105 protein-coding genes and 4 pseudogenes (1 of these 109 only partly in view) are annotated in these 115,343 nt (G+C 52.2%); 44 read left to right on the plus strand and 65 right to left on the minus strand.

Going from position 1 to position 115,343, the window contains the following annotated elements; all coding sequences use genetic code 11:
* Window positions 1–338 precede the first annotated feature (338 nt).
* Complete coding sequence (gene rlmN, locus C812_RS19365; RefSeq protein WP_016314334.1) at window positions 339–1,394, minus strand: dual-specificity RNA methyltransferase RlmN; 1,056 nt, start codon at window positions 1,392–1,394, stop codon at window positions 339–341.
* 372 nt (window positions 1,395–1,766) lie between these two features.
* On the opposite strand from rlmN, the gene C812_RS19370 reads away from it, so the two are divergent.
* The 4 genes from C812_RS19370 to C812_RS19385 all read left to right on the plus strand — a co-directional run bounded on the left by C812_RS19370 (window position 1,767) and on the right by C812_RS19385 (window position 5,414).
* On the plus strand, window positions 1,767–2,924 hold the full coding sequence (locus C812_RS19370) for an MGDG synthase family glycosyltransferase (RefSeq protein ID WP_016314335.1): 1,158 nt from the start codon (window positions 1,767–1,769) through the stop codon (window positions 2,922–2,924).
* Window positions 2,925–2,988: 64 nt separating this feature from the next.
* A complete protein-coding gene (locus C812_RS19375) occupies window positions 2,989–4,197 on the plus strand; it encodes an MFS transporter (protein ID WP_016314336.1) in 1,209 nt (402 codons plus the stop codon).
* A gap of 44 nt (window positions 4,198–4,241) precedes the next feature.
* A complete protein-coding gene (locus C812_RS19380) occupies window positions 4,242–4,778 on the plus strand; it encodes a phosphatase PAP2 family protein (protein ID WP_016314337.1) in 537 nt (178 codons plus the stop codon).
* A 36-nt stretch (window positions 4,779–4,814) separates the two neighbouring features.
* Window positions 4,815–5,414, plus strand: coding sequence for a YkoP family protein (locus tag C812_RS19385; RefSeq protein WP_016314338.1), 600 nt, complete (start codon window positions 4,815–4,817; stop codon window positions 5,412–5,414).
* Between the two features lie 30 nt (window positions 5,415–5,444).
* Here C812_RS19385 and C812_RS19390 read toward each other — a convergent pair whose 3' ends face one another.
* The 3 genes from C812_RS19390 to C812_RS19400 are packed head-to-tail and all read right to left on the minus strand — an operon-like array spanning window position 5,445 to window position 8,019.
* Window positions 5,445–5,723: a hypothetical protein gene (locus C812_RS19390; protein ID WP_016314339.1), complete on the minus strand. Its 279-nt coding sequence runs from the start codon at window positions 5,721–5,723 to the stop codon at window positions 5,445–5,447.
* Between the two features lie 16 nt (window positions 5,724–5,739).
* A complete protein-coding gene (locus C812_RS19395) occupies window positions 5,740–6,339 on the minus strand; it encodes a class I SAM-dependent methyltransferase (RefSeq protein ID WP_016314340.1) in 600 nt (199 codons plus the stop codon).
* A gap of 60 nt (window positions 6,340–6,399) precedes the next feature.
* A complete protein-coding gene (locus C812_RS19400) occupies window positions 6,400–8,019 on the minus strand; it encodes a bifunctional metallophosphatase/5'-nucleotidase (protein ID WP_051135030.1) in 1,620 nt (539 codons plus the stop codon).
* A gap of 195 nt (window positions 8,020–8,214) precedes the next feature.
* On the opposite strand from C812_RS19400, the gene C812_RS19405 reads away from it, so the two are divergent.
* From C812_RS19405 to phnE (C812_RS19420), 4 genes are all read left to right on the plus strand, one after another.
* Window positions 8,215–9,231, plus strand: a complete 1,017-nt coding sequence (locus C812_RS19405; protein WP_016314342.1) for a phosphate/phosphite/phosphonate ABC transporter substrate-binding protein — start codon at window positions 8,215–8,217, stop codon at window positions 9,229–9,231.
* Between the two features lie 110 nt (window positions 9,232–9,341).
* Window positions 9,342–10,142 carry a phosphonate ABC transporter ATP-binding protein gene (phnC, locus tag C812_RS19410; protein ID WP_016314343.1) on the plus strand — a complete coding sequence of 267 codons (801 nt, stop codon included), beginning with the start codon at window positions 9,342–9,344 and terminating at the stop codon, window positions 10,140–10,142.
* The gene (gene phnE / locus C812_RS19415) at window positions 10,139–11,089 is read left to right on the plus strand and encodes a phosphonate ABC transporter, permease protein PhnE (protein WP_244268366.1); all 951 of its coding nucleotides are present in this window, start codon (window positions 10,139–10,141) and stop codon (window positions 11,087–11,089) included. Before phnC ends, phnE (C812_RS19415) begins: the two co-directional genes overlap by 4 nt.
* Window positions 11,086–11,898 (plus strand): phosphonate ABC transporter, permease protein PhnE, encoded by an 813-nt coding sequence (phnE, locus tag C812_RS19420; protein WP_016314345.1) that lies wholly within the window; start codon window positions 11,086–11,088, stop codon window positions 11,896–11,898. Before phnE (C812_RS19415) ends, phnE (C812_RS19420) begins: the two co-directional genes overlap by 4 nt.
* Before the next feature lie 260 nt (window positions 11,899–12,158).
* On the opposite strand, the gene C812_RS19425 is transcribed toward phnE (C812_RS19420), so the two are convergent.
* Both C812_RS19425 and C812_RS19430 read right to left on the minus strand, forming a co-directional pair.
* Window positions 12,159–12,833, minus strand: coding sequence for a hypothetical protein (locus C812_RS19425; protein WP_016314346.1), 675 nt, complete (start codon window positions 12,831–12,833; stop codon window positions 12,159–12,161).
* A 184-nt stretch (window positions 12,834–13,017) separates the two neighbouring features.
* Window positions 13,018–13,500 (minus strand): glutathione peroxidase, encoded by a 483-nt coding sequence (locus C812_RS19430; protein ID WP_016314347.1) that lies wholly within the window; start codon window positions 13,498–13,500, stop codon window positions 13,018–13,020.
* A gap of 249 nt (window positions 13,501–13,749) precedes the next feature.
* Between C812_RS19430 and C812_RS19435 the strand changes: the two genes are divergently transcribed.
* The 3 genes from C812_RS19435 (at window position 13,750) to C812_RS19445 (ending at window position 15,905) form a co-directional block, all read left to right on the plus strand.
* Complete coding sequence (locus C812_RS19435; protein WP_016314348.1) at window positions 13,750–14,211, plus strand: MarR family winged helix-turn-helix transcriptional regulator; 462 nt, start codon at window positions 13,750–13,752, stop codon at window positions 14,209–14,211.
* A gap of 61 nt (window positions 14,212–14,272) precedes the next feature.
* Window positions 14,273–14,455 carry a hypothetical protein gene (locus C812_RS19440; RefSeq protein WP_016314349.1) on the plus strand — a complete coding sequence of 61 codons (183 nt, stop codon included), beginning with the start codon at window positions 14,273–14,275 and terminating at the stop codon, window positions 14,453–14,455.
* A 208-nt stretch (window positions 14,456–14,663) separates the two neighbouring features.
* A complete protein-coding gene (locus C812_RS19445) occupies window positions 14,664–15,905 on the plus strand; it encodes an MFS transporter (RefSeq protein ID WP_036626142.1) in 1,242 nt (413 codons plus the stop codon).
* Between the two features lie 93 nt (window positions 15,906–15,998).
* On the opposite strand, the gene C812_RS19450 is transcribed toward C812_RS19445, so the two are convergent.
* From C812_RS19450 to C812_RS19470, 5 genes are read right to left on the minus strand one after another with little or no spacing between them, the layout of a single operon-like run.
* A complete protein-coding gene (locus tag C812_RS19450; protein ID WP_016314351.1) occupies window positions 15,999–16,391 on the minus strand; it encodes a DUF350 domain-containing protein in 393 nt (130 codons plus the stop codon).
* Window positions 16,388–17,029, minus strand: a complete 642-nt coding sequence (locus tag C812_RS19455; protein WP_016314352.1) for a hypothetical protein — start codon at window positions 17,027–17,029, stop codon at window positions 16,388–16,390. The genes C812_RS19450 and C812_RS19455 overlap by 4 nt, the downstream gene beginning before the upstream one ends.
* Window positions 17,030–18,232: a glutathionylspermidine synthase family protein gene (locus tag C812_RS19460; RefSeq protein ID WP_016314353.1), complete on the minus strand. Its 1,203-nt coding sequence runs from the start codon at window positions 18,230–18,232 to the stop codon at window positions 17,030–17,032.
* Window positions 18,229–18,990 (minus strand): hypothetical protein, encoded by a 762-nt coding sequence (locus tag C812_RS19465; protein WP_016314354.1) that lies wholly within the window; start codon window positions 18,988–18,990, stop codon window positions 18,229–18,231. Before C812_RS19465 ends, C812_RS19460 begins: the two co-directional genes overlap by 4 nt.
* Window positions 18,991–19,020: 30 nt before the next feature.
* Window positions 19,021–19,224: a hypothetical protein gene (locus C812_RS19470; protein WP_016314355.1), complete on the minus strand. Its 204-nt coding sequence runs from the start codon at window positions 19,222–19,224 to the stop codon at window positions 19,021–19,023.
* 503 nt (window positions 19,225–19,727) lie between these two features.
* Here C812_RS19470 and C812_RS19475 point away from each other — a divergent pair.
* Window positions 19,728–20,291, plus strand: a complete 564-nt coding sequence (locus tag C812_RS19475; protein WP_016314356.1) for a PDDEXK family nuclease — start codon at window positions 19,728–19,730, stop codon at window positions 20,289–20,291.
* A 536-nt stretch (window positions 20,292–20,827) separates the two neighbouring features.
* On the opposite strand, the gene C812_RS19480 is transcribed toward C812_RS19475, so the two are convergent.
* The 3 genes from C812_RS19480 to C812_RS19490 all read right to left on the minus strand — a co-directional run bounded on the left by C812_RS19480 (window position 20,828) and on the right by C812_RS19490 (window position 24,995).
* Window positions 20,828–22,246, minus strand: coding sequence for a hypothetical protein (locus C812_RS19480; protein WP_036626147.1), 1,419 nt, complete (start codon window positions 22,244–22,246; stop codon window positions 20,828–20,830).
* Window positions 22,247–22,357: 111 nt separating this feature from the next.
* Window positions 22,358–22,987 (minus strand): copper amine oxidase N-terminal domain-containing protein, encoded by a 630-nt coding sequence (locus C812_RS19485; protein WP_016314359.1) that lies wholly within the window; start codon window positions 22,985–22,987, stop codon window positions 22,358–22,360.
* A 169-nt stretch (window positions 22,988–23,156) separates the two neighbouring features.
* The gene (locus tag C812_RS19490) at window positions 23,157–24,995 is read right to left on the minus strand and encodes a sigma-54 interaction domain-containing protein (RefSeq protein ID WP_016314360.1); all 1,839 of its coding nucleotides are present in this window, start codon (window positions 24,993–24,995) and stop codon (window positions 23,157–23,159) included.
* A gap of 229 nt (window positions 24,996–25,224) precedes the next feature.
* Here C812_RS19490 and C812_RS19495 point away from each other — a divergent pair, with 229 nt between their 5' ends.
* From C812_RS19495 to C812_RS19525, 7 genes are all read left to right on the plus strand, one after another.
* The gene (locus C812_RS19495) at window positions 25,225–26,139 is read left to right on the plus strand and encodes a proline dehydrogenase family protein (RefSeq protein WP_016314361.1); all 915 of its coding nucleotides are present in this window, start codon (window positions 25,225–25,227) and stop codon (window positions 26,137–26,139) included.
* A gap of 35 nt (window positions 26,140–26,174) precedes the next feature.
* Window positions 26,175–27,743 carry an L-glutamate gamma-semialdehyde dehydrogenase gene (gene pruA, locus C812_RS19500; RefSeq protein WP_016314362.1) on the plus strand — a complete coding sequence of 523 codons (1,569 nt, stop codon included), beginning with the start codon at window positions 26,175–26,177 and terminating at the stop codon, window positions 27,741–27,743.
* Between the two features lie 650 nt (window positions 27,744–28,393).
* On the plus strand, window positions 28,394–29,662 hold the full coding sequence (locus C812_RS19505) for a Glu/Leu/Phe/Val family dehydrogenase (protein WP_016314363.1): 1,269 nt from the start codon (window positions 28,394–28,396) through the stop codon (window positions 29,660–29,662).
* A gap of 3 nt (window positions 29,663–29,665) precedes the next feature.
* On the plus strand, window positions 29,666–31,069 hold the full coding sequence (locus C812_RS19510) for an NAD-dependent malic enzyme (protein WP_016314364.1): 1,404 nt from the start codon (window positions 29,666–29,668) through the stop codon (window positions 31,067–31,069).
* 198 nt (window positions 31,070–31,267) lie between these two features.
* A complete protein-coding gene (locus C812_RS21660) occupies window positions 31,268–33,055 on the plus strand; it encodes an S-layer homology domain-containing protein (RefSeq protein WP_016314365.1) in 1,788 nt (595 codons plus the stop codon).
* 140 nt (window positions 33,056–33,195) lie between these two features.
* Entirely contained in the window at window positions 33,196–34,407 is a 1,212-nt protein-coding gene (locus C812_RS19520) for a lysophospholipid acyltransferase family protein (protein WP_016314366.1), read from the plus strand.
* A gap of 12 nt (window positions 34,408–34,419) precedes the next feature.
* Complete coding sequence (locus C812_RS19525) at window positions 34,420–35,787, plus strand: sodium/glutamate symporter family protein (protein ID WP_016314367.1); 1,368 nt, start codon at window positions 34,420–34,422, stop codon at window positions 35,785–35,787.
* 64 nt (window positions 35,788–35,851) lie between these two features.
* On the opposite strand, the gene C812_RS19530 is transcribed toward C812_RS19525, so the two are convergent.
* From C812_RS19530 to C812_RS19570, 9 genes are all read right to left on the minus strand, one after another.
* Window positions 35,852–36,871: an HAAS signaling domain-containing protein gene (locus C812_RS19530; protein WP_016314368.1), complete on the minus strand. Its 1,020-nt coding sequence runs from the start codon at window positions 36,869–36,871 to the stop codon at window positions 35,852–35,854.
* Window positions 36,849–37,205 (minus strand): PadR family transcriptional regulator, encoded by a 357-nt coding sequence (locus C812_RS19535; protein WP_016314369.1) that lies wholly within the window; start codon window positions 37,203–37,205, stop codon window positions 36,849–36,851. The genes C812_RS19530 and C812_RS19535 overlap by 23 nt, the downstream gene beginning before the upstream one ends.
* A gap of 447 nt (window positions 37,206–37,652) precedes the next feature.
* Window positions 37,653–38,972, minus strand: a complete 1,320-nt coding sequence (locus C812_RS19540) for an ABC transporter substrate-binding protein (RefSeq protein WP_016314371.1) — start codon at window positions 38,970–38,972, stop codon at window positions 37,653–37,655.
* A 44-nt stretch (window positions 38,973–39,016) separates the two neighbouring features.
* A complete protein-coding gene (locus tag C812_RS19545) occupies window positions 39,017–40,177 on the minus strand; it encodes an efflux RND transporter periplasmic adaptor subunit (protein WP_016314372.1) in 1,161 nt (386 codons plus the stop codon).
* An 18-nt stretch (window positions 40,178–40,195) separates the two neighbouring features.
* Complete coding sequence (locus C812_RS19550; protein ID WP_016314373.1) at window positions 40,196–41,068, minus strand: carbohydrate ABC transporter permease; 873 nt, start codon at window positions 41,066–41,068, stop codon at window positions 40,196–40,198.
* Window positions 41,069–41,114: 46 nt separating this feature from the next.
* Window positions 41,115–42,032 carry a carbohydrate ABC transporter permease gene (locus C812_RS19555; RefSeq protein WP_016314374.1) on the minus strand — a complete coding sequence of 306 codons (918 nt, stop codon included), beginning with the start codon at window positions 42,030–42,032 and terminating at the stop codon, window positions 41,115–41,117.
* 102 nt (window positions 42,033–42,134) lie between these two features.
* Complete coding sequence (locus C812_RS19560; protein ID WP_016314375.1) at window positions 42,135–43,241, minus strand: sensor histidine kinase; 1,107 nt, start codon at window positions 43,239–43,241, stop codon at window positions 42,135–42,137.
* On the minus strand, window positions 43,234–43,935 hold the full coding sequence (locus tag C812_RS19565; protein ID WP_016314376.1) for a response regulator transcription factor: 702 nt from the start codon (window positions 43,933–43,935) through the stop codon (window positions 43,234–43,236). The genes C812_RS19560 and C812_RS19565 overlap by 8 nt, the downstream gene beginning before the upstream one ends.
* Before the next feature lie 42 nt (window positions 43,936–43,977).
* A complete protein-coding gene (locus C812_RS19570; RefSeq protein ID WP_016314377.1) occupies window positions 43,978–44,349 on the minus strand; it encodes a winged helix-turn-helix transcriptional regulator in 372 nt (123 codons plus the stop codon).
* Window positions 44,350–44,544: 195 nt separating this feature from the next.
* On the opposite strand from C812_RS19570, the gene C812_RS19575 reads away from it, so the two are divergent.
* Together C812_RS19575 and C812_RS19580 are read left to right on the plus strand one after the other, a co-directional pair.
* A complete protein-coding gene (locus C812_RS19575; protein WP_016314378.1) occupies window positions 44,545–45,759 on the plus strand; it encodes an MFS transporter in 1,215 nt (404 codons plus the stop codon).
* Between the two features lie 56 nt (window positions 45,760–45,815).
* On the plus strand, window positions 45,816–46,658 hold the full coding sequence (locus tag C812_RS19580) for an aldo/keto reductase (RefSeq protein ID WP_016314379.1): 843 nt from the start codon (window positions 45,816–45,818) through the stop codon (window positions 46,656–46,658).
* A 58-nt stretch (window positions 46,659–46,716) separates the two neighbouring features.
* Here the strand turns inward: C812_RS19580 and C812_RS19585 are convergent, their stop codons facing one another.
* The 4 genes from C812_RS19585 to C812_RS19600 form a co-directional block, all read right to left on the minus strand.
* Window positions 46,717–47,223 (minus strand): hypothetical protein, encoded by a 507-nt coding sequence (locus C812_RS19585; RefSeq protein ID WP_016314380.1) that lies wholly within the window; start codon window positions 47,221–47,223, stop codon window positions 46,717–46,719.
* Window positions 47,224–47,323: 100 nt separating this feature from the next.
* Window positions 47,324–48,280: a DMT family transporter gene (locus tag C812_RS19590; protein WP_016314381.1), complete on the minus strand. Its 957-nt coding sequence runs from the start codon at window positions 48,278–48,280 to the stop codon at window positions 47,324–47,326.
* A 470-nt stretch (window positions 48,281–48,750) separates the two neighbouring features.
* Complete coding sequence (gene aguB, locus C812_RS19595; protein ID WP_016314382.1) at window positions 48,751–49,629, minus strand: N-carbamoylputrescine amidase; 879 nt, start codon at window positions 49,627–49,629, stop codon at window positions 48,751–48,753.
* 29 nt (window positions 49,630–49,658) lie between these two features.
* Complete coding sequence (locus C812_RS19600; protein ID WP_016314383.1) at window positions 49,659–50,702, minus strand: agmatine deiminase family protein; 1,044 nt, start codon at window positions 50,700–50,702, stop codon at window positions 49,659–49,661.
* A 426-nt stretch (window positions 50,703–51,128) separates the two neighbouring features.
* Here C812_RS19600 and C812_RS19605 point away from each other — a divergent pair, with 426 nt between their 5' ends.
* Complete coding sequence (locus tag C812_RS19605; RefSeq protein ID WP_016314384.1) at window positions 51,129–51,698, plus strand: hypothetical protein; 570 nt, start codon at window positions 51,129–51,131, stop codon at window positions 51,696–51,698.
* An 8-nt stretch (window positions 51,699–51,706) separates the two neighbouring features.
* Here the strand turns inward: C812_RS19605 and pcp are convergent, their stop codons facing one another.
* The gene (gene pcp / locus C812_RS19610) at window positions 51,707–52,315 is read right to left on the minus strand and encodes a pyroglutamyl-peptidase I (RefSeq protein ID WP_016314385.1); all 609 of its coding nucleotides are present in this window, start codon (window positions 52,313–52,315) and stop codon (window positions 51,707–51,709) included.
* 79 nt (window positions 52,316–52,394) lie between these two features.
* Between pcp and C812_RS22985 the strand changes: the two genes are divergently transcribed.
* From C812_RS22985 to C812_RS19625, 4 genes are all read left to right on the plus strand, one after another.
* Entirely contained in the window at window positions 52,395–52,529 is a 135-nt protein-coding gene (locus C812_RS22985; protein WP_258956166.1) for a hypothetical protein, read from the plus strand.
* A gap of 95 nt (window positions 52,530–52,624) precedes the next feature.
* Window positions 52,625–53,917, plus strand: coding sequence for a serine--tRNA ligase (gene serS, locus C812_RS19615; protein WP_016314386.1), 1,293 nt, complete (start codon window positions 52,625–52,627; stop codon window positions 53,915–53,917).
* 76 nt (window positions 53,918–53,993) lie between these two features.
* Entirely contained in the window at window positions 53,994–55,106 is a 1,113-nt protein-coding gene (locus C812_RS19620) for a C40 family peptidase (protein WP_016314387.1), read from the plus strand.
* A 151-nt stretch (window positions 55,107–55,257) separates the two neighbouring features.
* Entirely contained in the window at window positions 55,258–55,908 is a 651-nt protein-coding gene (locus C812_RS19625; RefSeq protein ID WP_016314388.1) for a guanylate kinase, read from the plus strand.
* A 336-nt stretch (window positions 55,909–56,244) separates the two neighbouring features.
* On the opposite strand, the gene C812_RS19630 is transcribed toward C812_RS19625, so the two are convergent.
* On the minus strand, window positions 56,245–57,306 hold the full coding sequence (locus C812_RS19630; protein ID WP_016314389.1) for an LLM class flavin-dependent oxidoreductase: 1,062 nt from the start codon (window positions 57,304–57,306) through the stop codon (window positions 56,245–56,247).
* 523 nt (window positions 57,307–57,829) lie between these two features.
* Here C812_RS19630 and C812_RS19640 point away from each other — a divergent pair.
* Window positions 57,830–58,980, plus strand: a protein-coding gene (locus tag C812_RS19640) for an IS3 family transposase (RefSeq protein WP_248931314.1) whose coding sequence is annotated in 2 segments (ribosomal slippage) — window positions 57,830–58,085 and window positions 58,085–58,980 — 1,152 coding nt in all. Because the reading frame shifts where the segments join, the coding sequence is not laid out codon by codon here.
* A gap of 395 nt (window positions 58,981–59,375) precedes the next feature.
* Here the strand turns inward: C812_RS19640 and C812_RS19645 are convergent.
* Window positions 59,376–60,524, minus strand: coding sequence for a glycerate kinase (locus C812_RS19645; RefSeq protein WP_016314390.1), 1,149 nt, complete (start codon window positions 60,522–60,524; stop codon window positions 59,376–59,378).
* 14 nt (window positions 60,525–60,538) lie between these two features.
* Window positions 60,539–61,558, minus strand: coding sequence for an SDR family oxidoreductase (locus C812_RS19650; RefSeq protein ID WP_036626018.1), 1,020 nt, complete (start codon window positions 61,556–61,558; stop codon window positions 60,539–60,541).
* Window positions 61,559–61,820: 262 nt separating this feature from the next.
* Between C812_RS19650 and C812_RS19655 the strand changes: the two genes are divergently transcribed.
* Entirely contained in the window at window positions 61,821–63,215 is a 1,395-nt protein-coding gene (locus C812_RS19655; RefSeq protein WP_016314392.1) for an MATE family efflux transporter, read from the plus strand.
* 78 nt (window positions 63,216–63,293) lie between these two features.
* Here C812_RS19655 and C812_RS22030 read toward each other — a convergent pair.
* The 11 genes and pseudogenes from C812_RS22030 to C812_RS19710 form a co-directional block, all read right to left on the minus strand.
* A pseudogene (locus tag C812_RS22030) lies at window positions 63,294–64,630 on the minus strand (IS3 family transposase).
* Between the two features lie 126 nt (window positions 64,631–64,756).
* On the minus strand, window positions 64,757–65,479 hold the full coding sequence (gene treR / locus C812_RS19670) for a trehalose operon repressor (protein ID WP_016314394.1): 723 nt from the start codon (window positions 65,477–65,479) through the stop codon (window positions 64,757–64,759).
* A gap of 22 nt (window positions 65,480–65,501) precedes the next feature.
* The gene (gene treC, locus C812_RS19675; protein ID WP_036626157.1) at window positions 65,502–67,187 is read right to left on the minus strand and encodes an alpha,alpha-phosphotrehalase; all 1,686 of its coding nucleotides are present in this window, start codon (window positions 67,185–67,187) and stop codon (window positions 65,502–65,504) included.
* Window positions 67,188–67,253: 66 nt separating this feature from the next.
* Complete coding sequence (gene treP / locus C812_RS19680) at window positions 67,254–68,681, minus strand: PTS system trehalose-specific EIIBC component (protein ID WP_016314396.1); 1,428 nt, start codon at window positions 68,679–68,681, stop codon at window positions 67,254–67,256.
* A 247-nt stretch (window positions 68,682–68,928) separates the two neighbouring features.
* A complete protein-coding gene (locus tag C812_RS22635; protein ID WP_016314397.1) occupies window positions 68,929–69,105 on the minus strand; it encodes a hypothetical protein in 177 nt (58 codons plus the stop codon).
* Window positions 69,106–69,300: 195 nt separating this feature from the next.
* Window positions 69,301–69,711, minus strand: coding sequence for a YjdF family protein (locus tag C812_RS19685; RefSeq protein ID WP_016314398.1), 411 nt, complete (start codon window positions 69,709–69,711; stop codon window positions 69,301–69,303).
* 222 nt (window positions 69,712–69,933) lie between these two features.
* Window positions 69,934–70,473, minus strand: coding sequence for an NADPH-dependent FMN reductase (locus tag C812_RS19690; protein ID WP_016314399.1), 540 nt, complete (start codon window positions 70,471–70,473; stop codon window positions 69,934–69,936).
* A 230-nt stretch (window positions 70,474–70,703) separates the two neighbouring features.
* Window positions 70,704–71,048 (minus strand): VanZ family protein, encoded by a 345-nt coding sequence (locus C812_RS19695; protein WP_279626238.1) that lies wholly within the window; start codon window positions 71,046–71,048, stop codon window positions 70,704–70,706.
* Window positions 71,049–71,270: 222 nt separating this feature from the next.
* Window positions 71,271–72,146: a M15 family metallopeptidase gene (locus tag C812_RS19700; protein ID WP_425270104.1), complete on the minus strand. Its 876-nt coding sequence runs from the start codon at window positions 72,144–72,146 to the stop codon at window positions 71,271–71,273.
* Window positions 72,147–72,367: 221 nt separating this feature from the next.
* Window positions 72,368–74,755, minus strand: a complete 2,388-nt coding sequence (locus C812_RS19705) for a GH36-type glycosyl hydrolase domain-containing protein (protein ID WP_016314403.1) — start codon at window positions 74,753–74,755, stop codon at window positions 72,368–72,370.
* Between the two features lie 170 nt (window positions 74,756–74,925).
* A complete protein-coding gene (locus tag C812_RS19710) occupies window positions 74,926–75,348 on the minus strand; it encodes a hypothetical protein (protein WP_016314404.1) in 423 nt (140 codons plus the stop codon).
* A 207-nt stretch (window positions 75,349–75,555) separates the two neighbouring features.
* On the opposite strand from C812_RS19710, the gene C812_RS21670 reads away from it, so the two are divergent.
* Entirely contained in the window at window positions 75,556–76,323 is a 768-nt protein-coding gene (locus tag C812_RS21670) for a class I SAM-dependent methyltransferase (RefSeq protein ID WP_016314405.1), read from the plus strand.
* Window positions 76,324–76,429: 106 nt separating this feature from the next.
* Here the strand turns inward: C812_RS21670 and C812_RS19720 are convergent, their stop codons facing one another.
* The 3 genes from C812_RS19720 to C812_RS19730 all read right to left on the minus strand — a co-directional run bounded on the left by C812_RS19720 (window position 76,430) and on the right by C812_RS19730 (window position 79,343).
* Window positions 76,430–77,653 (minus strand): MFS transporter, encoded by a 1,224-nt coding sequence (locus C812_RS19720; RefSeq protein WP_016314406.1) that lies wholly within the window; start codon window positions 77,651–77,653, stop codon window positions 76,430–76,432.
* 19 nt (window positions 77,654–77,672) lie between these two features.
* On the minus strand, window positions 77,673–78,704 hold the full coding sequence (locus tag C812_RS19725) for an ROK family transcriptional regulator (RefSeq protein WP_016314407.1): 1,032 nt from the start codon (window positions 78,702–78,704) through the stop codon (window positions 77,673–77,675).
* Between the two features lie 102 nt (window positions 78,705–78,806).
* Window positions 78,807–79,343: a hypothetical protein gene (locus C812_RS19730; RefSeq protein WP_016314408.1), complete on the minus strand. Its 537-nt coding sequence runs from the start codon at window positions 79,341–79,343 to the stop codon at window positions 78,807–78,809.
* Window positions 79,344–79,449: 106 nt separating this feature from the next.
* Between C812_RS19730 and C812_RS19735 the strand changes: the two genes are divergently transcribed.
* Both C812_RS19735 and C812_RS19740 read left to right on the plus strand, forming a co-directional pair.
* Entirely contained in the window at window positions 79,450–80,376 is a 927-nt protein-coding gene (locus tag C812_RS19735; RefSeq protein ID WP_016314409.1) for a phosphatidate cytidylyltransferase, read from the plus strand.
* Window positions 80,377–80,521: 145 nt separating this feature from the next.
* Entirely contained in the window at window positions 80,522–81,040 is a 519-nt protein-coding gene (locus C812_RS19740; protein ID WP_016314410.1) for an isoprenylcysteine carboxylmethyltransferase family protein, read from the plus strand.
* A gap of 64 nt (window positions 81,041–81,104) precedes the next feature.
* Here the strand turns inward: C812_RS19740 and C812_RS19745 are convergent, their stop codons facing one another.
* The 5 genes and pseudogenes from C812_RS19745 to C812_RS19765 form a co-directional block, all read right to left on the minus strand.
* Window positions 81,105–82,202 carry an MBL fold metallo-hydrolase gene (locus C812_RS19745; RefSeq protein WP_016314411.1) on the minus strand — a complete coding sequence of 366 codons (1,098 nt, stop codon included), beginning with the start codon at window positions 82,200–82,202 and terminating at the stop codon, window positions 81,105–81,107.
* Window positions 82,203–82,336: 134 nt separating this feature from the next.
* A pseudogene (locus C812_RS19750) lies at window positions 82,337–82,522 on the minus strand (nitroreductase family protein); the annotation flags it as partial.
* A 61-nt stretch (window positions 82,523–82,583) separates the two neighbouring features.
* Window positions 82,584–84,074, minus strand: a complete 1,491-nt coding sequence (locus C812_RS19755; protein ID WP_016314413.1) for a protein adenylyltransferase SelO — start codon at window positions 84,072–84,074, stop codon at window positions 82,584–82,586.
* A 75-nt stretch (window positions 84,075–84,149) separates the two neighbouring features.
* Complete coding sequence (locus C812_RS19760) at window positions 84,150–85,316, minus strand: MBL fold metallo-hydrolase (protein ID WP_016314414.1); 1,167 nt, start codon at window positions 85,314–85,316, stop codon at window positions 84,150–84,152.
* 150 nt (window positions 85,317–85,466) lie between these two features.
* Window positions 85,467–86,450: an SseB family protein gene (locus C812_RS19765; protein WP_036626022.1), complete on the minus strand. Its 984-nt coding sequence runs from the start codon at window positions 86,448–86,450 to the stop codon at window positions 85,467–85,469.
* 106 nt (window positions 86,451–86,556) lie between these two features.
* On the opposite strand from C812_RS19765, the gene C812_RS19770 reads away from it, so the two are divergent.
* On the plus strand, window positions 86,557–86,748 hold the full coding sequence (locus tag C812_RS19770) for a hypothetical protein (protein ID WP_016314416.1): 192 nt from the start codon (window positions 86,557–86,559) through the stop codon (window positions 86,746–86,748).
* 874 nt (window positions 86,749–87,622) lie between these two features.
* Here the strand turns inward: C812_RS19770 and C812_RS22645 are convergent.
* The 7 genes from C812_RS22645 to C812_RS19795 all read right to left on the minus strand — a co-directional run bounded on the left by C812_RS22645 (window position 87,623) and on the right by C812_RS19795 (window position 98,508).
* Window positions 87,623–87,856, minus strand: a complete 234-nt coding sequence (locus C812_RS22645) for a hypothetical protein (protein ID WP_016314417.1) — start codon at window positions 87,854–87,856, stop codon at window positions 87,623–87,625.
* A 619-nt stretch (window positions 87,857–88,475) separates the two neighbouring features.
* On the minus strand, window positions 88,476–89,405 hold the full coding sequence (locus C812_RS21675; protein ID WP_016314418.1) for a polymorphic toxin-type HINT domain-containing protein: 930 nt from the start codon (window positions 89,403–89,405) through the stop codon (window positions 88,476–88,478).
* Between the two features lie 19 nt (window positions 89,406–89,424).
* Window positions 89,425–89,631: an RHS repeat-associated core domain-containing protein gene (locus tag C812_RS22035; protein ID WP_084770883.1), complete on the minus strand. Its 207-nt coding sequence runs from the start codon at window positions 89,629–89,631 to the stop codon at window positions 89,425–89,427.
* A gap of 346 nt (window positions 89,632–89,977) precedes the next feature.
* Window positions 89,978–90,484: a hypothetical protein gene (locus C812_RS19785; protein WP_307719288.1), complete on the minus strand. Its 507-nt coding sequence runs from the start codon at window positions 90,482–90,484 to the stop codon at window positions 89,978–89,980.
* 5 nt (window positions 90,485–90,489) lie between these two features.
* The gene (locus tag C812_RS19790) at window positions 90,490–95,436 is read right to left on the minus strand and encodes an RHS repeat-associated core domain-containing protein (RefSeq protein WP_016314420.1); all 4,947 of its coding nucleotides are present in this window, start codon (window positions 95,434–95,436) and stop codon (window positions 90,490–90,492) included.
* A 45-nt stretch (window positions 95,437–95,481) separates the two neighbouring features.
* Window positions 95,482–95,688, minus strand: a complete 207-nt coding sequence (locus C812_RS22905) for an RHS repeat domain-containing protein (RefSeq protein ID WP_244268367.1) — start codon at window positions 95,686–95,688, stop codon at window positions 95,482–95,484.
* Between the two features lie 30 nt (window positions 95,689–95,718).
* The gene (locus C812_RS19795) at window positions 95,719–98,508 is read right to left on the minus strand and encodes a hypothetical protein (RefSeq protein ID WP_244268368.1); all 2,790 of its coding nucleotides are present in this window, start codon (window positions 98,506–98,508) and stop codon (window positions 95,719–95,721) included.
* Window positions 98,509–99,118: 610 nt separating this feature from the next.
* Between C812_RS19795 and C812_RS19800 the strand changes: the two genes are divergently transcribed.
* The 7 genes from C812_RS19800 to C812_RS19830 all read left to right on the plus strand — a co-directional run bounded on the left by C812_RS19800 (window position 99,119) and on the right by C812_RS19830 (window position 106,035).
* On the plus strand, window positions 99,119–100,582 hold the full coding sequence (locus C812_RS19800) for a potassium/proton antiporter (protein WP_016314422.1): 1,464 nt from the start codon (window positions 99,119–99,121) through the stop codon (window positions 100,580–100,582).
* A gap of 101 nt (window positions 100,583–100,683) precedes the next feature.
* Window positions 100,684–101,043, plus strand: coding sequence for a hypothetical protein (locus tag C812_RS19805; RefSeq protein ID WP_157274755.1), 360 nt, complete (start codon window positions 100,684–100,686; stop codon window positions 101,041–101,043).
* Window positions 101,044–101,747: 704 nt separating this feature from the next.
* Window positions 101,748–102,458, plus strand: coding sequence for a lantibiotic protection ABC transporter ATP-binding protein (locus tag C812_RS19810; RefSeq protein ID WP_016314426.1), 711 nt, complete (start codon window positions 101,748–101,750; stop codon window positions 102,456–102,458).
* A 1-nt stretch (window position 102,459) separates the two neighbouring features.
* Complete coding sequence (locus C812_RS19815) at window positions 102,460–103,191, plus strand: lantibiotic immunity ABC transporter MutE/EpiE family permease subunit (protein WP_016314427.1); 732 nt, start codon at window positions 102,460–102,462, stop codon at window positions 103,189–103,191.
* A 1-nt stretch (window position 103,192) separates the two neighbouring features.
* Window positions 103,193–103,957: a lantibiotic immunity ABC transporter MutG family permease subunit gene (locus C812_RS19820; RefSeq protein ID WP_016314428.1), complete on the plus strand. Its 765-nt coding sequence runs from the start codon at window positions 103,193–103,195 to the stop codon at window positions 103,955–103,957.
* Between the two features lie 33 nt (window positions 103,958–103,990).
* A complete protein-coding gene (locus tag C812_RS19825) occupies window positions 103,991–104,650 on the plus strand; it encodes a response regulator transcription factor (protein ID WP_016314429.1) in 660 nt (219 codons plus the stop codon).
* Entirely contained in the window at window positions 104,641–106,035 is a 1,395-nt protein-coding gene (locus C812_RS19830; protein WP_016314430.1) for a HAMP domain-containing sensor histidine kinase, read from the plus strand. Before C812_RS19825 ends, C812_RS19830 begins: the two co-directional genes overlap by 10 nt.
* Window positions 106,036–106,126: 91 nt before the next feature.
* On the opposite strand, the gene C812_RS21680 is transcribed toward C812_RS19830, so the two are convergent.
* The 5 genes from C812_RS21680 to C812_RS19855 form a co-directional block, all read right to left on the minus strand.
* Window positions 106,127–106,693, minus strand: a complete 567-nt coding sequence (locus tag C812_RS21680) for a hypothetical protein (protein WP_016314431.1) — start codon at window positions 106,691–106,693, stop codon at window positions 106,127–106,129.
* Between the two features lie 87 nt (window positions 106,694–106,780).
* Window positions 106,781–107,512, minus strand: a complete 732-nt coding sequence (locus C812_RS23115) for a CPBP family intramembrane glutamic endopeptidase (RefSeq protein ID WP_016314432.1) — start codon at window positions 107,510–107,512, stop codon at window positions 106,781–106,783.
* 93 nt (window positions 107,513–107,605) lie between these two features.
* The gene (locus C812_RS19845) at window positions 107,606–108,013 is read right to left on the minus strand and encodes a hypothetical protein (RefSeq protein WP_016314433.1); all 408 of its coding nucleotides are present in this window, start codon (window positions 108,011–108,013) and stop codon (window positions 107,606–107,608) included.
* 173 nt (window positions 108,014–108,186) lie between these two features.
* The gene (locus C812_RS19850) at window positions 108,187–108,513 is read right to left on the minus strand and encodes a DUF2269 family protein (protein ID WP_016314435.1); all 327 of its coding nucleotides are present in this window, start codon (window positions 108,511–108,513) and stop codon (window positions 108,187–108,189) included.
* Window positions 108,514–108,519: 6 nt separating this feature from the next.
* Complete coding sequence (locus C812_RS19855; protein WP_028539987.1) at window positions 108,520–108,765, minus strand: hypothetical protein; 246 nt, start codon at window positions 108,763–108,765, stop codon at window positions 108,520–108,522.
* A gap of 132 nt (window positions 108,766–108,897) precedes the next feature.
* Here C812_RS19855 and C812_RS19860 point away from each other — a divergent pair, with 132 nt between their 5' ends.
* The 5 genes and pseudogenes from C812_RS19860 to C812_RS23135 form a co-directional block, all read left to right on the plus strand.
* Entirely contained in the window at window positions 108,898–110,463 is a 1,566-nt protein-coding gene (locus tag C812_RS19860) for a hypothetical protein (protein ID WP_167669345.1), read from the plus strand.
* A complete protein-coding gene (locus tag C812_RS19865) occupies window positions 110,463–111,332 on the plus strand; it encodes an ABC transporter ATP-binding protein (protein ID WP_016314437.1) in 870 nt (289 codons plus the stop codon). The genes C812_RS19860 and C812_RS19865 overlap by 1 nt, the downstream gene beginning before the upstream one ends.
* The gene (locus tag C812_RS19870; RefSeq protein ID WP_016314438.1) at window positions 111,314–111,943 is read left to right on the plus strand and encodes a hypothetical protein; all 630 of its coding nucleotides are present in this window, start codon (window positions 111,314–111,316) and stop codon (window positions 111,941–111,943) included. The genes C812_RS19865 and C812_RS19870 overlap by 19 nt, the downstream gene beginning before the upstream one ends.
* 127 nt (window positions 111,944–112,070) lie before the next feature.
* Window positions 112,071–112,202 (plus strand): annotated as a pseudogene (locus C812_RS22430) (IS256 family transposase); the annotation flags it as partial.
* Window positions 112,203–112,605: 403 nt separating this feature from the next.
* Window positions 112,606–112,689, plus strand: a pseudogene (locus C812_RS23135) (hypothetical protein); the annotation flags it as partial.
* A gap of 110 nt (window positions 112,690–112,799) precedes the next feature.
* Here the strand turns inward: C812_RS23135 and rbsB are convergent.
* The 3 genes in view from rbsB to C812_RS19885 are tightly spaced (at most 34 nt apart) and all read right to left on the minus strand, a layout consistent with a single transcriptional unit that may run on beyond the window.
* Window positions 112,800–113,750: a ribose ABC transporter substrate-binding protein RbsB gene (rbsB, locus tag C812_RS19875; protein ID WP_016314440.1), complete on the minus strand. Its 951-nt coding sequence runs from the start codon at window positions 113,748–113,750 to the stop codon at window positions 112,800–112,802.
* A gap of 34 nt (window positions 113,751–113,784) precedes the next feature.
* Entirely contained in the window at window positions 113,785–114,744 is a 960-nt protein-coding gene (locus C812_RS19880; protein ID WP_016314441.1) for an ABC transporter permease, read from the minus strand.
* Window positions 114,734–115,343, minus strand: the 3' portion of a protein-coding gene (locus C812_RS19885) for a sugar ABC transporter ATP-binding protein (protein ID WP_016314442.1). Its footprint extends 899 nt past the window's final position; only the last 610 of its 1,509 coding nucleotides appear in the window; the start codon falls outside the window, past its right edge; its stop codon occupies window positions 114,734–114,736. Before C812_RS19885 ends, C812_RS19880 begins: the two co-directional genes overlap by 11 nt.

The raw sequence follows: 115,343 nt of genomic DNA on the forward strand, positions 1-115,343 counted from the left end.
ATGTAAACACACAAGAAAATGAGCTGGACTGCGATAACACAAAACTTGTAGGTCAGGACTCCGGATTTAGGGGGCCTAGCCGCTTTTGCAGTTAATCCCTCAAAAATTCGCAACCTGCTTGATTTTAGATGTACTTTTACAGTTAACTGGTTCTCCGATAGGTACAGCAAGCCGCCTCCAGCAACCCAAAAAGGACTTGGAGCTATTCTCCAAGTCCTTTCCCTTTGCCATTATCCCGCTCGCTCAGCTTAGTTCAGCTTAGTTTAGCTCAGCCCAGCTCTGTTCAGCTCTGCTCTTCACAGTCCCACTCAGCCTAATTCTGCTCAACTCAGTTCAGCTCAGCTCGACTGCTTCAATTGCTTGCTGCGCAGCTGCCCGCAGGCCGCATCGATGTCGGCCCCGTGCTCCAGCCGGACGCTGACGCTAAGGCCGCGTTTTTTGAGCGCATCGTAGAAGGCCAGCACGGATTGCTGTTCACTCCGCTGATACTGGCTGTGCTCATCCACTGGATTATACGGAATCAGGTTGACGTTCACGAACCGGTCTCCCAGCAGATCCGCCAATTCCTGTGCATGTTCCGTCCCGTCGTTCACGCCTTTGAGCAAAATATACTCGATCGTCAGCCGCCGGTTCGTCCGCTCCAGGTAATAATCGATAGCCGCCATCAGCTTCTCAATCGGAATCGCTTTATTGATCTTCATGATCCGCGTGCGCAGCTCATTGTTAGGCGCATGCAGCGATACAGCCAAATTCACCTGCAGATCAGAATCGGCAAACTCGACGATTTTGTCCGCCAGACCGCTGGTCGACACCGTAATATGGCGCGGACCAATCGCAAGGCCTTTCGGGTCCTGGATCACTCGCAGGAAGTCAGCCATATTGTCATAGTTGTCAAAAGGCTCCCCGATCCCCATCACCACGATGTGGGATACGCGCTCGCCTTTACCCTGCCGGTCCAAATGCATCTGCACCTTCATGACCTGCTCCACGATTTCTCCGCTCGTCAGGTCCCGGCTCTTCTTCAACAGCCCGCTGGCGCAGAAGCTGCAGCCGATATTACATCCGACCTGGGTCGTCACGCAAACCGACAGGCCAAATTTATGGCGCATAAGCACCGTCTCGATTAAATTGCCGTCCTGCAAGCGGAACAGAAACTTGATCGTTCCATCGATCGACTCTTGGCGGACATGCTCCTCCAAGGTTTCAATCACAAACTGTTCTTTCAGCAAGGCGAGGCATTCGGGATGAACGCCTTCCATCGCATCAAACGCAGTAACGCGTTTGCGGTACAAGCCTTCCCATACCATCTCAGCCCGGCCTCGTTTATGTCCACGGTCCAGCAGCCAAGCGGCCAGCTGATCCTTCGTCATACCATATATCGATTGTTTATTCATCCATATCCTCTTTCTAAAGGAACTTAAGTCATTTTTTAATTATACCTAATCCGACATCCCGAATGCCACAGGTAAAAAAACGAATCCTCCCCCCTCATCTCACCGTCCATTTACACAGATACCTATCCCCTTTAAACGAACGTTAACATTCGCCCTCTAAAGTGAAGGTATACTCACTTAGGATACTCGGATGTTCTACGAAGTTATATTCCCTAGCGGTCCGAGTCCGGCCCGCATACTGGACTAAGGTCGGAATGAAATCACGCCGGACGCCCGGTTTGATTCTTCCATGCTTCCTATATACTGGAACTCGGAATGAATCGACGGAAAGAACCGTGAATTTTCGATTTCGGTGGAAAGGCGGCAGCGATCATGAAGCATAACATGCATATCGTCATCCTAACCGCCGGATACGGCAACGGCCATATCCAGGTAGCGCGGACGCTGGAACAATCCCTGCTCCGTTCGGGTGTCCGTTCGGTCCATGTGATGGACCTGTACCGTGAAGCTCATCCGGGACTCAATTCCATTTCCCGGCATCTTTACTTATACAGTCCGTGGTTCTCCGCTTACGGCTTAGATTATTACGGTTGGAGCTATTACGCTACGAAGGATCTCCAGAAGACAAGCGCAATAGCGAAATGGGGAAACCAGCTCGGTATGAAAAAACTCATCGCCCTGCTCCAAAAGCAGCAGCCTGACGCAATCATCAACACCTTCCCCTTCGGCGGCATCACGGAACACTTGCGAAAACACGGCATTCAGGTGCCGGTCTTTACCGTAGTGACCGACTTCAGCCTGCACAACCGCTGGTTGTTCACGCAGCCGGATCGTTACTATGTGGCGACCGCAGATTTGAAGCGGGAGCTGATGGAGCGCGGCGTGCCGGCAGAGGCCATTGTGGTCAGCGGGATCCCCGTGCGGGAGCCGTTTTATGAGCCGGGGCGCCCCCCATATCCGCTGGCGCAGAGCCAACCAAGGCGATCCTTGGAGAGGACCCGCTCGATTCTGATCATGATGGGGGCGCATATTCCTTTGCCCGATGCTCAGCAGATCATCTCCAAGCTGTTGGCGCTGCCGGATGTGCGCGTGGACCTCGTCTGCGGAGGCAACGAGAAGCTGCGGCGTCGCCTGGAACGGCGTTTCGCCGGTCACGAACGGCTCCGTCTATTCGGTTATGTCGAAGCGATCCACGATCGCATGCGAGAAGCCGACTGCATCGTGACGAAGGCCGGTGGGATCACGTTGTCGGAAGCGATCCAGATTCGCACGCCGATCGTGGTTTACAAGCCGTTCTCCGGCCAGGAGCGGGAAAACGCAAGGTACCTGGAGCGCAAAGGCGCAGCCGTAGTAGCCTCCTCGCCGCGAGCCTTGGCGGAGCAGGTGCAAGAGCTGCTTGATTCTGAGGTCCGCAGGGCCCGAATGCTCCAGCAGTACGACGAATTAGCCGCGGGTTGCGCCACCGAGACGATCGTCCGGGATGTGCTGCGCCTGACAGGCCATCTGCCGGCGTTGGCGGATCGCCGATGATTCAGCGGACCGCATCGTTGACGATGAAATGAAGGACGAATAAGAGGCAAGGGGTCTGACTCATATGAAAAGTACTCGACGATCGATATCCAGCAATCATCTTACACCAGCATTTCTGCACTGTGCGGCCATATTGTTTTTCACAGAAATCGCCCGCAGTGCCTTTCTCATTTCGTTCCTGCCTGCCTATGCCAAAGAGCGCCAGATTACGCTGGCGGCGGTCGGCCTAGCGATCTCGGTCCACTATTTGGCCGACACGCTGATTAAGGTCCTCGCAGGATACGTACTGGATCGGTTCCCCGCCCGGGTGATCTTGAACATTTTCCTGCTGCTCGGACTGTTGGGCCTGTTCGTCTCTTACGGGGTTCATGCTCCTTGGGCGATTGTCCTTGGGGCAGGCCTGATCGGGATTGGGGTCTCCCCCGTCTGGCTGCTCTGTCTCTCCGAGATCCAGGAGGATCGCCGCGGCTCACAGATGGGCTCGATTTATACGATTTGGCTCATCTCGCTGGGGCTTGGCCCCGTTGGCGTCAATTTTCTGATCGACCGCAGCTATACGTTATCGTTCTGGCTATTGGCCGGATGCTGGGCCGCGGGGTGGCTGCTAGCCGCCTTCAAACGGATGGATTTATCGTCCCGGCGCTTGCTGGAGCGCACGGTTCCGTTGAAACAGCAAATACGTGAAATCGGGAGCAAGCTTGTACAGATGAAGCCGCTGGTCCCCGGCATGATTGTGCAAACGCTGGCTGCCGGGCTGCTGGTGCCCGTCCTGCCGAGCTTTGCCTCCGAGTATTTGGCGCTGGATTATTCAAACTATTCCATCATGTTGATGGCTGGAGGCTGTATGACCGTCCTGCTGCTCGTTCCGATGGGCCGGCTCGCCGACAAATGGGGGTATAAATGGCTGTTGATCGCCGGTTTTGGCGTCTTGGCCGCCTGCCTTGGATTGCTGATCTACTCCCGCCAGATCTTCAGCACGATGCTGCTCGCCGTCTGTCTGGGTGCAGCATATGCCGCCGTGCTCCCGGCATGGAACGCCATCCTGTCCCACTACGTTCCTGCGGAGCAAAAAGCGACCGGCTGGGGGGTTCTCTCCGGCATCGAAGGGATCGGGGTTATCCTCGGCCCGATTCTAGGCGGCTGGATGGCAGAAAGCTTCGACGTCACAGTAACCGTTGGGATCAGCTCCCTGTTGTTGTTTGGCATCATGTTGTTTTATTGGATTCGTCCTGTGCGACAGCATCAACGGGAACAATACCGCCAGCGTAGTTGAGTTGCAGTTTGGGTTTATCTTGGTCATGGATTGGAGGGGTTGGAATGAGACATCGCTATTATCTTCGGTTGCGCGAGTACGATAACCGGCTGTTTCTGTGGTGCAACCATTCGCTAAGTCATCCGTGGCTGGATCGGATCCTGAAAGGACTTACCCATCTGGGCAGCGCTGTGTTTACGATTACTCTAACCCTTTCTGTGGTCCTCTTCACCACAGGGGTATGGCAAAGGGCTGGATGGCACAGCCTGATCGCCCTATCCGTGAGCCATCTGCTGGCGGTTGTGATTAAGAAACGATTCCAACGCACGCGCCCTTACGAAGCGTTGCAAAATGCGCGGATCTCCGTCCACCCGCTCAAGGACTACTCGTTCCCATCCGGGCACACCACGGCCGCCTTCTCAACGTTTATCCCGCTTCTTTACGCGGCGCCGGGTCTGGCTCAACTGCTTCTGCCGCTGGCTTGTATCGTTGGCCTGTCGCGAATTTATCTAGGCGTTCACTACCCCTCCGATGTGCTGGCGGGCGGGTTACTGGGAGCCGCAACAGCCCTTCTCGTTGTTTTAAGCGCAGGCCTGGTCTAGCACGTTATGACTTCATACAGAAAGAGAGGACATTCCATGCAAGTAAAAAAGATCATGAAGCATTCCGTCCAAAAGGTTTGGATGGGCTGGGAGCAGGTGTTTGAGCTGTTTAGTCGACTGCGCTCCAAATACGCCGGAGAGTTCGGCATCTGCAAAATGTTTGTCACCCAGTATCGCGGCAAAAGCATGCAATGCGAGGATGGGACGTGGATTCAAGACGGAGATTGGATTGGAGAGCTGCATCTGGATAATCGCCAGATCCTCGCTATGCTGCAATCCAATGAGGCGAACCGGGTCGCCTTAAAGATCGCCCGGCTGACAAGAAAAGCGATGTCGCAAATCTGCGCCGAAATGCAAAGCAACCCGCAGCTTAGTCAAGTGAAGGCGCTGCAAGGAATTACACTCCTGCATCGGGGCATCACGCATGGGTTAGGCTTCGAAACGCATCATGTTGAACACGGGGCATTCCGGACATTAACGACCACCTATCTGCGTTTGCTGCTCACCGTCTTTCATCCAAGTCATCGCAAACGGATCACCGGCCATGCGGATAAGCTGATACCGGTCAAGCTGGTAATGAGCCGCGCGTCGCTGTTCCGGCAATTTGGGCCATTAGAGATGGAGACGGCGATGTAAGGCGCAGCAGAGAGTTACGTTATTTTGAGGCTAGTCGATGAAACCCGCCAGTCCATGCTCGGTTAAATAATCCATCTCCAAGTCAAGGATCGTTTCCACGGTTAATTCGTCGAGCTTCACATCGTTTCGGCTTAGGACATAATCCACCAGTTCATCGCCGTCAATCTCGACCTCGCCATCGGCGTTTTGCGCTGCCTGATTGATATAATCAGCTTCGTGCTTTAACACCAATCGCACGTGGTCCACACTCGTCTTCGCACGCTCTGCAATAAACTCGACCATTTCCTGTTCATTCATTTGATCGCTCACCTTAGGTTCACTCCTACTAGGTTAGTTTGATTTCGCCTCTAGTCTTTCTCGTAGATATAAATTTTAGTCCGGTACAAATCCCGGCAGGTGACGATCTTCCTCGGCTGCCAACCCGGCATATGCTGATCACCCGCGCACCCGGGAGCAGCTTCTCGCGAAGCAGAGGGTTCAGCCGACGCATGGCTCCAGGATACAAATAACAGATTACCGTACCTGCAGTTTCGTAAGGAAACGCATATAAATCTCCCCGCAAAAACTGCACCTGAGAATACGCACTCCACCGCAAGCTCAACCGGGAAAATAACCACGGAATCAAAGAATTCTCAACTCCGATGATTCGCCAATGCGGATAAGCCTTCGCTAGCGCCAAGGCCAGCGTTCCCCATCCGGCTCCCGCCTCAACGATGGGGTTAACGGTGGCCAGCGGAGCCGCTCCTGCAAGGGCAGCGGCCCGCTCCAGTCGTTTCATTTCCGTGATGACCGCCTGCCTCACAGGAGCAGAAGTGGGCATGGGCGAAATGCCATTTCGCCAGCTCCGATAAACGATCGCTACAACCACTAGCAGCAGAAGTAGTAGGAATATAGCGGTCAGGATCGTGTAGACGGAAGCTGGCATAGGGACATCTCCTTCAACGTTTGTGTTCAACTGCTTGCATTGTACCAGAAAACGCCAACTTTAGGACGATCCCTTGACCACTTTCCAATTCCCATCACAAGAGGCGTGAATCGTTCCGTGCCGTTGAATGTACTCCGCCACTAGCTCTGCCATGTCAGTCTGGATCTCGCGAACCACCGGCTTGCCCCGGTACATCTCATAATCGCCGCCCCCGCCAGCGCGGTAATTGTTCATCACGACGTCAACTTCAGCGTCGTCCTGCAGCGGCGCTCCGTTACGGGTCAGCTTCACGACCCGTTGCCCTACGGGCTGGGCGATATCAAGCTCGTACTCAATCCCCTCCCACATGTCGTAGTTGTAGTGCTGAGCCTTCGGCTGGATATACACCGGATTTACCGTAATTTCACCATCCGTGTCCAAAACGAAATAATTCGCTGTCTGCTCCAGCGCCTTCCGGATATCCTTCCCTGTTAAGCGGAGGACGGTCAGTGTGTTCGGGTACATGAAGTTCGTCAACACATCTCGCAGCGTGATGCTTCCGGCAAACCCTTTGGATGCCTCGCTCAGCAACGCGGCATTGGACACGTCAACTCCAGCAGCCTCCATCTGCACCCGATTCACGAACTCCATAAACGGATGATCCGCCAAGCGACAGGCGAGCGGGTTTTCGATCGTCATATCGCCCTCCACCCGGCCGATCGGCTGGTCAAGCCAAGCCTGTGTAGCCGATTCCAGCGGCCGTATGAGCTCCAACACCTTGGCATCCGCCTCCACGGCGGCATCGGGAACGAGCAGCTCGGCCGTTTTCTCGCGGATGCTCCAATGACCGTCAGTTCCGCGCTTGAAGCGAACGGTGATTTGGCCCAACGCTTGTCCGCCCGTTCCTGGCTGGATCACCGTGACTCCGCCGACCTCGCCCGTGAGCATGCGATGCTGATGGCCCGTGATCAAGACGTCGATGCCCGGCACCCCCAGGCACATGGCATAGCCTTGATTTTCACCCGTTAACCGTTCCGTCGGTACGCCGGTCGCCAAATCCCGCTCGAACCCGCCGTGATAGCTGACCACCAGCAAATCCGGCTGCTCTATTTCTCGGATGCGGGGAACCCAGGTTTTCACCGTCTCAAGCGCATCCCGAAACGCCCAACCCTCTATATGCCGGGGATGCTCCCAATGCGGGATATAGTGAGTCGTAACACCCAAGATAGCGATCCGTACGCCTTCCGGGGTTGTTTTTACCACATAAGGCTTGCCAAACGCCGGCTCCCCCGACTCCTCAGCCAAAATCCCCGCCGACAGCCACGGAAAGCGGGCATCCTTCATCGCCTTACCCAGCAGTGCTTGCCCGTAATTAAACTCGTGGTTCCCCGGTACTGCGGCGTCATATTCCAATAGATTCATCACCGCGATGGACGGATGAACCCCGTGGGGGTGATTTTTGACGTGATAGGTGCACAGTGGTGTCCCCTGAATCGCATCTCCGTTATCAATCAGCAGCAAGTCGGGTGTATGCGTGCGTTCTCGTCGAATAAGCGTAGCCAGCTTGGCCAGCCCCAGCGAACGTTCCGCCGTCGAACGATAATCTGTTGGATAAATAAAGCCGTGGATGTCGCTGGTGACCAGGATTTTGCAGAGAACTTCCTCCTGTCCCGATGAGATCGCCCCGGTTCCACGTTCCATATGTTGCTCCATCACCTTCACCTCGGATTCCTATTTATTCCCCTCCTCATTCTAGCAACGAAGATCGCAAAGTTTGTAAACTCCTGAAAGAAAAGGAATTTTACATACTTCCGCTTTTCCTCTGACGGCGTGTTAATAAATCTCTTTTATAGTAGTCTCGAACCTAAAAAAATGAGAATAGTGGAGGTCATACGCTTGAAGAAGATTAGTAAGTTGGTTTTACCTTTATTATTAACATTCTCCGTGACCCTGAGCGCCTGTGGTAACAACGCTCCGGCGAACACCAGCGGGAATGCATCGGCCGAGTCCAGTCAATCGAATGCCGCGTCTTCCGGTGCCGGATCCAACGCATCCGCAAATGCGGCTGACACGTCTGCAGATACCGGCTACGTTCCAGAAACGCTAACCGTCCAATTCGTACCTTCGCAAAACGCCGACACGCTGGAAGCCAAAGCAAAACCGCTGGAGCAGCTGCTGTCCGATCGCCTGGGCATTCCGGTTAAAGTCAGCGTGTCGACTGACTACAATACGATTATTGAAGCGATGGCTTCCAAGCAAGTGGATGTCGGCTTCTTGCCTCCAACCGCTTACGTGCTGGCCAAAGATAAAGGCGCGGCCGAGGTGATTTTACAAGCACAACGTTACGGAGTACAAGATGAGACCGGTGCGCCTACGGATGAACTGGTAGATTTCTACAAGGCGATGATTATCGTCAAAACAGATTCCGACATCCAGTCCGTGGCAGACCTGAAAGGCAAAAAAATCGCCTACCAAAACGTCACATCTTCTGCCGGTTATGTCTGGCCGGCTGCAAAGCTTCAAGAAGCTGGTTTGGATCCGCTGTCTGACGTCGAGCCGATCACGGTAAAAGGTCACGACCAAGGCGTAATCGCGGTCCTGAACGGTGATGTCGATGCCGCCGCGATCTTCCAGGATGCACGGAACACTGTGGTGAAGGATTATCCTACCGTATTCGAAGACACCCGCGTCCTGACGTACACGGAACCGATTCCAAACGACACGATCTCCGTCCGTTCCGATATGAACGCCGAATGGGTGCAGAAGCTAAAGGATGCCTTCATCGAAATCGGCAAAGATCCGGAAGGACATCAAATCATCGCGGATATCTACACGCATGAAGGCTATGTCGAATCCAACGACAGCGTGTTCGACATCGTCCGCGAGTATAACGAGAAAGTGAAGACAGAATAGGCGATGATGCGAAATTTGACGAATCCTCCTTCAAGCCAGTCGGAGCGCGGTGTGCTCCCGGCTGGCTGTGCGCTTTTCCTGATTATTTTTTGTGAAAAAGGAGCCTAAACGTGATAGAACTGCGCAATGTTACCAAAACGTATCCGAACGGCACCAAAGGTCTGGATCAAATTAACCTAAAGATTGATCCCGGTGAATTTGTGGCGATCGTGGGCTTGTCCGGTGCGGGCAAATCGACGCTGCTACGGTCCATTAACCGGCTGCACGACATCTCGGAAGGCGACATTCTCATCGACGGCAAATCGATCACGCAAGCCGCTGGCAAATCGCTCCGGATGATTCGCCGCGACATCGGCATGATCTTTCAGAGCTTTAATCTCGTGAAACGCTCCTCCGTACTGCGCAACGTGCTGGCTGGCCGGGTCGGCTACCATTCCACGCTTCGTACGTTGTTTGGCCGTTTTCCGGAGGCCGATGTAGAGTTAGCCTTTCAAGCGCTGGAACGCGTAAACATCGTGGAAAAAGCCTACGCCCGGGCCGACCAGCTCTCCGGCGGGCAGCAGCAGCGGGTGGCCATCGCTCGCGTGTTGGCGCAGGAGGCTAAAATCATCCTCGCCGACGAGCCCGTGGCTTCCCTGGATCCTTTGACGACCAAGCAGGTTATGGATGATTTGAAGCGTATCAACGTCGAGCTGGGCATTACGACGATCGTTAACCTGCATTTTATCGACTTGGCGCGCAGCTATGCGACGCGCATCATCGGGCTCCGTGCCGGGCAAGTCGTCTTCGACGGTCCTGTGGAGGAAGCCACGGACGAGCGGTTTGCCGAAATTTACGGTCGCGCAATCGACCGCGAAGAGCTGTTGGCCAGTCGACTTCCGGGGCCGCAGGTGCTGGAGGCGCAGGCTTGATGAACATGAACCCTTGTCCTAGCTTCGATGCAGATGCTAAGGCTAACACCAATGTCAACGCCGTAACCGACGCCGACGCCAACGTGGGCGCTAACATTAACATCAACAGCAACGCCGATGCTAATTTTAACGCCAATCCAAGCACTAGCCTGTCCGGCCATGCTGGTCTAAAGCAGCATCGCCCTGCAGCCCCCAGCAAGCTGAAGCATTATTTAACCGCCGCGATCATCTTGCTCCTGCTGTGGGGCAGCGCCGTGGATACGGACACTTCGTGGGGCAAGCTGATCCAGGGCTCGCCAAACATGCTCGATCTGCTGCAGGAGATGTTCCCGCCGAAGTGGAGCTACTTCGACAATATCGTTCCGGCGATGCTGGAGACGATCCGCATGGCGCTGATCGGCACGACGTTTGGCGCAATCCTTGCTGTACCAGTAGCGCTGCTCTGCGCCTCCAATCTCAGCCGCAGCGCCTGGATCTATCAGCCTGTCCGCTTCTTGCTGAACCTGGTGCGGACGATTCCGGACCTGCTGCTGGCGGCCATTTTCGTCGCCATCTTTGGACTCGGCCCGCTGCCCGGCATCATGGCGCTAAGCGTCTTCTCGTTTGGTCTAATCGCCAAACTGACGTACGAAGCGTTGGAGACGATTGACCGCGGGCCGCTGGAAGCGATGACGGCCGTCGGGGCTACGCCCGTGCAACGGATCGCCTTTGGCGTTGTGCCTCAGATTCAGGCCCATTTTATCTCGTACGTGTTGTACACGTTCGAAATTAACGTTCGCGCCGCGGCGGTATTAGGTCTCGTCGGGGCCGGGGGGATCGGCCATTATTACGAAGTGACCTTAGGCTTCCTAGAGTATGACAAGACGTGCATGATTATCTTGTTCACGCTCGTGGTCGTCCTGTTGATCGATTATGTAAGCACCAAATTGCGGGAGAAATGGTTATGACAACAAACACAACGACTTGGCGGCACAAAGTGCCAAAGCCCAAAAAGAACCGTTACCGCTTGCTGATCTATATCTTGCTCCTGCTTCTCTATGTATGGGCTTTTGCCGGGATTCCTTTTGACGGAATAAAGGAAACGGCGGGGCAAATCACGAAGTCGATCCTCTCGGGCTTGTTCTCGCCGGATTGGGATTACGTGTATTTGCCAGACGGGGAGGATTTGCTGCGCGGTTTGCTGGAGACTCTGACTATCTCGATCCTGGGCACGTTCGTTTCTACGCTCGTCTGCCTGCCGTTCGCCTTCTGGGCGGCGGCCAATCGGGGCAAGTCTCGTTTCGTCTCTGGATCCGGCAAAATCCTGCTCAGCTTCGTCCGCACCTTCCCGGAAATCGTGATGGCGTTGCTGTTCATCAAAGCGGTGGGGCCGAACGCTTTTGCCGGAGTACTGGCGCTGGGGCTGCACTCGGTCGGTATGCTTGGCAAGCTGTTCGCCGACGAGATCGAGAACATGGACCACGGTCCCACCGAAGCGCTGATCGCTGCTGGAGCGAACCGCCTGCAAATTCTGTGGTACGCCGTGCTGCCCCAAGTGCTGCCGGGCTTCCTGTCGTACACGCTGTACCGGTTCGAGATCAACCTGCGCTCCGCAACAATCCTCGGCGTCATCGGCGCCGGCGGCATCGGTACCCCGCTGATCTTCGCTCTCAGCTCGCGGGATTGGGACCGCGTGGGCATCATTCTGCTCGGCATCATCGTGATGATCACGCTCGTAGACTGGATGTCCGGTTATCTGCGGAAGAAATTGGTTTGAGGCCGTGCATCTCGGAACCGATTCCCGCCTATATTGACCGGTTTCACGAGTCGAGGCCCAAATGTACACGATTTTTCGTGTACATTTCCCCCAAACCCTCGCCACACGGCGCATTCTATATGAAATTTCGTGTACATTCTGCCACTTCTCCCTCAATTCGGCCCAATATATATGATTTTTCATATATATCGGGTCAGTTCCACCTCCCAAGCCCCAAATGTACACGATTTTTCGTGTTCATTTCCCCAAGTCCGCCGCACTCACACCAAATCCGGGCTTAGCAGCGAACCCACATATTCATATGAAGTGATGCGTCCGGAGCTCCCTTTGGCGATGGCGCGGAATTTCCCTTTTGCCGCGAGAATCCGGCAGTACTTAATGACTGTCATCGGGTGCAGCTCCAACTCCCTCGCCACCTCGGTCGGACGAATAACCCGATCATGGCGAACCGCGGCACGCATCAGATCCCTCTCAATCTTCGAAAAGGCCCGCAGGGCTCCCCCCTCAATCACAGACAAATACGGCCCCAGAATACTCCGCAACGAAGAAAGGATAAACGCTGAGTTCTCTTTCATTTCGTCCAGTGCAATATAGTAGAGCAGATAGCCTTGGGACTGCAAAAACAATCCCCTGTTCAAATCCATCCGATATTTCGTCCGATCCGTGCCATGTGAACCGTAATCCATAATCTCAAACACGATCCGTACCGTCCCCACCTCCCACATGAAATCAGCATAATAAGACCTCCCCCGCCAATCCTTCACTTCGTATTCGGGATGTAATCCGTCAAAGTGTCCCACCAACGGCCACCAAATGCGCTCGACAAACAACCGATTCCCATAACCATGCCCTCGCCGAAGTGCATCCAGACGCTCCCCCGTTCTGCGTTTCATATGCTCCTGCAGCCAAGTCTCATGTTCCGCTTCGAATCCCATAAGAAAGCCCCCCCTCGCATCCTTAGTAAAAAAACAAAAAGCCCCGCTCCTCTCCATTCAGAAAAGGAAACGGGGCAGGCTTTGCCTCACGTCAGTTACTTGTATTAATACTAGTGTGACATAGCAGAGAAAGTTACGCAATAGGGTCTGAGGCGTTTCCGCACTTCCCGCAACAGTCGTTGCCCTAAACCCCAAGCAGCTTGCGAATCTCCCCTTCAATGCTCGCAGGTTCATCGGTTGGTGCGAAACGCTTGACCACCTTGCCGTCCCGATCCACAAGGAACTTCGTAAAGTTCCATTTAATCGACTTGGAGCCCAGCAATCCCGGAGCTTCCTTGGTCAAGTGCTTGAACAGCGGATGAGCGTTCTTTCCATTCACATCGATCTTCGAAAATAACGGGAACGACACACCAAAATTCAGCTCGCAAGCCTGCGCCACTTCTTCATCCGTCCCGAGCTCCTGGTTGGCGAACTGGCCCGAAGGAAAACCTAACACCGTGAAGCCTTCGTCCTTGTAGGTGTCATGCAGCTTCTGCAGCCCTTTAAATTGCGGAGCAAACCCGCATTTGGTCGCCGTATTCACAATCAACATGACTTGGCCGCGATAAGGCTCCAGCGTTCGCACTTGGCCTTGAATGGTTTTGACTTCAATATCGAATAATGACATCTATAGCACCTCCGCCAACAAATTAATTAAGTGTAATTTAATTGTATACAATCTATATAATCGTGTCAATTTGTATATCTAAACAGAGCGCCCCCCTCAACTTTACCGGCAATCCCGAATCTCCGTCTCCTCAAGCGTTTGTGTATCCAATTACGTCCCGCTCCAGCCCCTTTACGCCAAAGAACAAGCAATGCTATAATGGCTCAACAGCAATTACATTGCATGCAATTAAATGGCAGGTGAATATAGATGAATACTGATGAAATGTTGAAGCTGGAGAATCAGCTTTGCTTTGCTTTTTATACTTGCTCCCGGGAGATTATGAAGCTATACCGGCCTTTGCTGTCGGAACTAGGCTTAACCTATACGCAATACATTACGTTGCTCGCATTGTGGGAGCGGGACGGGATCACGGTGAAGGAGCTGGGTTCGATGCTGTTCCTTGACTCAGGCACATTAACGCCGCTGCTCAAAAAGCTGGAGCAGATGAACCTGGTTACCCGAACGCGGGACAAAGCCGATGAACGCAACGTCATCATCGCATTAACCGAGGAGGGGAAAGCGCTGAAGAACAAAGCCTGCACCGTCCCGATGCGGCTGTTTGAAGGTACATATGCCGAGGTGGAGGACATCATTTCCATGCATCAACACATCAACGAGTTTCTTCGCAAAATCGGCGGCGACTCCGTTCAACCGGAGCAATCTGAATAAGCCCAACCTTAATCCTCCATAATAGGAAAGAATCACGGAGTAACCAATGGAGGAGATCAGCATGCTGGAAAATCTCGAAAGCGATTATAACTGCGCCAACGCAGGTGAGGACCTGCACCGATTGAAGCAAGAACTCGCCGAGATGCGAGGCTTGGGTCACGCTGACCCGGAAACGCAGGAGAAAATCAACCGGCTCGAAAATCAAATCAGATTTATCATGAACAAATGCGATATTAACCATTAAGAGGGTGAAGCACCCGTTTACGCCGCTGAACAAGCGTGTGGTAGGCGGGTGTTTTTTTGCCCGGGGATAGATTGAAGCCCAAAAGTGTGTTACGATTTGCCTGTTCGACCTTTTTTACATTTACGATTGATGGACATCAGGAGGGCTTCCCTTGAAAGCACAAACACAACTTGATGCGGAGAAGACGACGGCGGCTTCCGTCGACGCCATCCCCCGCGCCGCTTCTTCCAAACGAAATTATGTATTCCAACTGCTAACGGTCTTTATCGGTTTCTTAGTCTTTGGCTTCTCGGAAAATATTAAAGGCCCCGCGATCCCGCGCATCCAAACGGACTTCGGTCTGGACGAGATGCAAATCGGTACGCTCCTGTCGCTCAACTCGCTGGGGTATCTGCTGGCTTGCTCTTTTACGGCCTACTTAACCCGCAAATGGGGAGCCAAAACGGTGACGATGCTCGCCTTTGGATCCATGGTTGCTTCCGGGGTTCTCATCTTTGCATCACGCACCTACCCGGCATTATCAGGTTCCTATTTCCTGATGTACATCGGCAACGGGATGCTGGAAATCGCGCTCGCGATCTTGGCCGCCCGAATTTTTGTCGGCAACACCGGTACGATGATGAACCTGTCTCACTTCTTCTACGGGCTGAGTTCTACGGTAGCACCATTAATCGCCTCGGGGCTGATGACCGTCTCTATTGGCGGGCATACGCTGGATTGGAGAGGCATGTATTTGATCATGCTGTCCCTCTCGGTCATCCCGATGATCCCTACGCTGCTAAGCCGGTTCCCCGGCGAGGAAGAACAGGGCGGCGAGCGGGTTCCGTTCACCCAGCTAATGCGTGATCCCGCAATCTGGTTGATCGTGCTGGTGCTTTCGTTTGGCGTCGTGTCAGAGCTAGCGGTAGGCGGCTGGTTGGTTAATTTTTTGGAAAAAGCTTATCACTGGAACACCACCAGCGCATCCGGGATGCTGTCTGCCTTCTTCCTTTGCTTTACATTCGCACGGCTGGCACTCGGTCCGGTTACCGATAAAATAGGGTTTACGCTCTCCTTGATTCTGTTCTCGGCTTTCTCGGGAATCTGTACTTTGGTTGCCATCGGGGCAGGCGAACCCGGAGCTTTCCTGTTCGCAGCGGCCGGCATCGGCATCGCTCCGATCTATCCGACCGTCATGGCGCTGATCGCCAAGAAGTATCGCTCTTCCAGCGATTCAGCGATTACTTTCATCGTTACGCTGATGGGGGTGGGCAGTGTCATCGGCAACTATCTGATCGGTTGGATCACGGACGGGATCAAAGAGCTCTTCTCCGGCGGCACGGACACAGGACTTGGCCTCTTGCGCGGCCTGCAAGCCGGGTATGCTTTTATCGGCGTTTGCGCCTTGTTATGCGCAGTATGCAGCCTGATCTTATACGGCTATCTGCGTAAACGGCAAGAGTTAATGTAACCGACCCTCCACACTTACAAAAAAACACCCCCGCATTCCACCAGGCTCGAATCATCGGCGGAATACGGGGGTTCTTGTTTATTTTGCCCTGCGTTAGATAATGAGGCTGCTTACTGCAAACGCCATCCCGATAAACACCAAGCACAGCAAGGTGCCGACCGCAACATTTCCCTGCTTCAGTTGGTCGGAAATTTTAAATCCCGGGGTGACCAGTTCAAAAATCCAATAAGATGCCACAAGACACACATAACCTACGGCAAACCACAGGATCATATGTAAGATGGAGGTGTTCGTGAAGGCGGACACCCCCAAGATGATCGCGGTGCCCAGGAATTTGCCGCCCAGCGCCAGGGCTACGGCAACATTGCCTTTCTTCAGCTCCTCCATATCGCGGTAAGGGGTCATCCAATTGAAGACCACCATCCCCAGCAACTGCAGCAAAATCATCGCGATGACACTAACTACAATATTGATCACGATCGTCAATTTGCCCACCCCCGAAATTTCGCAAACGCCAAATCATAATCGGCAAAATCATGCACTTCCTCCAGTACAACCGACACCGTCTTCGCTTTCTCCAGCGCAGCATATCGTTCCTCGTCGATCGGTTGCTTAATCCGGTTCCCAGTTGGCAGCTCTAGCACGGCAAAACACCGTATTTTGCCCTGGTATTCCGTTTTGTACACACCAACTAGGTTGACGTCGGTCGTCACCGACACCTTCAGCTCGGCCAGATCTTTCTCGGCAGACGCCTGATCCGGATAGGATTTCAACGTCGTCCAGGAGGATAGGCGTACTTCATTCTTCTGGTTCTCGTCCGTGGTCAGCTCGGCGTCCATAAACTGCAGGATCCAAATTTTATCCCCGGTGGCGTAATTGTTATCGTTCGGCAGCAGATCGTTATCGGGCAAAATCGTCATATCACTGCCCACCAGATCTCCTACCATTGCTTCCACGATTTTATAGTCCCAAGGGACGCGAGCGGTCGTTAACTCCGCTTCCGAACCGCTCTCGGTTGAGAAGACGCTGGTCGTATCCCCGCAGGCTCCAAGGAAGCCCACCGACAACACCAGCATCAACGTAACGAGGAAACGCCGCGTCCAAGTCTGCTTCGAACTATGCATCTATTTCACTCCTAACGCGATAAAATGACTGGTATTGCCCGTAATCGGTCCGCCGGCTCGACCCAACAAGCCGCAAGGCGTCCCGTTCAGGACGAACAGGCCGGTCAACAAATGGCGCTCGCCGAAGACGGTATTGATTCGTGCCAGCTCGGCTCTTTTTTGATATACCGTAGGGAACAAGACGCTGCTGTCAAAGCCCTCTTGATCCTCCAGCTCCAGCCGGCCCTCCTCATCAAATAAGCGGACCGAGCCGCCTTCACGGCCAAACATCGACTTGGATACGAAGCCGCCAGCGAAGACCGGCTTGTTGTAAGTCGGCAGCATGTACTTGGCAATCGCCTGACGTTCCTCGGCATCAAACAGCAAGCCCAGCTCGTAAAGCCCCCAGACCGCAGCAAGCAAGCCTTTGGATTGCAGCAAAATGCTGTGCGGCCCGTTGAAAATGGTCAGGCGACCGGTTTCGATCGCGTAGCTTAACGCCTCGCCGGCATCGTCCACTGCCATCCATTCCTTCGGGTACAACGCGAAGAGGCGCTCAATGGTACGGCCGTCTTTATTTTTCAGGATGCCTTCGTCAATCCACAGCTCCAGGCAATCTTCATAGTGCAAATCCAGCCCGCTGTGCCGGCCCAACGCTTCAATCGTTCCGGAATCCTCCAGATGCCAGCCGTAATCCACACAAGCCACGGTATCCGGCCGCTCAATGGCCCAAGCTTCCGCGACCAGGTCTTTCATCCGGGCATTTGGCGAATCGTATCCCGCCTGCTCCATCAACCACGGGGTGGCGATCGAAGCTTCCACGTAGCCGGTTGGCGTATCCGCATTGAGCTCCAGCAGCTTGATCGTGCCGTCATTCGCCACGGCAAAATCAAACCGCGCATAGCGGCTAATCAATCCCGGATCCGGGAACGGCAGCTCATCGAGCATCGTCCACAGAATCGGCGGAATCCCAATCAGCTCATACAGATCCGGCCGGCGATGAACATAGCGTGCGGCCTTGTCGAGAATGCGCCACAACGCGGCGGCGGCCCGCTCGAGCTCCGCATAGGTTTCTTTTGGCATCAACACCAGCTGATCGATCCAATACTCCTCTTCCTCGAGATCCGCCCAGGTAAAGCCCAGCTCGGCCAGCTTCTCCACCCGCTCGCTCCGGTTGGGATGCGGCTGGCCCACAACTTCAAAAATATTGTTCTCGTCTGTCATCCGCCGAAGAACCCCTTACCGGTGCCGCTGGATCTCGAACCGGAAATCGAGCTTTTGGATGAGCCGGACGAGGAGCCCGACGACGAGCCCAGCGAGCTGGATTTCCCGCCGATGCCGCCCGCCTTCGAGGAGGTCGAACGCCGAACGATGGAGCCGGTTGACGAGGTCGAAGTCTTCGGACGAACGACGGAACCGGCCATCTGTTTGTTTTGGAACGTCTCGCTGGAGTACGTTTTCGGCTTGTACGGCGTCGAAGTTCCGGCATAATACCCGCGGTGATTGTCATACCAGCGGCTGGACGAATAGCTGGACCCGCTGTTGAACAGCAGGTGATACAGCAGCATATCGTCCCAACCGAATCCCCCGCCGTAATGGTTAATGACGGTGGTTCCTCCGGAGCCGTTCGAGGCGTCTGCGCCGTTTGAGCTACCGGTCTCCGCGGCCTCTCCAGATGCTCCTTCTTCCTCCGCCGGAACTGGGATGTTCCAGTCTACGTTTTTATCGAAATATTGCTTCACTTCCTCCGTCGACCAAGCCACCAGCTTCGGTTCGTCAGCCGACGTCCCGCTCCCTGTTGCCGTAGCCCCAGCCCCTGGAATCAGAAACGCATTCGCCAACAGCGCAATGCCCAGTGAGGTAGACAAGACGCGGATCGGCTTGCCTTCCGGGGTCAAAAATTTAGATGCCAACGGCTCCTTCGCCGTTGTCTCTGGTGCAGCGGTATTTTCCGTTCGTGTGGCTTCCTCTTCTTTGGCCAAGACCTATTCCCTCCTTACGAAAAAAACAGCTTACTCATGCACAACCGGTACGAGCAGCAGCTCCAGCTTCCCCTCGTCGATGTTCAGCCGGCCTTCCACCGTTTCAAACTCCCGGTTGCCCACGACTAGATAGTTGACATGCTCCAACGCAGCGACCATATTCGCGTTCCAGACGCGCTCTTCCAGTTCCCGCAGTTCGCCGTCCGGTAATTTTTCATACAACTTCACGTTCATGCCGTTCTCCAATGCCCCTCACCCTTTCGTTATACACACTAAATATTGTTACGCGCACATCTCCGCTTCGTTTCATCCTTTATGCAGGGAGAAGGTGGGAAATGAACCGGGGAATGAATTGGTTATGCTCACGGGTTCGGCGCCAAAAGCCTTTCAGCAGGCCGCAAAGGCAACCGTTGGAGACTCCCGCTGGAAAACCCTTCCGTTAGCTTACGACCGTTGCTTAAGAAATGCAATGTAAAAATGGATGTGAGGTCAGATGAGTTTGCCTCCCTGCCCCCCGCCAGCATATGCCCTCAACTAACTCCCATGCTGGACGGAGCCCTCCGCCGGCCCTATACTAAAAGCTAAGACGAAGCACGTCCCGTTTTGCTCAAGTTTGAACCATATTCAGGGGCTGGTACCATGACCTTTGGGTTGATGGCGCTCCTGGCGATTAAGGATCAAACTTCAAGAGCTAATGCGGGGCGTTTTTTATTTTGTTTGGAGGAGGCGATTGGCTGATGAGTTCTATAAGTTTTGAGGAAAATTACACAGCATTTCTCGAGCACCATTTAGCCCGGAGATCCGGGGAACGTCGAGGCCGACTCGAACGTGGACATGCCCATGCGGAGTCATTGTTTCTGAGGAATGTGTGGTGGCCGTTGCGCGGCAACTTTGATGATCTACATCCGGAGTACGAAGTCACTGATTGGCGGGGGCGCTCGTACTTCGCTGATTTTGCCTGGTTGCCTGGGAACGGAGAGTTGAAGCTGCTGTTTGAGATTAAGGGTTACGCTGCACATGTTCGCGACATGGACCGACAAAAGTACTGCCATGAGCTCAACCGCGAAACGTTTTTGCACGCCATGGGCTACCAGGTGATCTCCTTCGCGTACGATGACGTTGAGCAACGTCCAGAGCTCTGCATCAACCTGCTGCGTATGGTGCTCAGCCGATACCATCCGGACCAGGTGCCTGTAACGCGCGGTCTGCTGGCGGGAAAAGGAGCTCATCCGACTTGCCGTGCAACTCGCGCGCCCGATTCGCCCGGTGGATGTCGAACGTCATTTCGAGCTAAACCATAAAACGGCGGTCCAAATGCTGCATAAGGTGACAGCTAAAGGGTGGATGAGACCCGTTTATCGTGGAAAGGGGGAACGCATCGTCAAATATGAACTGGTACGCGGAGTGGTGAACTATTTGTGATGGTGGATGCTGTAACTGAACGGTGGGGGTGGTCGGAGTGTGAGGCAGTGAGGGGGGGCGGAGTTTTAATGAGTAATTAGGGAGTCGTACGACGGGACAAAGCTGGTGTTGTGAAGAAGTCAGACGGTCTAACGGTAAATGCTACTGTTAATTTAGGCAGATCACGGGGTTTGGTTACGATTAACGGTAAATCCTACTGTTAATTTGGTCAGAAACTGCGGTTTGGGGCAAATGTGCCGAAAATAACGGTAGGGTTTACATGTAAATTGCGCTAACCGCTCAAACTTGCGAAATTAACGGTAGGTTTTGGAGGTAAATTAGTTCAAGGGATGCATTCGCGGCAAAATCAAAGAAGGAGGCGGCCACACCGCCTCCTTCTTTGCAAGTGCAAGTACAACCCATTCCCTCCCTGGTGTTACACCAGGAACATCGCCACCACGGTGGTCACGGCAAGGCCGATGAGCACCGGCTTGAGGTTGCGGCGGGCGAGCTCGAACGGACTCACGCCGCAGATGGCGGCAGCCGGGATGAGCGCCCACGGGATCAGCGTGCCGCCGCCGACCCAAATGGCGGCGACCTGCCCCAGCGCCGTCAACACGGCCGTGCCAGAGCCGATGGCGGTGCCAAACAGCTGGGCGATCGAGCCGGCCAGCGATATGCCCGAGAAGCCGGAGCCGTCCAGGCCGGTGATCGCTCCGGTCACGGCAAGGGTCACGGCGCCGATGATGCCGTTCAGCGGAACGACGTCGGCCAGCGCCACGCCGAGGTCGTTCACGATCCCATGCGATGTTTCGGGCAGCACCTGCCCGAACAGCTCCTGAAACGCCGCGTCACCTAGATAGAAGAACGCGGCGATCGGAATCACGGGGCCAAACACCTTAAAGCCAAAGGTCAACCCTTCGATCAAATACGAGGTGATCTTCTCCAGGCCCCGGTTCCGGTGCGCCAGCAGCGTCACGCCAATCAGGATCAGCACCGCTGTGCCGCCAACCAGAGCCGTCGCATCGCCGCCCTGCAGATTTAGCAGGAACATAGCGACAACGTCGGCAGCAAACAGCAACGGGATCAGGAGGGCCAGCCATTTTTTGGCCTGAGGGGATATGGCTGCGCGAGCCTCTTTGCTCGTCGGACGATCCTCACTAAGCACGCCTCCCGCGTCTTTTCCGGCGACCAAGCCGTCGCGCCACGTGCCGTTCCGCTGATCACGGCGCATCAGCCAAAAAGCAGTCACCGTGCTCACCAGACCCATGACGAGAACCAGCGGCACGCTGGCCGACATGACGCTGGAGACGGGCAAGCCCGCGGCATCCGCCGTCAGCTTTGGCGCTCCCTGAATGATATAGTCGCCGGACAAAGCGATGCCGTGCCCAAACAAGTTCATCGCCACCGCCGCCCCAAGCGCCGGCAGTCCCACGCGGACCGCCACGGGCAACAAAACAGCGCCGATCAGCGCCACCGCAGGTGAGGGCCAGAAGAACATCGAAGTTACCATCATAATAATCCCGATGCCCCAATATGCCATCGTTGGTGTGCGAATAAACCGCGTCAAGGGAGAGACCATCGTTTCGTTGATGCCCGTGCGGATCAGCACCCGACTCATCGCCACGATGATCGAGATGATCATAATCGTCCCCATTAACTCTTTGGTTGCATAAATAAACGAATGAAAAATACCCGAAACCGAGCCGCTGAGCGTTTGCGTCGCAAGCAACCCCAGCGTAAAAATCCCTGCCACACAAATCATCGTCGTATCGCGCCGCTTGATCAACAACGCCATGATGAAGACGATGAACGCTAGATACACATAGTGAATCGCCGACAACTCTATGCCTATCATGGAGTCACGCCCCTCTTCCTGCAAGTGTGCTATATGCTATGCAGGAGCCCAAGCAAGGGTTCGGCCCATGTCGAGGTTCAGAGCAGGCGATTCATGCTACTTTACATTTTACTTTATTGTGATGCTCAGTTTATTCGAATCATCCGATTTCAAGCTCGCCCCAAGCCCTTTAACGAGGCTTTGTAATGGTACATAAGTAACTCCTTTGACGACCACGGGCGCCACATTCATCGTTTCAGCTTCCCCGATGTAGTACACTTTCTTGCTTCCTATTGTAAATGTGACCGTATTCGAATTTTTACTTACAATAATGACACCACTTTTGGCATCATAACTAAAGGTTGCACCTAGTAAATCTGCAATTTCGCGGAGAGGAACCAGGTTTGTATTTTGATAAATGATTAAACCACTATCGAAACTTGCTTTCTCCCCATTAATGAATACAGTCAGTTTAGATTTCTTATAGGTTGGCTCTGTCGATTTTGGAGCAGAAGAACCTTTGGTTGATGGTTTGGTAGAACTTTTGGAAGATGAAGAAGAGGATTTCTTACTAGAACTAGAAGAAGAGCTTCCCCCATTATGGTAGTGATATTCGCCTTGTTCTAATCCCCATTTGGCGCAATTGGTCCGACACGTGTGGCCACCTTTCGCATCCGTTCGACCTGGATGGGCACTAGCCACAGTACTAGACAAGACAAACATCAGTAAAAAAGAACTGAGCAGCAATTTCTTTTTCATTGATCCAATCCCCCATTTAGTAGAATATTACCAGGTAATATTACCATGTATATAGTATTGAGGGAATGTTTACTAAACGGAGAATATCCTTTTAGGAGGAACATTAGTCACTCAAAGCAACAGGGCCTTTGTGATAAACACAAAGGCCCCGCCTGTTCTTAAAAATGGATTATACCAAATTATAATCCCGAATCTTTTTATAAAGCGTACCCCGGGAAATGCCCAGCAGCTTGGCGGCATTGCTCTTGTTCCCCGCCGTCCGCTCCAGCGCTTCCTTCATCAACTCCATTTCTTCTTCGGGGGTGATGCGTGGACGCAGCATTTTGTCCAGCCGATCGGCCTGCTCCACAGAGGACAGCCTTGTTCCCCGCCCGAACTCAGAACCGGCAACGGATCCGCCTCCAACCGCTATACCCGCCGCAGAATCCGCCGCCGCGAACTCCAGCTGAGCTTGCCGCTGCTGCAACGCCTCCGGCAAGTGCTCCAGCGTGATTTGCTCATTTTCGCTTAAAATTACACACCGCTCGATCACCGCCCGCAGTTCGCTAACGTTTCCCGGCCAGTCGTAATTCGCAAACGCCAGCATCACCTCCGGCGAAACGGTCGGCAGCGGCTTCTGATACTGCAACGAATAAACACGCAAATACATTTGCACCAACGGCCCCAGATCCTCGCGACGCTCACGGAGCGGCGGCACCTTCAGCGATACCACGTTCAGCGCGTAGTACAAATCCGCCCGGAATTTGCCTTCCCGCACGAGTTGGCCCAGATCCTGGGTGGTGCCGGCGAAAATGCGCACCGATACCGGCACGGCTTCCGAAGACCCAATTCGCGTGATCGTCCGGTGCTTGATGTAATGAGCTAGCTTCTCCTGTACGTCTAACGGCAAACACTCAATCTCATTCAAAAAAATCGAGCCGCCGTCCGCCGCCTCCAGCCGACCGGCCTGACCCGACGGCTGTCCCGAGAAAGCGCCGCCTTGATAACCAAACAGCTCCGCTTCCGCAAGGCCTGCCGGAACGGCCCCGCAGCTCAACGCCAAGAACGGGCCCTCCGACCGCGCGCCGGCGCGATGGATCACTCTGGCCAACTGCTCCTTGCCCGCTCCGGTTTCCCCGATCAAGAGCACAGTGGAGTCGGTTTCGGCCAGTTTTTTGGCCAGCTTAATTACTTTGCCCATGCTCTCCCCGCGTCCGCTGATTAAGGCAAACGGATCCTCATCGCCAATCCGCTGGGTTAACAGACGGGATGTCGCTACGGTCAGTTCATCATTGAGCTTCACGAGGTGCGTGATATCCTGCTCGGTCGCCACGCCGCCAATGATCCCTCCACCCGGCTCAACGATCGGTGATGCATTGATCAGCACATGCGTGCCTTCCCGCGGACGATGGTAGGCCCCGCGCAGCCGCCGGCCCTCATCCAAGATCCCCAGTACGACCAGCGCGTCTGGATCAAAATGCTCCCCGATCGTACGGCCCACGATGTCCGCTTTCGCGATCTCGTACACTTCTTCCGCCACCGTGTTCCAACCGATTACCGTACCGTTCCGGTCCACAACCGTTACCGCATCACTGACCGTCTCCAGCAGGGCGTCAAAATACGCCTCCGCCCGCTGCTGCCGATCCGCTGCTATTTTGAGCAGGTCGATCATCGGTAGATAACCAACAGGCTCCTGTCGATCATTAACCACCAACGCCAGCCGCCCGTTTGGATCTGCGCTGGACCAGCGGGTCGCCAGTTCGCTGACCGGAAGCGCCAGCTCCGACTCTTGGAACACGACCGAAACGATGAACCTCGTCCCGTCAAGCCGCAGTCCTCCCCCGATGCTCCCTTCGCCCCAAGCTTCAAGCCGCTCGGCACCATCCGGCGTCAACAGATACCAAGCCCCGTCGAACTCGACTGCCGCCGCTTGGCCATCCTGTAGTGCCGTAAGCAATGCCCTTATTTTTTCTTCCGGTTTCAACCGGGTCAAATCCTGCCGGAAGGATATCCGTTCATGATTGAACATAGGTACCTCACACGTAATGAAATTTTACTTGTAAATCTAACACGAATACAGGCGAGGTTCAATATTCCATCGCGAAGATTAGACTTTCATCCAGCATAAATATGTTCAATATTGAACACTCTTGCTTTAATTTAAAATTTTTTTGTTTATTTTTTCAACTTATATTGTTCAAAAATCTAAAATATTGTATATTTTGTGTACAATGAGAAATGGAAAAGGATGGATGCCTATGGAAGCGTTGCTCCGCACCCTGTTTCAATCCTTCGCCAAAAGCCAATCCGTGGGACGAATGGCCCGCCGATACGGACTGCGCTTTGGTGCCAGCCGGTTTGTCGCCGGAGAAACGATTGATGGTGCAATTGAAGCTGTACGCGCATTAAATGCGACGGGTCGGGTAGCCACCCTCGATCACCTCGGCGAGTTTGTGTCCACAGAAGCCGAAGCTGAGCTGTCCATGCGGATGTGCCTCAAGACCCTGGATGCCATCAATGAAGCTGGAGTCGAAGCCAATCTCTCGCTAAAGCTCACTTCACTGGGGCTGGGGATTAGCGACGAACTCTGCATGCGCAATCTGACCACGATCCTGAACCGAGCCCGTCTGTACGGGTTGTTTGTGCGCATCGATATGGAGGATTTTACCTATTGTGAAAAAACGATCTCGATCTACAAGCAACTGCGCGAACAAATCGACAACGTTGGCATCGTCATCCAAGCTTACTTGTATCGCTCCATAGACGACATCGAGAACTTGAAGGCCCTGAAGCCGAACCTTCGCCTTGTGAAGGGAGCCTACAAGGAATCACCGAAAGTCGCATACCCGTCCAAGTCGGACGTCGACGATAATTTCAAACGCCTCATTTCTACCCACCTGATGAACGGCGGTTATGCTGCCATAGCAACCCATGACTCCCAGATGATCGACTACGCGAAGAAACTAATTCAGGATTTATCCATTCCACCGGATCGTTACGAATTTCAAATGCTATACGGCATTCGCGAAGATTTACAGCTTGCGCTCGTTCGCGAGGGTTACAAGGTTCGCGTGTACGTCCCGTTTGGCAGCGATTGGTTTGGCTACTTTATGCGCCGCCTCGCGGAACGTCCCGCCAACGTATGGTTTGTCTTAAAGAACTTATTTAAGTAATAACCAAAAATCTTATTCATAAAGGAGCACTCCCTATGAGCACAACGGCAAAACTGGAATCATTCCGCAACGAACCGTTTACCGACTTTAATCAGGAACCGGCCCGCCAGGCCATGGAAGCCGCGATTGCCCAAGTGAAGTCAGAGCTGGGACGGGAGATTCCACTGCAGATCGGCGGCGAGAAGATTTTTACAGAGGCCAAAATCCGTTCGATCAACCCCGGCAATCTCGATGAAACGATTGGCTATGTCAGCAAAGCCGATCAGGAGCTGGCTGAGAAAGCGATGCAGGCTGCCCTCTCGGCGTTTGAATCGTGGAAAAAGGTACCGCCCCACAAACGCGCACAGTACCTCTTGAAGGCCGCCAAGCTCATGACTGAACGGAAGCATGAGTTCTCCGCTCTGATGGTGCTCGAATCCGGCAAGAACTACGCGGAAGCGGACGCTGATACCGCGGAGGCCATCGACTTCCTGAATTTCTACGCACGGGAAATGATCCGCTTGAGCGAGATCAACGAAACGATGCCGCTGACACCGGTCCCCGGAGAGCACAACCGGCTGACCTACATCCCGCTTGGCGTAGGCGTCATCATTCCGCCATGGAACTTCCCGTTGGCGATTTGCGTGGGCATGACCTCAGCAGCGATTGTGTCCGGCAACACCGTACTGCTCAAGCCTGCCTCGAACACGCCGGTTATCGCCTATAAGTTCGCTGCACTGATGGAAGAGGTTGGCTTGCCGGCCGGAGTGCTGAACTTCATCCCCGGCAGCGGCTCCGAGGTTGGCGATTATCTGACTACACATCCGAAAACCCGGTTTATCAGCTTCACCGGCTCGAAGGAGGTCGGACTGCGCATCAGCAAGCTGGCAGCCGATACGGCTCCCGGGCAAATCTGGATCAAGCGGGTCGTCGCCGAAATGGGCGGCAAGGACGGCATCGTCGTGGATGAAACGGCAGATCTGGATGCAGCCGCACAGGCCATCGTGACCTCGGCTTTTGGGTTCCAGGGACAGAAATGCTCCGCCGGCTCCCGTGCGTTCATTGTAGCGTCCGTCTACGACGAGGTGGTGGAGAAAGTCGTATCATTGACGAAACAGCTGGAAATTGGCCTCCCCGAGCACAATAAAGCGGTTGGACCGGTGATCGACGAGGCTTCTTACCGCAAAATCCTCGATTACATCGAGATCGGGAAGCAAGAGGGGCAGCTTCTCACCGGCGGAGGGAAAGCCGAAGGCAACGGCTACTATATTGAACCTACCGTGTTCGCCGGCGTGGACGGGAAGGCCCGGATTATGCAGGAGGAAATCTTCGGGCCGGTTCTGGCGATCGGCAAAGCGAAGGATTGGCGCGAAGCGATTGCGTTGTACAACGATACCGAGTTTGGGCTGACGGGGTCGTTCTTTTCCCGGGATGAGGATCGCATCAGCGAAGCGTTAGAAACGATGCACTGCGGCAACCTGTACGTGAACCGCAAATGTACCGGAGCGTTGGTCGGCGCCCATCCTTTTGGGGGCTTTAACATGTCGGGAACCGACTCGAAAGCCGGCGGCTACGACTACCTGCTGCTGTTCACCCAAGCCAAGCTGACTTCCCGGAAGCTGTAGGCGATCGATCGCTTCCAGGATACTTCTTGATCTCGTGCGCTGCCTGCGCTCTATTGCTCTGTTGCTCTTTTGCCTTTTAGCTCTTTTGCCTTATTGCCTTTTGCTTTACTGCTCTTTTTGCTCGTTTCGTCATTTGCTAGCTTACTCTTTTGCTCGTTGTTCGCTAGGCCGGCGCTCCCTGCTCTAACGCTGATACAGAGCGCTATTGTAGCAAAATTGGCTTCTCACAAATTCTAACGACGCTGAGACACGCTATTTGGATGAAAACACCCTTTTTTACCCGATATATGAAGCAATAAGATTCGTGGTAAGCGTTAGAATCGCAGAACAGCAATTTTGGCGGCAATAAGGTTTGTGACAAGCGTTAGAGCTGCGGGAAGCCAGTTGCAGGCGCAACATTAGAGATACCAAAGCAGCGCTAGAGTTACTTTAGTAACACTAGAGTTACCAAAGCAGCCCTAGAGTTACCGAACTAGCATTAGCGTCTCCAAAGCAACATTAGAGTTACTGAAGTAACATTAGCATCTCCGAATGCAATATTAGAGCTGTCGAAGCAATGTTAAAGCAGCAGAAGCAACCTAGAGCTTTGGCGGCGACGGACTTAGCAAGCTTCAAATCTATCTCCAATACGGACGGAAGAAGGGTAACCCATGATTATGAACGGGAAACGAACACTTTCGGAAAATATGGACGTTTTGACCAGCACCCAACAGGTCATTCACATGGCCCTGCAGACGATGAATGAGCCGCCGGCGATGTTTGACCTGCTCAAGGAGCCGCTGCGGATGCTGACCGTGCGGATTCCGGTGAAGATGGACGACGGCTCAGTCCAGGTCTTTACCGGATACCGCGCTCAGCACAATGACGCGGTCGGGCCGACCAAAGGCGGCGTGCGATTCCACCCCGACGTGACGGCGGAGGAAGTGAAGGCTCTGTCGATGTGGATGAGCATCAAATGCGGGATCGTGTCGCTGCCCTACGGCGGCGGAAAAGGCGGAATCGCCTGCGACCCGCGGACGATGTCGATGCGGGAGCTGGAAGCCTTAAGCCGCGGATATGTGCGGGCAATCAGCCAGTTGGTCGGACCGACCAAGGATATCCCGGCGCCTGACGTGTACACCAACTCCCAGGTGATGGCCTGGATGATGGACGAGTACAGCCGAATCCGCGAATTCGACTCGCCGAGCTTCATCACTGGCAAACCGCTGGTGCTCGGCGGCTCCTACGGGCGGGAATCGTCGACGGCCCTCGGCGTCACGATCGTGCTGAAGGAGGCCGCTAAGATGGTCGGCATGGCGGTGGAAGGCGCGCGAGTCATCATCCAGGGCTTTGGCAACGCCGGAAGTTACCTGGCCAAGTTCTTACACGACGCCGGGGCTATCATCGTTGGTATTGCCGATGCGCGCGGCGCGCTGTACGATCCGAACGGGCTTGATATCCTCGAGCTGTTGGATCGGCGGGATTCTTTTGGCGCGGTGACCCATCTCTATTCCAACCGGATCACAAATCAGGAACTGCTAGTGAAGGAATGCGACATCCTCGTGCCGGCTGCGATCGAGAACCAGCTCACCGAGGAAAACGCGCCGCACATCCAGGCCAAGCTGATCGTCGAAGCGGCCAACGGTCCAACGACGTATGCAGCGACAGAAATTTTGTCCAAGCGCGGGGTTCTGATTGTGCCGGATGTCCTAGCGAGTGCGGGCGGCGTGGTCGTATCCTATTTTGAGTGGGTCCAAAATAATCAGGGTTACTACTGGCCGCTGGAGGAAGTGAACGCGAAGCTGGAGCAGCTGTTGGTGGACGCTTTTCACAAGGTCTATCAGACTTCGGTGACACGCCGGGTGAACATGCGTCTTGCCGCGTATATCGTAGGGCTGAAGCGAATGACCGAGGCGGTAAAATGGCGGGGGTGGATTTAAGTTATGGCACGTACGTTAATTATTATCCGATTGGAGCTCGACCATAAGAAGGCCAGCTTCGGCGATGTCGCCGCTGCGGTGAGTGGTGCCGGGGGCGACATTACGTCGATCGACGTGATCTCCTCGGCCAAAGGATCTTCGATACGCGACATTACCGTCGACACGGGCGACCAGGACGAAACGGCATTCGTCAAAGCGCTGCGCAAGCTGCATGGGGTCCGGCTGATCAACGTCTCCGATCGCACGTTTCTCATGCATCTCGGCGGCAAAATTGCCATCGAACCAACGATGCCGATTCGCAACCGCGACGATCTGTCGCAGGTGTATACGCCAGGGGTCGCCAAAATCTGCACGGCAATCCACGAAAGTCGAAACAAGTCGTTTTCGCTGACGATTAAACGCAACACGGTGGCGGTCATCACGGACGGAACCGCCGTGTTGGGGCTTGGCGATATCGGCCCGTATGCCGCGGCGCCGGTGATGGAAGGCAAGGCGATGCTGTTTAAACAGCTGGCCGGGGTAGATGCTTTTCCGCTCTGCCTGGATACCAGCGATACGGAAGAAATTATTCGTACCGTTAAAGCCGTCAGTCCGATTTTTGGCGGGATCAATCTGGAGGACATCAGCTCCCCTCGATGCTTCGAAATTGAACAACGGCTGGCGGAGGAACTGGACATTCCGGTCTTCCATGACGATCAGCACGGAACGGCGGTGGTCGTGATCGCGGGGTTAATCAACGCGCTGAAGGTCGTTGGCAAATCGATGTCCGAGGTGCGGGTCGTGGTAAGCGGCGTGGGGGCCGCGGGTGTCTCCATATGCAAAATGCTGCTGGCTGCAGGTGTAACGAAGCTTGTGCCGGTGGACAAGGAGGGGGCGATTGTCCGCGGGGGGACATACGGCTATCCGATGTGGCAGTGGCTCGCAGAGCAGCCGCAGGTGGAAAGCCAGCCCGGTTCGCTGCATGAGGTCTTGCCTGGTGCTGACGTGTTTATCGGCGTTTCTGCGGGGAATCTGCTGACCAGTGAGCATCTGCGGACGATGAACGAGCAGCCGATCGTATTTGCCCTCGCCAACCCGAACCCGGAGGTAGATCCAGAGGTTGGGCTGGCTCACGCAGCGGTCTTCGCAACCGGTCGAAGCGATTATCCGAACCAGATCAACAACGTGCTGGTGTTCCCCGGTGTGTTCCGAGGAGCGCTTGATTGCCGGGCCCGCGTGGTCAACGAAGCGATGAAGCTGGCTGCAGCACAAGCCATCGCCTCTGCCGTTACCGATGAGGAACGAAACGAGCAGTATATCATCCCGAGTATTTTTAATGATCAGGTTGTTCCGCTTGTGCGCAAAGCCGTCATCGAAGCGGCCATTGCCACCGGCGTGTCCCGGCGTATTCCACCGGATTTCCGCTGACACCACGCAAGTGGATGCCCCATCTCGCTATACTTCCTTTCTTGCCCTTTTGCCTTGTGCAGTAAGGGCTTTTTTATGTTTCTAAATCAAATAGCCTCAAATTGGATTGCGCAAATCCGAAATTAAGATATATTAATTTTAGACAAATATCGAGGCATCTTGGTAAATTTTTCGGTTTTATATGAAAGGGGAATGTAAATGAGGAGAAAGCTTTACGCCAAAGTGATGGCAAGCGCAGCCCTGCTTAGCGCGATTTCGCTGCCAGCCCATGCTGCAACTCAATTGTCGGACATTGACGGCTCTTATGCGAAAGATGCCATTATGGAACTGGTCAACAAGGGGATCATTAACGGAAAAGGAGACGGGAAGTTTGATCCGACAGGGAAGATCGAGCGTCAAGATTTTGCGATCATTTTAGCCAAAGCCCTGCAACTAGATACGAGTGAAGCCCCGGCATCCGCTACATTCCGGGATGTGCCTACGACTCACTATTCTTTTGCTTATGTCGAAGCGGCGGCCAAAGCCGGATTGATCAAAGGTCTAGGCGACGGAACCTTTGGTAACGGCGTTAATTTATCGCGACAAGACATGGCGGTGCTATTCGTTCGCGCCCTCGGCGTAGATGCTGCTGGTAAAGCGAGCAATCTCAAATTCTCCGACGCCGGCCAAATTGCCGATTATGCCAAGGACGCCGTGGCCGCCGCAGTGGAGCTAGGCTTGATCACCGGCACCGGCAATGGACAATTTAACCCAACCGGGAATGCGGAGAGACAGGCCGTCGCCCTGGTCGCCAGCAAGTTCGTGAAGCAAGTGGAAGAGAAAAAGCAAAGCGAAAGCAGCCCAACCCCATCGACCGAAGAACAACCTGCTCCTCCCGCAGAGCCGGACAAGCCCGTCGCACCTCCAACGACGCCTTCGGTGCCGAGTTCGGGAGGCAGCGGGGGGAGCTCCTCACCTGATGTAACCGCTCCAAGAGTAACATTGTTGTCTTCCTCACCTGTTCGGATTGGTAATTATGTCCAAGCCCGCAGTAATGAGAACGGTACTCTCTATCTTATTCCCGAAGGCCCCACACCAAGATCACGATCTGAGTTGGAATCACTTAGCTCTGGTCGCGGAGTTGCTACTTCTACGGCCAATGAAATTACACGTATCCCGACCTCTGAACTGTTTAGTGGGACCTACCGGGTTTTTGCGGTGGATGCCGCCGGGAACGTCTCCGCTCCATCGGCTGCAATCGAACTCGTTGAGTCGTCTGGCGAATACAATGTGTGGCCGAAACCTGAAGCGAAAATCTGGCTGAACAGTGGATCTTCCGCTAACACTTTCCTTTTGGACAGCGTATCCTCGGATCCATTAACCTACAACACTCGCAATATTAACGACTTGATCGAAATTAGAGACGGTGCAACCGAGCTGCGAATTGGAGACTACTTGGGGGCAAATTGTTTTGCGGTGATTGATCCGTCTAATCCTGATCAGAAGGTAGCTAACCTTCTTGTCGATTCATCAAGCGATTTAATTGAATGGCTGGGGGATGATCCTAACGAATTAGGTCTAATGATCCGAGCAAAAGAAGGGGCAAATCAACATAGTGAAGCCTTCATCGAGTTCACTCTTTGGAGCGATGATAGCCTAGTGTTAGGCCATGCTGAGATTCCTATCCTATTCGACGATGAGGCTCCTACTGTAACCAACAGCACCTACGAAAATGGGGGGATCACATTGGAATTCAATGAGGAGGTTCTTATTAGAAACCTTAATCTCACATATTCTTTTGATAACTTCGACTCCTCCGAATTTATGACACCCGGAGCTGACTATGATCTAAACACACTCGATAATATTACTTATCGAATTGAGCTAACGGATTCTTTTCTTTCTAATCTTACTCTTCCTGTAGAGGTTCGGATCAGTTTCACCTCAGCTTATGATCGTGCTGGTAATTCTCTTGATGCGGAGCCAATTGATATTACTATCAATTAAGCCTCTCCCCCCCCCAAGAACGGCCCCTTGGCCGTTCTTCTTTTTTTCTACACCAATAACTTCCCGCCGCCGAATTTGTCCAAAATATGATATAACAATATTAATGTGTTTTTCGAAATTCATCTTCAGGATGTGACCCTGTGAGCATAGAGAAGAAACCGGGAAAAATCGCGCAGCGACTTGTATTGTCCGCTCTACGCGCATTTCTCCAAAGCCGCTCCCAGATCAAGGTGGTACGCAACGATACCGTGGGCTTGAAGCCGCCGTATCTGATTTTGGCGAACCATGTAACCAACTGGGATCCGTTCTACATTAATTGTTACGTGGACGAGCCAATCAGCTTCGTGACCGGAGCTTCCCTGTTCCGAAACCCGTGGCTGGCCAAGCTGCTGAATTACACCGGAGCGATTCCCAAAATGAAAAATAAAAACGATACGCGCACCATCCGCAGCATGATCAAAGCCAAACAGAGCGGACGCGTCATCGGCCTCTTCCCCGAAGGGAACCGGAACTGGGACGGGACGACCGAGCCGTTGTTCTATTCCACGGCCAAGCTGGTGAAATTGCTGGATCTTCCGGTGGTGATCGCCACGATTTCCGGCGGCCACCTGTCCTCCCCCCGTTGGGCGGAGAACTATCGCAGGGGCCCCATCCACCTCTCCTTCGAGAAAAAATGGGATGCCGGCGCATTCGCCAACCATACCCCGGATGAGATCCATCAAATGCTAACGGAAGCGTTGGCGCATGACGATGCAGAGTGGCAGTCCCAGACCGGCGCGGTCTATTACGGCAAAGCCCCCGCGCATTACCTGGAGCGCCTGCTGTTCATCTGCCCGCACTGTGAAGTCCCAGGCCGCCTCCGCTCCGAACAAGACCTGTTCGGCTGCACGGCCTGCGGCTACACCGTTCGCTACACGCCACAGGGCAAATTCGCCCCGTTTACCCATCCCCTGCGCTTCTCGACAACGCGGGACTGGAATCGCTGGCAGCTGGAACGGCTGAATCAAGTCATGCAAGAAGCCGGACAGCTCGTCTCCTGGGAACCCGTCATGCAGGATCCCGTGCATATGTATGTTTCGGAGGGAGAGAAGCCTTTTCAATCGCTGGGAACAGGACAATTGCACTGGAACGCAGATCAAGCAGATTCTCTTACGTTTCAAGGGGGTCACGGACAGGCGTATTCCTTCCCATTTGTCGAGTTAGAAGGGATCAACGTCCAACTTCACCACAAGTTTGAGTTTTATGTGGGAGATAAGCTGTATCGGTTCCTGTTTTATCAACCGCGCACCTCGGCTTACAAATGGCTCAAATTTATCACCGCGCTGGAACAACGTTTAACCCGGCACAACTAGGAGGTTCTCTCTTTGGATAATTCATGGTCCTTCGTGATTGACTTTACGTTGCTGTCTTTGTTGATGGTCGTATCGGCCATTCTGAAGGCACGCATTCCGCTGTTACGCAAAATCATCGTCCCTACCTCCATGGTAGCCGGTATCCTTGGCTTAATCGTGGGTCCGGAGCTGCTCGGGTGGCTGAACTTCGATCTCGATCGTCTGGGGCAACTGGTCTACCATCTGATGGCGATCGGATTCATTGCCCTCTCCCTGAAGGAGCGAGAGGTGTCCAACAGCCCGGCGGTCATGAAATCCGGGATGCTCATCGTATCGACGTACCTGATCCAAGGGCTCGTGGGATTTGGTCTGCTCTTGATCCTAACGGAGTTGTTCTATCCCGGAATGTTCCCAGGTATCGGTTTACTGCTTCCTCTGGGCTATGGACAAGGCCCGGGGCAAGCCTATTCGATCGGCAGCCGTTGGGAGGCTCTGGGGCTGGAGGGCGGCGCCAACCTCGGTTTAACCATCGCTGGGTTTGGTTTCATCTGGGCTGTAATTCCCGGAATCATTCTGATGAACATCCTGATCCGTCATCCGAGATTTAAACAGGTGGCTTCCCGTCCACACAAAGAACGAACTGAGGTTATGGAAAAATCAGAAGAAGGTGAGATTCCGCTCAGTGACGCGATCGACAAGCTAACCTACCAAATCGCGCTGATCGGCTTTATTTACCTGGTGACTTACTTGACGTTACGTGGACTAGAGACGGTGCTGACTCCGCTCGGAACCTATGGAGAAACGCTGGCCCAATTGCTGATAGGATTTCACTTTCTCATCGGCAGCCTGTACGCCATGTTGTTCCGATGGATTCTTAACCGTTGGAAGCAAGCGGGCTTCCAGTTGGAGCATTCTCCGAACAACTACCTGTTGCAACGGATCTCCGGATTTTCCTTCGATTACATGATCGCCGCCTCAATTGCAGCGATCTCGATCTACGCACTGAAGCAATACTTGACGCCTGTGCTCATCCTAACGACAATTGGCGGATTAGTCACGGTATGGTTTATGGTTTGGTTAGTGCCGCGGGTGTTGCCGGAGGATAAGTTGCCGAACGTCCTCGGTTTCTACGGGATGCTGACCGGAACGATTTCCACCGGACTTGCGCTGGTCAAAGCCGTCGATCCGAAATTCCAATCGAATACGACAGACAACTTAGTTATGGGCAGTGCCTCCGCAATCATGTTCGGTTTCCCGCTGCTGTTGATCTTAAACATCCCAATCGTTGGGTATCTGCAAAATCAACCGGTGATGTACCTGTACACCTTTGGCGCCCTATTCTTGTATTTCGCAATTCTCATGGGCTTGCTGCTGTACCGGTCCCGAAAAGCAACTGCTTAAGCGAGCTTCCAAATGATAGGCCCCGCTCTCTTTCACCCAGAGAACGGGGCTTTTTCGGATGGGTCTATTTCGCCGTATGGGGAAGGTTCGCTTTGCGGAACCCTAGATAACTGTCCAGAGCTGCGACTAACATGTAGACGAACAATACAAGCCACATGATCCAACCGGAGTTAAAACCGGACACGCCCGATCTGAAAATATCCTCCAGCTTCGCGATAAAACTCGGGGACAACAGCTCTCCCTTGCTGATGACCGTGCCGAATACCACCAACGAAAGGACGTGGTTGGCCGCGTTCAGGAACGCGATCTTCACATTCCATTGGGCCACGATCCATTTGTAGATCGCCAGAGCCACATCCAGCGCAAGAATTACTGCGATAAACGGCCAATACGACAGCAACACGTCTTGATTAAAAATTGGTGTTGTCATTTCTATGCCGTTTCGACCTTTCTCATATACACCAATTAACCGATCTGCATTGAAATACACGCTCCCCCAAATCGCCGTCCACATGAGGCTGGCAAAAACCTCACTTTTCTTAATCACTTTCTGCACTGGGATATACCGGGTGTCCTTCAAATCATCCGGCGTCCAGGCCTTGAACTTGCTGTTCAGCGGCAGTTCGTTGCCAGTTCCCGTGCGCTCCAGAATGACAAACGCCAAGGTAATCCAAAATACGGTCTGCACCCCTGCGCTGAACACTGTCCCTATCGCTTTGCTGAGCAGGACAGCCGCAGCCTCAGCGGGAACCACATCACCGGAATACGTAATGATTTGATTGGCAATCAGCGACAAGAGAGTAATTACAACCACAATGGGGACAATCATTTTCAAGACCTGAACATAAGTCTCATAGAAGCGCGGCCCGATCAAAAATGCGGGTTGATCGCGATACTGCGCGGCCAATACGGCCGGATCCCCCAATTGCGTCAGCGCCTCCTTCACTTCCGCCTCGCTGGGTTCCTCCGGCAGCATATCCTCAATTGTGGAGCGGAGTTCCAGCGCGATGTCCTCTCGGGTCTTATCCGGCAGGCGACGAGTTACTTCGTAAACGTAAAGCTCAATCAGATCCGATGGTTTCATCATTATTCTCCCCCTTCAACAACGTGTACAGCTCCTGGGAGGTCTTCTCCCATTCCACCTTCAACTGCTCAAAAATCTCCAAGCCAAATTCACTCAACACGTAGTAACGGCGCGGTCGGCTCTCCGTTGTATCCCAGCTGCTTGTCACAAGTTCCTGCTTCTCCAGCCGCCGTAACAGCGGATATAGCGTGCTCTGATCAATGGCGATCCCGGACTGCTCCAGCCGTTGAACGAGTGAATACCCATACTGCGGCGTCCGCAACTGGCTTAACACCGCCAAGGTTAACGTTCCGCGACGGAGCTCCGTGATCAAGGAATTTAATAGGGCGTTCATCCTTCCACCTCGTTGTCTCATCCTGTTTTTTATTTACTGCAATCTTATACTGTTTTTCGCATACTGTGCGTCATACAATATATCTTATACTATGCATCATACACTATTAGTTATCACCAAGCAATGGGCGATAACTAATATTTCCTGATCATATTGCCGTCAAGCGGTCCTTTTGCGAGCCTCTTTACATAATTATCCCTTTCGTTCAGTGACAAGAAGAAGGAGAGATCAAGGGCATGAGGGAGGTGAGGTATGGTGAGGTGAGGTTGGCCTGAGCCTGAGCCAGCACCTGATCTCTAATCACGTCATCGATCCTGTGAATGGTCATGAGATACGCACTCCCTGATGCAACGGGATAATCATCAAAAGAAGCTGGCAGAGGTACCTAACGAACGGCGCGTAAGCGACAAAAAAATCCCGCCTCTCAATGAGGCAGGATCCTTTACTTTATTCGTTCAAAAACGTAGTTACCCGGTTTTGCATCAACTTCGCGGCTTCCTCCGCAGATTTCTGTCCGCTGAAGAAGGCAAGCGATTCTTCCCCGACGATGGAGATCACCTTGGCTTCAAGCGGCGAATATTGGTCCACCGCATCCAGCATTTGACGAAAGCGATCAAATTCCTCGTCCGCGGCCTTAACAGCAGCTCCATCCGGCAGTTTGTAGCTGCCGTCCGCAATTTGCTGCTTTATGTCATCCAGCTGCTGCGAATTGATCGAAGAGAGCAGCGAGAACCCCTCGCGCTCCGGTAACTTCTGCGCTTCCTCCGACAGGAGAAAGCGGATCAGCTTCCAGGCCTCTTCCGGAACCTGGGATTTCGCCCGGATCCCAAACAAACTCGTCGGAATGATTCGCATCGTACCGGATTGAGCGGGGTTATGCGGTTTCTGCATGAGGATCGGGTGTTCAAAATACTGATGAGGCACGTCAATAACATCCTTCGGATCACGTAATACCGCAGAATAAAACAGTTGCTTTCCCGAACCCGCCGACTCTTCGGTCATCACGCCATCATCATACATCTGCTTCACTTGATGTAGCAGCGCGATAAATTCCGGGGAATCGAACTTGGCTTGTTTGTCGCTCGTATCGACATAGGCTTCATAGTTATCCACTGTCATTTCCTGCATGAGCATATCCGGCGGATATTCCGTCATCGCAAAGACCTTCTCATTCCCCTGCGTTAATTTTTTCGCTATTTCTGCAAAGTCCTGCCAAGTCCAGGTTTTCTCCTGAATGTCGGCCTCTTTCAAAGCATCGCCATCGCCGATGAACGCCCTCAGGGAAAAACCTCCTGGGATCGCATATAAACCTCCGTTCTCCCTCGCAGCATCCAAAATATTTTGCTGGAGATCCTCCTTCTTGATGGATACATCCCCGCTAAGTGACGAATCCATATTCAGCAACAAACCTTTGGCTATATATTCGCTTATTGGCAGGCTCTTCATTTCAATGACGTCCGGTCCTTGTCCTGAGAGCAGTGCGGTGTTGACCGATTTGCGATACTCCTCAATTTCACCCGCCTTCCATTCCTCTCCGGCTTGTTTATAAGCCTGAATAATCAGGTCGATGTCAGGGAATTTGGCCTCAAACTTCCGCTCCAGCGCAGTATAAAACGGGCTTGCCTCCTGAACCGATAAGGTAAGCACGGTTTTGCCCTCTTCTCCAGCCGGGTTCTTCCCTACAGTATCCGTCGCTCTGCTGCACGCAGCCAAAGCAATCGATATAACCAATGCCGCAATAATTGTCTTCCCCATCCGTTTTTTCATGGTTTATTCTCTTCCTCCTCTGCTTCATTTCGATCGCTGATTTTCTATTGCAAACGAACCCGATTGCCATCCTGTAAAGGTTCACTGCTCTCCAGAATGATCCGCTCTCCTTCAAACAGAAGATCTGCCGGGATCATCGTTTCCGCTTCATTCGCTTCACTTTGCTTAATCGTCACCTTTCGGGCGACGAACACATTGCCCAACGCCCCGCGCTGCTCCTCCACCTTAAAAAGAAAGCGCGAATCGCCTTCGCGATGAATCGCTTCATTTGGAACAACCCAGCCCTGCTCGGAGGACGTCTGTTCCAGCCGAACCGTAACTTGCTCCCCTCCTTTCAGGGCAGGATCAGCTACTCGGATACGCAGCCGCCTTTGCGGCAGCGTCGCCGATGTTCCGTCACCTTCCTCCGGTGAACCTGTGATTCGAGAACCTGCGTTAGTGATGTCTTCGACCACGCCCTCCAGTTGACGCGGCGGTTGTTCACTGGCAGCGGCCACCTCAACCTTCACCGCTTCGCCGGTTGCGATCCGAAGACGGTCGATCACCTCGGCATCCCCGATGATATCCACACGGTAGCCTGCACTTGTACTTGACACCACCACGTCTGGGAGGGAGGTGGAAGCCACCCCAACCACCGCGTTGACCTCCGTAACCACCCCGTCAAACGGGGCGACGAGCTCGCTGCGGCTTCTGATCTGCTCACGCAGTCTCTCGATCTTCCGCTCCTGTACCTGGAGGTCAAGCTTGCGAGTTTCGATCTCCCGTTTGGCTTCTCTCAAGCCGGTTTCATCCCCGCTCACCGTGGCCTCGATGAACTGATCCTGAATCGTTTCGAGCGCGATTCGCTGCTTTTTCAATAGCGCCATCTCATCTTCCAACTCCCGCTCGGCATCAGCACGATCGTATAGTACAAGCTTCTGCCCCGCTTGAACATCAGCACCTTCCTTCACCAGTACCTTCTTAACCTTCCAACCGGCCGGGTTGATCAGCTCTGCCTGCTTCTTCGGCTGCAATATCCCGGTTCCCGTTAACCGATAAGTTATTCCGCCGGCTGCTGCTGGGGAAGTTCGGACCTTTGGCAAGGTCATCGATTGCAACGTATTACTGAAAAAAGTGAAAAACAACAAACCTCCCATCAAAGCCATAAAGGTGGTAATGATTATTTTTTTGCGTTTACGATCCGTTTGATCTTTCCCAAGTTCCATGACGCGACTTTATCCTCCTTACCCCTTGATGCCAGAAAGCTGCACGCCTTCGATGAAATAGGCCTCGGCATAAAGGAACAGCAGCACCATCGGCGACATATACAACATCGAAGCCGCGAACACAGTTCCCCACTCGCCGCTTAATCTCGATAAGAAGACCGATAACGGCTGCCGAAGCGGATCCAAGAAGATCAGCGGCTGCTCGACCATATTCCAGTAATCGACGAACAGGAGCACCACCAGCGCAGCAAGTCCCGGCTTAACCATCGGGAGAATGATTGTCAGGAATATCCTCAGATGACCGGCACCGTCGATCTTGGCCGCCTCGATGTAGGCGTACGGGATATGCAGCATAAATTGACGCAGCATGAAGACCCCAAACGCAGCAAAAATACCCGGCAGAATCACCGCCGCCGGACGGTGGATTAACCCCAGCCAATCGGCCATGAGATAATTCGGGACCAGCGTCACCTGAAAGGGCATCAGCATCGACAGCAAGAAGATCAGAAAAATCGCATCTCGACCCCGAAACCGCAGTTTGGACAGCGCATAGGCCGCCATCGCAGCGACCGCGGTTTGTCCAACGATAATCGGTAAGACCAGCTCCACGGAACGCCAAAACATCAGCAAATAATTAGGGGTATATACCAACAGCCTGCCGTATTGCGCCAAGGTCACCTGATCCGGTACCCATTTGAGATTGATGAAGGTATCAGCTTCGGTCGAAGCCGCCTCCGTCAGCTCCCCCATTGGACCATAATTGATTTCAAGCTCCTGCTCGCTCATCAGCGAATTCGTGAATGTAATGATGACGGGAAAGAGGAGCAGCACGGCGAATAAGCCTAACATTCCCGTCAGCATAGCTTTTTGTATCCTTTGGATTGCCTGCACGCCCGGCCCCTCCTCTCTATGTGCTATATCCTCACGTTCTGTCTTACTATTCCATGAATTGCCGGTATCGGCGTTCCAACCCAAACAATCCGAGGACAATCGCAAGGATCGCGCAGACCATCAGTACTGCAGCAGCCGTCAGCTTCTGGATATCCATCGTTGCAAACATGTTGTTCATGTAATGCTGAAGCATATAAATGCTGTCATGCGGATAATCACCCGCCAGCAAATACGTCTCCCGGAAAACCTTAAATGAATTGATAATCGACATGATCACTACGAAGAACGTGGTCGTCGTTAAGTAGACGAGCGTGATTCCAAAAAACTGACGAACCGGTCCAGCCCCTTCAACCTGTGCCGTCTCGTAGTAGTCCCGAGGAATTTGCTGCAAACCCGCCAAGAACAAAATGACGTTGTAGCCGAGGTTCTTCCACAAATACACCATGAGGACAACGTAGCGGGCGGCATCGGTCTTCATCCAATCCACGCGCTGGATGCCGAAATGGCCAAGCAGGTAGTTTAATGCTCCGTTCCAATCAAACACCATCTGCCAAATGAGAATTACCGACGCCACCGGCACAACCAGAGGAAGCACATAAGCGGTGCGCAGCCACTTCCGCAGGTAAACATGCCGGTTCAGGAGCAGGGCCACCCCCAGCGATAATCCCAACAGCAGCGGGACACCCAACGCACTGAAATACAGCGTGTTGACTGCGGCCTTGCGAAACGAAGCGCTGTCCAGCAGGTCGCGGTAATTCGCCAAGCCTACAAAGCTTCCGCCAGAGGTGCCGCTCTGAAAGGAGTAAAATAAACTCATGCCAAACGGAATCAAATAAAAGAGCGCGAACCCTGCTACGCTTGGTGCCAGAAACAACCCCGCCGTTGCCGCATCGCTGCGCCCCCACCTAGCGAATCCCGATAGAGCTTGGCTTATGGGCGCACGCCAAAAACCCCACTTTCTCATTTCCCAATCCTCCTGCCGTTCTTGCTCTTTCAGCTTAAGGCGGATTGATAAAATCAAAAGTGGGGTAAAACTAAAATTTTCCTTAAGTTTTGTTCGATTCACTTATCTAAGCTTCGGCAACCGCACCTCAAACTCCGTGCGAATCAGATCGCTTTGCACCGAGATGGTGCCTTCGTGTTGCTCTACGATATTTTTGGCGATAAACAGGCCGAGTCCGGTGCTGCCTTCCTGATGCGTACGCGCTCGATCACCGGTGAAGAACATATCAAACAAATGGGGCAGCTCGTCCGGCGGGATGGAATCGCCATAGTTGGTCACCCGCACGACTGCCTCATCCCCGTCCATCCTCCCTTCGACGTCGACGTATTCCCCGTCTTTACCGTAACGAACGGCATTGGACAACAAGTTCTCAAAGACGCGGGCCAGCAGGTCGCCGTCACCGGAGATCATCAGCTGCGGTTCGGTGTTGAGGCGAACGGTCAGCTCATTTTTTTCAAATACAGGGTACATCTCTTCAGTTAATTGACTCAGCAACTCACTTAAATCCAGCGGCTGGCGGTGGATGTTCAGCTTGCCGTAATTCATTCGCGTCACTTCGAATAACTCGTCGATCAGCTTCTCCAGACGCTGTGATTTCGTGTAGGCAATCGTGGTGTAATGCTTCATCTGATCGGCAGTCAGGTCTTTCCCCTGCAAAATGAAATCGAGATAGCCAATCACTGAGGTTAGCGGGGTTCGGAGATCATGGGCCAGGTTCAGCACAAGCTGCTCCTTGCTGTTCTCGGCAAAATCGCCCCGTTCCACCGCCTGCTGCAGCTTCTCGCTGGCCAAATTGATGTCCCGCGCAATCTCTCCGAACTCATCCCCGGAAGGAATATGAACCCGATGGGTGAAGTCTCCTCCCGCCAGCTGATTGATTCCCCGGGAAATCTCCCGGAAATACGCGACATAACGTCGAGTTAACAAGTAGAAGTATAAGAACGAGAGCGGGATAAAAATCAGCAAAAACACGTTGATGTCACCGATCTGGCGCATCATTAGCCGCACGTTATACAATGGGTCTTCACGCAGCAGGGTATGATAATACTCGCGCAGCGCTAAATAAATGAGAAAGGTTGTCCCTGCGGACAATATCATGCTCAGTCCAAATAATCGGATCATTTGGAAGCGAAAACTGCGAAATTTCGGTTTGTCCGTATGGTTATCCATTGAATGTATACCCTACTCCCCAGACGGTTTTGATCAGCTTGTTCTTGTGCCGGTCTTCCCCCAGCTTCTTACGCAAGCTTCGGATATGCACCATAACCGTATTTCCGCCTTCATAATAAGCCTCCCCCCAGACCTTCTCGAAAATATGCTCTGAGCTGAACACCTTCTTCGGATGGCTGGCCAGCAGGACTAAGATATCAAACTCTTTGGGCGTCAGCTCCACCGGCTCGCCGTAGAGGAACACGGTCCGGTGCTCGGGGTGAATCACAAGCCCTCCGGCCTCCAACACGGTCTCATTCGGAGGCGCAGCTACCGACGGGTTCAGGTGGATAAAGCGGCGCAGTTGGGCATTCACCCGGGCCACCAGCTCCATCGGGTTAAACGGCTTGGTCATATAATCGTCCGCCCCACGTACCAGGCCGGTGATTTTATCCAAATCGGTTGCCTTCGCACTTAAAAAAATGATCGGCAAATGGTGCTTCTCCCGAATTTGCCGAGTCACCTCATAGCCATCAATCTTCGGCATCATTATATCCAAGATTGCAAGATCCACGGATTGCGTCTGAATCACATCCAGCGCCTCCTGCCCGTTGGAAGCTTTGATGCAGCGGTATCCTTCCCGGGCCAGATGCAGCTCGATCAAGTCGGCGATTTCCGGCTCATCGTCCGCAATCAATACCGTGATAGGTTTCATCGATCATCGCTCCTTTTCATGCACAGCATAACCGAAGAGACCTTACGATTTCAAATGTTCATTCAGCACGTTCTCTTCCAGAACATCATAGCTGCCATACACCTTGCGGATATGCTGCTCTCCCCAGGAGCACAGCGCATCCAAGATTCCTCGCAAGCTCTCCCCGTATTCACTTAACTCATATTCGACCCGAGGCGGGACCTCCTGGTAAACGATCCGGCGAATGACGCCGTCGGCCTCCAGCTCGCGCAGCTGTTGGGTCAACATTTTCTGGGTGATGTCGGGCATCAGACGTTTTAATTCACTGGTCCGTTTCCGGCCGTGCGTTAAGTGGCACAGGATCACGCATTTCCACTTCCCGCCGATCACCTCCAGCGTCGCTTCTACCGAAATATTGTATTTTTTCTCTTTCATTAAGATGGCTCCCTCTTTTCATAGGCACTGAAAAGTACCTACATTACTTTTCGGTTCCTATATCACTTCAAAGTGCGTACTTCTCAAAAACTACCCTATCTCCCATAATAGCATTTGTCGCTCGATTCTGCATCATTCCCCGGCAGATCAGCGGCGACCTTCAAACCATCATCTTTTTGGGAGGTAGATTGGCTCATGAATCATCAAAGAAGCACCTTGGCGCTGCTCGCCTTGGCCATTAGTGCCTTCGCTATCGGGACTACCGAATTTATCAGCGTCGGTCTGCTGCCTTTGATCGCCGAAGACCTGCATATTTCCACGACGACTGCAGGACTGACGGTTTCCTTATATGCGTTAGGCGTCACTTTTGGAGCGCCGGTACTCACGTCGCTAACTGCAAGAATGTCACGTAAAACGCTGCTGCTATGGATCATGGTTGTCTTCATGATCGGCAATGCCTTGGCTGCGGCTGCAACCAGTATCGCCATACTGCTCGTGGCAAGGGTGATCTCGGCTTTTTCCCACGGCGTGTTTATGTCGATCGGTTCAACGATCGCCGCTGACTTAGTGCCGGAACACCGGCGGGCCAGCGCGATTTCCATCATGTTCACCGGCTTGACTGTGGCGACGGTCACCGGCGTGCCGCTTGGCACCTTCATTGGTCAGCAGCTCGGCTGGCGCGCCGCTTTTATCCTGATCGTCATCGTGGGGCTCATTGGCTTTATCTCCAACAGCCTGCTGGTGCCAGCAGGCCTGCGGAAAGGAGTGCGAACGGCATTCCGCGACCAGGTGAAATTGGTGACGAACGGACGGTTGTTGCTGTTGTTCCTGATCACGGCCCTTGGGTATGGCGGCACCTTTGTCGTGTATACCTACTTATCGCCGATCCTTCTTGAAATTACAGGCTTTAAGGAAAGTGCGGTTGCCGTAATTTTGCTGATCTACGGTATCGCGATTGCTATCGGCAACATGGTGGGCGGCAAGCTGTCCAATCGTCAGCCGGTTCGCGCCTTGTTCTATATGTTTATCGTACAGGCGCTGATCCTGCTGGCCCTGCTGTTCACAGCTCCGTTTAAAATCGCCGGCTTAGTGACCATCTTCCTCATGGGCCTGCTGGCCTTCATGAACGTGCCGGGGCTCCAAGTCTATGTCGTGATGCTGGCGGAGCGGTTTGTTCCGTCCGCCGTCGACGTGGCCTCTGCGATCAACATCGCAGCCTTTAACGCCGGGATTGCCTTGGGCTCGTACCTAGGCGGGGTTGTCACCGACTCTTTGGGTCTGATCCATACTTCGTGGATCGGCGCTCTGATGGTCGCAGCTGCTGTACTTCTTACCGGCTGGAGCCGCGCTTTAGAAAGAAAAGACCGGCAAAATACGGTCATTTCACAACCATCGTTTCAGCATAACTAATGATCTTTTTTCATCACCAAATTGAACTTCAGAAATAAATAGGAGGCTATTTTGATATGATCACCAATTTGCAAGATACCACTACTCTGCACAACGGAGTGAAGATGCCTTGGTTGGGCCTGGGCGTATTTAAAGTTGAGGAAGGACAGGAACTGGTAGACGCAGTCAAGTTCGCCATTACCCATGGCTACCGCAGCATCGATACCGCAGCAATCTACGCGAATGAAACGGGCGTTGGACAAGGTATCCGTGAAGGCTTGCATGAAGCCGGCATCCCGCGTGAAGCCCTGTTTGTCACTTCCAAGGTGTGGAACGCTGACCTCGGCTATGAAGAGACGCTCGCTGCTTATGAAACCAGTCTGCAGAAGCTGGGACTCAACTATTTGGATCTGTACCTGATCCACTGGCCTGTTGCCGGCAAATATAAAGAAGCTTGGCGAGCGCTGGAGACGCTCTATAAAGCTGGAAAGGTTAAAGCGATTGGCGTCAGCAACTTCCAAGTTCACCATCTGCAGGACTTGATGGAAGATGCCGAAATTGTACCGATGGTCAACCAGGTTGAATACCATCCCCGCCTGACACAACAGGAAGTTCAAGCCTTCTGCCGCGAGCACAACATCCAAATGGAGGCATGGTCCCCGCTCATGCAAGGGCAGCTGCTGGATCATCCAGTGTTACAAGAGCTTGCTCGCAAATATGGAAAATCGGTTGCCCAAATCATCCTGCGCTGGGATTTGCAGAACGGCGTAGTGACGATTCCGAAATCAACCAAGCCGCATCGGATTACCGAGAACGCCGACGTATTTAATTTCACGTTGACGGATGAGGATATGGCACGGATCAGCGCGCTTAACGAGAACCTTCGCGTGGGTCCGGACCCTGACAATTTTGATTTCTAAGCCTACCAAAAAAGAGCAGATACCGTGGATCCGCTGGATCCTTCGGTTCTGCTCTTTATTAGCTGTTGGGACCAATTTCGATGAAATGATGTTCGGTCTCATAGGTGAGGTCCTTGTACTTCCCATCCTCCTTGATCGAAAATTCCGCTACCGCATAAATTTCATAGGTTCCGATTCGATCAATCCGAGTCTCGAAAAACTCGTTAATATCCGTTTCTCCCCTCATACTGCGAACCACCGCACTATCGACCTGGGTGATCGTGTTCACCCGGTTGCCCAAGCTGTCCACGATCAGGTAATGGAACACCCGCGGGCGACTCATCAGTTCATATCGGGTCTTGGACAAATTATGCAAGCTGGCAATCAGCGTAAATTTCTCATCGATTCCGGCACGCTTCGGAACGGACAACTCTACAGTAAAAGGACCTTCCACATCCTGCACTGAATCTTGGGGTACTGTAGGTCTCAGCTTAGTGATCGCTTTGTCAACCGGATCGAAGGTCCCGCATCCGGCAAGCAGAAGCGCGAGCAGCATCACGGTCAGACCTAGCGCGTATTTCCTCAATTCGTATCACCTCAAAAATATAAGACGGCATCCCTCCTGTGATGTTGCAGAAGGACGTGCCTAAATCATAAAAAAGGGTACCCTAAGGGCGCCCCTTAAATCAAGGCTGATTGGCCGAGGCGGCCGCTGCATCCGAGTCGGAGACCACTGGCAGCTCCTGGCGTTTGTCCACCCGCCCCGCACTGCCCGAGCCGCTTCGGTTCGCCAAGTATACCCCGCCGAGGATGAACACCAGTCCAGCCAGGAGACGCCAGCTCACCGGCTCATTCAGCAGCGTGAATCCCCAAATAATCGCGCTGGCCGGAACGAGATAAGTGACGGTGGTGGCGAATTGCGGGGAACCCTTTTGGATCATAAAATAGAACAAAATATACGCCACCCCCGAGCCAAACACGCCCAGTCCAACGACTGCGCCAAGCGTAGGGAGCTTCGCCAACGGAGCCAGCGAATCCCGCTCGGCGATCAATGCCATCAGGCCGCTGCCGACCATCGCGCTGATCAAGGTGCCGAAGGTCACCTGATACATCGACAGCCCGCCGGACAGCCGCTTCGACAGGTGTGAGCCGACGGCATAACTCAACGTAGCCCCCAGCATGCAGGCGAACCCAAGCAGGTCCACCGAAGCAAGCGAGGTTGGGCTGACACCTACCAGCACGAGCAAGCCGAGGAAGGCGATCCCCATCCCCGCCCATTGCATGCGATTCGTGGCAACGCGGAAGAATAGGACGCCCACCACCAGCGTCCAAAGCGGAGTCGTGGCGTTAAGCACCGACGCCAGGCTGCTCGTCAGCCGCGTCTCGCTGAAGCCGATCAACGCCCACGGAATCGCCGTGTTGATCAGCGCCATGATGATCATCGCCAGCCAAGGTATCGAGCGGAACCCAAACGGCTTGCGCAAGATGAGCATCACTCCGGTAATCGTCGCCAGCCCGAAGGCGGAACGCAGGAACGCTACGGTCCAGGGGCCGAAGTCAGGCAGCAGGATTTTGATGAAGAAAAACGAACCGCCCCAAATTAAACTAAGCAAGATTAAAGCAAAATACAGCGTACGTCCCACTCTTATCCCTTCTTTCTCGGGTCACTTGGTCATATCTAATAACGTAACCCGGATCTCTGAAACCTGATTTATCATGATCCTGATTGTATCACGGCGATGCCTCGATGTTCATCGAAGTATGCCGAAAAAGCTGTTGCAGAATCAGGTGTTGGGCTGGTTGTTCCCAACCGGGGTGACCACCCATGTTCTGCTGACCGCGGCCCTGCGCAATCCAACCATACGGCTTCGTTATCTGAGGGCCCGCGAGGTGCTTGAGGCATATGGGCATCGCGAAGTCTATAGCGGACAACGTGCTGCGCTATTTGCCCCGCCTCATGACCGTTGCCCGTTCCATCGTGGAAGCCAACCCCGATATCCAGCCCGGCTCGGCTTATCTCTAGCATGCCGAACCTTCCACATCCGCACAAAGCCCCCAATCACAAAGCGCTGTGCAATTGGGGGCTATTTCATCTAGTGTTGTTTATGCAATTTTAGTCGATGCGAAGCTCACCGTCATAAGAGGTGATAATTTTGTAGAGGTCCGGCCGGCGGTCACGGAAGATCCCCCACTCAATACGCTGGATTTCCAGCTGATCGAGGTCGAATTCCGCCACCAGCACCGTTTCCTCCGTCCGGTTGGCTTCGGCAATTTTATTGCCCTGCGGTCCGGCGATGAAGGACGAGCCGTAGAACGTGATGCTCGAATCTTCGTCGGATTCCAAGCCAACGCGGTTCGAGGCGATCACCGGCACCAGATTGGAAGCCGCATGTCCAAGCATGCACATCTGCCAATGATCTTTGGAGTCGATCGAACTGTCTTGCGGCTCCGAACCGATCGCCGTTGGATAGAACAGCAGCTCGGCGCCCATCAGCGCCATGCAGCGGGCTGCTTCCGGATACCACTGATCCCAGCAAACGCCCACGCCGATTTTGGCATAACGCGTCTTCCACACTTTAAACCCGGTGTCCCCCGGATTAAAATAAAACTTCTCCTCATACCCCGGACCATCCGGGATATGACTTTTGCGATAGAGGCCCAACACTTCGCCGTCCGCATCAATCACCGCCAGCGAGTTGTAGCGGGCGTTATTTTTTTTCTCATAGAAGCTGATCGGCAGCACCACTTCCAGCTCCTTCGCGACCTTGCGAAAATGCTGAATCGCAGCATTCTGCTCCAGCTCGGTAGCATAGACGTAGTAGTCGGACTTTTCCTTTTGGCAAAAATAAGGCGTTTCAAACAGCTCCTGCAACAAAATAATTTGTGCCCCTTGCCGAGCCGCTTCCCGAACCAGTCGATCCGCCTTGGCGATATTTTCTTCTTTATTGGATGAACAGCTCATTTGTGTCGCTGCGACTTTTACCATTCTCATGTTGTTGGTCGAACCTCCTTCATTCTCGTTTAGACGCGTCTTGCCGCCATTTGCTGGGTGGTGCAGTGGACGTTGCCGCCTTCGCGGATGATCGCCATCCCGTCAACGGTGCGGATCTTGCGATCCGGGAAGGTCTCGCTCAGCACTTGAATGGCTTTGCGGTCGGTTTCCTCCGCAGCGCCGCCAAAGATCGGCAAGATGATGCCGCCATTGACGAAATAGAAATTCAAATAGCTCAGCGTCAAGCGGCTATCCTCATAAAAGGCCTTCGGCGGCTGCGGGATCGGGATGATCTCCAGCTTACGGCCTTGGGCGTCCGTTGCGGCGCTGAGAATCGCGATATTTTCCTGGGTGATGGCATAGTTCTCATCGCTTGGATCGTCGCAGACCTGCAAAATCACCTTCCCTGGTGCAGCAAAGCAAGCCACGTTGTCGATATGACCGTCCGTTTCGTCCCCGTCCAGGCCGCGTTTCAGCCAGATAATTTGGTCGACGTTGACGTAGTTTTTCACAGCTGCCTCGATTTCTTCCCGGCTAAGCTGCGGATTCCGATTCTCGTTGAGCAAGCACTCCTCGGTCGTCAGCAACGTACCTTCCCCGTCCGTATGGATGGAGCCGCCCTCCAGCACCAACGGGGCGTCAAACCGCTTGACGTTCAGAGCTTCCAAAATTTGCGGTGCCACCGCATCGTCCAGATCCCACGGCGAATATTTGCCGCCCCATGCGTTAAAACGCCAGTTGACCCCGGCCAGTTCACCTTCCGGATTCACCAGAAACGTCGGGCCGTTGTCGCGCAGCCAGGCATCGTTATGCTCGATCGGCAGAAAAGCGATACGCTCTATGTTCGGATCCTGCGCAAAGCGGGCTTGCACCTTAGACAGATCGTCCGGATTCACCACCACGGTAATTGGTTCGAACTCGGCGATCGCTGTAATAAATTCGGCATATCCGTCGCATACCTCGGCATACCGGTCCGGATAAACCATCGATGCCTGCACCGGCCAGGAGATGAAAGTACGTTCATGCGGCGCCCATTCGGCCGGCATTCTATAGTTCAAATCTTTTGGATACATCGTTTCCTCCACTACCAAAGAATTTATCGTTTCAAGCTAGATCCGGGGCCATCCACATCGCGGCTTCTCCACAAGTCCTCATGGATGCTTCTTCTCATGCTCTAACGCAGAGGAGAAACGCTATTGGACGTTTTTTCGCCATGTTCAATTTCTAACGATGTTGTGGATCGCGATTTGCATCAAACCGCTTGAGAACCCAATTTACCATGATATCATATAACAAATTTTCCGCGCCTACAAATGGAAGTGCTCCCCGAAAAAACAATGCCTGTTTTTCGGCAATACCGCCTAGTCGTCCCCCTATAATACGGGCTTTCATCAATACATTAACAAGGCTAATGAATCAGCCTGATTTTCGCCTCCCCGTGGCTTCGCCCTTGCCGATCTCCGAACTTGGCATAAGGTAGTCTAAAAGGAGAGGGTTCCATGTCATCTCGCAAGGACCAATTAATGGTCATCCTGAAAAAAGGCAAGCAACGTTTGATTGCCAAAACGCCCCTTCCAGGGGTGAGTCGGGTGATCGTCGTCGTGAACCGCCAGTACACCAACGCGCCGAGCACGACGCAGATCGCCAGCGGCGCAGGTCATAGCAGCGCCGCTGGCAGCAACGCGGCCATCCGTTCGCCGTATGTGCGGCAGCAGCAGAGCGTTGGCGCAGGCGGCAAAGCGTTTAATAAGGACGGCAAGAGCGGTTTGATGGGAGGGCGGTGGAGCAACAGAAGCCACCGCGATACGCGCGGCTTGCTCCAACGCGGCAAGGAGGTCGTGATCGTAGTGAACGACCAGGTGATGAAGCTGCCCCGCGGTCAGCAAACTGCAGGCGCTACGCAAGTGGCCAGCGGCGGCGGACGGTATGGCACGGGGGGCACCAACTCTGCCATCAGCAGCCCCGGGACACGTCAGCAGCACGCCGTTGGCGGCGGCAGCGGCAGCGTCGCTGCGAACAAGTACGGCCGCCGTCGCCATAAGAAACACAATCATAAACGCAGACGCTGATTTCAACGTTATTCTCCCAGGACCTCGATCGCCCGCTCCAAGCCGGTGACCAACTGGTCCAGCGTCATGCTGGGGGCGCCGGGGTGTCGCTCTGCCTGTTCCGGCAGATAAGGCACATGGATGAACCCGCCGCGAATCGGCTTGCCAGTAACGGCTAGGTGGTGCATCAACCCGTAAAAAAGGTGGTTGCACACAAAGGTCCCGGCCGAAAGCGATATCGACGCGGGGATGCCTTCATCCCGCAGGCGGTCGACCATGCGTTTGACCGGCTGCGTGGTCCAATAAGCCGCCGGGCCTTCCGGCACAACCGGCTCGTCTACCGGCTGGTTGCCGGCGTTATCGGCGATATTGGCGTCGTTTAAGTTGACGGCGACCCGCTCGAACGAGATTCCTTCGCGGCCGCCGGCTTGTCCCAACGCGATCACCACCTCGGGTTCGTGTTGCTGGACGGCGGCGAGCAGGCGCTCGGTGGATTGTCCGAACACCGTCGGCAGCTCCAACCCGACAATCTCAAAGGAGCCGATCACCCGGCCCTGCAGCCGGCGCATCGCTTCAACCGCCGGATTGATCGGTTCCCCGCCAAAGGGTTCAAAGCCGGTAAGCAATAATTTTTTCATGGGATCATCCCCTCCCTCTTGATAACTGTTGGTCGCTTACGTTATACTGCTAATCAAATCAAATCTCGGAATCATGCCTATGAAGAGCATCCAACTCGGAGGCGTTTTCGTCAAGGGGATCATCGTATTAAATGCATACACCATTCCCCCTAAGCTAACCGGGTCCGCCCGTTATCGCGGACGAAAGGGGATTGAACCGGACCTGCCGGTTTGATCAATTTGGGTGGCACCGCGAGTCGATAAGCGCTCCTCGTCCCAATGGACGAAGGGCGCTTTTTGTATTTCTATCGAAAAAGGAGCGGATCACCCATGTTAGACATCAAATGGATTCGGGAGCATCAAGAACAAGTTCAAACCGTGGCGGAGGAAAAGGGCATCGCGTTGTCGGTTCCCGAGCTTTTGCGCTGGGATGACCAACGCCGGGCGTTGCTGCAGGAGACGGAACGGTTACGCCAGGAGCGCAACCGACTGACACCTCAGATTGAGGCACTGATTCGGGAGCAAGGGCCGGAGGCGGCTGACGCGTTGAAAAACGAGGTCAAGCAGTTGAATCGGCGGCTGAATGGGTTGGAGAAAGAGCGGGATGAAGCCGAACAAGAGTATCGACGCTTGATGTTGCTCGTCCCCAACCCCGTCTCGCCCGACACGCCAAAAGGTCGGTCGGATCTCGATAATGTGGAAGTGAAGCGGGTCGGCGAACCTCCAACATTTGAATTTACACCGCGGGATCACGTCGCTTTAGGCGAGCTCCACCGGATGATTGACATCCCGCGCGGAGTCAAAACGGCAGGCACGCGCAATTACTATCTGAGCGGCGCGGGCGTCTTGCTCCACCGGGCGGTACAGCAGCTGGCGATGGATCTCCTCGCCGCGAAGGGCTTCACCCTGCTGGAGGTTCCGCTAATGGTGCGCGCGGAAGCGCTCGTGAATACCGGATTCTTCCCGCTGGGTGCGGATCAGACGTACCGGATGGCCGAAGACGATCGCTGGCTGGTTGGCACCGCCGAGGTCCCACTTGTCGCGTATTACGACCGCGAGATTGTCGACCTCCCCCAGCCGATCAAGCTGGCAGCGGCCTCGTTATGCTTCCGCAGCGAAGTCGGCTCGGCCGGGCGAGATGTGCATGGCTTATACCGCGTGCACCAGTTCTCGAAGGTCGAGCAAGTGGTGCTCTGCGAGAACAGTCTGGAGCTGTCGGAGCAGCTGTTTCAGGAAATCACCCAGAACGCCGAGGAATTGCTTCAGCTGCTGGAGCTGCCTTACCGGGTGATGGCAGTATGTACCGGCGACATGTCGCAAAAGACGTATAAGCAATACGACATCGAAACGTGGATGCCCAGCCGCAGCGCTTACGGGGAGACCCATTCGTCGTCGCAGCTGTTGGACTTTCAAGCCCGGCGTTCGAACATCCGCTTTAAGGACCGAGATGGCAAGCTGCAATTCTGCTACACGTTGAATAACACCATGGTAGCCTCGCCGCGAATCCTGATCCCCCTGCTGGAAAATCATCAGGAAGAAGACGGCAGCATCCGGATTCCACAGGCGCTGCGCAAATATATGAACGGACTCAAACGCCTGACCCCATCGAACTTGAAGGAATAGGTAACATTTTCCACACAACCATTTAGCTTGGGTTTCGTCCAACTATATAAACCATCCAGAAACTAGGTGATTTATGATGACGAAACCATTCAATACAGGTTCACGCAAACTCAGCTGGCTGCTGGCGGCCTCCCTCGTGCTGACCGCCCAAGCGGGAACTGGGGGCGCGGAGGCTGCGGGCAGCACGGCTTCAGAAGCCTTAACCGCCGGGACTGCTCTCTCGGCAAGCCAAACCGCCTCCGCCAGCGGTATCACCATTGAACTCGACGGGCGGCCGCTGCAGACAGAAGTGGCGCCCGTCCTGATGAATGGCAGTGTTCTGCTGCCGATTCGCGACGTTTTTGAAGCGCTGGGGGCCAAGCTGACTTGGGACAACAGCAGCAAGACCGTCACAGCCACGCGAGACCAGATGACCTTGGTTTATCGCATCGGCGACCCTACGGCACAGCTGAACGGCCAAACCTTAACACTGCCGGTCCCCGGGCAGATTACAGACGGTTATGCATTGGTCCCCCTGCGGTTCGTCAGTGAAGCGCTCGGCAGCGAGGTGGCTTGGGACGGGGAGAGCCGTAGGGTGCGGATCACTTCGAAATTTACATACGAAACCACCGTCACCTGGGGCGTCAATCTGCGCAGTGCACCTGATGTGAGCAGCGCGACGGTCAGTGAGGAACTGCTTCCTGCCGGCAGCAAGCTGCATGTCGTGCGTGAGGCAAGTGCGCTCTGGCTGGAGGTACGCACTCCCGATGGCCGCTCCGGTTATGTATCCGCCAAGCCGAAATACACCAATTATCGCAGCGATACTTTGGCGGACAAGCAGGCTGACGAGTTGATCGCCTACGGCAAAACGTTTGAAGGCACACCCTACGAGTTTGGGGCGTCCCCTGACCAGACGAAGACGTTTGACTGTTCTTCTTTTGTGAAAAGGGTGTATGAGGATGTTCTCTCAATCGAACTGCCGCGGGTTTCTTACAACCAAGCCAAGGAGGGCACGGAAGTCAGTCTGGACGAGCTCCGTAAAGGGGATCTGCTGTTCTTCAGCGCGCGCGGGCTGGACATCGGCCACGTTGCCATCTACATCGGGGACAATCAAATTTTGCACACCTACTCGAAAGAGAAGGGCGTCCATATTGAGGCGTTTAACGGCCAATGGACCAAGCGGTTTGTGACCGCGCGGCGATTGTTCTAGGCGCTTGCCAGTTCCTATTCGAGTACATTCAGTTTTCCTCTGAATTTGCCGACATAATAAGTATAGATGTTGGCGAAGGAGGTGAATCCGTGCGGTTTTGCCGGCGACGTTCAAACGGATTGATAAAGCCGGAAAAAGTGCATGGGACGCAATGTGGAAATGGCTCAAAGGCTTGAAAGCAACTCCCGATCCTGCCCGCAGTGAAACCGCTGCGACAAGCCAGGCGGATGCGCTCCTGACGGATGACCTTCCCCCGCAACCCAAGGTCATCATCATTACCGGTACCAGCGGCTCCGGCCGCAAGAGCATCGCCAAGCAGCTAAGCGCTGATCTGGGCCTTCCTTATGTGCTGCCTTATACAACCCGTGCTATACGTGCGGGAGAACGGGACGGCGAGCACTACCGTTTTATTACGGAGGCCGACTTTCAGGCGATGCTGAGTAGGCAGGAATTCAGCGAAAGCGTCCGCCTGGAGCGAGGCAGCTACGGCATTGCGGAGCGCGATCTGAACGAAGCGCTGGAACAGTATGGTGCAGCGGTCGTCGTCGTGAATCATGAAGGCATGCAGACGCTGCGGAAACGATTTGGTCCGCAGGCGATTCGGATCTTCCTCTACGTGACGAAGGAGGACATCCGGCTGCGTGAGGAACGCGAAGGGGCGCCCGCCGAGGTCGTTGAGGAGTATTTACGGAACTACTCCGAGCAGGTGATTTACAAGAAGGAATCCGACTATTTGCTGCAAAACCTCGATCCCGCCGAGACGCTGGCGAAGATTAAGGCTTTTTTGCAGGACAAAATCTAAATGAAAACGGGTTGTCCCGGCCGAAATCGGCTGGGCGGCCCCTTTTTTATGCATGGAACCGAGTTGGGCGGATGCCCCAAATTAAAATAAACGGACACCTATGTGAGGCTAGAACAACTAAGCCGGTACTCCCCGTACCGGCACGTCCTCTTGGGCACTCGGGGACCATCTTGTCCTAGGCATCGGGTTAAGCGACCAAGCCGCAGAAAACCTGCAACGCTACCCAGAATGCCTAATCAATCTCCCCTCACACCTCCGCAACGGAACGACCTGCCCAGCCAGCGGAGCGCCGAGGCCGAAGTCATGGAGGAAGTTGTAGAGAAGCGGGCTTCAATGTCACTGAAGATCCCCGCCCTCAGCCTCCCAGCGCGCAACCTCCTCACGGACGCGTGGCGCAACCTCCGTGCCAAGAAGCTCGATGGCCCGCATCACATCTTCATGCGGCATGGTGCCAAGCGGGCAATGCAGGAAGAAGCGGGTGATACCAACATTTTTGCGCAAGTAGATAATCTTATTGGCCACAGTTTCCGGGTCGCCCACGTACAGCGCACCTTCCAGGCTGCGGGCCGCATCGTAGGTGGCCCGGCTGTAATGGCCCCAACCACGTTCGCGCCCGATGATGTTCATCACCGCCTGCGTCGAAGGGAAGAACTTCTCTACAGCCACATCATTCCGATCGGCGACAAAGCCGTGCGAATGGGAAGCCACGGTAAGCTTCGAGACATCATGCCCGGCTTGGGCGGCAGCACGCTTGTAAATCTTCACGAGCGGCGCAAATTGAGTTGGCCGTCCGCCAATGATCGCCAGCACCAGCGGCAAGCCTAACACACCGGCGCGAATGACGGATTCGGTATTACCGCCGCTGCCGATCCAGACCGGAAGCGGATTTTGCACAGGACGCGGATAGACGCCTAGATTGTGGATCGCCGGACGGTGCTTGCCTTGCCAGGTGACTTTTTCCGACTCGCGCAGCTTAAGAAGCAGATCCAGCTTCTCTTCAAACAACTCCTCGTAATCGTTCAAATCGTAACCGAACAGTGGGAACGACTCAATAAAAGAACCCCGCCCGGCCATAATCTCCGCACGCCCGTTTGAGAGGCCGTCCAACGTCGCGAAGTCCTGGAACACGCGGACCGGATCATCGGAAGACAGCACGGTGACGGCGCTTGTCAACCGGATACGCTTCGTCTGCGGAGCAGCTGCTGCTAAAACCACCGCAGGCGAGGACGCCGCATAATCCTGGCGGTGATGCTCCCCAACGCCAAACACGTCCAATCCGACTTTGTCGGCCAGGACGATCTCCTCTACAACCTCGCGCAGCCGCTGCGCATGACTAATCGTTTCACCCGTGACCACATCCGGCGTCGTCTCCACAAACGTGCTGATCCCGATTTCCATACTCCGTTCCTCCGCTTCGTCTTCGTTAATTAACTATATTTTTGTATTTTACTATACTTTTCTCATTAGAGCAAAATAAAAACTACTCATCTCGTCCACTAACTGTCTGAGCTGATTTGCATGAGCCTTTGGGGAAACTTGGGGGATATCCCTTCAAACACCTCTTTGTATGATTTTCCCTTTTGCTCCTCCTTTACACTATTATCCCTTTCATTCAGAAGTGGGTAATGAACTTTTCCCTAGCCTGATGCAAAGGGATAATCGTCAAGAGGTGTGAATCGTAGTAGTCCCCCTTGACCTAGAAATATAAAAAGAGAGAAATGTTGTAGGTTGGTCATACAACATTCCTCCCCTTTTAGCCAACGTAGGACCGGCAGTATGAAGGCGCTCCCCGTACCCTTTGCACCATTATCCCTTTCACTCAGAAGCGGAAGACGAATCCCCACATGCTGCTAGACTAAAAAGTAGACATGGAGAACCGAGAATCGGGTAAAATGAATCTATCCAAATTCGAGGTGCTACCATGACGAAAAAATACGATAAAGAATTTAAACTGCAAACGATTCAGATGATCCAGGAAGAAGGGAAAGCGGTGGCGCAGGTCGCCCGCGAACTGGGGATCAGCGACAACACCCTGTATCGTTGGATGGCGGAATACAAGAAAGACGGCGCACAGGCCTTTCCAGGCAGTGGGCAACTGAAAGCCGACGATAAAGCAATGAGAGATCTTCAGAAACGCCTTCGTGATCTGGAAGAGGAGAACGACATCTTAAAAAAGGCGATGCACTACTTCGCCAAAGACCGGCGCTGATCTATGCCTTCATCCACGATCATCGCTTCAAGTGCCGAGTCTCGAAGATGTGCGAAGCCTTTGAAGTATCCCGAAGCGGCTATTACAAATGGACCCAGCGAAAAGCCAGCAAACGTGAAAAGCGACGTCGCAAGCTGGAGCGGCGGATCCGTCGTATCTTTCTAGAATCCCGTCGATTATATGGAAGCCCCAAAGTAGCAAAAGAACTGCACAAGCAGGGCATACGAGTGTCCGAGAAAACAGTCGCTCGGATCATGAAGGAGCTGGGTTTACGTTCTCGCACGGTGAAGAAATACAAGGCCACAACCAACTCGAAGCACAACCTGCCTGTCCAAGAGAACGTGTTGAACCGCGAGTTTAATCCGTCCGCTCCAAACAAGGCCTGGGTGGCTGATATTACGTATATCCCGACCGATGAGGGGTGGCTATACCTGGCAAGCATCATGGACCTGTACAGTCGTAAAATCGTTGGATTTCACATGGATGAGCGAATGACGAAAGAACTCGTGTTAACGGCGCTGGACCGCGCCCACAGCCAGCAGCGACCGTGCGAAGAGGTTCTGCATCATTCGGATCGCGGCAGCCAGTACGCTTCTCATGACTACCAGGCGCGGCTGCGCACCTACAAGATGAAAGGCAGTATGAGCCGCAAAGGGAACTGCTACGATAATGCGTGTATTGAATCGTTCCACAGTGTGCTTAAGAAAGAACTTGTCTACTTGGAGAAGTTCAAAACACGCAAGCAAGCCAAGAAACGCATTTTTGAATATATTACCTGCTTCTACAATGGAAAACGAATCCATTCCGCGATTGGGTATTCTACGCCCAATGAGTGCGAACGTATGTACCGATCTGCCGCATAATTTTCTCGATTCTTTGTGTCTACTCTATTGACAGAGGTACAACATCTCCTGATGCAACGGGATAATGGTTAAAAAGGAGTAGAGCGCATAGGTACTCTCATCCGAGGATATCCTTTTCGAGCTGCTTTTCACCATTATCCCTTTCATTCAGAAGCGGGAGGCGAATCCCTCCATTCCCTGATGCAACGGGATAATGGTTACAAAGGAGTAGAGCACATAGGTACCCTCATCCGAGGATATCCTTTTCGCGCTGCTTTACACCATTATCCCTTTCGCTCAGAAGCGGAAGATGGATTCCTCCATCTCCTGATGCAACGGGATAATCATCAAAAAGAGCGTGGCCGCATGTGTCCCCCAGGAGCGACGTGATGCCCCAGCGCACGCAATACTACCCATCAGCTAAGCCGCAGCAGGCGGCCGATGTTCTCGCAGGTGCGCTGCACGTTGCGCGGCCCGTCGGCGAGCAGCTGCGGCAGGGCGGCCGCGCCGGGGGTGATGCCGAAGATCGCGTCGATCCCTTCGGCGTAGAGCGCGTCCGCGCCGTCGCCGATCGTCCCGGCGATCGCGATCACGCGCTTGCCGGCGGCCTTGGCGATTCGGGCGACATCGTAGGGCACCTTCCCAAACTTCGTTTGGAAGTCGATGCCGCCCTCGCCGGTGAACACTACGTCCGCCGCCGCCACCCTCTCCCGCAGGCCGGTAAAGTCGAGCACGATCTCGACGCCCCTGCGCATTTCGGCCTGCGTAAAGAGCAACAGCCCGGCGCCCAACCCGCCGGCTGCCCCAGCGCCCGGGACGTTACGAACGTCCCGGCCCAGCTGCCGCCGCGCCACCTCCGCGTAATGCGCGAGCGCGGCGTCCAGCTGCTCCGCCATTGCGGCGGTGGCGCCCTTCTGCGGCCCGAACACCCGGGACGCGCCACGCTCGCCGCAGAGCGGGTTGTCGACGTCGCAGGCGACGATCAGGTGCGCCTGCTGCAAGCGGGGATCCAGCGCGGACACGTCGATCCGCGCCAGATCCCCGAGGCGGCCGCCGCCGCGCGCCAACGGCCGGCCCGCCGCGTCCAGGAGGCGCGCGCCCAGCGCCTCGGCCATGCCGGCGCCGCCGTCGTTGGTCGCGCTGCCGCCCAGGCCGACGATGATCCGGCGCACGCCTTGATCCAGGCAGGCGCGGATCAGCTCGCCGGTGCCATACGTCGTGGTCTGCAGCGGGTTGCGCCGATCTGGCGGCACCAGGTGGAGCCCGCTGGCCGAGGCCATCTCAATGGCCGCCGTCTCCCCGTCGCCCAGCAGGCCGTACTCCGCCAGAACCGGCTCTCCCAGCGGACCCGTCACCTCCAGCGAGCACAGCCTGCCGCCGGTGGCATCGACCAAAGCTTGGACGGTCCCTTCCCCGCCGTCGGCCATCGGCACGTGGACGTAATGCGCATCGGGGAACGCTTGGCGCAGCCCTTTTTCCATGGCCTCACACACTTCCTTGGCGGTCATGCTCTCTTTAAACGAATCCGGCGCCAACACGAACGTAGGTTGACGTACGTTAGTCACTGGTGGTCCCTCGCCTATTCCTTCATGAACTTCGCAGCTGCTTCCATCGCCCCGACCACGCGGTCGCACCAGGCGTCGAATTCAGGATCAGCCACTTGCAGCTCTGGGTGCGCCAGAATATGCTCCACCGTCTGCCGGATCCCTTGATCTACCCGAACGGTAGCCGTAAAGCCGGGTACAAGCCGTTTCAGCTTGCTATTGTCAAAAACGACCGTATTGGCCTTGTCACCCAGCAGTCCGCCGCGGAAGTCGTACGGGCCGTTCTCCGCCAAAAATTCAGAAGCGACATGCACGGCATTCAGCTTAACACCCAGCGCATCCGCAATAATTTCGTAAATTTGGTTCCAGGTCACGCTTTCGTCGGAGGTAATATGCACGGACTCTCCAATCGCATGAATGTTACCCATTAGTCCAATAAAGCCCTTGGCAAAATCACTGTTATGCGTTAACGTCCACAGCGACGAGCCGTCCCCATGAATTAAGACGGGCTTGTTCAACAGCATCCGTTGGGCCACTTGCCAGGATCCCTTGTTACCATGGACACCTAGCGGGATCGAGCGCTCATCATAAGTGTGGCTTGGCCGTACGATGGTGATGGGGAAGCCGTTCTCGCGGTACTCCTTCATCAAATATTCCTCGCAGGCAATTTTGTTGCGAGAGTAGGCCCAATATGGATTGGACAGCGGCGTCCCTTCGGTAATTCTGTAATCCGACAAAGGAGTTTGATACGCCGAAGCCGAACTAATGAAGATAAACTGCTTCGTTTTCCCGGCAAACAAGCGCACATCGCGTTCCAGCTGCGCCGGTTCAAACGCGATGAAATCCGCTACTACATCAAAGGTATACCCTTCAAGCTTCTTCGCCACCTCAGCTTCCTGATGAATATCAGCCTCAATGACATGTACACCCGGCGGCAAATCCTTATTCCGCGTCCCCCGGTTCAGCAGATACAGTTCCCAGGAGCTGTCCTCCGCCAATTGTCGGGTAATCGCCGAGCTGATTGTTCCCGTACCTCCAATAAATAGCGCTTTCAAAATAATCCCCTCCCAAGTCAAATTCACCCAATCCCCTTCATCGTACCACCTTGAACCGCAATTTCCAAATGTCCCCGGTCTTCCCCATCCCTCGCTAGATAGATTGCCGAAATACATTGACACGGCTCCGTCAAAAATGATATCTTCAACCCTGCCCGCGATAACCGGGTTAGTTACTTGGTTGCTTTAGCTTCATTTCGAATTATCCGATAATAAGATTCATAGGTTGGATTGATCTACCCATTATAAAGAAAAGAATGTGATGACGTTGAAGCCCCTATTTGCCCGTCTGCAAAATAACGCCTTCCTCGAAAAGCATCTGTCCGGCGAGTCCATGGATTATCGACAGATCTTTGCCTTGTATCTGCCGATTCTGATCGATCAGGCTTTTATCGTTGGCCTGAATCTGGTCAATACCGCCATGATCAGCTCGTCCGGCGTAGCCGCAGTCAGCGCGGTCAACATCGTGGACTCGCTGAATATCTTCCTGATCAGCGTGTTTGTTGCTGTCGCGACCGGGGGTACCGTGGTGGTCGCCCAATACAAAGGCAGCCGCAACGACCGTAACGTCTCCCGCGCCTCTGCAGCAACGGTTACTGCGGTGACCCTGCTCGCCGTTGGCATTGGGCTGCTGCTCATCGGCTTTCACAATCCGCTGCTCAAGCTGCTGTTCGGCGCTGCATCGGCCGATGTATTAGACAATGCTCGCGTCTATCTGATCGGCAGCAGCATCTCCTACGTCGGGCTGGCCGTGGTTCAAGCCGTCTGCTCCGCACTTCGGGGCATCGGCAAAACTCGGGCGTCCCTTTCCCTATCCTTGATCATGAATCTGATGTACGTCCTTTTGAACCTCTTGTTGATTACGCTGCTGGACATGGGCGTCCTCGGAATGACGCTGGCGATCAATATCGCCCGGTTCGCCGGCGCGGCCTGTGCGCTATATTATTTGTTCAAAATGGAAGCCTCTCTTCACCTGCATCTCAGTGACCTGTTCCGCTTCCCGATTGAGATGCTGCGTAAAATTCTATTCATCGGCATCCCGTTCGCAGCCGAGCAGCTGTTCTTTAACGGCGGCAAGCTGCTGACCCAAGTGTTTATTGTCAGCCTGGGGACTTACGCGATTGCAACCAATGCCATTGGCGGCTCTCTGGCCGGGGTGTTCCAGATTCCCGCCGGCGCGCTCTCACTGACGATTGTCACCGTCGTTGGTCAATGTATCGGCAGCGGCAACGTAAGTGATGCGCGGAAGTTCATTAAGTCCTTCCTCTGGCTGGGGTCCGGGTCGCTGGCCTTAATTAGCTTGATTTTGCTGCCGCTGTTCCGACCGCTTGTGAGCATCTTCTCGCCGCCGTCTGATATCGTAAACGATATCTTCCTCGTGCTCCTGGTGAGCTCCATCGCCCAGGTTCCGCTCTGGTCGATCAGCTTCATTCTGCCATCTGCCTTGCGGGCGGCAGGTGATTCGCGCTTCACCTCGATCACCTCGATGCTGACGATGTGGTTATTCCGGGTCATTCTCGGCTATGTGCTTGGCATCACGCTGGGCTTCGGCATCCTCGGAGTTTGGGTGGCCATGTGCAGCGAATGGGGGGTACGCGGGGCCATCTTCCTCTGGCGCTTCCGCGGGAAGAAGTGGTACGCACATAAACTCATCTAAATGTCCAGCCACATCTCAAAAAAAGGCCGCCCCATAATGAACTGTGACCCAGTTTATGGACAGTGAAAGAAGCCCCGTTTAGGCGGACAATAGATGGCTCCTGTATTGATCAGGAGTCATCTTTTTTAATGTCCATTGGTAACGTTCTGCGTTGTAGTACTGGATATATTCCTCAATCTTCTGGCGTAGTTCCCCTAATGTTTCACAACGACGGTACTCGAGCTCATCCTTTAAGTGACCGAAAAATGTCTCCATAGAGGCGTTATCCCAGCAGTTTCCCTTGCGGGACATCGACTGTTGAATTCCTATCCTGGCGACGCGTTGACGGAACCTAGGATGGGTGTAATGGCTGCCCTGGTCAGAGTGAAGGATCGCTTCGGGATGAATGTTCCCGTCCAGTCGTTCAATCAAATTGTCCAGCGTCCGCTCTACAAGAGACATCTCTAGTGAAGAGGATACGTAGTGGGCGAGGATCTGGCGAGTAGCGCCGTCTTTAACACAAGACAGATAAGCCCACTGCCCGTTACCATATCGGAGATACGTAATGTCTGTCAGCAGTACCTTCTCCGGCACACCTGGGTTAAACTGACGGTTTAACAGATTGGGGCATGTCTTGTGTTCCTGTGTGGCTCTTGCCATTTTACGATAAGGATTGGCTTGGCGTATTCTGGCGACCAGATTGTACTTTCGCATTAATCGGCGAATCTTCTTGTGATTCATGATTACGCCGTTATGCCCTTCTAAACGCATCTTAATAGTCAGTGCACCGGCTTTGCCGCGTAACTGGTCATAGTGACCCTTAATGAGCGCTAAATCCTGCTCATCTGAACGCTTACGTAGTTGTCGCCTTTCTTCAGCCCCCAGCCAGCGATAGTAACCACTGCGGCTGACGCCGGCGAGGATGCACAAGTATTGCGTCATCTTTTTAAAACCGTAGGCTCGAATCGTATGGTTGATTATGGCATAGCGCTCTGCGGACGTTAAAACTGTTTTTGTCTTTCGAGCGCTTCGAGCTTTTTTAGCAGTTCATTCTCTGCTTCAAGTAGTTTGATTCGAGCCTCTGCTCGTTTCAACTTCTGCTCAACCGATAACTCACCTTGAGATGGTCTTCCAACACTGTTTTTGCCTCGTCGATCCTCAAGCAGCCCAGCTTCTCCAAGTTTTTGATACTGCTCTCTCCAACGCTTTAGGCACTTCTTGGGCTTTTCGTTGCCGATAGCTGCGATGTCAAATCCCGCATTCAGAAAGATCTCCATCGGTGTTTTACCTTCTTGATAGGCCTTAATTGCTGCTAGCTTAAAAGAGGGCGTATACGTGATAGTGCGATCTGTGACATGCTGCACGTTAGGATTACTCTCCAGCTGCTTTCTTTGCTGTTCCGTAAACAGCTTGTTTTCGCCTCTTACTTTCCTCATGTTCTTCTCTCCCGTTATCAGATATTCTGATTAAAACACAAATGACCCGCAAGAGGGGCACTTTTTCTTAAAGTGTCCATCTTACGGGTCACAGTTCATAACAGGGCGGCCTTTTAGCACGGGAGCTCAACTATTCGAATGAATCCGCCGCGCAAAGTCCACGAAGCGGAATTTGTCCGGCCGGTGCCGGGATTCCGTGTACTGAAACAAGCTGGCGTCCTCCAGATAGACATGGCTGCGGATCACGACCATGTTGTGGAAGCCTTCCAGATCAAGCTGCTGCTTGTCCTCGTCGCTAGGCTCCTCGATGACGATTTCTTTTTTGGCGAAACTAATCTTCAGCCCAAGCTCCTTCTCCAAATACTCGTAGATCGAGTTCTCGCAGATTTCCCGGGTTAAGGACGGCACGTACTTCGCGTTCAAATAATCCTTATCGAGCAGGACCTTCTCATCGTCAAACTCCCGGATACGTACAACCTTCCATACCTCATCCTTGTTAGAGAGATTGAGCTGCTGCTTCACGTACGCATCAGGCTTCACCCGGGAGAGCTCATGCACCAAGGTCCGGGGCTTCTCACCCATCTTGCCGGCCAACTCCTTAAAGCTCACCAGTCCAGATACGGGGAAATCCACCATGTTGCTGCGAATGACAATAGAGCCTTTGCCTTGTACCTTCTGGATATACCCGTTCTGTGCCAGCAAGTTTAAGGCTTTGCGAATTGTCTCCCTCGACGTCTGGTAACGCTCCTTCAGTTCATGCTCGGACGGGAGCAGCGAATGGGGGGCAATCTCCCCGGCCTCGATCTGCTGCACAATGTCATTGTGAATCGCCAAATACTTGTTTATCATGCTTTACGACCCCAAACTTTGTTTACGTTCTATGAAGATAATATACCACAGATTCATAGGGTCTTAGCCGAAGATGTTGCGGTTCCGCCGGGGAATCGGCGTAGTTGGACAACAGCAACCGGCACTCGTACTCGTGCCAGCCGTCTCCGTCAGGCAGCTTAAATTCCGCCTCCTCCGCAAAAAAGTTGTTCACCACAATCAACTTCTCTGCTCCGCCCTCACGCACATAAGCAAATACCGCCGGGTCGTCTTCGGCCAGCAGTTCAAACCGCCCGGTCGTGATCACCTCATATTCTTTTCGCAGTCGGATTAACTTCTGATAATGATAAAAAATCGAGTCTGGATCCGCGACTGCCCGCTCCGCATTGATCTCCTTATAGTTGTCTGCCGGGCGAATCCACGGCGTACCGGTCGTAAACCCGGCGTTAGGCCCGTCATTCCATTGTACCGGTGTTCGGCCGTTGTCCCGCGATTTTTGCGCTAGAATCTCCAAAATATCGGACTCGGACATGCCACGCTCCTTCAGAATGCGGTACATGTTCAGCGACTCCACATCGCGATAATCCTCGATCCGCTCGAAGCCCGGATTCGTCATTCCGAATTCTTCCCCTTGATAGATATAAGGGGTGCCTTGCAGCATGTGCATCGCGGTGGCCAGCATTTTCGCCGATTCCCGGTGATACTTCCCGTCATCACCAAACCGTGATACCACACGGGGTTGATCGTGATTACACCAGAACAGCGCGTTCCACCCGCCGCCTTCGTACATTCCGGTCTGCCACTCAGCCAGAATCTGCTTCAACCGCAGGAAGTCGAGCTCGCCCTTCGCCCATTTCTCCCCGTTCGGATAATCCACCTTCAAATGATGGAAGCTGAAGGTCATGTCGAGTTCCTTCCGGTCCGGATGCGTATAGCGAACACAGTGCTCCAGCGAAGTGGATGACATTTCCCCGACCGTCATCATATCGTACCCGCTAAACACTTCGCGGTTCATCTCCTGCAGATACTCGTGGATTTTCGGGCCGTCGGTGTAATATTTCCGTCCGTCTCCGGGAGCCACCGACCCGTCATCGTCCAGAAACCGCTGGTCCTTGGAAAGCAGATTGATGACATCCAGCCGGAAGCCATCCACCCCTTTATCAAGCCAAAACTTCATCATCTGGTAAATTTCCTGGCGCATCCGGGCATTCTCCCAGTTCAAATCCGCCTGGGTCACATCAAAGAGGTGAAGATAGTATTGCCCCGTGGTTTCGTCGTATTGCCAAGCGTTGCCGCCGAATTTGGACACCCAATTGTTTGGCGGTCCACCTTCCTTGCCGTCTCGCCAAATGTAATAATCCCGGTAAGGGTTGTCCTTGGATGACTTGGCCGCAACGAACCATGGATGCTCGGTTGACGTATGATTGACGACGATATCCATCAAAATCCGGAGACCACGCCGATGGGCTTCCTCCAGCAGTTCATCGAAATCCTCCATCGTGCCGTAGGGTTCAAAGATCTGATAATAGTTGCGAATATCATATCCGTTGTCTCGTTGCGGCGAGTCGTACACCGGCGTCAGCCAGATCACGTCCACGCCCAGCTCTGCAAGGTAATCCAGCTTGCGAATGATCCCTTGCAGATCGCCGACTCCATTGCCTGTCGTGTCGTTGAAGCTCTTGGGGTAGATCTGATACACGACCGCCTTCTTCCACCAAGGTTCCGTCATTTCCAACACCTTCCCTTTCCCACAAAAATCGCAAAGGAGGAACAAATCTGTTCCTCCGCCGGATGCTTAATTTTTCTTGAACGATACTTTGCCGATGTTAGCTTTCGCGAAAACCATCGTGAGGATAAACGGAATCACAACCGCTACGGCCATTGCCAAAGCGAAGGTCACCATATGCTGCGGCTGGATGGACAAGATGCCTGGCAATCCGCCAACGCCGATGGAATTAGCCATGACACCCGTGCCAACCGAGATCACAGCTGCCACCAGCGACCCGATCATCGCAGCGAGGAACGGGTATCCGTACTTCAAGTTAATCCCGAACATCGCCGGCTCCGTAACCCCGAGGTAACAAGAGATGGTTGCCGGGATGGAGACCTGCTTCTCCTCTTCATTTTTTCGATTGATAAAGATCATGGCCAGCACGGCCGAGCCTTGTGCGATATTCGAGAGCGCAATCATCGGCCACAGGTTCGTTCCGCCGAGCTCACTCATTAATTGCAAGTCAATCGCATTCGTCATGTGATGCAGCCCGGTGATGACCAGCGGCGCATACGCGAATCCGAAGATCGCGGCGAACAGCCAGCCGAACGAAGACGTCAGACCCGAGTAGACTACATTCGAGATAAACGAACCGATATGCCAGCCGATCGGCCCAAGCACCGTGTGGGCAAGCAGAACGGTAGGCACCAGTGCAAAGAACGGAACCACGATCATCGAGATCGATTGCGGCACGATTTTACGCAGCTTCAACTCCAGGAAGGATAACACCAGTCCCGCCAGGATCGCTGGAATGACCTGTGCCTGATAACCGATCATTTCTACCTTGGCAAACCCGAAGTCCCAAAACGGAATTTCCGTTGCACCAGCCACGCTATACGCGTTAAGCAGCTGAGGCGAGACAAGCGTGATCCCCAGCACAATGCCGAGAATCGGTGTAGCGCCCATCTTCCGTGCAACAGCCCAAGTGATGCCGACCGGGAGGAAGTGGAAGATTGCTTCACCAATTAGCCAGAGGAACGCATGGGTTCCAGCCCAGAATTGCGATACTTCGACCAGGGTTTTCGTACCGCCGTCCAACATTTTGATATCCCCGATAATGTTGCGGAAGCCGAGGATCAGACCCCCGACCACAATGGCTGGAATCAGCGGGGTAAATATATCTGCCAAATGCGCAATCATTCGCTGCAGGAAGTTCATGTTCTTCTTGGCAGCTTCCTTTGCCTCCTCTTTCGAGGTGTCGCTGACGCCGGCAATTTTGATGAACTCGTTATAGAATGATGCCACTTCGTTACCGATGATGACTTGAAACTGACCAGCTTGGGTAAACGTGCCTTTGACCAATTTGATTGCCCGGATCTGTTCGACGTCCGCTTTCTTCGGATCAACTAACACAAATCTCATGCGGGTTGCACAGTGAGTGACAACCGAAATATTTTCGCGGCCGCCGACATGCTTCAGCAAATCGTTTGCCGGTTGAGTATAGTTACTCATGGATGGTTCCTCCTTCTTGTTGTCCTAGAAGATGATTTCATTTATTTTGCAGCAAACGACAGAACATGATGCCAATCGACCCTTATCCAACTTGTATATACATGTTTTGTTTGCGTTTTCATTTTAACTTGTATATACAAATTCGTCAATCCCCATTTTTCGACAAAAAAAGCGCCCCTTCATCCAAAAAAATGAGGGACACTTACTGTAGTAATTAGTGTGTTCTATGCTGGCTTCAATCCTGGAATTAACCGATATAACCCTTAGCTTTCATCGCTTCGTACGCGGCTTTCTCATTCTCATCCTTAATCTGATATTCCAATGTTCCATCGACAATTTTCGCGCAGCGCCCGCCAAACGGTTTCAGGGACTCCTTGATCTCTTTGAGATCCGGCGTTCCCTTCAAGGAATAATTGACTTTCATGTGTCGTCCACCTCCTAAGGTACAATTAGCAGACGCTGCCGAACCATTGATATGAGAAACATCACAGTGCCGACGTACCCCAGAAGATCGATATCATTGAGATGTTTCTAAAAAGAAAATGGCGAGCAGGAACGAAAGTCCCGCTTCGCCATCTTCTTTCTTCCTATTGACGCATGATGGAGAACGAGATCACCCCTAACGTCCGCGGTGCTTCTCCTTCGCCTTCCGAACTTTTAGCTCTCGAATCCGCTCCTTCTCTGCCTCCCGTTGTTCCCGGGATTGGAGCTTGCGGATCCGCTTGCGCTGCTCGTACTCCAGCCGGATCGCCTCCTGGGCAAAGGTGGAGGCCCCTCTTCGGTTCAGTTCTGCAGCAGCTTGCCGGGCCAACCGCTTGGGGCTGACCCGTTTCACCTCGCTGGGCTTAACGGCAACCTCCTGGGTTAGTCGTTCCAGCAAAGCGTCCAGCCGACAGCGAATAAACTCGAGAATTTCCTCATCCTTCGGCTCTTTCCCGAAAATGTAGCGCGCAGCTTTCAGCTTGCCCTGCTCCTGCACCTCGATGACACCGATCCAAAACTGGCCATCATGATAAACCGTCAATTTCATTGCACAATCCCCCTCTAATCAATCGGAACGACGGACATCCCGAGGGGGGAAGGTTACTGACACGGCCCCAAAGCTCCGTGCGTCTGGACTACCAACCAGACTGTGTTTTTACGTTCCAAATTTTAATTATACGAGGCCTAACCTGCACCGACAATCATGCAAAAAACCCCCGCGCCATATCATTTAGGCACAGGGGTTTCAAAATCGAAGTCGGAATAAATCTTAACGCAGTGTCTTCAACGCACCGCTCCAAGCAAGCAATTGGTCCAGCATGGCATTCAGGTTATTCAAGTGCAGGTCAGCCGGCTTGAAGACACTGTAGTTCTCGAAATCGGTGAACAGCGAGAGGGCCACGTGCGTGCGCACGTCAGCAACGAGCAGCTCGCCCAGAATACCGCGCAGATGTTCAGCGGCACGAGCGCCGCCTACGGAACCATAGCTGACAATCCCAGCAGCTTTGTTGTTCCACGCTTCACGCCCATAGTCAATCGCGTTCTTCAGAGCACCTGTGATGCTGTGGTTATATTCTTGCACGATGAATACGAAACCGTCCAAGCTGTTCAACTTGCTATTCCAAGCCGCTGCTTGCTCACTGGCATCGGCTTCGCCGAGCAACGGCAGTTTGAAATCCGCGATGTCAACGATTTCATAATTCGCGTCGCCGCGAGCTTCCGCATGCTTCTTCACCCATTCTCCGACTTGCGGGCTCACGCGCCCATCGCGGGTGCTTCCCAGGATAATCCCGATGTTCAATTTAGACATGGTTCTATTCCTCCTTGATTGGTTTTATGGTTTCGTTAATCCACATGACATTTTGCCCCAGAAACAATGCTGTCACACCACCAGACATGATTCCGAACTTCTCCAATATCCTTAATTTGGATTAATTAAACTTGAGTTAATGATAGCCGCCATGGTTCCTTTTGTCAAGCAACTTACAAAAAGTTTGCATAATGATTGATCCTCATCACACGCCCCCGATATTCTTATCTTTATCCTTCTTCTGTGCGAACCGCACCTTGCTGCTTCAATGCGGCGGCTCGGATGCGGTACACGAAATAACCAAGTAACGCTCCACCCGTATTGAGGATGAGATCATCCACATCAAATTGACCGATCGCCAGCAGAAGCTGGGCACATTCCAAGCTGAAACTAGCCGCAAATGCGTAAAGCAGTGTCTCGATCCAGGTGATGTCTTTGTGGCGGAACATCAGTCCCAGAAGTAGCCCAAACGGCATAAAAATCAGCACATTGCCAAACAGGTTGACCATCTCATGCGCCGTCATCCCCTTTAGGCTTCGCGTAATTTCCCGCAAAGGAACGAGATTGCCTGCAATCGTTGACCTAGAAAGTCAGGGGAATGCAAATTCGATAGCAATCGTCCCCAAAGCCAGGCCGGCTCCACAGGGTGAAACTTCAACAAAATAATTTTTACCAAAAGGCATATATACAAGGCGAACAGCGCGCAAATGCTCACGTCCTTCAGCCAGCGTTGTGCTCCCCTGGGCTCCATCAGATCCCTCACTTTCATGATCTCCAGACTCGGGCTCACTGCTAAACTACTCGCGAACGGTGACGATAACGCCGTCCATATTATTGCCAGCAATCTCATAACTGCCCTGCACCGGCACTTGAATGGTCTGTTTTTGGGTTACCCGGTAGTAGAAGACATGATACTTCTGGCCTTGTACGGTGATGCTCACCGACTGTTGCTCCTTTAAGTAATCCATATATTCCTCCAATACAAACCCGTTTTTGTGAATAATGGCGCTATGCGGCAGTCCCACGTACCGAAAATGCCAAGGCTCGAACTGGATACCCGTGATCGCCGTTTTGTCGTCGGGGTATCGCAAAATAAACCCATACTTCCACGCATTCTCCTTCAACCACCGGCCCTCCGGAGCCGCGTTCATCTCCGCTTGAGACGACCCGATGTCCAGCGACAACCCCAAGTTATGCTCGCTGTATCCGGCCGGCAATGCCAGCTTGGAACCCATTTGGCGGTACAGCTCGTCCTGCTTCTCCTCGTCCCGATACCCGCTGCTGATCAGGAAATGGTTGATCCCTTCCTTCCCAGCGGCCTTCACCATCGTTGCAAAGCGCTCCGCCAACCGCGGCGACAATAAGACTTGGTTATCTAACACGCCAAATCCGTCGATGAACTCAGGATTCTTGATCAGGCTTACCGCTTCTTCCTCAGGATGCAGCCCCTTGGGAACGGGATGGTCCTTGTTCACCAGCAGCAAATCGCCCTGATATATCATCTCCTTGGTGACATCAATCGTCATGCCCTTTGCACCCTGCAACGAATCGGAAGCAGGATCATTATTGGGTTCAACGTCCTCTACGCGCGGTCTTGAATCTGAGTCCTCCGGCGTCCGCACGATTTCGGCCTTAAATTTAGAAACCCCGTATCCCAGCAGCACCAGGATCATCAGGCAAAGGATCAACTTCTTCACGTCAATTTCCCCCTAGCTTTTCTTCCCCCTTAAGATACCTTTTATAAATTAAGAAGAATGGGAGGAAAAAATAAAGTTTTTCTTAAATTTGATGAGGGAGACGCATGGAATACCAAACAGACAACGCAAAAAAAGCGCAAGCGCGAGGGGGATCCCATCACACTTACGCTTCTTGCTTTTTCCTCCGCCGCTTTCGCTTACGCTCCGGCAGGCAGCTTCACCTGCACGCGATAAGTCTTGCCCGGCTGCACATTCCGCAGCACACCTTCCGGCAGCAGCTCGCCATCCGCGTAAACTGTTGTCTCCGCTACTGCTGCGTCCCGCCGAATTTCAACATGCAGTGTGGCTCCACGGAATTCGCGCGTAATCGCTGCCTCGTTCCAATGGGACGGAAGCTGCGGATTCACGCGGATGCCGTCTTTCGTGCCCTGCACGCCAAACAGCCCGTCGATCAAGCAGCGGTACACCCACGGCACCGTGCCCGTGTTGAACAGATGGCTGGAGCGCCCTGCCGTCCGTGGGAATTGCCGATAAGCTCCCCGGTAATAGTTCGGGATGAATACCGGCAGTTGCCCCCGTTGCACGATGTCCTCAAGATCCGGGCCGGGCAGCATTTTGCGCAGCAGCCGGAACGCGTCGTCCTGCTCACCCACCGTATATAACGCGTAGATATAGAAGGCGGCGGCATGATTGTACACCGCACCGTTCTCCGCGGATCCCGGGTGCTTCTGCGTAACCCGGCCGACATCCTCGCGCATCTTCGTGTAGGAAGGTGCGAGCTTCTCCACGCCGTATGGCGTCTCTAACTGCTCGCGAACTGCGCGCATCAGCTTCTCGCGTTTATCGGCATCGGCCGCGCCGCTCAGCATCGACCAGCCCTGCGGGTTGATGAAGATCCGGCCTTCTTCATCGGTACTAATCCCAAACACGACGTTATCGTCAGTGATGCCCCGTGCATACCAATTGCCGTCCCACAAGTAGCGGTTTACTACTTCGTTGGTTTCCTCCGCCGCCGCACGGTAATCCCGGGCAACCTCAGGCCGTCCGCTGTTCTCGCAAATGCCGGCCCAGACCTGGAACGCATACGCCGTGGCGATCGTCAGCCATCCGGATACACCTTTCCCTTTGTAGCCAACCATATTCATCGGGTCGCACCAGTCGCCTTGATTGATGTAGTTCAGCCCCCGCTCGTCGCGGTCGTTCATCAACCAACGCATCGCTTTATCAACATGGAGATATACAGGTTCGGCTTCTTCACTGTCGGCATAGGCCACCTTTTCCTCCAAAATTGAGTAGTCACCTGTTTCATCCAAATACGTGCTCAGGCAGATAGGCAGCCAGACACAGTGGTCCGTATGCGGCACCTGGTTGATATATTTCAGTTCCGCGTCCGGATGCAACACGATCCCGTCCGGCATGGCGCCGTTTGCCTTCTGCTGACTCAGCGCCGTTAAGAACGAGGCCCGCGCGATCTTCGGCTTGATATAGCTCATGCCCATATGATCCTGCAAATAGTTCCGGGTTTGCGGATCTGTGGTCAGGCGGTTCGTCTGGCCATGATAATAAATTTGCCGCGGCAACCAGCGATTGACGAACAGATCGAGGTCCTTGTCAGGAGTGGAAATCGTCAGGCAACCTCGACCTTCCCGGATGTACTGGTCGTATTCACGTTCAGCAGCCACAAATCCATCCTCACCCAATGCACCATCAGCCTTGCCAAAATACGTCTCCCGAATTTGCGCAATCTCCTGCTCATCGCGGGCCGGACCGAACAGGAAGCGGTATTCCCGCGTTTCTCCTGCCGCCAGTTCCATCCGGTATTGCATGACCGCTGCCGGTGTCTCGTACCGCGCATCTCCCTTCGACAGCTCCGCTTGCTCCAACGCGGATGGACGCGTGATCCCGCCTTCGCCTTCGAACGCCTCCTGGTTCACTTCCCAAGACACCGGGGTGTGTTCGGCAATCAGGAACGTTTTATCACGGAAAAACTTAATTTTGTCGTAATCCTGGTACTTCTGATACGGCGTCACCGAAGAGCAGACGATCGCCCGCAGGTCCTCATGGTATTGGCCGGATTGGTTCATCCAAGACATATAACCAACGGTAAAGTACGGGTAAATACTCAGCTTCCGCGCCCGCTGCGATACGTTCGTCACCTTCACCCGCCAGAGCTCCAGCGGATCCTTCTTCGGCAAGCTGAGGGTCATCTCAATCAACACGCCCTGATGCTCGACCTTCCAGACAATCCGGCTCTGTCCCAAGGCAAAAGAATAGCTGTCGGTCTTAACCCGCATCGGTTCATACGGTGCCGAAAACAGACTCTGATCCTCCTCGTCCTTCACATACACGAAACGGCCCGGATGATGCGCATAGTACGGTTGTTCCGGCTGCATAAACGTTTTCGCTTCCAGGTTTGGGGCATGCGAATACTTGGCCGGCTCCGGCTGCATAAATTGGGCAACGGCATATCCCCGGCAGTTCATGTGAATCATCATCGTTTCGTTCCATAAGAATCCTGACGCTTTAGGCAGGAGCGTAGGGCTTAGCAACTCGTAGAATTCCTGGTCCTCCGTAGCTCTGAACATGATTCAACCTCTTTTCCGCGTAATCTTGTCTACTTGTCTACAACTATGTACATTATACATCGGAAAGCCCTTTTATGAAGCGTTTTCTTCTATAAACTTGCACAAAAAAAGAGCCAATTTCCGCAAAATACGAAATTGACTCGAATCGCCGCATATCGGCACAGGCCTGATCAGATAAACAGAAACGGAATCAGGAACAGCAAAGCGATCGCCGCCCAATCAAACGCATAGGCGCCGTAAGGAGGATAGTACGGATAGCCGCCTCCTGCATATCCCCCGTAATACGGATACCCCGGCCCATACCCATACGCCTTCGTTAGTGCCTGCTCGTTGGTGTGGGGAACCGCTTTAGTTGACGCTTTAGGGTTGCCTTTGGATTTGGATTTTAGCTGCTGGAGCTGCTTCTTGGCTTTAGCGGGTTGGGTAGAGAGAACGTTGGCTCCCGAAGCATATCCTCCGTTCAGCTGAATGCCCTTTTCGTTCACATCGGTAATCGTACCAATGTAATAGCGGCCGTCCCGAAGTACCGCGCATACGGTTTTGCCGATATGCGGCTTGCAGGTATCTACGCTAAGCGGATAGATCTGTTGCATAGACTCGTGCCTCCCCTCTCGAATGCTCATTTATCCTATTCATCCCCCGGGTATTTGTACAGGGCGAATGTCCCGCTAATGAAAACAAATCTTCAAAACCGAGGCCACTCCCAAGGTGAACGCCTATCTTAATCGCGCTGGAGGCGCCGCGGCATATTCTGCTGTTGAGAGAAGTCGGGAAGTTGATAAAGGAGGGGCAGCTATAGGATGAACTACCACGAAATCATCGCCGCCGTGGGGGAAGGCTCGGCACATCCAGGGGGATTTCAGGGAACCCTTGATTTTATGGAGTTTATTGGCATAACACCTGGATTGCGCGTGCTGGAGGTAGGTTGCGGAACGGGCAGAACAGCCTGCCTGTTAGCCCAGATGGGAGCACAGGTCACGGCGATGGATCAAAGTATCGTAATGCTGGAGAAAGCCGAGCAACGAGCCCAGCAGCAGCAACTGCAAATCGAATGGATTCAAGGCAATATCACCGCCATCCCGCTGCGCTCGGACACCTATGATGCGGTCATCGCCGAGTCCGTTACGGTGTTCACCGCCGATCCGGTGAAGGCGTTCCGTGAATACCATCGCGTCCTGCGCAAGGGCGGGCAAGTGTGGGACCGCGAGCTGTTTCAGACCCAGCCTCACCCTGCGCTGGAGAGGGAAATGCGCGAGCTGTACGGCAATCTGCGCTTGCCTGACGCTGCCGCCTGGATGCGGATGCTGCGGGATGCCGGTTTTCAGGAGGTTCGGCAGTGGAGACCAGAACCCGATGCCGCCCCAAATGGACGACATAACGAGAAAGGGAACGGAGGCAGAGCGATAGCCTTCGATTGGCAGAACGCTTGGGACCCGTACCGGATCATTGACCTGGAGGCGCTGCAGGATCCCGCCGTGGGTACCTTTTTCAGAGAGAATGAAGCTTTCCTGCAACGTTACCGGAACCATTTATCCTATGGCGTGTTTCTAGCCCAGAAAGCCGGGTGACGGAACAATACGGGTTTGTCCCCATTCCCCGCTGGGAACAATGAGAATCCAGAAGCTAGCTCATAGGTTATACGTACCTAACGAAGCTAGCTTCTGATAAGACAGACTATTGCGGAGAAGCCACGCTCTCTTGCGAGGCATGGCCTCTTGTTTTCAAGAAAACGTTCAGCCGCTCGGAGAAGAGCCACATCGCTGCTGCCGACAGCACGATGTACACCGGGAACACGCCAATCGTGGAATGTGAAGCCAGGAACCCAAGCAACGGCGGCATAAACGTGCTGCCGGTGTATGCCATGGCCATCTGATAGCCCATGATCTTCTGAGATTGCTTCTTGCCGAAGCGAACCGGCGTTTCATGCAGCATACATGGAAAGATCGGAGCAAGGCCAAGGCCGATGATCAGTAAGCCGACCAGAGACAGAGCCGCGGGGAGCGGCAGCACCAGCACAACGGCGCCGAACAAAGCGATAATCTGGCCTGCGCGGATCATCACACGGTTACTTAATTTAAACGTGACGAACCCGGCAATGAAGCGGCCCACCGTAATCCCGGCAAAATACAACGAAACCCAGCTCGCTGCCGTCGCCGCATCCACTCCTTTGATGCCAACGAGATAGCTGCTGCCCCATAAGCCGACCGTAGACTCCACCCCGCAATAGAACAGAAACGATGCGAGGGCCAGCTTGACGCCGGGAATCCGCAGCGGCTTCACCGGGCGTTCGTCCGGCTGCTCGGCTTCCATCTCACGCAACTCTTCCTTCCGTGAATCGCCGGCGATCCGGGCCACACGATCCCAGAGCGGCAAGGAGAAGAGCAAAATCACCACCAGCGCGAATTGAATCATCGACACGGTCAAATAACCGCTGCGCCAGTGCCCGCTGCCGGAGATAAAACCGGCCATGATGACCGGCCCCAGCGTTGCGCCAACGCCCCAGAAGCAGTGCAGCCAGCTCATATGATGCGCTTTGTAGTGCGCAGCCACATAGTTGTTGAGCCCGGAGTCCACCGCCCCAGCGCCCAGCCCCAGCGGAATCGCAAAGACGCCAAACCAGAACACCGACGGTGCCGCCGAATAACCGAGCAAGGCCGCCGCCGTCATCAGGCAGCTGACCAGAGTCACCTTGCCTGTGCCGAACCGGCCCAGCAACGAGCCGCTGGCCAAGCTGGATACAATCGTGCCGGCGGCGACGATCATATATAAGACGCCGGCAGTCCCCAGCGGAGCGCCGAACTCGCCGCGAATGATCGGCCAGGCCGAGCCGAGCAGCGAGTCAGGCAGCCCCAAGCTGATAAAAGCTAAATAAATGATCAATAGAAAGAATGTTGCCATCTGTTTGGATCTCCTTCTCCTATCCACGGGTTGATATCATCAGATGAAGTCCCAACTGCTGCAAGCCGGTCAAATAATCCCGCCGCCAGTCGCTCATCATCAGCCGGGGCAGATGCTCGGCCGGCACGTATTGCGCGCTTTGCACTTTGATCTCGTTCAACAAAGAGACACTCACCTCATCATGGCAGAACACTATAGTATGCGGATTGATCAGCGCTGTACAGGCCGCGACCAACCGGCTGACGGCATCCACTCCCTCGGGCCCCGCTCCAGCTCTGCCGGGGCCAAGATTTCGTCCCGCCTGCAGCGCCTGCCCGAAGTTCCGTTCCTCGTATTGCGGGACATAATAGACCTCGCCGGAGAAGAATGAATGCCCCCTCACAACGTCACCGTTGATCAAGATCCCGGCCCCGGGGCCATTTTGGCCGAAATAGAGGTAGACCAGCGACGGGTTGTCGCGCGGATCTATGCTGTGGTAATACCCCCACACCGCCGCATTCATATCGTTCTCCACAACGACAGGGAGACCAAAACGCGCTTCCAGGGTGCTCTTCAGATCGAAGTTCTGGAATGCCTCATAAGCAGGAATATGAATAATCCGGCCTTGATTGACCGCTCCGGGTACGCCAATCGCCAGCGACTGAAGCTTCGGGAACCGGTCGATCAGTTCGCCGATCAACTCCGCCAGGCTGTCCCCGGGATCCGCCAGCAGACTTGGCCTGCGACCTTCTTCTTTCACTTCGCCATGACAATTAAAGACCGTGTAATTCGTCTCCTCCCGCTCCAGAAACACCGCCAGACCCAGCATATACTCTGGATTATAGGCGTAACGCTCCGCCCGCCGGCCGCCGCTGGAATCGTCTATCCCGATGGTCGCAATCTCTCCGGCCTCCTTCATTTCAGCCAGAAACTTGCTGATCGTCGGAAAGCTGACGTCCAGCTTCCCGCTCAGTTCCGCCTTCGTCGCGCTGCCCATCGCCAGCAGTGCCGAGCGGATGCCGCTGCGGATCACCTGCTTCATCTCTTTCGGCGTGGCTGGCATTTCGTTCATTGAGGTACCTCCACTACTTTTTAAACATCTTTAATAAGTTAACGACAGCGTATCATATTCACACGAGAAGGGGAAGAGGGAGTCTAAAAAAAATTCCGCAGTCTACGGCTCGTATTCGCTGAGCTTCCCTTCATAGATGAGCTGAAGCCGATCGCACTTCCGGAAATCGTCCGGCGTCACCAGCGCAGGTAGCTTATTCCACAGTTTGATCCCCGAGCGCTCCAGAATCTCCGCCACGAATTGCGAGCAAAAATAAGAGTTGCTGAACTCAATCGGCTCCTTCAAAGCGATGCCGATGACGCCAAGAATGTTGTACAGGAACTTTTGGCGCTTGCGAATAAACAGTTGAAGCACGCGCTCCATTTTCTCCACCTCACGCGGGGTCACCTTTAGCTCATAAATGACGCAGGTCGTGTTCGGGTACTTACTGAACGTACCGGTCTTGATATCCTCTTTGACAAATCCGCCGTTCAGCGGGTTATTCGGATGCTTCCGCCCAAAGCTGTACAACTCCGACAACTCCCGATTGAACGAGATCGAGGCGTGATTGTAAGGCGCCCTTGTGTATCCTTTGATCATTTTGGTGAAGAGTGTTCCTGTATTCGTAAGTAAAATATATACCGAGCGTTCCGCGGCCATGGATGAAATTCCCCTTCTCCCATGTAGACTATATCTAGACTATTCCTCCATAATAACATATGATTCCTTTGGTGGAATCTACCTCCTGAGGAAGTTGGGATTGAGCATGCTAAACAACCTGCAATGGACGATGATCGTGATTTTCGTGGTCCTGGCAGCGATTCATCTCATCTGCGTGGTCCTGAAACCGAAAGTTCCCGGGCCCGGCGGTGAGACTTATTTAGCCTTTAGCCAGCGCCTGCGCACCTGGTGGGGCATGTGGCTGATTCTCTGCTTGGCCACCTTATTTAATCCGGTCGTATCGTTGCTTGCGGTGATGCTGCTATCTTTTTTCGCGTTAAAAGAATACTTCTCCATGATCCGCTCACGCAAATCCGAGCGTCGGTTGTTCCTGTGGGCGTATCTGGCGATTCCAGTTCAGTTCTACTGGATCTTGATCGAATGGTACGGCATGTTTATCGTTTTTATTCCGGTGTATGTGTTCCTGTTCTTGCCGCTTCCTCGCATGATTAACAAAGGAACAGCCGGGTTCCTGCGCAGCGTGAGCCGGGTTCAGTGGGGGTTGATGCTGATGGTGTTTGGTCTCAGCCATCTCGCGTATTTCCCGTTCGCCACGCCGCAGTATGGGGCAGGTCTGGTGCTCTTTCTGGTCGTGCTGACCCAGCTCAATGATATCGTCCATTATGCCGCTTCGTCGTACTTCGGCAAACATAAAGTTGTGCCGACGGCGAATCCGTTTATGACGTGGGAGGGCTTCGCGTGCTCGTTCGTGGTGACGTCCCTGGCAGCCTACATCCTGGCTCCGTTCCTGACGCCGCTAGGTTCTTCGTTTGGCTTGTTCGCCGGGATGCTGATCGGGTTGGGCGGCTTTATCGGCAGCACCACCATCTCTGTCCTAAAGCGGGATTTGCTCATCGGGGACGACGACAAGGCTCAATCCTTGAAGAGGAGCTACCTGAGCTTGGTCGACAGCTTAACGTATACGTCGCCGGTCTTTTTTCACGTGACGCGGTATTTCTTTGATTTCATGTAGGATGAGATGAAGTCCGGGCTGGACCTTAAGACGCTGTTTTAACATGGCATTAACATTCAGATCGTACAGTGAAGAAGCGTCTTTTAAAATCCGCATGACGTGGCGCTTATTGCCGTTTTCGTGCATGTTTAAGGAGGAACCAACCATGGTGACCGGCATCATTCTCATTATACTAACTTTGCTTCGTGTCCCTTCGGCTATTGTCTCGGGGCGGAATGAAGCTCGCATCAAGGCTCACGGAGGCCTCGAATTCGGCAAGACCAACAGCCGGGCGCTGATCGTCGTGCAGTTTCTGATCTACCTCAGCACGATCGGTTATGCTATCGTGGAGGATGTGCCCGTCGGCGTGCATACCTATATCGGTCTGGTCGTTTATGCGTTCGCGATGGCGGTGCTCATCTATGTCATCCGTACGCTGGGACGCTTCTGGACCTTCAAAATCTATATTGCCAAGGGCCACCAATTGATCGAAACTCCGCTATTCAAGCGCGTCAAGCATCCCAATTATTACTTGAACATGATCCCGGAGGTGCTCAGCTTCGCAATCATTTCGCAGGGCTGGGTCGTGTTTATCCCACTGTTCGTGCTCCATCTGATCACGTTGTTCAACCGGATTCGACTGGAGGAGAAGGTCATGAGGAAGAAGTTCCGGGGGTACAAGTAAGACTCTCGACATGAAAAAAGAGGCTTTTCCGAGGTATTAGCACTTCGGGAGAGCCTCATTCTTTTTAAGTCCACCATACTTCCTTAGGGTACGCCGGGTCTCCGAGATACACCGGCTCGCCGATTTTCGGAGTGGCGATAGGTACGCCTTGGCGTTCGGCTTCTGCTGTCGCACGGCGAATGGGATCGTTCCAATCATGCAGCGACAACGTGAACGCCGCCCAGTGAATCGGGAGAAGCAAGCCGCCCTGTACGTCCCGATGTGCCTGCACCGACTGTTCGGGAAGCATATGGATGTCGATCCACCGGGGATCGTATTGTCCGCATTCCATCAAAGCCAAATCAAACGGCCCATACTTCTCGCCGATCTGCCGAAAATGCGGACCATACCCGCTGTCCCCGCTGAAAAATACTTTACGTTCCGGCGACGCAATCACCCAGGAGCACCACAATGTGCCGTTCCGATTCGCAAGGCCCCGTCCCGAAAAATGACGAGCGGGCGTGCAAACGAGCTTCAAGCCGCTCCATTCCAGCTCCTCCCACCAGTCATGCTCGCTGATCCGCCCCGGCTCCACGCCCCAGCGTTCCAGGTGGCTGCCCACTCCTAGCGGGACAATAAAACGCCCCACCTTATCTTTCAACGCCTTGATGGTCCCATAATCTAAATGATCGTAGTGATCATGGGACAAGATCACCGCATCGACGGCCGGCAAATCCTCCAAATCAAACGGCAGCTGCGGGTTAAACCGCTTGCCGCCAAAAGGAGGGACCGGCGTGGGCGACAGACCCAGCATCGGATCAAGCAGCAGGCGCTTGCCTCCGAAATGCAGAAGCAGGGCCGAATGCCCCAGCCAAACCACCATGTCGCGGTCCAGGCGCCCTAGCGTCTCCGGCGTCAGCTGCACGACCGGAAGCGGCCGATCCGGCCTTACTCGCGGGTTGCCCCGCAGGTAATCCCGCAGCACCGAAATCATATTGCCCGAAGCAGGCTGGGGTGGAGAAGCAGGTTCCGTGTACACAAACTTCCTGCCCTGCCGGTTCGGGGATTGTGCGTAACGCGCCCGCATTGCAGGGGAAGCCTTCCCGCCAAAGGCCGGGTGCAGACGAAGAAAGAGCGTGACGCCGATGATGAAGACAAGTAAGATACCTAAAGCAATATACATGCAGGATACCGCCTTTTCCTATGTATAGAGTGGAGAAGTGAAGGATTCAAGCAGAGTATACTGCATTGCAGGGGCAATGCCAAATGAGGGAAAGTGCTTACCTACTTTAAAAAGAAATAGACCGCCCACTCACCAAGGAAACGGTCTATTTCTGAATCGTACAGCCGGTCAAACCCTTCAATCGGACAGGAATCTACGCCGATGAGTGCTGCAGCCGTCAGCATGTTGTCGAGGGCGATATACGCCTGTTTGCATGCCCAGTCGAACATCGCGCGGTCGCTCTCCAGCAGCCGGAAGTCAGACTCTTGAAAAGTCTTGTAATTCCCCTTCAGCATCTGGTTCACGATCCGGAATGGCCCGGTCGGGAAACCTGCCGAACCATTATGTCCCGCAAAACGTCCGGTACGGCCGGTCGCTGGACGGCGGCAGCTCAGCGTATTCTGCCTGTTCCGGCGTATGGGCGAAAGGCTCGGCCAACACGCTCAGCAGGCGCTCCATCACGCTGTAATCATCCCGCTCCACAGCGGCTTCGAGCGCTTCCTCCACCCGATGGTTACGCGGGATGACCGCCGGGTTGCTGCGGCGCATCAGCTCCCGGGCCGCGTCTTCCGATTCCGGCTGCCCAACGAGCCGCGCCTGCCAACGCTCCAGCCAGCCCGCCCATTCCGGCGTGCACGCCATCGGCAGCTCCTCCATCCGGCTGAAGGTCAATGCGAGAAACGTATTGGTATAGTCGGCCTGGTGCTGATGCATCAGGCTGAGCAGGTCATGGATCAGGTCGGCGTCTTCCGCCTGTTCGCCAAACATGCCGAGCTTCGACCGCATCCCCTGCAGCCAAGCCGCTTCGAACTGCCCGGCGAAGCCTTTCAGCGCTTCTTCGGCAAGCCGAATGGCTTGCTCTTCTTCGTCATGCAGCAGCGGCAACAGGCTATCAGCGAACCGGGACAAGTTCCACACCGCGATGGACGGCTGGTTGCCGTAAGCATAGCGGCCATGACGGTCGATGGAACTGAAGACGGTCGCGGGGTCGTACGCGTCCATGAAGGCACAGGGCCCATAGTCGATCGTCTCGCCGCTAAGAGCCATGTTGTCGGTGTTCATCACGCCGTGGATGAACCCGACGAGCTGCCATTGGGCGATCAGGGCGGCCTGGCGCCGGATCGCCTCCCGCAACAGCGCCAGGTAGCGGCCCGCCTCGCCGGTGTCGGCGAGCTCGGCCAGCTGCGGGTAATGGCGCTGGATCACATAGTCGGCGAGCGTGCGGACGTCCGCCAGCTCGCCGAATTGCGCGGCGTACTGGAACGTACCGACGCGCACATGGCTGGACGCCACGCGGGTGAGAATCGCCCCGCGTAAGTCCTGTTCGCGGACCACCGTCTCCCCGGTGGTCACCACTGCCAAGCTGCGGGTCGTGGGTATGCCCAGCGCGTGCATCGCCTCGCTGATGATATACTCCCGCAGCATGGGACCCAGCGCGGCGCGCCCGTCCCCGCCGCGCGAATACGGCGTCCGGCCGGAGCCCTTGAGCTGGATGTCGAAGCGATCGCCGCTAGGCGTGATCTGCTCCCCGAGCAGCAGGGCCCGGCCGTCCCCCAGCATCGTGAAATACCCGAACTGATGGCCCGCATAGGCCTGGGCCAGCGGCTCCGCCCCCGGCGGCAACTGGTTGCCGGCGAAGACGGCCACGTTCTCCTCGCTTCGCAGCGCCTCCGCATTCAGCCCGAGCTCGGCTGCCAGCTTGTCGTTAAGCACAATCAGCTGCGGCGCTCGAACCGGCTTGGCCTCCTGCTTCGTGTAGAAAAACTCCGGCAATCTAGCATAACTATTATCAAAATTCCATCCGGCATCCGGATGTGCGCTTGGTTCGTTCATCGCGTTCTCCTTCGTAATCGTCCTTGCAAAATCTGCTCTGATTTGACGCCTTCCCCAGCTAGAAGTTCATCCTTCCTACTCCATTGTACCGGACGGACGGGCCCCGCGAAACTTGGGATCCTTTCGCGCTGCGCTGACGGCTGGCCACCACACCTCGGTCGGGTATTCCGAACCCCCAATCCGGACTGGCTCCCCGATTTTGGGCGTCGCTAGTGAAACCCCCCGCAATCTAGCTTCTAAGCTGAGCCGGCGAATCGGATCATACCAACTGTGCATCGCCAACGCGAAAGTTCCCCAATGAATAGGAAGCAACACATTCCCTTTCACGTCCAGATGAGCCCGCACCGTTTGCTCCGGCAGCATATGAATATCCCACCATCGGTCGTCATACTGGCCGCATTCCATCAAGGTGAGATCGAAGGGGCCGTATTTGTCGCCAATTTCCTTGAAATGCGGACCATACCCGCTATCCCCGCTAAAATAAACCCGCTTCTCCGGCGTGGTAATCACCCAGGAGCACCAGAGTCCGCCGTTCTGGCTAAAGAGCCCTCTCCCCGAATAGTGCCGGGCCGGCGTGCAAGCCAACTTCACGCCATGCAACTCCAGCTCCTCCCACCAATCGTATTCGCGGATTCGAGCAGGCTCGACGCCCCACCGCTCCAGGTGGCAACGAATGCCCAGCGGTCCGATAAATTGCCCAACCCGATCTTGGATTCGCCGGATCGTCCCGTAATCCAGATGGTCATAGTGATCATGAGACAACACGACGGCATCCACCGGAGGAAGCTCGTCCAGATGGCCGAAGGGCAGCTCACGGTTGAATCTTTTGCCGCCGGCGATCGGCGACGAGGTCTGGCCAAACATCGGGTCTAACAGCAGCCGGGCTCCCCCGATCTGCAGCAGCAGCGCCGAATGGCCAAACCAGATCACCGTATCCTCCTCGATCTCTTCCATCGCCTCCCGATCGAGCTTGACTTGGGGCAAGGGCCGCTTGGGCTTCAGTTCGGGTCTCCGCTGCACATATTCGCGCAGCATCGTAAAGAAACTGCCGAGAGACGGTTTATATACTTTCGTTACTAACGGGTACTCGAACTTCGTTCCTTTATAATTCGGAGATTGTCGGTAGCGCTGAAGGTCAGCGGGCGACGGCTTCCCGCCAAAGGGCGGGTACAGCCTCCGAAATAGATCCCATCCAACGGCCAGAAGCACCACAAGAGCAATCAAAACAAAGAGCCACATCATCAGCCCCATCCACCTTCCCTGAACAAATAACATCCATGCAGGAAGGTTGTGCCAAAGTCGGGGGATTTATGCGACCATGACCGCGCTGCGACGGGGCTCCCCGGCAGGCAGAAGCGCGGGTTACTTGGTTGGTGGATCGCCGAGCCGAGGCTACACGCCGCGCTCTTGACGGTAGGCTTCGATCCGCTCCCGATTTTTCGCGTCGATTTGCAGGGAAATGCCGCGGCAGTTAATGACGACACCTTCTAAGTTTCCGGATACCGTCAACAGATCGTCATAGGAGGCGACGTTGCTGCTCCAAACCGTTTTATCGTAAACCTTCTCGAACTCCAACCAATCCGTAAACGCCGGCAGCCATGTCGAGCCATCCTTCGCGCTGAGCACGCCAAACTGCAGAATCGCCCCTTGCTTTAAGGTTCTCATGCCTTGCTCATCTGCAGGTGCTGGGTCAGACTCTTTCACTTGCATAGGTACCAGGAACTTCGCCTGCAGGATTTCATCCAGCATCTCGGCCTCCAGTACGTTGAGCTGCTGGCCTCGGGCCTCTGAATCGCCTGTTGGTGCATGCAGCGTCTGGAAGAACCGAATCATTGCCCGCTGCAAACTGGGATTCGATACGGGAATGCGGATCTCCGGCGTCCCTGTCCAATCCGGCGGCGGCAGGATTTGGTCCCGCTCGATTTCAATATGATACTGTCCGTTGTCTACAAGGACCTTGGATAACCCTAAAATATGAAGCTGTGCAAATGTCTTTAGCAGGTCTTCCCCGCCGATCGGCTGCATCTCCAACATCAGCAGCTGCTGTCGGAAATAATCCTCCGCATTCTCGGCAAATGCCTGCTGCGAGAACATCCATACCCGGTCCTCCTCATCCACGTAAGGATATCCGGTTGCCTGGTCGTACGCGACGTAAAGGGTTGGGGCGTTTTTTATTTTTTCATATAGCACGCCGAGGAAAGCCTTCATCCGCTCATCCAAATACACATCCGGGTAAGCCTCCTCCGCCTTAAACCGCTTCGCTGCATGCACCAAAAAAATCAGCTCCTGAATCTCCAGCCCATCCAGCTCTTCCTGCGAAACCTCCGGCGTCAACAGAAACCTCCGCCCGATCTCGTCTCTCCGTTCTTCGTTCATCTGGCACCCCATTTCCCCTATCGTTTGAATATAGTATAGCTTATATCGGTGTGGTGAAAGTTAAAAACTGGTACAATAATTTCAATGACGAAAGGAGGCAGGGTTCATGGATAATAACAACGATCATGGAAAACCCTTCTCTCATCCCGCCGATCCGCACGGCGCCAAGGCGCATTTCGATGCCAATGAACAAAAATTCCACTCCACAGGAGTACCCGGGTTGTGGCGACAAATCACCAATTTGTTGATTTTAGTTGGAATCATTGGTGTGATTCTTGTGATAAGCAGGTTTCTTTAAGAAGGAGCTGTGCTACCCGATTCCTTAGGGTGGAGAGGGTAGAAAAAGACTTTGAGGATTGTAGTCCCCAAAGTCTTAAATTATTTCTGTAGTTCCCTGCCTTTTCTTTATTCGCTCATGAACTTGGTCAATGCCAAGTATTATTTCCTCCAAGATCTTGAGGGTTAGCAATCTCAAGGGAATCTCACATTAGTCATTTCTCATATAGAGTAATTGAAAGACCTAGATCTCCCATAAGTCCTTCACCATATTCAACAATAATATTTCTGTCTGGAAACAATTCTTTTTTGCTCTTCTAGACCAATAAAATACCAAGATATCACCGAATTGTTTCAAAACTTTTTCATTATCCATAGACTCACAGTCTTTTCCCATAAAAAAATCCCCAAAACTCCAGCTATTAACCCATTGTTCTATTTGCCTTTTATTAGAATTGAATTGTGCCTCTAACTTCAATAACTTATCAAGTGCTTTATCCTCTTGAGTCTCGAAGAAATCAGCCAATAAATATATAACCATTGATCTCAATAATATTGGGACAGAGAACATAGGCCGTTGAAATAAAATCCTCAATATTATTACTGTTTGATGAATGATTAAATAGAGAAATTCCTCGTTGTTCTTTAAACTCATGAAATATCTGTTCAATTACGATGCTTCGGTATAATTTAATACCACTCATCTTATCACCATCCAAATAAATCCTTAATAAATTGCGGAACAGCCCCGTCCAACTTATATGGCTGGTAGAACTCTTTACCCTCAGGATTGACATTAATATGAAATGCCTTAACTCTATCGCTACTCAAATCATTACTCCATTATTTGTTAACCCATTAAATTGTTTTACGTTTAGTTCAGATGTATTGGTAGCTCACCGAATTAACGCATTCCCCGTCCCCTTAGTACCACTTTTAGCCCCCGTATATCTACCACCTATGCCGCCAGCCATTCCAAGTGCGAGTAATGCGACATATTCTGCTTCTTTCTGTTCGAAATACGCATCGACTAGTTGTTCTCTCGCCCAACTTGCTGTACCAGCATTATTGGTATAGGCACTCGTCCCTGTTACCAAACCGTACAAGTAATTATATTGGTTTTCATCCATAAAGGATCCAAAATCGTAGCGTTCCCAGATGAAATCTTTATATACCTGATAGTATTTATTCTTCTTACTGAACTCTGATTTCTCCCGCGCTTCATTCAGTAAGTTTGTAAGTTCCTGGACATCTTTGGGTTTATTTTAAGTCAACAAAAGGTCATGCATGGTGTCATCTGGCCATAATCGACCTGTTCAACTTTACCTTTTCATTAAATCTCACGTACAAACATATTAGAGGAATATCATACGGAGGAGATGAAGGTTAGGTTCCTTCAAAGTGTACCACTCGATTCATTCTGCACTGGGTGGGGGTAAAAGAAAGACCTTGAGGATCGCCACCCTCAAGGTCAAAGTAAATTTTATTTCTTATTTTAGTTGTTCAGCAGGATTCCAATTTTTTGGTGGCTTCCTACTCTTAGAAAACCATGGACAACCATCCTTTATCCACTTATCTAGCCACAGTTTAAAAGCCTCTTCCTTGTTGCTGTACCCATCATCATCAAAACCATAATGGAATCCACAGCATGGACATATCTCGTCAGAAGGTACACCTCTATTATCATACGGTGGTTCATATAGTTCCTGATAGTTGCACACTAAGCAAACTCGATTCATGTAATCCTCCTCATTTTCCGGGCTGGTCATCCCAATAAGCTCGTCCTCTTGTTGGCTTATAAAATGTTTTTGATGTTCCATCAGCATTGTAAGAACCGAAAGTATTTGTTTTTGGGTCATAAACTCTAATTGTACCGTCAGTATCTACCTTTACTTCGTATTTATTTCTATTCTTAAAGAAATCATTAGCCATTTGCGCATACTCAGTAGAATTCTTCGCCCCAAAGTCAGAGCCATGTCGGTCAAAATGGTCTTGTAATGTATTTTTATTCCCCCACTGATACGGTCCACATGCATTATGCGTCCAAATACCAAGGTTAGATACAAAGTAGGTATGGAAGTCCTTCACCTTAAAGTTGTAGACTGTAACATGTTCCTGCTTAACCTCAATCTTTTCTATTGCTAATTTAATACCATCTGAGGTTGTCAGAACATCGCCCACCGCAAGATGCTGTGCTTCCACCCATCCTTTGCCGACAATCCAAAACGGATGCTCATCAGTTGTTGTTATGACTTCGCCACCAACAGTAATATTATACGTTTCCTCAACATCACGTTGGAAGAGCCACTCGACTTCCTTGTAAGCCATCTCGCCTGTTTCATCGTCTTTGGCTAGAACTTTGTCACCTACCTCGATTTCCTCGATAGGTTTCTCCCCTTCGTCTGTAAGAACCTTAGTTCCACTTGTAAAGCAGTTACATGCTTTCTTTGCTTTTTTAGTGTATTTAATAACTTCCTTACCTGAGTCTATTGCCTTATCTGTCTTTTTGACAACTTTATATGCCTTGAAAACCGGAATAATCTGAATAAGTGTCCCAGCTTTTTCGAGACCACTTGCATCTTTGCTCATTAAAGTTTTGGCATCGTCCAGATAAACCACTTCAAAGGCCTTTTGCCCTCCCTTGAACTGTGCGTCAAGGTTTGTTTTACAATTTTCCATGTCTAACTGCACAAGTTAACTAAGGAGTTGGCTCCATAGGCATGATATACTGCCCGCTCGGATCCACATAAATCAACGGATTATTCTCCACATACGAATACCGGTTCAAACTTAGCGGATTTGCGATGGTGCCTTGGTACGGGTCCTTGGAGACGAATCTTCCCGCATTCGGATCATACCAACGAGCTCTAAGACATTGTATATCCGTCGTGTCCTTTCCATATATTCAGTTAAATCCTAACAATATTAAGCGTCGTCTTATCCCACACTAAGATTCGATCAATTCCTTCCACCGTAAATATCGTGATAATGCTTAAATAATAAATCCGCAAGAAAACGAAGATAACAAAAAAACAGGTCTATCATGGTGGTTTCGAACCATAATCGACCTGATCAATGTAACGCAGTAGCGTTATTTAGGTGATAAAATTCAAAACATTGATGTGCGTACAGTAGAAATGAAGAAACTTTATACGGGTATTACATGGGTTATATGTGTTATTGGTTGAATGATGGGTTCATTCGGCACTGGGTTGCCCCACCAAAAAAACTTGAGAGTAAGGTTCTTAGTACTAGCTCAAGATAAGTTCTACTGCACTCTCTAAATCGAATTTACCCTTACCAATATTTACTATGCAAGTATCATCATCAGATGCTGGCTCAAAGCCGATTCTGATGTTTGGTATATTGAATTTATCTTTCAGGCTCACTAGAGTTTCTAATATTTTTCTGATATTCAGCCTTACATCAGTACCTTTGCCTTCATATATTCCATTCTCAGAGAAATTAAAAGTAATATCTCCAAATTCTTTATCGAATGAAAATACAATCACCACATCTTTAATACAACATCCTAATTCCAATTGGCTTAGAAATACATTGCCCGTTCCACTCGGTGAAAGTACTTCCTTAAAACTTTTAATTTGATGAAATTCAATGTCTGCTCCACTATTGTTATCAAAAAAATGGGAGGACTTGATTTCTTTCAAGTTAATTTTAAGTTCATGAAAAATTAAATTGTCTAATTCATCTTTTCGGAAATTCTCCAGTATAATTTCTAAGTTTTCCAAGTTATCCACCTCTTTTATTGGTCAATAAAACCCTTAAATGTTCCGTCAAGATTAAGTCTTACTCCTCTGCCATCAGGTAATTTCTTTTCTAGGAAAGTAATACCCCTATTGTTTGTAACCTTAACGAAATCCCCCGGAGCATCAATAATTTCTTCCAAATGCTTCTGTGCTGTTTTATTGATTTGGTCCGGACCACCCTTAACTTTACCCCAAATATCAGGATTTCTTCCTGCATGTTTTTGAAGAGCATGTCCTACAACTGTCTCTCCGCCTTTTTTAGCCTGTGTTGCTGAATTAATAATGGTATCGCGACTAATACCATTCCCCGTCCCCTTAGTACCACTTTTAGCCCCCGTATATCTACCACCTATGCCGCCAGCCATTCCAAGAGCGAGTAATGCGACATATTCTGCTTCTTTCTGTTCGAAATACGCATCGACTAGTTGTTCTCTCGCCCAACTTGCTGTACCAGCATTATTGGTATAGGCACTCGTCCCTGTTACCAAACCGTACAAGTAATTATATTGGTTTTCATCCATAAAGGATCCAAAATCGTAGCGTTCCCAGATGAAATCTTTATATACCTGATAGTATTTATTCTTCTTACTGAACTCTGATTTCTCCCGCGCTTCATTCAGTAAGTTTGTAAGTTCCTGGACATCTTTGGGTTTAAATTTAAAATGCCCGCTCGGTTCCACATAAATCAACGGATTATTCTCCACATACGAATACCGGTTCAAACTTAGCGGATTCGCGATGCTGCCTTGGTATGGGTCCTTGGAGACGAATCTGCCCGCGTTCGGATCATACCAACGAGCTCTAAGATATTGGAGATCCGTCGTGTTGTCCCAGTATTCGCCCGAATAACGGAAGATGTTCGGAACCGTCTCTTCTTCAGTTTCCGGGTTGCCCCAGATGTCGTAAGTGTAGGTGTTGAGTTGGTTGCCCTGGCTGTCAGTCAGGCCAATGACGTCGCCGTGACCGTTGAGTTGGTAATACTGCACCTCGCCACCGGCCTGGTCCACGCGAGACCATAAACGTCCGCTCAGGTCGTAGATATAAGTATACGTTACGCTTGGCGTGCCTCCGCTAACCTTGGCTTCGGCGATTAGCTTCGCGTCCTCATCATAATAATACCGGGTCCGGTTGGTCCCTTCCACACGTTCATAGAGTAAGCCGTCCCCGTTATAGACATAGCTCACTTCTTTGCCATCTTCCAGTTTTACCTTCGTTAATCGGTTCAGGCTGTCGAAGGTGAAGTTCGCATTCGTCAAGCCTCGGAGTTCCCGGCCTTCCACGGTTAACTGATTGCCGCGTGCATCATAAGCGTACCGTTTGTTCTTTAACCCGCTTTCGGTCTGAATTCGATTCAACGGATCATAAGTAAAGGTATCGACAGCACCGTTTTGCATACGGCTGATGATGTTCTTGTTAAGGTCATATTCATACCTAAACGTATGCCCGGTAGCTACACTCATCTTGGCCAAGCCATATGCCGCTTCGGTTACGGTCGCGGCATTTTCTTTTGCGTTTACAGCCGCTTTCTTCGCAGCAGCCGCAGCACCAGCGGTGACTGTCATCTCCGTCAAATCATAGCCATCGTAGCCGTAAGACGTACTTGGTCCGTTAGCTGACGCACCTTCTTCCAGCAACCCGTTGGCCTTGTAGTCAAAAGTAATACGATCGATTTCTGCCAATGCCGTTGAGGCAGCAGTTAACGCAGACTTCCTAGTCCCCGCTGCATTTCTCACGACACCTAATGTGCTGACCCGGTTCATTTTATCTAACGTGTAGCTTGCGCCTGCTGCTTTTCCGGTGGCGTCCGTCAGCGTATACCCCGTACGCATTTGTTTATTGTAGGTATAATCAATACGCGTGCCATCCGGATACTGAATGGACATTAAGGATCCATTCAGCGGATCGTAGCTGTATACCGTACTCCCCGTGACATCGGTCATCCCCGTACGACGCCCCATCGCGTCATAGGTGTACTGAATCGTTTGATCCGGTGCCTGGATTTTTGTAAGCAAGTTGTCGCTGTTATATTGATACTCCGTAAACCGGCTTGAATGGTCTAAGGATTTAATTAGATTCCCTCTTGAATCATAAAAATAAGCCTCCACCAAATGTTCTTCATTCATTTGGCGAATCAAGTTGCCCGCTTCGTTGTACTCTTTTTCCACGTATGTGTTATCTGGGTATTCGATCTTGATCAAATCGCCGGCCAAGCTATACATATATTTCGTAACACGTTGCTCCGGATCGGTTATCGCCACAAGACGTCCTAATGCGTCATACTCATAAAGGGTTTGCTGCCCCTTACCGTCCGTCACGGACAGTGCATTTCCTTCCAGATCGTAAGTAGCTTGTTGCAATGGGGTAAACGCACCGTTCTTCCATTCTTCTACGGCTATAGTGTTCCCCAGCAAATCCAGCTTCTGTCGTTGCTTAACTCCTGCAGGGTCCGTGTAGGTTATTGTGCGATTCACCATATCATAGCTGGTATCATCCTGCGAGCCGTCAGCATAAAGCGTTTTTGTGAGTCGGTTGAACCCGTCGTAAGTAAATCTCGTGACGTTTTGTTCGGCATCGATTTGCTGGTCCAAGTTCCCTGCTTCATCGTAGGTGTATTCGAAGATGGCGTCATCCACCACTTCTTTAACCAAAAAGCCAAACGGATCATATTTCTCCAAGGTGACGATACCTTCCGGCCCGGTTGTCGTGACGATATTATGGTCATCGTCATATTGAACCGTGGTCTGGGACTGATCGCTGTACAGCGCCTTTATGACTCGTCCAAGTGCATCGTACGTGTAAGTCGTGACAGCTCCTGCTTCATCTTCCGCCGTAAGAAGATCCCCTGCGGCCGTATAGGTAAAATTCTGCTTCGTTTCAATGTATGTTCCGTCAACCGCATGAATCACCATCGATTGTTTAGTAAGCAAGTGCTTCCCGTAAGGAGATGCATAAGAAAAGTTAACTGTATTCGTCCGCTTATCGTCCTTGATCTTCTTTACTAACGGATTGCCGTAATTATCATATTCCCAATCCGTTTGAGACAGCAGCTTGCCGGTAGCGCTATTTTCTCTTACCGAGGATTGAGACACGCTCCCCCGTTCATTGTATTGGAAACGATGGATACGCTTTTGGCCATCTCTGATCTTGGTTTGAACCTGATTCGGCAGAGACCAGAAGTAAGGAGCGGAGGAACCGGTATACTCGTAAATCGTCTCTTGTCCGGTACTCCAGTTTTCCGATAACACTTGTCCCTGTTCATTGTATCGATAGGTTGCCGTAAGAGGCTGCGATTCGCTGCCTCCTTGCGAATAGCTCTCCGTGACTTGCACAGGCACATTCCAGCCCGTCACATCATCATAACGAAATTGCCGCTCAAATCCCGTGGTTGCTTCTTCACTTCTCTGCTCATCAAGATACAACCGATCCGGCTGACCGCTGCCCAGAAAAGCCTTCCGAAATTTCAACGTATCTGTGGTTCGAGCTTCCTTAATCGTCGTGGTCCAGGCTGCGGCCTGCCCAAAGCTGTTCAAGTCTTCACCGGAATAACTAAACTCCACAGGGCGGAGGACAACATCTCCTAGCGGTGTCGAGTAGACATTTTTGCGCTCCTTCGCTTTAAAAACAAAGTCCGTTGCATACTCACCAATTTGCTTGCGAGCAGGTACGTAATCGAACTCAGTCGTTCCTGAAGCAGGATAGATCACGCGCATTAACAATGCCGAGCGCTTTACCGGCTGCTGCACCTCTTGATCCTTTAAAGCCGCCAAGAAATTATAACGAGATTCCGGATAGGTATAAAAATACTTGGTACTCCGGCCCAACGCATCTTTAACCTCTTTTAATACAGGTTGGCCGTTATCAACTGTCGTGTAGTACTCCATCTTCCGATCCGTACCCGTTTGGGCTACCGTAACCTGACCGGCTGCATAGGCAAAAGTCAATTCATTGCCGTCACTGTTCTTGATTCGAGACAGGACTGTTGCGTTATTTTGGGCTGTATAGTAGAACTCAACCTGATTCCCATAGTTGTCAGCAATCAGAATGAGGTGGCCTGAAGCGCTGAAATAATACTGATTCCCGTTCAGCACCGAAACCTTCGTATCGCTAGTCAGACCTCCAACCGTCTTGGTTGCGTCCGCGGTCAGCAACAGGTCATTCCATGGATACCCTTGCAGCTTCAAATCATCCGATAACGAATAACGCCCAATCCCCGGAAAATCCAAAATCCGCGTACCTTCCCGTTCTTCAATGAAAGGAAGCCCCCATCTCCAGCCCCGGCCTAGCGCAGATTCCCGCTCTTCCCGGCGGGCTGCTGTACGGTTCACATAAGCTCCATTTTCCAATGCCACGCCGATTTCCTCACTGGCCCGCGCACTTTCATATATACGCGTTAGCCAAAAAGGAAGCGCCCCGGGCAGAGTTAAATCCGTAGCAAGGAGCCTCACGTTGCCAGTAGCAGCGTCAACCGAATCCTCGGCATAACCCATTTCATACATCGAAGATTCATCCAGCAGCGATAGTTGTTCGATAGCCAATTGATCGTAATCGTCAGCAGCGGCGAATACTACTGGAAGGCTGGACTTCTGCGCCGAAGATTCTTTGGCCTGCCCGGACGTTGGGAACAAGTCCGCAGCTTGTTCGATCTCCCACGCGGGCCTGAACTGAGAAATGGCCTTCTCATAACCATCCTTTCCGCCAAGTAATGCCTGATAAATCTGATAAAGTGTATATCCTTTGGACAACTGCTCATCTATCCAGTTTTCACGAACGTCAAATTGACGAATGATCCCGGATACGGTCAGGAATTCAGTGGAAGCCGAGGAAGCGGTTGTTGAATTATCCGTTCCTCTGTGATCCACAGAAGCGCCAAAAGACACGGCGTCCAATAAGCCCGTGCTAATCAGTGATATAGATAGCACCAGACCGATGACTTTCTTAAACATCCTTAATCACCCCGTGAGTTTCGTTTTTGGTTCAATGTCGACACATTACTGGAACGGAAAGACTTTTTTCGTTCGATATTTCAAATTCCCATTCGGGTCATAGTCGTAAATCAACTTGTCTCCAGTTGGAAACAAAATCTCAGTAAGCCGTCCATCCGGACGATAGTTGAACTTTGCTTCTGGAAGCACCGTCATGATCGACGCCATTAGCTGCAGTTCAAGCGGGAGAGCGTTCTCCTCTTCAAGTTTCAAATAGTACGTCTTGCCGGCCTGAAGATCGAATTACAGAACGGTGTAATCGAGTCCGAACTCCTGCTCATTCTCGTTGCTCGAGGCAAGCGCAGTACGCAAATTCGGTTGATCGTACAACGTAAGGATCGGTTGAATCGCAAAATTTTGCAGCTCTTTGGTTGCAAAACGGTACCTTCCTGTTTCAGGAGCTGTAAATCGGTAATAGCCGCTCTGTCCGGCTTGTTTGTACACGTATAAAACCTGACGATGCAGCAAGTCCTCAAACACGTACTCCTCTACGTGCACAAATTCGAAGTTGCGGTAAGGAGCCGTGAAAAGAACCGCGTTAGCCGAAGTCGTCTTCACTTGGATCGTCCCACCTGCTGGTACATCGTACGAGGTCGCGGTTTGATTCCCTTGCCGGACGATGTTTCCATAGGCATCCAGAATCGTGAAGTCAAAGTACCGGTTAGCCGAAATGTTAGCATTGGTCGTCAGCTTTGCCTCAAAGTTGCCGATGTTTTTAAATCCGATCCGTTGTTCCGGTTCCAGTACACGTTTCAACAATGCCGGTTCTGCACTTGGGCTTGCTTGAAAAGCTTGTCCATAGGTGAAGGTTACGGCTCGATCCGTAGTTACCGTCACCACAACCTGGCTGTTCGCGGGTACGGAGAGATTACCGTCCTGATCAAACTTCGCTGTATCTGGCATACCGTCCGCCCGATAAATTGCGTAGTCGTACCCCGTACCCAGACTAGCCTTCGCATCGCTGGTCAAGGTCTGAGGGGAAGCCTGCAAGTTGGTGAATAGATAGCTTTCGTTTTGGTACAAAGTCACCCGTTTAACCGTCGGATCCTCGCCCGCCGTGCCTGTGAACGAGGTATATACCGCTCCGAACGTAATCGGAGCCGCCAGCGGAGTTACCGTAATGGTGTAGCCTGCTGAAACTTGCACAGACGTGTACCGGCTTGCGCCTTCACTATGCACGGTTCCATCCGGACGCCGGATGACATAGGCAAATTCATTTGTATTCATGGTGGCGTTGCTATACAGGAATTCTGTTTCATTGCTTATATTTTTATAGGTATAAGCATTACCCGGAGCAACCGTAGCCCGAAGCAATGCAGGATTTGCCGAAGAAGCTACTGTGATCGTGTCCGTATAAGAGATCTTCACCGGACTTGCAGATTGACCAGTAATAATTGCATACCCTCCGGCAGGAATCGTCACATTCCCTGTTTCTTCAAACGATACACTATAGACACTGCCGTCAGCGCGGTAAACGGCGGCGTCATAGATGCCTCCAACATCCCGCGCATCACTGTTGATAACAATCGACTTTGAGCCTGTGTTGCTAAACGTATAAGACTCACCTAACCGAACGATTTGTTTGGAGATCGCCTCCCCCGGTTTGTCCTTCCACGAGAACAGGCGATAATTTGCACCGAAGGTTACCGGAGCCGAAACTGCCGTAACAACAATCGAGTTCCCACTAGATACCTGCGGGTCTGTATACGTATTTTCCCGTTTTCCTTGCTGCGTTCCGTCTGGATAGTACTCCACCCAATCAAATCGGTTGCTGGAGGTTGCATTGGACCGCAATGTACGAAGGCTTGAAGAGATATTCGTAAATTCGTAGCTCTCGCCTTGCGAGAGAGTTACCCGGAAGTGAGACGGCTCCGCACTGACTTCAGCAGAAAAATCGTCCGTATAATCAAAGGTTACAGGGACCGACCCTTGCACGGTAATGATCGCAAACCCGCCGGGAGGCAGCTGTGGTGTACTAATCGAATCAAAGCCCTGGGAGTAGTAGCTGCCATCCGCCTCATAAACGGTATAATCGTACAGGCCATCCACCTCTCTGGCATTGTTATTCACAGGATTACGAAGTGTGCCATTATTGGTAAATTTGTAAGAAACACCTGGAGATAATGTTACTCGGCTAATAGCGTCATCCTGGCGATTACCGCCCATAAAGGATCTGTACGGACCCCCAACCCGGACCGGATTATCGGTAAGAAGAGTTAGCGTCATATACCTTCCCACGGCTACCAAAGGCATGGTCGAGGTATTCGTTCCCCGTGAGGTTTCCGTACCATTCGCGTCATAAACTACATAGTCAAATTTGTCCTTGGTGGTTCCAGAATGTTCAATTCGATCCGATTTCGTACCTACGTTTGTAAACTTATAGCTCTCTCCCGGATACAGCAGCACACTGTCATAGGCTGGTTCATCCGTTTCATACCCAATGAAGCCTTCGTAAGGGACACCTATCGTTACTGGTTCTTCTGAGGCTCCGGTTAAAATAATCGAATCACCCACGCTGAAGGAAGGCTTGGTATATGTGTCAAAACTTGACTTCTCTAGGGACCCATCTTCTTTATAAACCGCGTAATCGTAACGTTTCCCGTTTGTTGAAGTCGCGTCACTCATAATAGATCGACCTGCATAAGCTTGATTGGAAATGAAGTAGCTCTCTCCTCGGCGTAACGTCTTTTTTAACAGGGCAGGAACCGGGGAGTAAGCATATGAAAGTTCCGAATTAAAACTGACCGTCAGAGGATAAGGATAATCCACAGTAATGACCGTGGTACCCCCTTTGGATAGCACGCTTGCACTGCCAGTATGGGCGAGATCATCATAAGTTACCTTGCCTTCACTGTTGTAAGAAACATAATCATAGCGAATATCATTGCTGGATTTGGCATCCGTTGTAATCGAGATTAAGTTGGATGTATCGTTTGTAAATCGGACGCTCTCCCCCGGATAGATGACTAATTCCGTCTTCTCAGCAGCGAGTAGATAAACGCTATTCGTTACGGTATATACATCCTTCGTCACGGATGGGCTAGAATTGTGTTCAACAGGTGGCTTTACCACCCCAAGGGAATTCCAGCTGGATTCTCCTTCTGCCCTTAACGATACCGGCCCCAAACTTCCTAAAAACAACAGGGCGACAAGACAAGTTAATATTGCTTTGCTCCTCCTCATACAATTTCCCTCTCCTTCCATATTAAGGATTTTTGATTCATATCTCTTATCGGATCTCCTATTTAGTTGATAAATAGGAATATTGTACCTACATGTTCTTAGCTCAACTTCATCACCTCCCTTCCGAACCTTGCTCTTCTCATTGCAGTGCCCTTAATTGCAATAAAAAAAGAACCACGATAAATCTATCGCAGCCCTACAAAGTTAATGTTATGTGACCGACACTAACATTTTATTCTTTATCATCCAGCTCTATCGGTCTATAAGCGGACATGCAAAGGACAGAAGGCGGTCAAATAACGGACAGTTTTGTATAGAAGATGACTTATCATGGATCTATCTATGGATTAAATCAACACATAAGGTCGAAAAAATCCGTACAAGGCATATAAATGAATTGTCGAGCTCCATAGTCGAAAGGTAAAATATAGTTATCAAGCAGATAAAGGAAGGTGATCGTTTGCCCTTTACCATTGACAATACGATTCTTCTCTTCTCCCTGCTGTTGTTCATCGGAGTGTTTACCACCAAGTTTTCCTCGCGGCTCGGCTTGCCTTCCCTCGTATTCTTTATTGCTGTCGGCATGATCCTAAGTAAGTTTATTTACTATGACAACGCCGTGATCACCCAGCTCTTTGGCATCATGGCACTGATTGTCATCTTGTTTGAAGGCGGGCTGCAAACCAAATGGCAGAACGTCCGTGTCGTATTGGCTCCTTCCTTGTCGCTGGCGACCCTCGGGGTTGTGCTGACCACGCTGGTCATTGGGGCTTGCGCAAAATACATCCTGGACGTCACTTGGCTGGAAGGTATGCTGTTTGGTTCGATCGTCGGTTCAACGGACGCCGCGGCTGTATTTGCAGTGCTCGGCGAGAAAAACATCAAGCAGAAGCTCACCTCCACCCTTGAAGTTGAATCCGGGTCGAATGACCCGATGGCTGTCTTTTTAACCGTCTCAGTCATCCAGCTGATCCAATCCCCGAATGCTAGTATGTTCACGATGATTTTGAGTTTTTTCTGGCAGATGGGCTTGGGGTTGGCGATGGGCTTGCTCTTAGGAAAAATCGCGGTTTGGTGCATCAACAAAATCAACCTCGATTCCTCCGGGCTGTATCCCGTGTTAGCGATGGCTTTTGCGATCTTTACCTACAGTTCTACGTCCTTGCTCAAAGGGAGCGGACTTCTTGCCGTCTATGTCATGGCGATGTGGGTTGGTAACGCCGACCTCACCTACCGCCACTCCATCTTCCGGTTTAACGAAGGCTTTGCCTGGATGATGCAAATCCTCATGTTTATTCTGCTTGGACTTCTGGTCTTCCCCGCTGATCTCATTCATATCATCTGGCAAGGCATGGCGTTATCCATCTTATTGATGTTTGTCGCCCGGCCGATCGGCGTCTTCCTCAGTACGATGTTCATGAATTTTAACGTAAAAGAGAAGCTCCTGATCTCTTGGGCCGGACTCCGCGGCGCAGTGCCGATCGTGCTGGCCACCTACCCACTCATTGCCGGGATTGAAGATGGCCACCTCTTTTTCAATGTTGTCTTCTTCGTTGTGTTGACCTCCGCTTTAATTCAAGGGGCGACGATCTCGCCTTTAGCAAATCTTCTAGGCCTGTCCGAAGGCAAGAAAACCATAGTTCCACATGCACTAGAGCTAGTATCTATGGGCAAAACCAATCACGAAATTGTAGAAATCCAAGTCAGTGAAAACTCCGCCGCAGACGGGCAAGAGCTTAGACAGCTAAAAATGCCGCAGGATTCGTTGGTCAACGCCATTATCCGCGACCAGAAAATGATCACCCCAAGAGGCCACACCCGCTTGCAAGCCGGGGACACCTTATATGTTCTGGCGCGAAAAGGACAAACCGATGAGATCAAAGCGCTGTTTCATGAGCAGGTGTTTTTGCAGGAGAGTAGTTGAGAGAGAGGGAACAGAACATCTGTGAAGAAATGACTTGGTATCCATTTTTCTATGCCTTATACTTGAATGTGGTTGTTAATATTTGGGAGGGCATAGATGGAATGCAGAAATACAGTCATATCATTTGCAGTTTGATTCTCGCCGCTGCTTTTCTAGGAGGATGCTACATCTTAGCTGAACGGGGAGAGGACAAGTCCGAGGAGGAGGTTCATGCCAAGACGGATATCGCAAATAAGTCGATCTTAACTGAAAGTGAATTAGCCGATTACCTAGGCATTCCCATGAGTGACCTGCAGGACCTTCTGGAGTTGGATCGGAAGAAAAGAGAAAATTTACAGGGCACACGCTCATATGATACTTACTCGATTTTACCTAGCATGGTCTTGCCTAACCGGAGTCATCTCTTCTTGAAGAGCAAAGTAGATAAATGGGCGGAGTATCAAATCATGCACGGATTGTGAGGCGGGAAATTTGAGGAGATTCTCGCCATGATCGTACTTTTTCTAAACGTGTATCCCACGCTGGTCAGAAACACGAAATATGATCTCCAGCTCGGGTTTGTCCAAAACCAAGCTTAGCAGCCTTTGAAATGCGGCTGAACAATCTGCAGTGGGAACCCGGAGAGTACACGTTGTACTTCAAACGCGGTTCGGATATTCAGATGAAGCTTGATTTTACGTTGGAGCAAAGTCTCGAAATACCCATTTACTAGATTTATTGATATAATATGGTTGTACAACAGACTTGGGTGGGGAAGTATCGCCTCCAGAGCGGAGGTGATGCTCATGCAATTTTCGTTATCGGAAGTGCTTATGCTCGGCATGTTCGTGCTAGCTTTGCTCACTTACCTGCATAAACGAAAATAACCCGCCCAGGTTAGCGCCAAGGGTGCGGGTTATTGATCCAAACACTTTGGAGGTTTCCCACCCAAAATGTTGTACCGGGAGTCGGATGGCCGTCCGGCTCCTTATTTCTATCCTAATCATATCACGCCTGTTTCATTCCTGCAATTTTCCAGCTCACCCTTACAAATCCCGATGAAGCTTGATTTTACGTTGAAGTAAATCAAGCTTCTTTTTTTTCGAATTAGCTCCGCAATCCTTATCAAATTCTTATAATTCCCCCTTACCATAGGTTCCAGAATGGATGAAAAGGATGAGTACACATGAACAACAACCTTATTCTGCAGACGCAGAACCTATGTAAAAGCTTTAAGGGGCAGCAAGCCGTCCGTAACGTCTCGCTTGCGATTCAGGAGAACTCCGTTTACGGGCTGCTTGGTCCCAACGGGGCCGGAAAATCCACCCTTCTTAAAATGCTGACCGGCATGCTGCGGCCGACTTCCGGCGAGATTGAATTTTTAGGCGCCCCCTGGTCACGCGAACATTTATCCCAAATTGGCGCTCTCATTGAGTCGCCTCCGCTCTACGAAAACTTAACCGCCCGCGAAAATCTCAAAGTACGGACTACACTTCTTGGTCTACCGGATACTCGAATCGACGAAGTGTTGCAGACGGTGGGTTTAACGAACACCGGGAAAAAACGCGCCGGCCAGTTCTCCATGGGAATGAAGCAGCGACTGGGAATCGCCATTGCCCTGCTCCACCGCCCCAAACTGCTGATTCTGGACGAGCCGACCAACGGTCTCGACCCGTTTGGCATTCAGAAGCTGCGCGAGCTGATTCGCTCTTTTCCAAAGATGGGGATCACGGTTGTCTTGTCCAGCCACGTCCTGTCCGAAGTGGAGCAAATCGCGGATCACATCGGCATTATTGCCGGAGGCGTGCTGGCTTATCAAGAGGCAGTTACTCCGGGAGAACATCTAGAGTCGCTGTTTATGCAAATTGCTCGTGAGCACCGGAAAGGAGACGAATAGGATGCAGGCATTCCTCCGTGCTGAATTTCTTAAAACCAAACGAACTTTTACGAGAAAACTAACCTGGTTGGCTCCTCTGCTAACCTTGTTGCTATGCACAGGATTGATGGCTGGGCCGTTCTTTCAAATCGCCAGCTACAACTGGTGGTATACCCTTTTGCTTCCCGGAGCGCTCACCTTGATGTGTACGGGTGTGATCCAAAAGGATAGCAAAAAGCTGAAATATCGAGCGATCCTCGGATTGCCAGTGCCTCTGCCAAAGATTTGGCTCGGTAAAATCGGAGTGATCGCCGGGCTGTTTCTTGTTTCTTCGGTCATTTTAATGCTCGGGATTGCGCTTAGCGATCTGGTCTTCCCTGCTGGATTTACTTTGGCCGACCACGCCTTGGGCAGCTCGCTGCTCTTTCTGACCTTCCTTTGGCAGATCCCGCTCTGTCTGTTCTTAACCGACCGGATCGGCATGTTTGCTACGATGATCCTTAATGTGCTGGGGAACATCGCCTGCAACATTCTGTTGGCTACGACCGCTTACTGGTGGGCTGTGCCTTATGCGATTCCGTCTCGGCTGATGTGCGCCGCGATCGGCGTGCTTCCTAACGGATTGCCGGTTCCCGAAGGCGATGCCTTGTGGGACAAGAGCGTTATTTTGCCAGGGGTGCTGATCACGCTCGTCCTGTTCTTCCTGCTGTGCATCCTGACGATGCGTGTATTCCGCCATCGGGAGGCCAAGTAATATGAGCACCTACTTCCGTTGTCTCCGATCCGAGCTTATCAAGCTCCACAGACAACCGACCCTGTGGGTGCACTTGCTCGTCCCGCTGGCCGGGATTGTGATTTTCTTAGGTTATTACGCCTATACTCCGTTTACGCCGGCTTCTAAAGTGAGCGGTTATTTGCAGGTGCTTGCGGTTTCTTTTCCAACGATGATCGGTATCATCTGTGCCATCGCTGCGGACCAGGAGGCTGCCGCCGGAAATTATCAGCAGCTTCTCACCCTGCCGAACCGCCTCATCGCCCTGGCTGGTAAGCTGACCGTACTTCTCCTGCTGGGCTTGGGCAGCACAATTCTGGCTTCGGTGGGGTTCGGAGTTGGCTTCCTTTATCTATTGTCTCAATCGCCGTATGGGCTCACATTCTATATCGAAGCCGCTGGGCTCCTGTTCGGAAGCAGTATGTTTCTCTATGCCCTGCACCTCTACGTGGGTCTGCGCTTTGGCAAAGGGGCATCCATCGGTCTTGGGATTCTGGAGAGCCTCGTGTCTGCCCTTCTGCTGACCGGTCTTGGGGATCATAACTGGATCTATATCCCTTGCGCCTGGGCTGCCCGGTTCGTTAGCCTTTGGATGCAATACGGGGTCGCGAACACTGCCTCCCTCCCGATCCCGGCGAGCTCTTTGCTTGAACCTGGAATCCTTACCTGTCTTACAGGAACCTTGGCAATCATGGTATTCTTAGGAGTGTGGTTCCGGCGATGGGAAGGTACGAGATCGCTGGACTAAACTTAGATCTCATCAATAAAGAAGGGATAGAACATGGCCCATATTCTTGCGGTAGATGATGATCCAGCCGTACTGACCTTGATTCGGAATATTTTGCAAAAAGAAGGACATCTCGTCACAGCTCTCTCCGCTCCTTCTGATGTGTTAACGCTGCAATTGGGAAGCTTTGACCTGATCGTACTGGACGTGATGATGCCGGAGTTGGACGGGTTCACCCTCTGCCGGCAAATTCGCAGCAAGGTCGACTGCCCCATCCTGTTTCTGACTGCCAAATCCATGGAAAATGATCTGGTGGAGGGCTTAAGCATCGGGGCGGACGATTATATCATCAAGCCGTTTGGCGCAGGCGAGTTAAGGGCGCGAATTGCTGCCCACCTCCGCCGGGAAAGCCGGGAACGGCGCAGCGTTCTCTTAATCGGCGAAGTACATTTCAACCTGTCGGGCAAGGAGATGCGGGTGCGGGATACCCTCATCCCGTTGACCAAAAGCGAATATGCCATCTGTGAATTTTTGGCGTTACATCGGGGGCAAGTGTTCTCGAAGGATCAGATTTATGAATCCGTGTTTGGATTCGATGGAGAAAGTGAAGTTTCTACTATCGTCGAGCATGTCAAAAATATCCGTGCCAAGTTAAACCAAATGAACGTGAATCCGATTGAAACCGTATGGGGGATAGGTTACCGATGGAAATAGCCCGAGTCATGCCAGGACCGAAAGAAACCAAGCTGCGTACGCTGTTTCTTAAATATTTAGCCGCCTTTTGTCTGGGAACGATTGGGCTTGCCCTATTGCTAGCCTTGATCTTTATGGGGTTGCTGTTCTCGGGAGTCGTTCTCCCAGCAGACTATGCCGAGAAGCAGGTGGAGGACGTCAAGTCTCGTCTCACGGCGGGACAGGAGGTACGGCTAGACTCGCCCTCTGCGTTGTACCAATATGCGAAGTACACGGTGGACGGGAAGCTCCTGGAACACAGCTTATCCACCAAGCAAAGTGAGACGGCGTGGAAGCGTCTGGAGGGCGATCAAGCGGCAGGTTACACTTTTCCTTATCATTATGTGAAAGTCACGTATGGCCAAGAGGTTTATATCTTCCGGTATTCTCTCGCCGCCCAGTTTAACCAAACGGCCCTGCGCCGCGTGCTGCCCAGTGCGGAACTGGCCTTTTTCGCCCTGTTCTGTGTCCTCTTTCTGCTTCAAGCCGTTCTGTTGGCCTCTTCGTTTGGTCGAAAGCTAGCCCGCAAAATGAGCGGACTCCAGGAAGCAACCCAGCGCATTCAGGAGCAGGAGCTGGACTTCTCCATCCAATACAGCGGGATCGCTGAAATTGACCAAGTGCTTAGGTCCATGGATCAGATGCGGGATGCCCTGAAGAGCTCGCTGGAGCAGCAATGGAATCTGGAGCGCCGCCGCCGGGCTCAAATCTCAGCGCTCGCCCATGACGTCAAAACTCCGCTCACCATCGTTCGCGGCAATGTTGAGCTCCTCTCGGAAACGGAGCAGTCGGACGAGCAACGGGAATACACCGAATATATCGCCCAAAGCGCCCGCCAGATGGAAGCTTATATCAAGACCTTGATCGAAATCACGAATACGGAAACTGCGGCTTCCTATCAGCCCGTCAACCTCGATCTGAAAGAGTTCATCCATGCGCTCGAAGTCCAGATGCAGGCTCTCGCCGCAGTTAAAGAGCTTTCCGTCGCAGTCCACTTCGTTGGCGAACTGCCGGACGAGTTCTATGCCGATCCTGTCTTGTTGGAGCGCGCCCTCATGAACGTCATCGCCAACGCCATGGATCACGCTCCGGCGAAGAGTAAAATCACGCTATCGGTGGAGGCATTGGGCGATCGGATTCAATTCCGCGTGACCGACGAAGGTCCGGGTTTCTCGCCCGAAGCGCTCAAGTACGCCACCGAACAGTTCTACATGGGCGACCCCTCCCGCCGAAGCAACGGACACTACGGCATGGGCCTCTATATCACCCAATTTGTTGCCCAATTGCATGGGGGTGAACTGCATCTCGCCAACTCTCAGGTGACAGGCGGGGGCGAGGTGATGATGGAGGTGCCGATGTATCCATAAATTTCTTACATGGCTCCCCCTCCTGGCTGTGCCCAGGAGGTTTTTATTCTCTCCATAATTAAGTCACTTCAATTCTTGCACCAGTTTTTAATTAGTTGGTCAGTCCGTTCTCGGAAAAGGCATCGGTTCGAATTACAAAAGCCACCTCTTGGATGTCGTGATCCCAACTACACAACAGCCGGAAACCTCTCAAGACAGCGCCTGGTTCATAATCCTTACTGTCTGAGCTCGCATAGGCCAGCATATTCTCCTTAAGAACAAACGAAGCTGTACCATGATCGAACTTCAACTCAAGCCTACTAAACTCGGGTATCTTATATTTCATCTTCCCTTCTTCCGTCAAAATATAATCAATCAGCTCGTACGAGCCTGGTTCAGTTGTTTGGTCTTGAAATTTTATTTGAATCGTTTCTCCTAATTTAACATAGGGAAGATCTGCAACGTTATTTTCCATAATGGATTGAAAAGGAGTCATATTACTGTAATCCGACTTTTCCACGTTCTTTGAAATAATAACCGGATTAATATCCTGATTATTGGCCTTTACTTCTACAGGATTCCCCTCACCACCAGCCTTGGCAGAATTGTTATCACCACTACAAGCCGTGACCGTGATGAGTAGCGCCAAACTGAAAACCAGAAGCACGATTTTTTTCAATATCTATCTCACTTCCTTTATTATTTAAAATCGGTCCTATCCACGTTCGAAGATAGGACCTCTTAACTCGCTCGAAAAAAAGTTCCTTTAATTGTTAAAAAAATCAATTAATCCATGTGCAATTGATGGGGCAATGATGTTTTTCGTCCGAGAATAAATGAATACAAAGATTAGATGCATTAAACCTTTCAACAATAGATCGAACCAGTCGTGTGTTATAAACTCATAAAGGCTCATCTCGGATCGGACCATATGAAAAGGAATATGTAGGATTGCGAACATAAATGAACCTGTAAAAATTGCAAGGTATTTATTACTAATAAGAGTAAAAATTCGTGTTTGAAGATATCCCCGAAATATAACTTCCTCGGCAAATCCAATTATAACAATATAATATATAAGTTGTAACAGCGCATTCCCTAGGCTAAGTTGAATAGTATAATTCCCTTTTAAATATCCAAATATCGGTAATGCATTTAATGGTACAGCAGCGATTAGTCCAATAATAATAGATTTAAGTATCTTGAATTTAGTAATTCCAATGGTCGATAGAGAATGCCCACGAAATAATAAAATCAACATAATAGGGAGTAATTGAAATACGAACATGGGAACACTTAGTATAATTCTTAATAAACTAATATTATTAATATATTTGGACGTCTCATATAATAAATTCGTGCTGAACATCATTACCCCAAACAGATACGTACACGTCATTAGATACACATAATACAAAATCAGAATAATACCATCTTTTTTATTCACATTTATGGTATCTTCATAAGAAAATAGATTGAGTCGTTTCTTCACTTCCATTAGTTCTCCTAAGTAGTTATTTTTCTGTCTCTACTATCAAAATTATTTTCTGTCTAGCTGAAACTAACAGTTCACTGGTTATGGGATTTATATTTAATTTTGGAAACTTAGACTATAATTTTCTGTTATATTCACAGCATTGTTTATTTTTCCATTACTTATTTGTAGAACTCGGTCAGTACTATAGATGATTTGTTTGTGATGTGTTGTATAAAGAATAGTCGAGTCATTACATTCTCTACGAAAGTTTCCCCATACGATTTGTTCTGTCAAATCATCGAGCCCGGAAGTAGGCTCATCCAATATGGTATTTAATCCTTCAGTTTTATCAAATAAATATTCTAATTTGACCTGATTTAATACCTTCCTAATATTATCTATATCAATCTGTTCTTCTTTCAACCCATAGGTAATATTTTCTAATAAGCTACCTCTAAAAATAGAACTTTCATCTAGCATAAATCCTATTGTAGTTTTTTTACTACTTTTATTCTCTTCCATTGATATTGTTCCTTGGTACTTATATGAAGCGAATCTGTTCGCCAAGCAGCGTTTCCCCAACCTGCGGATGCTGGCGCGTTTCCACCACAATATCCATATTCAAGCTGCCAATGACCGCCACTTTCGGTTTATTCATCGCACTCTATCCTTCCTGAAAATTGGGTATCTTTATCTTATTTAGGATCAAACGCCAACGTCGAGTCTCTGGCGATCAGCCAAATCAATCCGCTCACGGCAAACAAGCCCAGAGATAAAGTAAGCCAATTCAGCCCCGTTAATGAGTAGCCCAAGCCGCCTGTCATCATGCCGCCAGAAAGGACGATCAGGACCAGTCCAGGAATCGTAAAAATATAATCCGCGACCATCACGTTCTTAGCCGCATTGTGCATAATTTGGGGATTCCCGGTCCGGTCTGCCCGGCTCTTCCAAAATGCCGCCGTGATGATATTTCCCACCATCAATAAGACACCTAGTACATGCAAGGTTAACCATAATCCCACAACCGATCACCCTTTCTCTTCCCGTTCTCTAACGGGGCTCAATATGTTCGTCATCAGTGAAGTTAAGTCCTGTGCATTAACCAGCGCGTGCACGTTCGGAATTCTTGCACGAATTCGGAATCCCAGCGTCATCAGCGTGAACAACTCAGCCGTTTTGTCCGCCTCAACGGTTTCGGGAATAACGCCGTGCTGCTGACCCGTTTCAATCCAGAGCTGAGATAAGTAAACGGTCCGCTCATAATACTGCTCCAAATAACAGTCGCTGTATCATAACCACTTCCTCGGCAAATGACCTAATCCATTTACTAATTTGGAATATATAGTAATATATGAAGAGGGATTTTCCACTAAAAGGTTGAGGTTACTATGCTAAAAATGATTGGAATGGAAATCAAGCAGTTTATTCGGACTCCGTTGTGGATGGCTCTATTTGCTTTAACCATCGTTGCAGCTATATTTTTGCCAAGGTCAAGCTTAACCGATCTCTCGGTTGTGCCTGGCCTAGTCTATTTTATGATGGTGATGTCACTTCTATTTTCAATCTATGGCGCTGAAATCGCACGAATGGAAATCAACAACCATGCTGAGGAGCACCTTTTCGTAACACCTAAGTATGCCTTATATCATCGAAGTAAGCTCCTGTATTGGTTGACGCTGTCTGCTGCCATTTACTTTCTTTTCTATATAACTGTTATGGCCTACATTGGAATTACTTACAACAATATCACCAAGTCAGACATCCTAGATTCCCTGCTCTATACGGTGTTATGTTGGTTCATTCCCTTTTTCTACTCCATCATCCTGGGATATCTTGTGTACCGAAGTCTTCCTGGCATTTATAGCTATTTGATCATGATTTTTTTGTGGTTCTTAACCATGCCTTATAATTCCATGTTGGGCTTTATTCCACAAACCTTGGGTGGTTGGCTGATTAACGGGGACCCGAATATGATTCTAATCTTCTCCTCCAGTCCGTTAGAGAGTCTTGAAATCAACAAAGGATATTACTTCCAAAGGGCATTCATGTTTCTGTTGTTGATCTCAGCTTATACCTTGGTCATGTACCGAAGGGATCGAACAAAAAGAAACCTAGCCATAGCGACCATGGTGATTTCGCTGCTTATCCCAACGTTATCCCCCTACGTTCCATATATCACAGGGAGTGATACGCTTGGACAAGCCGTTTTCCATTACAACGATGAGATCCAATTAAACACCGGCTATAAAGTGAATCAATACACCTTTCATCTGAACCACGGGGAGAGCAATCATTACTTCCGCTATACCGTGGATATGGATATCGAATCGCAGAGTGATCAGATTTCTTTGGCTTTATTAGAGGATTTTCAGGTTCTTTCCGCAAGCCTTAACGAGCGACCTATAGTTCCAACACGCTTAGGGAATGTGGTCCAACTTGAATTGCCTGAACGGATCGGGACACTGCATCTGGAAGTGGAGACCCGTACTTATCAAGCCATTGGACCAACAACATTACAGCTTATCGCGACCTCTGCCTGGTATCCTATGAATCCGCTGGAGGCCATGGATCCTTACTCGCAGGGAGTTAAAGAGAAATACGAAATCTATTGGGATTCCGCAAAACCCAACCGAATCCTATCGAATCTAGCCCATCCCTCTGAAAATTTATGGACAGGCGTTGCCTTCGGCCCTACCCTTCTCATGGGTGAGTTTGAGCATGAGGGTCATTTAGTCTTTCCCCGCTACAAAACCTTGGATCGAATTCAGAGAATTCAGCAAGGGGTAGAGGATATTTTTAAAGATAACAATAAGAAATATGCTGCGTCCGCACAGCTTCCGCCTAACGTTTATTACGTCACTACGTTTTACGGAATGCAGGCCAACCCAGATGAGGCTTATATTTATCCGAATATTTATCCGAATGAAGATATTTTGAGAGTGTTCTATCCACAGAAAAAAGGTGAGCGATAATGTTACAAGTTGAATCCATTGCTAAAAAATTCGGCAAAAAAGAAGCTCTGCACGAGACCTCCTTCACATTAGATAAGGGGATTGTTGGACTCCTTGGTCCGAACGGGGCGGGAAAAACGACACTCCTGAGAATATTGTCAACTTACTATGCCCCAGATCGCGGGAGTATCCGCATGAATCAACTGGATTGGAAAAAAGACACCGAGAAGGTGAGAAGAATCGTAGGCTATTTGCCGCAGCATATCGGCGGCTTTCCCAACTTGAAAGCAAGAGAATACCTGGAATACATGGGGGTGCTTCGAGGATTGGACACTCGGCAGCTCTCGAAAGAGATCCCTCTTATTTTACAGGAAGTGAATCTGGAACAACATGCGGAAGATCTGGTCAAATCGTTCTCAGGAGGCATGAAACAGAGGTTGGGGATTGCTCAGGCGATCCTTCATCATCCCGCCTTACTGCTTGTCGATGAGCCAACCGCAGGCTTGGATCCCGAGGAGCGAATTCGTTTCCGGAATCTGATCAAAAAGCTGGGGCAAGACCGAATCGTCATTCTCTCTACCCATATTACAGAAGACGTAGCCATGACATGTGATCAAGTCCTGTTGATGCAAGGCGGTACGATCCAGCCGTATCCTTCGATTGAAGAAGTCGTATCTCTTGCAAAAGGAAAGGTGTGGGAGCTTACTACAGATGTCTCTACCGCCGAGCAAATTCGGACAAATCCCGCAGCGTTGATGACCCAGCATCTCCAACTGGATTCCAGTCAGGTTCATCTTCGGTACATAGCACCTGATCCGCTGGATTCTAAAGCGACTGCAGCATCACCTACTTTGGAAGAGGGGTATATGGTTTGGTTAAACAAGAGATAATTTTCTGGCGTTATCTATTTAAAACTCGGTACGGCCTCCTGCTCTTTCCGCTTATCCTTACGTTGCTGGCTATATGGTTAAAGAGCTTCAACGCCGATCTATCGAACCAACTCTTAATTTATATCGTGTTCCCGGTGATGCTGTTTCCAGTAGTAGCGTCGTTATACCAAATAGGTTCAATCAATCATAAAGAACTTCTTCTCACCTATCCGTTGAATGCCTTCTTCGTTGGCTGGATCCGGCCCGTCCTGCTGAGTTTGGTCTACTCCGCAGTCTACACTGCGGCTCTTCGTGATATGGGCAATTATTCGGCGGAGGAGCTGGGGTTGGCTTTTACTTCGGCGGTTTTCTATATGATATTATCGAGTTTCTTTCTGATTTTCTTCAAAAATATCGCACTAGGCATCGTGCTGCCTTTGGCTTATCTTTTTTTCGGCATGTTTACTACAGGCACCGGTCAGGGATTTCTGTATCTGATGCAGTGGAATCGAGCCAATCCGAACCTCTCCCTCCAAAGCTGCATGGTGACCCAAGCCGCAGTCGCTCTTATCTTTAGCCTCGGAGCGCTTTATTTTCTTAAAAGGAGAAATGTTTATCATTGGACAAGCTAAATGTAAATATAAAAACTGACGCGGAGGACGCCGTCCATGCCATCCTATGCCAACAAACCAGCCTTAATCTCTGAAATTCAGAAAACCGCTCGATTATTTATCGATTGAGAAAGGTTGGATGGAAAGGATGAACACAGTGGCCCCAAAGTTCAGCAGAGATCAAGTGAAAGCCTTCATTAAAGACAACGATTTAAAAACAATGGCGGATGTTCAGTCTGCCCTAAAAGAATTGTTTGCCGACACGCTGCCAGAAATGTTGATTTCCATATTTAATGACATTATTCAGTAGAACAAGAACCGATCAATCCGATAAGTAGAACATTCTCTTTTCAATCCAAGATTTGCTCTGCTCTTCATATTCAGGAGTATTTATCTTGTCCTGATGAGGTATTCATATTTTTTCACTAAAACGGCAACATTCAAGACTCCGAATCCAGAAGAAGCAGAAAGCCGGCCCTACCGGACCGGCTTCTCCCTCCAAATAGCTCGTCCACCCTTACCTCACAAACCGCCCGTTGCACACAAATCGCACCGTTTCCTGACGTTGGTTCGTGTTCACAATTAGATAAGGATAGAAAAGAATGGGGGCAACCACAGTTCAAGCGTTATTCATTCACATGACCCGCATTGGGGCGCAAGCCTGTCCATTCTTTTCTTAGTTCAAAACAAACCTCGCTGATTATATTGAATTTTACAATCACGAACGTTTGCAGGGTGAACCTTCCCCCAGACGAATGTTTTTATAATCTAGCTTTTGCTAAAATCGGCAAACCGCTCCGGCTGATGGTTAAACTATTTGCGCAGCTCGGGGCTTGGGGCGATCTCTTTCACCCATTCGCCAGCGGCGGCTTCCGCGTTATTGCTTAGTCACAAGCTCCAGCTCGACCGGAATCGAGCTTTCTACCTGCTCGCCTGCGGCCACTTTCATCGCCGTTTCGATCGCCTTCTGGCCGATCAATTCCGGCTTTTGCGCTACCGTAGCCGCCATCGTGCCGCTATTCACGGCGCTTACCGCGTCGTCCGTGGCATCGAAACCGACGACGATAATGTCTTTTTTGCCTGCGGCTTCAATCGCCTGCAGCGCCCCGAGCGCCATTTCGTCGTTGTGGGCGAATACCGCCTGAACGTCGCTGTTGCTTTGCAAAATATTTTCCATAACCGTCAGCCCTTTGGCCCGGTCAAAATCGGCCGGCTGCGAAGCGACGACTTTCACGCCGTCTTTGCCGTCCACGGCGCTGTGGAAACCTTCGCCGCGATCCCGCGCTGCCGATGTGCCGGCAATGCCTTGCAGTTCAACGATGTTCCCTTTGCCGCCGAGTTTTTCAAGAATGAACTCCCCGGCCATTTTGCCGCCCGCTACGTTGTCGGAAGCGATGTGCGATACGACGGTGCCGCCGTTTGCCGCCCGGTCTACCGTAATGACCGGAATATTGACGTTGTTGGCCGATTCTACCGCCGTCACGACGGCGTCGCTATCGGTAGGATTAATGAGGATCACATCCACTTGTTGCTGAATCAAATCTTCGATGCCGCTGATTTGTTTCGAGGTGTCGTCTTGCGCATCGACGACGATCAGTTCCGCGCCGGCGGCCTGAGCCGCTTTCTCCGCGCCTTCCTTCAAAGTGACGAAAAACGGATTGTTTTGCGTGGAGATCGACAAACCGATTTTCACTTTGCCGCCGTTATTCCCCTTGCCAGCGGCATTCCCGGCGTTGCCTGCCGTCCCGCCTTCATTCCCTGTCGTGCACGCGGCAAGCAAGAGAAACAAAGCAAGCGTTAGCGGCCATACGATACCATACTTTTTCATTTTTCCAGGCTCCTTTTCGTTTAATTTTGCGCTTTTACGCTGTTCTTGTTTTCGAACGGTCGAGAAGCACCGCGATCAGAATGACAGCCCCTTTTACGACTTGTTGATAGAACGACGATACGTTAAGCAAGTTCAGACCGTTGTTCAGCACGCCGATAATGACGGCGCCGATCAATGTCCCGACGATCCAGCCTTTGCCGCCCGACAAGCTCGTTCCACCAAGCACGACCGCCGCGATGGCGTCCAGCTCATAAGAGACGCCTGCCGTCGGCTGCGCGGAGTTCAACCGCGAGGTGAGGATGAGGCCGCTGATCGATGCCAACATGCCGCTGATCGAGTAGACCAGCAATTTGACTTTGGATGTGCTAATCCCCGATAGCCATGTCGCCTCCTCATTGCTTCCGACCGCGTATACGCGCCGGCCGAAAGTGGTATGTTTCAGAATGATGTATACCACTGCAAACGCGAGAACCATCCAAATAATCGGTGTCGGTATTTGCAGAAAGTACCCTTTTCCAAGCAGAGCAAAATCTTTGTTTAAGCCGGTAATCGGCTTCCCGTCGGTGTAAACGAGCGTAAGTCCGCGGTAAATCGTCATCGTAGCCAGCGTGACGATAAACGGAGCCAGCCGTCCTTTCGCCACGATAAGCCCGTTGACCGCGCCCATAGCCGCTCCGGAGGCAATCCCGACGGCCACGGCCAGCCAGGTGTTCATTCCGCCGGCCATAAGCCCCGCCGTAAGCGCACTGGATAGAGCGAAAATAGAGCCGACCGATAGGTCGATGCCGCCGGTCAGAATAACAAAGGTCATCCCGAACGCAATCAGAGCGTTGATCGAGACCTGGCGAAGCACGTTAAGCAAGTTGTTGACCGTCAAAAAATTGTCGGCAAAAATCGACAGCGCGATCATGATGAGCGCCAGCCCGATAAGCGGCCCGATCCCTTGCAAGTTGAACCGTTTCAACGTTTGGGCGCCCGGCGTTTTAGCTAGCATATTGTTCTCCTCCCCCTGTGGCACAGATCATAATTTTTTCCTGCGTTGCCTCTTCTCTCGTAAAATGCCCCGTCAGCTTTCCTTCATGCATGACCAGAATTCTGTCGCTCATGCCCAGAATTTCCGGAAGCTCGGACGAAATCATCACAATCGCGACGCCCTCGGCCGCAAGCTTGTTCATCAGATCGTAAATTTCCTTTTTCGCGCCGATGTCCACGCCTCTTGTCGGCTCATCCAAAATGAGCACCTGCGGATTCGTCGCCAACCACTTGCCGATGACGACCTTTTGCTGATTGCCTCCGCTAAGCGAGCCGACCGCCTGCGCGCCGCTTGACGTTTTGATGCGAAGCCGCTGAATCATCGTGTCCGCCAGTTCCCGTTCCTTGGCCTCACTGAGAAATCCGCCGTTTGAAACCGCTGTCAAATTGGTCATTGACAAGTTGTCGCGGACGCTCATTGCAAGAAGCAGCCCTTCGTCTTTCCGGTCCTCCGTCACTAGCGCCAATCCGGCCCGGATCGCATCGCTCGGCTTGCGGATTTGCACCTTCTTGCCGTTGATGGCAATCGTTCCGCCGTCGATGGGCGATACCCCGAACAAC

Source organism: Paenibacillus barengoltzii G22, from assembly GCF_000403375.2.
GTDB classification, from domain to species: Bacteria; Bacillota; Bacilli; order Paenibacillales; family Paenibacillaceae; genus Fontibacillus; species Fontibacillus barengoltzii.

Bases quoted from the DNA above. Each gene is read 5' to 3' on its own strand.
- pcp (WP_016314385.1), bottom strand. From the start codon at position 52,315: ATGAAAAAATTATTGCTTACCGGCTTTGAACCCTTTGGCGGGGAACCG.
- C812_RS19735 (WP_016314409.1), top strand. From the start codon at position 79,450: ATGCTAAACAACCTGCAATGGACGATGATCGTGATTTTCGTGGTCCTG.
- C812_RS22645 (WP_016314417.1), bottom strand. From the start codon at position 87,856: ATGGATGAAAACCAATATAATTACTTGTACGGTTTGGTAACAGGGACG.
- C812_RS19865 (WP_016314437.1), top strand. From the start codon at position 110,463: ATGTTACAAGTTGAATCCATTGCTAAAAAATTCGGCAAAAAAGAAGCT.
- C812_RS19395 (WP_016314340.1), bottom strand. From the start codon at position 6,339: ATGCCAGCTTCCGTCTACACGATCCTGACCGCTATATTCCTACTACTT.
- C812_RS19475 (WP_016314356.1), top strand. From the start codon at position 19,728: ATGAGTTCTATAAGTTTTGAGGAAAATTACACAGCATTTCTCGAGCAC.
- C812_RS19570 (WP_016314377.1), bottom strand. From the start codon at position 44,349: ATGAAAGAGAAAAAATACAATATTTCGGTAGAAGCGACGCTGGAGGTG.
- C812_RS19685 (WP_016314398.1), bottom strand. From the start codon at position 69,711: ATGAAATTGACGGTTTATCATGATGGCCAGTTTTGGATCGGTGTCATC.
- rlmN (WP_016314334.1), bottom strand. From the start codon at position 1,394: ATGAATAAACAATCGATATATGGTATGACGAAGGATCAGCTGGCCGCT.
- pruA (WP_016314362.1), top strand. From the start codon at position 26,175: ATGAGCACAACGGCAAAACTGGAATCATTCCGCAACGAACCGTTTACC.
- C812_RS19385 (WP_016314338.1), top strand. From the start codon at position 4,815: ATGCAAGTAAAAAAGATCATGAAGCATTCCGTCCAAAAGGTTTGGATG.
- C812_RS19690 (WP_016314399.1), bottom strand. From the start codon at position 70,473: ATGTCTAAATTGAACATCGGGATTATCCTGGGAAGCACCCGCGATGGG.
- C812_RS19490 (WP_016314360.1), bottom strand. From the start codon at position 24,995: ATGTTCAATCATGAACGGATATCCTTCCGGCAGGATTTGACCCGGTTG.
- C812_RS19560 (WP_016314375.1), bottom strand. From the start codon at position 43,241: ATGGATAACCATACGGACAAACCGAAATTTCGCAGTTTTCGCTTCCAA.
- C812_RS19575 (WP_016314378.1), top strand. From the start codon at position 44,545: ATGAATCATCAAAGAAGCACCTTGGCGCTGCTCGCCTTGGCCATTAGT.
- C812_RS19440 (WP_016314349.1), top strand. From the start codon at position 14,273: ATGCTGGAAAATCTCGAAAGCGATTATAACTGCGCCAACGCAGGTGAG.
- C812_RS19810 (WP_016314426.1), top strand. From the start codon at position 101,748: ATGAACAACAACCTTATTCTGCAGACGCAGAACCTATGTAAAAGCTTT.
- C812_RS19630 (WP_016314389.1), bottom strand. From the start codon at position 57,306: ATGGAAATCGGGATCAGCACGTTTGTGGAGACGACGCCGGATGTGGTC.
- C812_RS19770 (WP_016314416.1), top strand. From the start codon at position 86,557: ATGGATAATAACAACGATCATGGAAAACCCTTCTCTCATCCCGCCGAT.
- C812_RS19455 (WP_016314352.1), bottom strand. From the start codon at position 17,029: ATGCATAGTTCGAAGCAGACTTGGACGCGGCGTTTCCTCGTTACGTTG.
- C812_RS22635 (WP_016314397.1), bottom strand. From the start codon at position 69,105: ATGAAAGTCAATTATTCCTTGAAGGGAACGCCGGATCTCAAAGAGATC.
- C812_RS19625 (WP_016314388.1), top strand. From the start codon at position 55,258: ATGTGGAAATGGCTCAAAGGCTTGAAAGCAACTCCCGATCCTGCCCGC.
- C812_RS19860 (WP_167669345.1), top strand. From the start codon at position 108,898: ATGGAAATCAAGCAGTTTATTCGGACTCCGTTGTGGATGGCTCTATTT.
- C812_RS19745 (WP_016314411.1), bottom strand. From the start codon at position 82,202: ATGTATATTGCTTTAGGTATCTTACTTGTCTTCATCATCGGCGTCACG.
- C812_RS21675 (WP_016314418.1), bottom strand. From the start codon at position 89,405: ATGGAAAATTGTAAAACAAACCTTGACGCACAGTTCAAGGGAGGGCAA.
- C812_RS19730 (WP_016314408.1), bottom strand. From the start codon at position 79,343: ATGGCCGCGGAACGCTCGGTATATATTTTACTTACGAATACAGGAACA.
- C812_RS19655 (WP_016314392.1), top strand. From the start codon at position 61,821: ATGACGTTGAAGCCCCTATTTGCCCGTCTGCAAAATAACGCCTTCCTC.
- C812_RS19485 (WP_016314359.1), bottom strand. From the start codon at position 22,987: ATGAAAAAGAAATTGCTGCTCAGTTCTTTTTTACTGATGTTTGTCTTG.
- C812_RS19760 (WP_016314414.1), bottom strand. From the start codon at position 85,316: ATGATGTGGCTCTTTGTTTTGATTGCTCTTGTGGTGCTTCTGGCCGTT.
- C812_RS19720 (WP_016314406.1), bottom strand. From the start codon at position 77,653: ATGGCAACATTCTTTCTATTGATCATTTATTTAGCTTTTATCAGCTTG.
- C812_RS19620 (WP_016314387.1), top strand. From the start codon at position 53,994: ATGACGAAACCATTCAATACAGGTTCACGCAAACTCAGCTGGCTGCTG.
- C812_RS19470 (WP_016314355.1), bottom strand. From the start codon at position 19,224: ATGAACGTGAAGTTGTATGAAAAATTACCGGACGGCGAACTGCGGGAA.
- C812_RS19705 (WP_016314403.1), bottom strand. From the start codon at position 74,755: ATGTTCAGAGCTACGGAGGACCAGGAATTCTACGAGTTGCTAAGCCCT.
- C812_RS19540 (WP_016314371.1), bottom strand. From the start codon at position 38,972: ATGAAAAAACGGATGGGGAAGACAATTATTGCGGCATTGGTTATATCG.
- C812_RS22985 (WP_258956166.1), top strand. From the start codon at position 52,395: ATGAAGAGCATCCAACTCGGAGGCGTTTTCGTCAAGGGGATCATCGTA.
- C812_RS19380 (WP_016314337.1), top strand. From the start codon at position 4,242: ATGAGACATCGCTATTATCTTCGGTTGCGCGAGTACGATAACCGGCTG.
- C812_RS19790 (WP_016314420.1), bottom strand. From the start codon at position 95,436: ATGTTTAAGAAAGTCATCGGTCTGGTGCTATCTATATCACTGATTAGC.
- C812_RS19580 (WP_016314379.1), top strand. From the start codon at position 45,816: ATGATCACCAATTTGCAAGATACCACTACTCTGCACAACGGAGTGAAG.
- C812_RS19815 (WP_016314427.1), top strand. From the start codon at position 102,460: ATGCAGGCATTCCTCCGTGCTGAATTTCTTAAAACCAAACGAACTTTT.
- aguB (WP_016314382.1), bottom strand. From the start codon at position 49,629: ATGAGAATGGTAAAAGTCGCAGCGACACAAATGAGCTGTTCATCCAAT.
- C812_RS21670 (WP_016314405.1), top strand. From the start codon at position 75,556: ATGAACTACCACGAAATCATCGCCGCCGTGGGGGAAGGCTCGGCACAT.
- serS (WP_016314386.1), top strand. From the start codon at position 52,625: ATGTTAGACATCAAATGGATTCGGGAGCATCAAGAACAAGTTCAAACC.
- rbsB (WP_016314440.1), bottom strand. From the start codon at position 113,750: ATGAAAAAGTATGGTATCGTATGGCCGCTAACGCTTGCTTTGTTTCTC.
- treP (WP_016314396.1), bottom strand. From the start codon at position 68,681: ATGAGTAACTATACTCAACCGGCAAACGATTTGCTGAAGCATGTCGGC.
- C812_RS19505 (WP_016314363.1), top strand. From the start codon at position 28,394: ATGATTATGAACGGGAAACGAACACTTTCGGAAAATATGGACGTTTTG.
- C812_RS19375 (WP_016314336.1), top strand. From the start codon at position 2,989: ATGAAAAGTACTCGACGATCGATATCCAGCAATCATCTTACACCAGCA.
- C812_RS19845 (WP_016314433.1), bottom strand. From the start codon at position 108,013: ATGGAAGAGAATAAAAGTAGTAAAAAAACTACAATAGGATTTATGCTA.
- treC (WP_036626157.1), bottom strand. From the start codon at position 67,187: ATGACGGAACCTTGGTGGAAGAAGGCGGTCGTGTATCAGATCTACCCC.
- C812_RS19510 (WP_016314364.1), top strand. From the start codon at position 29,666: ATGGCACGTACGTTAATTATTATCCGATTGGAGCTCGACCATAAGAAG.
- C812_RS19605 (WP_016314384.1), top strand. From the start codon at position 51,129: ATGTCATCTCGCAAGGACCAATTAATGGTCATCCTGAAAAAAGGCAAG.
- C812_RS19600 (WP_016314383.1), bottom strand. From the start codon at position 50,702: ATGTATCCAAAAGATTTGAACTATAGAATGCCGGCCGAATGGGCGCCG.
- C812_RS23115 (WP_016314432.1), bottom strand. From the start codon at position 107,512: ATGGAAGTGAAGAAACGACTCAATCTATTTTCTTATGAAGATACCATA.
- C812_RS19400 (WP_051135030.1), bottom strand. From the start codon at position 8,019: ATGGAACGTGGAACCGGGGCGATCTCATCGGGACAGGAGGAAGTTCTC.
- C812_RS19700 (WP_425270104.1), bottom strand. From the start codon at position 72,146: ATGATCCTGGTGCTGCTGGGATACGGGGTTTCTAAATTTAAGGCCGAA.
- treR (WP_016314394.1), bottom strand. From the start codon at position 65,479: ATGATAAACAAGTATTTGGCGATTCACAATGACATTGTGCAGCAGATC.
- C812_RS19820 (WP_016314428.1), top strand. From the start codon at position 103,193: ATGAGCACCTACTTCCGTTGTCTCCGATCCGAGCTTATCAAGCTCCAC.
- C812_RS19765 (WP_036626022.1), bottom strand. From the start codon at position 86,450: ATGAACGAAGAACGGAGAGACGAGATCGGGCGGAGGTTTCTGTTGACG.
- phnE (WP_016314345.1), top strand. From the start codon at position 11,086: ATGACAACAAACACAACGACTTGGCGGCACAAAGTGCCAAAGCCCAAA.
- C812_RS19425 (WP_016314346.1), bottom strand. From the start codon at position 12,833: ATGGGATTCGAAGCGGAACATGAGACTTGGCTGCAGGAGCATATGAAA.
- C812_RS19435 (WP_016314348.1), top strand. From the start codon at position 13,750: ATGAATACTGATGAAATGTTGAAGCTGGAGAATCAGCTTTGCTTTGCT.
- C812_RS19370 (WP_016314335.1), top strand. From the start codon at position 1,767: ATGAAGCATAACATGCATATCGTCATCCTAACCGCCGGATACGGCAAC.
- C812_RS19555 (WP_016314374.1), bottom strand. From the start codon at position 42,032: ATGAGAAAGTGGGGTTTTTGGCGTGCGCCCATAAGCCAAGCTCTATCG.
- C812_RS19530 (WP_016314368.1), bottom strand. From the start codon at position 36,871: ATGAAACCATCGGATCTGATTGAGCTTTACGTTTACGAAGTAACTCGT.
- C812_RS19825 (WP_016314429.1), top strand. From the start codon at position 103,991: ATGGCCCATATTCTTGCGGTAGATGATGATCCAGCCGTACTGACCTTG.
- C812_RS19430 (WP_016314347.1), bottom strand. From the start codon at position 13,500: ATGTCATTATTCGATATTGAAGTCAAAACCATTCAAGGCCAAGTGCGA.
- C812_RS19460 (WP_016314353.1), bottom strand. From the start codon at position 18,232: ATGACAGACGAGAACAATATTTTTGAAGTTGTGGGCCAGCCGCATCCC.
- C812_RS19830 (WP_016314430.1), top strand. From the start codon at position 104,641: ATGGAAATAGCCCGAGTCATGCCAGGACCGAAAGAAACCAAGCTGCGT.
- C812_RS19710 (WP_016314404.1), bottom strand. From the start codon at position 75,348: ATGCAACAGATCTATCCGCTTAGCGTAGATACCTGCAAGCCGCATATC.
- C812_RS21660 (WP_016314365.1), top strand. From the start codon at position 31,268: ATGAGGAGAAAGCTTTACGCCAAAGTGATGGCAAGCGCAGCCCTGCTT.
- C812_RS19535 (WP_016314369.1), bottom strand. From the start codon at position 37,205: ATGAACGCCCTATTAAATTCCTTGATCACGGAGCTCCGTCGCGGAACG.
- C812_RS19755 (WP_016314413.1), bottom strand. From the start codon at position 84,074: ATGAACGAACCAAGCGCACATCCGGATGCCGGATGGAATTTTGATAAT.
- C812_RS19725 (WP_016314407.1), bottom strand. From the start codon at position 78,704: ATGAACGAAATGCCAGCCACGCCGAAAGAGATGAAGCAGGTGATCCGC.
- C812_RS19740 (WP_016314410.1), top strand. From the start codon at position 80,522: ATGGTGACCGGCATCATTCTCATTATACTAACTTTGCTTCGTGTCCCT.
- C812_RS19805 (WP_157274755.1), top strand. From the start codon at position 100,684: ATGCAGAAATACAGTCATATCATTTGCAGTTTGATTCTCGCCGCTGCT.
- C812_RS19565 (WP_016314376.1), bottom strand. From the start codon at position 43,935: ATGAAACCTATCACGGTATTGATTGCGGACGATGAGCCGGAAATCGCC.
- C812_RS19495 (WP_016314361.1), top strand. From the start codon at position 25,225: ATGGAAGCGTTGCTCCGCACCCTGTTTCAATCCTTCGCCAAAAGCCAA.
- C812_RS19545 (WP_016314372.1), bottom strand. From the start codon at position 40,177: ATGGAACTTGGGAAAGATCAAACGGATCGTAAACGCAAAAAAATAATC.
- C812_RS19880 (WP_016314441.1), bottom strand. From the start codon at position 114,744: ATGCTAGCTAAAACGCCGGGCGCCCAAACGTTGAAACGGTTCAACTTG.